This is a genomic window from Pseudomonas sp. C1C7, assembly GCF_013359595.1.
In the GTDB taxonomy this organism is placed as follows: Bacteria; Pseudomonadota; Gammaproteobacteria; order Pseudomonadales; family Pseudomonadaceae; genus Aquipseudomonas.
Map to the genome: position 1 here is coordinate 1 of NZ_JABFMP010000032.1, position 81333 is coordinate 81333.

61 protein-coding genes and 3 pseudogenes are annotated in these 81333 nt (G+C 61.4%); 31 read left to right on the forward strand and 33 right to left on the reverse strand.

All coding sequences use genetic code 11. The annotated features are described in order from the left end of the window. The first annotated feature begins 293 nt into the window (after positions 1 to 293). The 9 genes from HNO86_RS22865 to HNO86_RS22905 all read left to right on the forward strand — a co-directional run bounded on the left by HNO86_RS22865 (position 294) and on the right by HNO86_RS22905 (position 11271). On the forward strand, positions 294 to 725 hold the full coding sequence (locus HNO86_RS22865; protein ID WP_175379199.1) for a VOC family protein: 432 nt from the start codon (positions 294 to 296) through the stop codon (positions 723 to 725). 406 nt (positions 726 to 1131) lie between these two features. Next, positions 1132 to 1941, forward strand: a complete 810-nt coding sequence (locus HNO86_RS22870; RefSeq protein WP_175379200.1) for a hypothetical protein — start codon at positions 1132 to 1134, stop codon at positions 1939 to 1941. Beyond that, on the forward strand, positions 1932 to 2525 hold the full coding sequence (locus tag HNO86_RS22875; RefSeq protein ID WP_175379201.1) for a hypothetical protein: 594 nt from the start codon (positions 1932 to 1934) through the stop codon (positions 2523 to 2525). Before HNO86_RS22870 ends, HNO86_RS22875 begins: the two co-directional genes overlap by 10 nt. Before the next feature lie 280 nt (positions 2526 to 2805). Continuing rightward, the gene (locus tag HNO86_RS22880) at positions 2806 to 4011 is read left to right on the forward strand and encodes a hypothetical protein (protein WP_175379202.1); all 1206 of its coding nucleotides are present in this window, start codon (positions 2806 to 2808) and stop codon (positions 4009 to 4011) included. Positions 4012 to 4154: 143 nt separating this feature from the next. After that, the gene (locus HNO86_RS22885) at positions 4155 to 4394 is read left to right on the forward strand and encodes a hypothetical protein (protein WP_175379203.1); all 240 of its coding nucleotides are present in this window, start codon (positions 4155 to 4157) and stop codon (positions 4392 to 4394) included. Between the two features lie 164 nt (positions 4395 to 4558). Further along, a complete protein-coding gene (locus HNO86_RS22890) occupies positions 4559 to 5911 on the forward strand; it encodes a PBS lyase (protein WP_175379204.1) in 1353 nt (450 codons plus the stop codon). Between the two features lie 101 nt (positions 5912 to 6012). Next, positions 6013 to 6447: a DUF6678 family protein gene (locus HNO86_RS22895; protein WP_175379205.1), complete on the forward strand. Its 435-nt coding sequence runs from the start codon at positions 6013 to 6015 to the stop codon at positions 6445 to 6447. Between the two features lie 1093 nt (positions 6448 to 7540). Beyond that, positions 7541 to 8932, forward strand: coding sequence for a hypothetical protein (locus HNO86_RS22900; protein WP_175379206.1), 1392 nt, complete (start codon positions 7541 to 7543; stop codon positions 8930 to 8932). 35 nt (positions 8933 to 8967) lie between these two features. Next, a complete protein-coding gene (locus HNO86_RS22905) occupies positions 8968 to 11271 on the forward strand; it encodes an Ig-like domain-containing protein (protein WP_175379207.1) in 2304 nt (767 codons plus the stop codon). A 40-nt stretch (positions 11272 to 11311) separates the two neighbouring features. Here the strand turns inward: HNO86_RS22905 and HNO86_RS30335 are convergent. Next, positions 11312 to 11413, reverse strand: a pseudogene (locus HNO86_RS30335) (GntR family transcriptional regulator); the annotation flags it as partial. Between HNO86_RS30335 and HNO86_RS22910 the strand changes: the two are divergent. Next, positions 11412 to 11534 (forward strand): annotated as a pseudogene (locus HNO86_RS22910) (C4-dicarboxylate ABC transporter); the annotation flags it as partial. The pseudogenes HNO86_RS30335 and HNO86_RS22910 overlap by 2 nt on opposite strands. A gap of 130 nt (positions 11535 to 11664) precedes the next feature. On the opposite strand, the gene phaC reads toward HNO86_RS22910, so the two are convergent. Together phaC and HNO86_RS22920 are read right to left on the reverse strand one after the other, a co-directional pair. Further along, on the reverse strand, positions 11665 to 13341 hold the full coding sequence (gene phaC, locus HNO86_RS22915) for a class II poly(R)-hydroxyalkanoic acid synthase (RefSeq protein ID WP_175379208.1): 1677 nt from the start codon (positions 13339 to 13341) through the stop codon (positions 11665 to 11667). Between the two features lie 319 nt (positions 13342 to 13660). After that, the gene (locus HNO86_RS22920; RefSeq protein ID WP_175379209.1) at positions 13661 to 14128 is read right to left on the reverse strand and encodes a helix-turn-helix domain-containing protein; all 468 of its coding nucleotides are present in this window, start codon (positions 14126 to 14128) and stop codon (positions 13661 to 13663) included. Positions 14129 to 14227: 99 nt separating this feature from the next. On the opposite strand from HNO86_RS22920, the gene HNO86_RS22925 reads away from it, so the two are divergent. Next, a complete protein-coding gene (locus tag HNO86_RS22925; RefSeq protein WP_175379210.1) occupies positions 14228 to 15517 on the forward strand; it encodes an MFS transporter in 1290 nt (429 codons plus the stop codon). 117 nt (positions 15518 to 15634) lie between these two features. On the opposite strand, the gene HNO86_RS22930 is transcribed toward HNO86_RS22925, so the two are convergent. Next, a complete protein-coding gene (locus HNO86_RS22930) occupies positions 15635 to 17314 on the reverse strand; it encodes an arylsulfatase (protein WP_175379211.1) in 1680 nt (559 codons plus the stop codon). A gap of 310 nt (positions 17315 to 17624) precedes the next feature. Between HNO86_RS22930 and HNO86_RS22935 the strand changes: the two genes are divergently transcribed. Next, positions 17625 to 18614, forward strand: a complete 990-nt coding sequence (locus tag HNO86_RS22935) for an AraC family transcriptional regulator (RefSeq protein ID WP_175379212.1) — start codon at positions 17625 to 17627, stop codon at positions 18612 to 18614. A 62-nt stretch (positions 18615 to 18676) separates the two neighbouring features. On the opposite strand, the gene HNO86_RS22940 is transcribed toward HNO86_RS22935, so the two are convergent. Then, a complete protein-coding gene (locus tag HNO86_RS22940) occupies positions 18677 to 19900 on the reverse strand; it encodes an OprD family porin (RefSeq protein WP_175379256.1) in 1224 nt (407 codons plus the stop codon). A gap of 185 nt (positions 19901 to 20085) precedes the next feature. Continuing rightward, positions 20086 to 21942 carry a sigma-54-dependent Fis family transcriptional regulator gene (locus HNO86_RS22945; RefSeq protein WP_175379213.1) on the reverse strand — a complete coding sequence of 619 codons (1857 nt, stop codon included), beginning with the start codon at positions 21940 to 21942 and terminating at the stop codon, positions 20086 to 20088. A 334-nt stretch (positions 21943 to 22276) separates the two neighbouring features. Here HNO86_RS22945 and pchA point away from each other — a divergent pair, with 334 nt between their 5' ends. The 5 genes from pchA to HNO86_RS22970 are packed head-to-tail and all read left to right on the forward strand — an operon-like array spanning position 22277 to position 26855. Then, the gene (gene pchA / locus HNO86_RS22950; RefSeq protein ID WP_175379214.1) at positions 22277 to 23761 is read left to right on the forward strand and encodes a 4-hydroxybenzaldehyde dehydrogenase; all 1485 of its coding nucleotides are present in this window, start codon (positions 22277 to 22279) and stop codon (positions 23759 to 23761) included. A gap of 46 nt (positions 23762 to 23807) precedes the next feature. Next, entirely contained in the window at positions 23808 to 24143 is a 336-nt protein-coding gene (locus tag HNO86_RS22955; protein ID WP_175379215.1) for a cytochrome c, read from the forward strand. Between the two features lie 10 nt (positions 24144 to 24153). Further along, positions 24154 to 24846 carry a hypothetical protein gene (locus HNO86_RS22960; RefSeq protein ID WP_175379216.1) on the forward strand — a complete coding sequence of 231 codons (693 nt, stop codon included), beginning with the start codon at positions 24154 to 24156 and terminating at the stop codon, positions 24844 to 24846. Between the two features lie 13 nt (positions 24847 to 24859). Further along, complete coding sequence (locus HNO86_RS22965; protein WP_175379217.1) at positions 24860 to 26425, forward strand: FAD-binding oxidoreductase; 1566 nt, start codon at positions 24860 to 24862, stop codon at positions 26423 to 26425. Between the two features lie 58 nt (positions 26426 to 26483). Continuing rightward, positions 26484 to 26855 (forward strand): cytochrome c family protein, encoded by a 372-nt coding sequence (locus HNO86_RS22970; protein WP_175379218.1) that lies wholly within the window; start codon positions 26484 to 26486, stop codon positions 26853 to 26855. A gap of 149 nt (positions 26856 to 27004) precedes the next feature. Here HNO86_RS22970 and HNO86_RS22975 read toward each other — a convergent pair whose 3' ends face one another. From HNO86_RS22975 to HNO86_RS23030, 12 genes are all read right to left on the reverse strand, one after another. Then, entirely contained in the window at positions 27005 to 27547 is a 543-nt protein-coding gene (locus HNO86_RS22975) for a hypothetical protein (RefSeq protein WP_175379257.1), read from the reverse strand. 59 nt (positions 27548 to 27606) lie between these two features. Further along, positions 27607 to 28305: a hypothetical protein gene (locus HNO86_RS22980; protein WP_175379219.1), complete on the reverse strand. Its 699-nt coding sequence runs from the start codon at positions 28303 to 28305 to the stop codon at positions 27607 to 27609. Between the two features lie 95 nt (positions 28306 to 28400). After that, on the reverse strand, positions 28401 to 29162 hold the full coding sequence (pstB, locus tag HNO86_RS22985; RefSeq protein ID WP_178131312.1) for a phosphate ABC transporter ATP-binding protein PstB: 762 nt from the start codon (positions 29160 to 29162) through the stop codon (positions 28401 to 28403). A 76-nt stretch (positions 29163 to 29238) separates the two neighbouring features. Next, positions 29239 to 30132 (reverse strand): phosphate ABC transporter permease PstA, encoded by an 894-nt coding sequence (pstA, locus tag HNO86_RS22990; protein WP_175379221.1) that lies wholly within the window; start codon positions 30130 to 30132, stop codon positions 29239 to 29241. Next, the gene (gene pstC, locus HNO86_RS22995; protein ID WP_175379222.1) at positions 30132 to 31097 is read right to left on the reverse strand and encodes a phosphate ABC transporter permease subunit PstC; all 966 of its coding nucleotides are present in this window, start codon (positions 31095 to 31097) and stop codon (positions 30132 to 30134) included. Before pstC ends, pstA begins: the two co-directional genes overlap by 1 nt. 73 nt (positions 31098 to 31170) lie before the next feature. Beyond that, on the reverse strand, positions 31171 to 32202 hold the full coding sequence (pstS, locus tag HNO86_RS23000; protein ID WP_175379223.1) for a phosphate ABC transporter substrate-binding protein PstS: 1032 nt from the start codon (positions 32200 to 32202) through the stop codon (positions 31171 to 31173). A gap of 401 nt (positions 32203 to 32603) precedes the next feature. Next, positions 32604 to 33437 carry a type 1 glutamine amidotransferase domain-containing protein gene (locus tag HNO86_RS23005; protein ID WP_175379224.1) on the reverse strand — a complete coding sequence of 278 codons (834 nt, stop codon included), beginning with the start codon at positions 33435 to 33437 and terminating at the stop codon, positions 32604 to 32606. A 157-nt stretch (positions 33438 to 33594) separates the two neighbouring features. Beyond that, positions 33595 to 34572, reverse strand: a complete 978-nt coding sequence (locus HNO86_RS23010; RefSeq protein ID WP_175379225.1) for a TerC family protein — start codon at positions 34570 to 34572, stop codon at positions 33595 to 33597. A gap of 99 nt (positions 34573 to 34671) precedes the next feature. Beyond that, the gene (locus tag HNO86_RS30340; protein WP_256672726.1) at positions 34672 to 35049 is read right to left on the reverse strand and encodes a thioesterase family protein; all 378 of its coding nucleotides are present in this window, start codon (positions 35047 to 35049) and stop codon (positions 34672 to 34674) included. Beyond that, the gene (locus HNO86_RS23020; RefSeq protein ID WP_175379226.1) at positions 35049 to 36212 is read right to left on the reverse strand and encodes an iron-containing alcohol dehydrogenase; all 1164 of its coding nucleotides are present in this window, start codon (positions 36210 to 36212) and stop codon (positions 35049 to 35051) included. Before HNO86_RS23020 ends, HNO86_RS30340 begins: the two co-directional genes overlap by 1 nt. 35 nt (positions 36213 to 36247) lie before the next feature. Beyond that, entirely contained in the window at positions 36248 to 38023 is a 1776-nt protein-coding gene (locus HNO86_RS23025; RefSeq protein WP_175379227.1) for an acyl-CoA dehydrogenase C-terminal domain-containing protein, read from the reverse strand. After that, complete coding sequence (locus HNO86_RS23030; protein ID WP_175379228.1) at positions 38020 to 39258, reverse strand: 3-hydroxyacyl-CoA dehydrogenase NAD-binding domain-containing protein; 1239 nt, start codon at positions 39256 to 39258, stop codon at positions 38020 to 38022. The genes HNO86_RS23025 and HNO86_RS23030 overlap by 4 nt, the downstream gene beginning before the upstream one ends. Positions 39259 to 39346: 88 nt before the next feature. Between HNO86_RS23030 and HNO86_RS23035 the strand changes: the two genes are divergently transcribed. Beyond that, positions 39347 to 40294: a LysR family transcriptional regulator gene (locus tag HNO86_RS23035; protein WP_175379229.1), complete on the forward strand. Its 948-nt coding sequence runs from the start codon at positions 39347 to 39349 to the stop codon at positions 40292 to 40294. Positions 40295 to 40406: 112 nt separating this feature from the next. Here the strand turns inward: HNO86_RS23035 and HNO86_RS23040 are convergent, their stop codons facing one another. The 3 genes and pseudogenes from HNO86_RS23040 to HNO86_RS23050 all read right to left on the reverse strand — a co-directional run bounded on the left by HNO86_RS23040 (position 40407) and on the right by HNO86_RS23050 (position 42950). Continuing rightward, the gene (locus tag HNO86_RS23040; RefSeq protein ID WP_175379230.1) at positions 40407 to 41741 is read right to left on the reverse strand and encodes an MFS transporter; all 1335 of its coding nucleotides are present in this window, start codon (positions 41739 to 41741) and stop codon (positions 40407 to 40409) included. Positions 41742 to 41967: 226 nt separating this feature from the next. Then, a pseudogene (locus HNO86_RS23045) lies at positions 41968 to 42240 on the reverse strand (molybdopterin-binding protein); the annotation flags it as partial. 44 nt (positions 42241 to 42284) lie between these two features. Further along, positions 42285 to 42950 carry a M24 family metallopeptidase gene (locus HNO86_RS23050; protein ID WP_175379231.1) on the reverse strand — a complete coding sequence of 222 codons (666 nt, stop codon included), beginning with the start codon at positions 42948 to 42950 and terminating at the stop codon, positions 42285 to 42287. A gap of 104 nt (positions 42951 to 43054) precedes the next feature. Here HNO86_RS23050 and HNO86_RS23055 point away from each other — a divergent pair, with 104 nt between their 5' ends. From HNO86_RS23055 to HNO86_RS23070, 4 genes are all read left to right on the forward strand, one after another. Further along, positions 43055 to 43738: a TetR/AcrR family transcriptional regulator gene (locus HNO86_RS23055; protein ID WP_175379232.1), complete on the forward strand. Its 684-nt coding sequence runs from the start codon at positions 43055 to 43057 to the stop codon at positions 43736 to 43738. Between the two features lie 97 nt (positions 43739 to 43835). Continuing rightward, positions 43836 to 44327 (forward strand): MarR family winged helix-turn-helix transcriptional regulator, encoded by a 492-nt coding sequence (locus tag HNO86_RS23060; RefSeq protein ID WP_175379233.1) that lies wholly within the window; start codon positions 43836 to 43838, stop codon positions 44325 to 44327. Further along, on the forward strand, positions 44320 to 45078 hold the full coding sequence (locus HNO86_RS23065; RefSeq protein WP_175379234.1) for a class I SAM-dependent methyltransferase: 759 nt from the start codon (positions 44320 to 44322) through the stop codon (positions 45076 to 45078). Before HNO86_RS23060 ends, HNO86_RS23065 begins: the two co-directional genes overlap by 8 nt. Then, a complete protein-coding gene (locus HNO86_RS23070) occupies positions 45075 to 45227 on the forward strand; it encodes a hypothetical protein (protein WP_175379235.1) in 153 nt (50 codons plus the stop codon). Before HNO86_RS23065 ends, HNO86_RS23070 begins: the two co-directional genes overlap by 4 nt. A 335-nt stretch (positions 45228 to 45562) precedes the next feature. Here the strand turns inward: HNO86_RS23070 and HNO86_RS23080 are convergent, their stop codons facing one another. The 7 genes from HNO86_RS23080 to HNO86_RS23110 all read right to left on the reverse strand — a co-directional run bounded on the left by HNO86_RS23080 (position 45563) and on the right by HNO86_RS23110 (position 52459). Continuing rightward, entirely contained in the window at positions 45563 to 46894 is a 1332-nt protein-coding gene (locus HNO86_RS23080; RefSeq protein WP_175379236.1) for an LLM class flavin-dependent oxidoreductase, read from the reverse strand. A 45-nt stretch (positions 46895 to 46939) separates the two neighbouring features. Next, entirely contained in the window at positions 46940 to 47701 is a 762-nt protein-coding gene (locus HNO86_RS23085; RefSeq protein WP_175379237.1) for an ABC transporter ATP-binding protein, read from the reverse strand. 24 nt (positions 47702 to 47725) lie between these two features. Continuing rightward, positions 47726 to 48511 carry an ABC transporter permease gene (locus tag HNO86_RS23090; protein WP_175379238.1) on the reverse strand — a complete coding sequence of 262 codons (786 nt, stop codon included), beginning with the start codon at positions 48509 to 48511 and terminating at the stop codon, positions 47726 to 47728. Continuing rightward, positions 48511 to 49413, reverse strand: a complete 903-nt coding sequence (locus HNO86_RS23095) for an ABC transporter permease (RefSeq protein ID WP_175379239.1) — start codon at positions 49411 to 49413, stop codon at positions 48511 to 48513. Before HNO86_RS23095 ends, HNO86_RS23090 begins: the two co-directional genes overlap by 1 nt. Positions 49414 to 49417: 4 nt before the next feature. Continuing rightward, entirely contained in the window at positions 49418 to 50530 is a 1113-nt protein-coding gene (locus HNO86_RS23100) for an ABC transporter substrate-binding protein (RefSeq protein ID WP_175379240.1), read from the reverse strand. Between the two features lie 33 nt (positions 50531 to 50563). After that, a complete protein-coding gene (locus HNO86_RS23105; RefSeq protein WP_175379241.1) occupies positions 50564 to 51475 on the reverse strand; it encodes a TauD/TfdA family dioxygenase in 912 nt (303 codons plus the stop codon). A 210-nt stretch (positions 51476 to 51685) separates the two neighbouring features. Beyond that, a complete protein-coding gene (locus tag HNO86_RS23110) occupies positions 51686 to 52459 on the reverse strand; it encodes a helix-turn-helix domain-containing protein (RefSeq protein ID WP_175379242.1) in 774 nt (257 codons plus the stop codon). Between the two features lie 112 nt (positions 52460 to 52571). Here HNO86_RS23110 and HNO86_RS23115 point away from each other — a divergent pair, with 112 nt between their 5' ends. From HNO86_RS23115 to HNO86_RS23125, 3 genes are all read left to right on the forward strand, one after another. Further along, complete coding sequence (locus HNO86_RS23115; RefSeq protein ID WP_175379243.1) at positions 52572 to 53783, forward strand: MFS transporter; 1212 nt, start codon at positions 52572 to 52574, stop codon at positions 53781 to 53783. A 63-nt stretch (positions 53784 to 53846) separates the two neighbouring features. After that, a complete protein-coding gene (locus HNO86_RS23120) occupies positions 53847 to 54521 on the forward strand; it encodes a bifunctional 2-polyprenyl-6-hydroxyphenol methylase/3-demethylubiquinol 3-O-methyltransferase UbiG (protein ID WP_175379244.1) in 675 nt (224 codons plus the stop codon). Positions 54522 to 54577: 56 nt separating this feature from the next. Then, on the forward strand, positions 54578 to 55192 hold the full coding sequence (locus HNO86_RS23125) for a dihydrofolate reductase family protein (protein WP_175379245.1): 615 nt from the start codon (positions 54578 to 54580) through the stop codon (positions 55190 to 55192). A 108-nt stretch (positions 55193 to 55300) separates the two neighbouring features. Here HNO86_RS23125 and HNO86_RS23130 read toward each other — a convergent pair whose 3' ends face one another. Beyond that, positions 55301 to 55618, reverse strand: a complete 318-nt coding sequence (locus HNO86_RS23130; RefSeq protein ID WP_175379246.1) for a fe2+ zn2+ uptake regulation protein — start codon at positions 55616 to 55618, stop codon at positions 55301 to 55303. A 114-nt stretch (positions 55619 to 55732) separates the two neighbouring features. Here HNO86_RS23130 and HNO86_RS23135 point away from each other — a divergent pair, with 114 nt between their 5' ends. Next, positions 55733 to 55999, forward strand: a complete 267-nt coding sequence (locus HNO86_RS23135; RefSeq protein ID WP_175379247.1) for a DUF4880 domain-containing protein — start codon at positions 55733 to 55735, stop codon at positions 55997 to 55999. Between the two features lie 5 nt (positions 56000 to 56004). On the opposite strand, the gene HNO86_RS23140 is transcribed toward HNO86_RS23135, so the two are convergent. From HNO86_RS23140 to HNO86_RS23155, 4 genes are all read right to left on the reverse strand, one after another. Continuing rightward, positions 56005 to 59133, reverse strand: a complete 3129-nt coding sequence (locus HNO86_RS23140; RefSeq protein ID WP_175379248.1) for a multidrug efflux RND transporter permease subunit — start codon at positions 59131 to 59133, stop codon at positions 56005 to 56007. A 26-nt stretch (positions 59134 to 59159) separates the two neighbouring features. Next, positions 59160 to 60308, reverse strand: coding sequence for an efflux RND transporter periplasmic adaptor subunit (locus tag HNO86_RS23145; protein ID WP_256672727.1), 1149 nt, complete (start codon positions 60306 to 60308; stop codon positions 59160 to 59162). Between the two features lie 149 nt (positions 60309 to 60457). Continuing rightward, complete coding sequence (locus HNO86_RS23150; RefSeq protein WP_175379249.1) at positions 60458 to 61885, reverse strand: diaminobutyrate--2-oxoglutarate transaminase; 1428 nt, start codon at positions 61883 to 61885, stop codon at positions 60458 to 60460. A gap of 131 nt (positions 61886 to 62016) precedes the next feature. Continuing rightward, on the reverse strand, positions 62017 to 64077 hold the full coding sequence (locus HNO86_RS23155) for a TonB-dependent receptor domain-containing protein (RefSeq protein WP_175379250.1): 2061 nt from the start codon (positions 64075 to 64077) through the stop codon (positions 62017 to 62019). 268 nt (positions 64078 to 64345) lie between these two features. Between HNO86_RS23155 and HNO86_RS23160 the strand changes: the two genes are divergently transcribed. The 5 genes from HNO86_RS23160 to HNO86_RS23180 form a co-directional block, all read left to right on the forward strand. After that, positions 64346 to 65323 carry a TauD/TfdA family dioxygenase gene (locus HNO86_RS23160; RefSeq protein WP_175379251.1) on the forward strand — a complete coding sequence of 326 codons (978 nt, stop codon included), beginning with the start codon at positions 64346 to 64348 and terminating at the stop codon, positions 65321 to 65323. A gap of 7 nt (positions 65324 to 65330) precedes the next feature. Then, positions 65331 to 68765: a condensation domain-containing protein gene (locus HNO86_RS23165; protein WP_175379252.1), complete on the forward strand. Its 3435-nt coding sequence runs from the start codon at positions 65331 to 65333 to the stop codon at positions 68763 to 68765. A gap of 17 nt (positions 68766 to 68782) precedes the next feature. Further along, positions 68783 to 69829 carry a TauD/TfdA family dioxygenase gene (locus tag HNO86_RS23170; RefSeq protein WP_175379253.1) on the forward strand — a complete coding sequence of 349 codons (1047 nt, stop codon included), beginning with the start codon at positions 68783 to 68785 and terminating at the stop codon, positions 69827 to 69829. 115 nt (positions 69830 to 69944) lie between these two features. Continuing rightward, positions 69945 to 73007 (forward strand): amino acid adenylation domain-containing protein, encoded by a 3063-nt coding sequence (locus HNO86_RS23175; RefSeq protein WP_175379254.1) that lies wholly within the window; start codon positions 69945 to 69947, stop codon positions 73005 to 73007. A gap of 51 nt (positions 73008 to 73058) precedes the next feature. After that, a partial coding sequence (locus tag HNO86_RS23180; RefSeq protein ID WP_175379255.1) for a non-ribosomal peptide synthetase occupies positions 73059 to 81333 on the forward strand: 8275 nt, incomplete at its 3' end.

The following is an 81333-nucleotide window of genomic DNA, read 5'->3' on the forward strand; positions in this document are numbered from 1 at the left end:
GGTCTCATCGTTGATCGGTGAAAACGCCTTTTTTGCACGCTCCTACGTGAAATCGGAGTCCGGACACCTCCGCCCAAAGCAAAGATTTCAATCTCACGCGCGTACTTTCTGCCGAGGAAACCATGGCCGACTTTTTCAACAGAATCGGCCATTAGCTGCCACTCCACGCGACTCGATAATTTCCACCCGACGGTGCATCATCGCGCTCGCCACGTTCCCGTCCTGGTATCGAAGCCAACGGCGCAGAACCTGCCCACCCGCCAAAACGAGCCTTTTGAAATGGAAGTCATCTCATGTTCGAACGTAACAAACTGGTACCGGAGTTAATGGTCACAAACCTGGATAGCAGCCTGGCTTTTTGGGTTTCTCTTCTGGGGTTCAAAGTAGCTTATCAACGCCTGGAAAATGGATTTGCATACCTTGATTTGAAGGGTGCTCAAATAATGCTTGAACAGGTTGATTCGGACGCGGGTCAATGGCTGACTGCGCCGTTGACAAAGCCGTTTGGAAGAGGCATCAACCTACAGATTGATGTTGAGGCTGTCGCACCCATCATCCAAGAACTTGATCAGGCTGGATTCCCACTCTATCGAGAATGCAAAGACACCTGGTATCGGGCTGAAAATGTAGAAGTAGGCCAACGCGAATTCATCGTCCAGGATCCCGACGGTTATCTTGTAAGGTTGGTAGAGCGATTGGGTGAGCGACCGACTTGCTCAATCTGAATCTGAGCCGACTGTCGGGTCGTTTTCAGCCGGTCGCGACAGGCAGAAAACGGCCAAAAGCGGACGTTAGCGAACGCACAATATCCCCCAAGCGGGTTGATCGCGGCGTCTATGAATGCCGAGGCGATTCATTGTGCCTTGATCGGTAGCTCTAATAATTCGTCGCCTAGATTCCCTGTGAGCCGCGTTCCTGTTTTCACATGTACGATGAAACATTTCTTCGGAAAGGACGGTGCATTGGTGTTTGAGATCCTTTTGCGTGGCTCTTCAGTGGGGAAAGTACGTTGCTGAGATAATGTGGGCTTGGGTAGAAGCTCGATGCGAATCTATTTCTTGGAGTGGAAGGTTCTATGTCTATGCGCGTTTTGGCGGTTAATGTAATTGCCCCTCAAATCGAGGGCAGCCAGTGCTAACGGCAATTCTGCACGGGAAGGCAGGCCGCGTTGAGATTGATGGGCACCAGTTAAGTTGGCGCACCTTGTTTCGCAAACGTGAAGATCTCTTGACGAGTGTGCTGTTTGGGCGCATGCCTTATTTGTCTGACAGTGTCCATGATGCGTTTCTACGCGCCCTGCTCGGCAACGCATACGCGGGCGATCTTGGACAGTTGAGTGATATTCAGTTCTGGCCAAGGTTGAGTGATAGTGAAAGTGAAGGTCGCAGATATGTCGAACCAGATGTGTTGATCGAGTATCCCCATCATCGCCTGCTGATCGAAGTGAAGCCGCCATTTGGTGGTATGCAGACCTCCAGGCAATGGCGAGCGGAGGTCCAAGCCCTTCACAGACAAAACGACGAGCCAAAACAAATCATCTTTCTTGCCCTAGGTCGCAATCATCCCAAATGGAGGAATTCGGCAGATAAGCTCGAAAGAGAGTTTTCATCGATAGGCCTCCGTGTGGTGTGTCTGGATTGGCCAGAACTTCTGAGAAGGCTCGGCCTCATCCGGGATCTGGCAGACAGTCGGGATGAGCGCGTATTCCAAGACTGGTTCGAAGCTTTTCGATTGTTCGGCATGGTGAGCGATACCATGCCGTTCAGCGACCTGTTGCCGCTGTGTAATGAAGGCGAAAGTTTCCGCAAACAGCTTGAGCTTGTTCAAAGCTGGACGGCCATTGCAAAAATACCAACGCCAAGCGCCAGCACCCAAGACTGGGCCGCCCTTCTGCCGATTACACAATTTTTAGAAAAGGAAGATTTAGTACAGTGGACATGACTCGCGAACAAGCCGCTTCTCTCGTAAATCAGGTACAGAGCTCTCATCGCTTACTGGCAGGGTTCTACAGACGCCTTCTACCTGCTCTGGATGAAATGGCTGCCAAATTCGGAGCGGGCTTCTGGTTCTGGGACCCCATCAATTTTGACCGTCCATGCCGGTCTGCCACCAAACCTTCGAGCAAGTGGGCGTGGGATTACTTGCCTCTGCTTAATGCTCAATTCGTGTATGCACGAACTGATGAAGAACAGCAGGCTGTTATCCAATTTCAGCTGCATACGGACCCCTCAGTTCTAAAACGGAATCGTCAAGGTAGTGGGCAGCCTGATCCGCTCAGCCTTCCTGATGCGACACCAACCATTCGCATCTATGCCTATTGGTTGAATGAAAGTTCGATTGTGGATATCAAACAGCAGTGGGAAGAGGCCAAATATCCCAAGGGGGATGCATTTTCGATTTCGACACTGAGCAGTGAGTTGCAAGGAACATGGTGGGAGATTGATCTGGCTGACTTTGTGGTTGCGCCACAGGGTACGGAAGCGGCCATTGGCAAGTTCGTTTCATTGCCTGCTTCCGACATATGATGAAAGTGCCAGGTCCCTTGTCACCTGCGGTTGCCGGTGAGGCCCGGTCTAGTTGGCGCTCCGCGCTGGCGTCCGAGTCCAAAGGATATCCCGATAGATTGTCGGATCAGGGTCTAGAAGGAATCAGTCCAGGGCGGCTGCCGGCCAGAAGCGGACCTTTCGAAGAGTAAATTTAACTCTCCGCTTACTTGAGCATAACCGCACCGCCTATGACACCATCACGCTCAACCTAAACGCGAGGTTTTTTTGTGAATTTTTTGGATGCTAGGGCGGAAATCAGATGAAGCACTACCAAGATACGGAAACGGGAGCAATCTATGCTTTTGAGGATGATGTTGATCCTTGGGCACTGAACAACCGAAATATTCCAAAAACACTATCAGAAACCATTAAGCCGAAGCCCAGCGATTCACATGTTTGGTGTCAGGATGGTTGGATTAATCAGGAAGAGGCGCCGCCGGAATATACGCCGCCCGTACCAAGCGTTCCTTCGTACAATCCAGCGTGGATGGCTTATCTGCGTCCATATACGGCAGTCCATCGTGATCAAAACTCGGGCTTGAATATCTCCCTTGATCAAATCAATACAAACTCATACGACGGCAATAAACTTGCGGAAGTCGTTACATCCCTCCCGTTAGGCACTTTGAGCGGAATACCTGCACTTATCAGTTACGACGGGGCAATAGCGATTCCCCAGTGCGGGGATTTTCCAACCATGGCTGACGGAGTTAGCAAACTAAACGAGATACTTTGTAGTCTTTTACTGGGTGGCGTCCATGCGGAGGTGCTTCATCCAGATGCTCTCGTCATTGGCATGTTGCAGGACGAGTTGAGGCTTTTTGCCTACACATCATCCCTGCATACCCAACTGCGGTTGAACTGGGCAGCCATAAGCGACCGGCTCCATCCTTTGGGAACACCAAGAGTGTTGATGGTGACGGAGATACAAGCGGCTTACAGTCAAGGCCAACAAGTTGTTAACGCCATCCATAACCTCTCACCGTTTTTTCTTTTGAATGGCTACACCGCCATGGGATATAGAAATAGCAGCGACGCACTCAATAGTCTTTGGATAGCAGTAGAACAAATCACAGAGCACCTATGGACAGAGTTATATGTTAAGGACAAGAGTAGCCTCTCCGCTCGTGTTCTTTCGTGCCATACGCAGCTTAAAAAACGCCCTGGCCTTGACAAGGTTTCTTCAAAACACAAACTTTTACGACTATCAAAGATAATTAGCAGAGAATGTCAGAAGACACTTAGTCTCGCGCGTGAAAGGCGTAATGACCTAGCGCATAGAGGCGTCGTACCGGACTTGAAAATCGTCGAAATGCTCTGGAAGTCCCTTTCAGATTTACTTGAAAAGGCATCAAAAGTTCAATCACTTGGCATGAGAAAGCTTAGTGGTGGTGGCGAAAGCGATCGGGCTATACCCGCGAAGTCTAACTTCGATGAGTGGCGGAAGCTCGCTACCAAGGTATAACGTTACAAACTGCTAAACACCAGACCCCTTCGAAGAACCTACGTCTCCTTTGGGTCGGTTGCAGCCCTTCGTGACATACTGAAATCGGCTAGCAGTGGCCACTCAACTTATCTTTCGAGCAAAAGGCAAAATGAGCTATCAATATGAAACATGAACTTTGGCTGGAACCCGATGGTTGCCAACTTTTCTGTCTAGCAGGCGTTCATGGTGATGACGCGCGCAATCTCCTTGCAGCAAATTCTAAGCTAATCTGGACGGTCGAAGCCGACAGTTACTTCGAAGCGATGACCAAATACTATTCCTTCATGGCATGGGGTGAATACCAGACAGACTTCCCCGAGCAAGACCAAATGTCCTACACAGAGCTAGGATGGGATGAGTAACGGATACCAAGCGAAAAGATGTGCAGTCATGTGTTTTTTGAGTTCTAGACCCACCGTCTGCTTTGGGTCGAGGCCCGCCCCTCCGAACTCACTCCAGTCGATTCGGAAAATTGATTAAAGTGTTAGCAATGCAGCACGTACGAGCATAAAGAAAGGACTAGAAAGTGAATTTTATAAGGGAATGGCTGGATAGGCTGAAGACCAAGCAGACACCTGCCTCCTCATGGATTGAACATCGGCGAAACGAAGCGACGGAACTGCTGGGGAATGCCGAGCGCAGCGGAACATGGATAGAGCTCACTGTTCACTACAACGGGTTCATTCGTGAAGTCGCTGTCAGGGAGTTGTGCAATCACCCGTCTCCTGAAGCATTAGTCGCTTTGATAGAGCGTCTGAATGACTGGGTCCCCCAGATACGCGATTTGGCGTTGGCCGGACTAAAACACTATATAACTGACTCCCATGCTCAAGCGCTATTGTTTGCACTGGAGCCCCTGATGGCCTTGGCTGCGCGTCGAAGGGCCGACCATGGGCAGACGCTCAAAGCTGCCCGCACTGTACTGCAGTCACCCGAAATCAAGTCTGAGGTCTATGCCAACTTCCTTGCACGACAGGGTAAAGCTGCGTGTTATCTGTTTGAGCTTTTGCTGGAAAAAGATTCCGGTCCGGAAAAACTCCTGAGGAGTGCGTTGGCACATCGTGAGCTAAACGTGCGGTTAGCAGCCGTTTCAGCTTGCGAGGATTTACCAGCCGCACAAGCTTCACCACTGCTACTCGAAGCCCTATCACGACCAGGCGCCAAAGTGCGCGTCTGTGTGTTGCGCGCACTTCTACCGTTGCTCGAAGATCCGCAGCCATTGTTACGCGTGGTCTTACTGGATGCATCGCCCTCGATCCGTAGTTTGGCCCGCTGGGTAGCAGAACGTCATCACATAGATGCAAACGCGATCCTGACGGAGCAAATGGATAAGGGCTTTCCCTCACTCAAACGGGAATGGCTTGGCGTTATTGGCTTGGCAACCGAACTTAACGTCATTCTCGACAAGCAGTGGCTAACAGAAGCAATACACTCCCGATATCCCACCGTGCGGCAAGCGGCTGTGCGCCTGCTTGGCGATAACCAAGTGCCTGAATTGCTTGCGGCACTTGACGATCCGTCGGATAAAGTGTTCTTCGCTGCAGTCGCTCAGTTGGACAAGCTACCTTGGACATTAGTGACCTCTGGAACAGGTGCCAAGTTAGATCGAGACTGGCATCAACTGTCGACAGTACGCCGCCAGGCAATACTTCAACTGAGGCCCGGTTGGCAGCAGGTGGCGTACTTGCTGGCACGGTTTGACACTGAGCCGCTTGCACAGAGTTTTTGGCTAAATCAGATTGACATGTGGTGCGATCACCAATATCAAATTGTCGATCCGGTCACCTCAAAGGCCGAGCGAGAAGAATTGGCGCAAAAGCTTCGAAACTTAGCTACGACAGGACTTCTCGGCAGCGACTATGTAGAGCGTGTTGTGTGAGCAATGGGAAAGTAATTGATCAACAGCAGCTCTCTCCCTGGTGGTAATCGCCCAGAAGCAATCATTCATTCTTGAACACTAAAAATTCGATAGGACTGAATTTGAGCGAACTACCAAGGGCCGACGCGGGCCATGATGATGCAACACGGAAGAAAATCCATGCTGCCGTGACTGCAAGAAACTTGGCAAGCGCATCGAACAATACCAAGTGGGATGAGCTGATCAACCATTTCCGCGAGATTCAGGGGTGGCGTCCGTCCTACCGATCCAAGTGCGTCACAGGATATGTCTCAGAGTGGGATGTCGAGTGGTTTTACCATTTGCCGTTTCCATTTACGTCCGTCGAATGGTTCGACATTGGCTTGTCGGAAGCAGTCCCCTCTAAAGGACGGCTGCTTGCATGTAAAACCATTGACCATACAGACGAAATATCGAAGGTGGTCGCACAAATTGGATTCGAGTTTGACGTGCGCGCCGACGTTCTGAGAATTTGGGGATACCTCCCAAAATCGTATGAAGACTTTCCGCCTGTATGACAGGTTGAGATCTGCCGTCTCCCCAGTAATTACAATATCTGACCTGGATGCTGAAAGGCCGCTTTGGGTCGATTCTGTTGAAAAAGTCGGATGCGGTTTTCACAGCAGAAAAGTACGCGTCTGAGATTGAAATCTGAGTTTTGGGCAGAAGGTTCAGGGCTCAGATTTCAAGCAGCAGCGTACAAAAGAGGTGTTTTTGCACATCAATATTCGAGCGACTTGGATATACCGACTTTTTCAACAGAATCGGTCGATTTCAGCCTGTCGTGAACGGCAGAGAACGGCCGCTTTCTGCCATCCAAAGTCGGCGCCCCAGGCGCGGGTGGCGGTGAAGTTTTTGCTGCGGATGATTCTCATGGTGGGCGGGTCTCGGGCAGGCAGTTAGTGGCTGCAATCTACCAGAGTCGAATGCCTTTGCAGGTAACGGGCACCGACGCGCCTGGGAGGCGACGGTGCCCCCTGAATTTCCCCGCTACTGCGCAGCCGCCGGCGCAGGCTCATCACTCACCTATTTCAAAGTGTGTATGAATAACCTGCATGACTCCCGCACGCGCGATTAACAGTCATGGAGATGCTCTCGATAACAAAAATTCGGGAATTTAGTTGGCGGCCGCAAATTACAATATTAATAGTGAAACAGCTCAGACCCCATAAAGACGTGGCCTACAGCTAAATTCAAGTTCCCCACCAGTGGGTGATTTCCCCCACCAGCCTCTAATTCGACAAACACGAAGTTCCCCCGGAAATTGAATTTAACTGAATTCCGCATCCCTCGACATACTTTGTCACACTTCTATCGAGGCAAGTACCAGACACCGTTTCCGCGCAGTAAAAGGGGAACACAGCATCAAAATCGCCTTATGAAAAACCAGATCCTTTCATTATTTCCGGAGCACAGCCCAGCGCCCTGACACCGCAGATTCCATTACCCAAGCCGACACCTGACCAACTAATTTCGACTGGGTTAATCCGTTCATGACATTTTCAAGACAACTTCCAAAGGATTAAACAGGCACGAACGTTGCTGATGCCGATTCAGAACCTTTCGACCGCGCTGCACCCCCAGCCTGCGTCATTTCAAGAGGATTGAATCATGCACAACAGATTGACCCTACTGGCAAGTTCGATCCTGCTGGCGTCACTCGGTGGCGGGGCCGCGCAGGCAGCACTTTACGCCGTGGACCCGGGCGTTCCAGGCGAGCGCCCCTACCCCCTCGATAGCGGCAACAAGACCGGTTACGCCGCCTGGTATCAGGACACCCACGGGCGAATCCTCGATCTGTGCCTGAGCAAGGCGGTCAGCTCCCGCACCGCGCCAACGCCCGGCGCGCCGGCCTACATGTGCGTCCTCAACCCGGCACCCGGCGAATTCGATGACACCCAACCCATCGTCTTCCCGACCAACTATCCCGATGAAACCTTCTGGTACGCCGCGGATGCCGCCATCACCGACGCCGCCAGTGGCATCGACATGACCTGGGGGGCGGCGATCGAAGCGGCGTTCAACGGCGAGGTCGCGGACGGTCACCAGCTGAGCTTCGCCCGTGTGCGCATTCGCGTGGATGTGCCCGTCGCGGGCGTCTACACCGTCACTCACCCCTATGGCGTCGACGTGTTCAACGTCACGCCCGAAGAGTTCGCCGACACCGGCGGCACCCGGGCGATCAACATGACGCGCGATATCGGCATCGGTCCATCCGGGGACTACACCGGCGCGCTGAAGGGCGACATCGGGCCGTTCCTGCGCAGCGTCAATGGCCCTTACACCGAGACCAACCCGGAAACCGGCCAGCAGGAGAAATACATCGGCGACCCGAACATCGAGGAGCTGGTGACCGGCAGTCCGTTCAACACCAACTACCTGCGTATCCAGGGCCCCAACGGCATCGACACCCGCAGCGACACCTTCTCCGTGTCCGGCAAGCTCAGCACCGTGGATCTGCCGGCCCCGGCCATGGTCAAGCGCGCCAGCTATTCGCGGGGCAATTCCGGCGGTGGCGTGGTCGCGCATCAGGATGTGTTCACCATGGCTCCGCCGCCGCCCGGGACGGTCAACTTCCTGGACAGCTCGGGTGCGACCGTGACCATGACCGAAGCCAATTCGACCGGCAGCTGGTACGGCCAGTCGACCGTCAACCCGTCGGTACCGTCGACGCTGCAAGTGACCGCCGACAACCACCTGGCGATCCCTACCCTCCTTGCCCCGACCACTGTGCCCGTGCAACTGACCGATCTGGTCACCATCAGCCGCGCCGAATACAGCCGCAGCACCGGTCGACTGACCATCGAGGCCTCGACCAGCGACCGCATCACGCCGCCCAACCTGACCGCCTACGCGGGCAAGAGCGGAGCGCTGATCGGTGAGCTGTCGGGCGGTGCCGACAAGTCCCTGTCGCCCAATGCCGGCACCGTGCCGCCAGCGACCATACGGGTGACGTCGGCCAACGGCGGCAGCGATACAGAAGAAGTGGTCATCGTCCAGTGACCCATCCGAATTCGGATCAAGAGCCAGGAGGTAACATGAACAAGTGGCCACGCTTCATCTTCAACACACTGAGCCTGTCCGTCGCCATGGCAGGCGGTGCCCACGCCGCGCTGCAGAGTTTCGACCCGGGTCCGTATACCCTTTCCACCGGCCGGTTCCCGATGTGGTACCAGGACTTCAACAACGTGAAGCTGGAGCTCTGCCTCTCCAAGACCACCAGCTCCCGCGCGCCGGGCACCCCTGACGCCCCGGGCTACATGTGCACCATTCCCGCCGAAGGCGGCTTCAACCCCGCCGAGCCCATCGTCTTCCCCAATAACTGGCCAGGCGAAAGCTTCTGGTTCACCGCAGACGCCAGCGTCGGCGACCGAACCTTCGGCATCGAGCAGTACGTCGCCGCCCTGGAAGCGGTGGCCGGCGAAGGCGAGATCATCGATGGCGAGCAGCACAACTTCGCCCGCATCCGGATCCGCGCCGCAGTGCCTGCCGCAGGCATGTACACCGTGCGCCATCCGTACGGAACCAAGGTGTACGTCGTTGCCACGCCCGGACGGCGGGCGATCAATGACACCAGTGACATCGGCATCGCCCCGCTCAACTATTCAGGGGCTTTGCAGGGTGCCATCGGGCCGTACCTGTACAGCGCGTCGGCCCCCAATAGCCTGACCAATGAAGCCGGTACGGAAATCGCCCGCTACTTCACCGAGACCAACCCGGAAACCGGGCTGCAGGAAAAATTTGTCGGCGACCCGAACATCGCCGAGCAGGTGCGCGGAAGCCCGGTCCTCGATGACCAGGGCAATCCGCAGAACTACATCGAGATCTCCGGTCCCGCCGGCACTCTGCGCACCAACCTGTTCTCGATCTCCGGCAAGATCTACGACGACCGCACCCAGACGCCGGTGGAAGTGGAGCGTGTCACCTATCAGCGTGACAGCAACGGCTCGCTGGTCGAAATCTTTGCCGACTCGTTCCGTACCAACAGCACTACCCAGGCCGTGACGCCGGCTGCCTCGACGGTGTGCTACCGCACTACCCTCACCCTCACCGGCACGCCACCGGGCCCATGCCTGCCTGGCGCGAACCTGTTGACCGACAACAACGGCTATTTCCACACCCACTTCGCGACAGCAGGCGCCCCGCCCTCGGTGGTGGTGCTGACCGCCAGCGAACTGGGTGGCGCGAACAAAGCCACCTCGGTATCGCGCACGCCAGTCGATGTGGTGAAAGTCAGCACCGCTCGATACGACCCGACCAACCACCGGCTGACCATCACCGCCACCTCCAGCGACAAGGTCGTCAACCCAGGCCTGGTCGCCCAGGGCTACGGCCCTCTGCCGGTCAGCGGAACTTTGGTGGTCAATGATGTGGCCCAGCCACCGGAAAGCGTTACGGTGAAATCGGCTGCCGGCGGTTCGGACAGCGAACCGGTGACCGTCGCCGGCATCGTCGATGTGCCTGGCGACAACGAGAAACCGCTGGCCGTGGCGGATACCGCCAGCACCAGCTCGGGCGTACCGATCACCCTCAACGTGCTGGCCAACGACAGCGATCCGGACAACAACACGCCGCTGACCATTGGCAGCTTCGTACCACCGGCGGCCGGCCAGGGTACGGTGGCGCTCAACGGCACCACCAACCTGACCTACACGCCACCGGCCACCAACGTCCCGCTGCAGGCGACCTTCAGCTACATCGCCCTGGACAACAAAGGCCTCGCGTCGGATCCGGCAACGGTCACGGTCAACGTCAGCCCCAACCTGCCACCTGTCGCCAACAACGACACCGCGGCCACCCAGGGCGGAACGCTGACGCTCAACGTGTTGCTCAACGACGCCGACCCCGAAGGCAACGCGCCCTTGAGCGTGATCATCCTGTCCCAGCCGGCGGCCGGCCAGGGCACTGTCAGCACCGACGGCAGCGTGGTGACCTACACCGCACCGCAGAACTTCACCAGTGCCTTCACCACCACCTTCACCTACCAGGTCCGCGATTCGCTAGGCGCGCTCTCGGCACCGGCCACCGTCACCGTGCAAGTCACCCCTCAGGTCACCCAGGAAAACCTGGTGGTGACCACCGCCGAAGCACGGTCACGCTCCAACAACCGCTACACCTGGGACCTCTCCGGGACAACCTCGGCGGTGGTCGGCAACACCATCACCGTTCAGGTCTCCACCGCCAGTGGGCTGGTCACGCTGGGCACCGCGACCGTTCCGGTCACCGGTCGCTGGAGACTGTCGGCGACAACCACGACCATCGTGCCGAGCGCGAACAACCCGACGGTTACCATTCGGTCATCGCTTGGGACGGTGAGGACGGCACCGTTGGTGGTTCAGTAACGAGAACGCCCCACCTTCGTTCGCGGAGGTGGGGCGCACGTTACGACATCGAATTTCTCTCCCTGCGCATCTGACTCACCAACGTAAACCGATCCTGCGGATGCGTCGTCTCCGGCACCACCATCAAAGCCCCCTCCTCATCCACCATTGGTAACAGCGTGGCGACGGTGGTGGTGTCGAAGTGGTCCGGGGAGTTTACCGAGCAGACGGCGAAGGATGAGTACAGCCGGGTGTTTGGGCGTAATTCGGAGGCGGCGCTTTGAGGGGTGTAAGGCACGAACAATGAGGGGACAGATTGAGCGATCAGTCTGTCCCCTTTTTTCAGCTGGCACCCCATAACCTGTAGCAGCTGGCGAAGCCTGCGTCCGGCTGCTACAGGGATCGGGTTTTGGCTTATCTCAAGTGCACGTAAGTCCCCGGCGCAGCCTCTCCCGCCGCATATCCCCGACTGCCCAATTTACGCGGCGCCTTCTTGCACTCTCCAGACCGTGCCTGTACCCACGCCAGCCAGTGCGGCCACCACGAGCCTGACTGTTCAGTCGCCGCATCCATCCACTCCTGAGCCTCTTCAGGCAATGTGCTGGCGGTCATGAAACGCGACTTGGGATTACCCGGCGGGTTGAGGACGCTCTGAATGTGCCCGCTGTTGGACACCACGAACTCGCCCTGACCGCCGAACAGATGCATGGAGCGGTAGCAGGCTTCCCACGGGGTGATGTGGTCGGTCATGCCGGCGATGCAGTAGAAGTCACAGGTCACCTGCGCCAGGTCGATCGGTGTGCCGCAAACCTCCATCGCACCAGCACGGGCGAAGGGGTTGTGCTGGTACATATCGATGAACTCGCCGTGCAGCGCGGCTGGCAGGTTGGTGGTGTCGTTGTTCCAGTACAGGACATCGAACGCCGGCGGTTCATTGCCAAGCAGGTAGTTGTTGATCCAGTAACTCCAGATCAGGTCATTGGGGCGCATCCAGGCGAAGACCTTGGCCAGCTCGCGGCCCTCCAGCACGCCAGTCTGATACGACCTGCGCTTGGCGGCCTCCAGGGTTTTCTCGTCGGCGAACAGCCCGACCTGCGTGTCCGGGCGAATGTCGAGCATGCTGACCGCGAGGGTGAAGGCATTGACCTTCGTCTCCTCCAGCGCGGCGTAATGCCCCAACAGCGAGGACATGGTGCAGCCGCCGGAACAGGCGCCGAAGATATTCAAATCGGTGCTGCCGGTGATCGCCAGAATGGCGTCGACCGCTTCCTTCAGGGCTTCGATGTAGCTGGAAAAACCCCACTCGCGCTGCGCCTTGCCCGGGTTGCGCCAGCTGATGACGAAAGCCTGGATTCCGTTGTCGAGCAAATAGCGGATCAGGCTCTTCTCCGGCGTCAGGTCGAACAGGTAGAACTTGTTGATCTGCGGCGGTACCACCAGCAACGGCCGCGCCTGGACTTGCTCGGTGCGGGGTTTGTACTGGATCAGTTCCAGCACCTCATTGCGAAACACCACCGCCCCTTCGGTGGTGCCCAGGTTGCGCCCGACTTCGAAAGCGGTCTTGTCTACCTGGCTGGGCATGCCGTTGTTGTCGATCAGGTCCCGGACCAGCTGCGAGAAGCCGTCCAGCACGCTCTTGCCGCCGGTTTCGAAGAAACGCTTGATTGCAGCCGGATTGGCCGGGGTGTTGGTCGGCGCCATCGCCTCGGTCAGCAGGCTGATGACGAACTGACCACGTTGCGCGTCCTGTTCGCTGAGGTTGCTGGTGCTGATCCAGTCGTTCATTTCCTGACACCAGGCCAGGTAGGTCTGCATGTAGCGACGGTACAGCGGATTGCGCTGCCAGGTCTTCTCGTCGAAACGCTTGTCCCCCGCCGCCGGCGCGAGCTGCGAGCGGTTGAGCAGGACATTCTTCAGCTCAACGCCGAACGCCGCCATGTGCCGGGCGCTGTGCACGGGTTGCTTCAACACTTGCCGCAGGACCATGCGCGCGGTGCCGACCAGATCGCGGCTGCGAGGACCGAACGCCGGGTTCAGGCTCAACGTGTGCATCGCGGCTTGCTGGGAGAGATCTTTATCTTTCTTGTTCAATGTGACGCTCCGGTAATGCAATGAGGACTGTGTAGCGAGGGCTTGCCCTGACGCGCTCCCTGTAGCAGCTGGCGCAGCCAGCTGCTACAGGTCCTGCTGTGGCTTGAGGGACCGGCATCAGGGCTTGCCCCGCAGAACGTGAGGAGCAGGTTAAGTCGAGAGGGGGACGGCCTATTTTTCATTTGGCGACAACGCTTTTTCAGTTCATGACAAGCGATGACCTTTGATCCGATGGTGAATGCTGTGAACCACACAAAACCCTGTGGGAGCGCGGCTTGCCCGCGAAGACGGCCGGACAGGCAACATCAATCTGCCCTCCTCACTCCCTTCCCGCCTCACCACCAACAACCTTCACCCGATGACAATCAGACGGCCCAACTTTCTGCCCACTCGATGAACGAACCTCAATCGGCATCAAAGCCTGGCCCGACTCGTTATCCAGCAGCACCGACCGCACCTCCTGCGGCTCGAACAGAAACCGCTCCCCCCACTGCCTGAGGCTCACCACCACCGGGAAAATCTCCCGCCCCTTATCCGTCAGGACGTATTCCTTGTACGCGCTGCCATCCGACGCCGGCCTTACGTCAAATACCCCCACCTCAACCAGCGTCTTCAGCCGCGACGCCAGAATGTTCTTGGCCACGCCCAGGCTTTTCTGAAACTCACTGAACCGGCCAATACCGTCAAATGCATCACGGATGATCATCAGCGACCAACGATCCCCGATGGCTTCCAGCGTTCTGGCGACCGGGCATTCGCGGCCGTCTGGCGAGTTGTCTTCTTCCATCTGCGTGCCCTGCACAATGTGGTTGCAATTTGAAACCTGATCCCGCAACAATGGAATCTGGTTTTCTATTGAAACCACTTTAACGCGATGGAGGCGAACATGACAGCAGATACCCGCTCAGCCACCCGACAACTCTCCAGACACCCTTCAGGGCTATCCCCGTCGCTCACGTTATTGTTCTCCATCACCTGCGCCCTGGCAGTCGCCAACGTCTACTTCGCACAACCGCTACTCGACTCAATGGCTCAGAGCCTGAACGTGGCCCCCTCGATGATCGGCGTCGTGGTGACCGCCACCCAAATGGGTTACGCGCTGGGCCTGCTGTTCATCGTTCCGCTGGGAGACCTGCTGAACCGCAAGCGGCTGATCCTGACGCAGCTACTGCTGTCGTCGGTGGCGCTCGCGGCGGTCGGTGCCGCGCAGCAGTGGCTGGCCCTGCTGGGCGCGATGATCATGATGGGCCTGCTGGCGGTGGTCGTTCAGGTACTGGTGGCCTACGCCGCTACCCTGGCAACACCGGCACAGCGCGGGCAGGCTGTCGGGACGGTCACCAGCGGCATTGTCCTGGGCATACTTCTGGCGCGATTTACGTCCGGCCTGATTGCAGACATCGCGGGCTGGCGCGCCGTCTACTTCGTGTCCTCAGGATTGATGCTGACCATCGCGGCGGTGCTGTGGAAAGTGATTCCCGTCACGACACCGCCAAGGCAACGCGAGACCTACCTGACACTGATCGGTTCACTCTTCAGACTCTTCGTCACCGAACCCACCTTGCGCATCAGGGGCCTGTTGGCCTTGCTGATCTTCGCCGCATTTTCCGTGCTCTGGACATCCATGGTGCTGCCATTGAGCGCCCCACCGCTGTCGCTTTCACACACGGCGATCGGCCTGTTCGGCTTGGCCGGCGTCGCCGGTGCCCTGGCCGCCAGAAGAGCCGGCCGCTGGGCCGATCAGGGCATGGGACAACGCGTGACCGGCATTTCGCTGGGGTTGCTGACGCTGTCCTGGCTGCCCATCTCGTTTGCCCAGACATCCCTGATCGCGCTGGCCTGTGGCGTCATGCTTCTGGACTTCGCCGTGCAAGCCGTACACGTCACCAACCAGAGCCTGATTTTTGCCGCACGCCCCGACGCCCATAGCCGCATGGTCGGTGCGTACATGTGCTTCTACTCGGCCGGCAGCGCGCTGGGCGCCGCAGCCGCGACTCAGGTTTATGCGTTATGGGGTTGGGTTGCGGTCAGTCTGCTGGGCGCCGTGATCAGCGCTGCTGCGCTGCTTGTGTGGTTTGTCGCGTTGCGTTTTTCAACGCCCGAAAGATCGCAGCCTTCGGCAGCTCCTACAGGTTCTATGCGCCGGCCGCAAAAAAGGTCTACGACACCAATCCTGTAGGAGCGAGCACGTTCGTGATGCAAGCCCGGACAACGCGGGGTATCAGGTCGCCTGCATCATCGTTGCCCTCCATCGCGAGTTCAGGCTCGCTCCCACAGGATGTTGGCCGTTGGCCTCTTACTTGAAGCAGAACTCATAGAGACAGGTCTGGAACCCATACTTGAGGTCGAACTTGCCATCGAGCACGTTGTTCTCCTTCGCGTACTGGTCCCACGCGACCAGCATTTCCTTCATTTTTGCCGGCTCGGCGCGGGAAAGGTCGCGGCTTTCGGTCGGGTCGTTCTTGAGGTTGTACAGCTGCCAGTCTGCGTTGCCGTAAGGTGGGTTGACGAAGGTGATTTTCCAATCGCCCTTGCGCAGTGCCTTGCGGCCGAACAATTCCCAGCCGATCTGACGCTGGGCCATCGCCTGACCTTCCAGCAACGGCCGCATGCTCTTGCCGCTGATGGTCTGCACCGGACGGCCATGAAAGGTTTTGCCCAGTGCAGGAACACCGGCCAGGTCCAGCAAGGTCGGCATCAGGTCCATCACATGGACCACGTCGCTATTGAGTGTTCCTTGCAGGTGGGCCTTCTTCAGCATTTTCGCGCTGATGATCGCCGGTGCACGAATGCCGCCCTCGTTGGTGAAGCCTTTGAAGAACGGATACGGGGTAGAACTGACCTGAGCCCACTGTGCACCATAGTCGGCATAGGAGCCTTTGTGACCGAGGTTCTTCAGGCTGTTATCGAAGTCACTGGCGAGCCATTCCTTGTTACCGGGCAGATCGATCGGGCTATTGCCATCGGCACCGTTGTCGGAGATGAACACGATGAAGGTGTTGTCCAGCTTTCCGGTTTTTTCCAGGTACTGCAGCAGACGACCGATGTGGTAGTCCATGTTGGACACCATCGCCGCATAGATTTCCATGTTGCGTGATTCACGCTGGCGCTGCTCATCGCTCAATTGGTCCCAGTTCGGGAGACCCTTGGCCATTGGCGTGTTGGGCGTGGTGTCGGTCGCGACGATCCCGAGCTGTTTCTGACGCTCCAGACGCGCCTGACGAATCGGCTCATAGCCTGCGTCGTAACGCCCCTTGTATTTATCCAGCCAGTCATCCGGCGCATGCAATGGCCAATGAGGTGCGGTGTAAGACAAGACAGCCATGAAAGGCTTGCCATTGGCTTTGTCGGCGTCGATGTAATCAATCAACCGATCGGTATAGAACTCGCTGGAGTAGAAGCCCTTGGGCACTTCCACCTGTTTACCGTCTTCGCGATAAATCGCTTTCGGGTCCTTGGCGATGATCGCGTGCTGGTCATCAAAGTGGCTGGCGCCGCCCTGTACCAGAATGAAGGAGCGGTCAAATCCACGGGCCTTCGGACTGGATTCCTCGGTGCGCCCCAAGTGCCACTTACCGGTGGTGTAAGTGTTGTAACCCGCGTCCTGAAGCACCTGCCCGACCGTGACCATACGCTCGTTCAAGTAACCCTCATAACCAGGCTTGCCTTGCTGGAACGGCTGAAGCAGCTCGCCCATGTTCCCCAAACCAGCGACATGGCTGTCGGCACCGGAGAGCATCATCGCCCGGGTCGGCGAACAGGTAGGCGCCGTATGGAAGTTGCTCAGGCGTACACCCTCCTGGGCAAGCGAGTCGATATTCGGGGTGCTGATTTCACCACCGAAGCTGCCCAGGTCGCTGTAGCCCAGGTCATCGGCAACGATGATCAGGAAGTTCGGGCGCTCATCCGCGGCCATGGCTGCCTGGCTGCATACGGCAACCAGCAGGGCAAGCAAGAGATTGGTCATCCGGCTCATTGGGTGGTTTTCTCCGTTGTTATTATTGGCTGAGCCGGCAGTATGCGAAGGCCCGGGCGTGAGCCGATAACGCGGTTGCGCAAGCGCTTATTCACCTGCGTCGTTATTTTCCCGGACAGCTGGGGAAGCGGTTGAGCGTGATTCATCATGGGCTGCATTCGGGAGGTGCTGGCTTGGCCGGACGCATGGTAGTAGCCGGTCCTGAACCTGCAGTACAAGATAACGAACTCGCACGCTTGCGCCTGCCTGGACACATTGGCAGGCCACCCAACCGATCACCCCGGACAAAACAAGAAAAAAGGTTACGGTGATGAACACGACCACTATCGGCGGCCTCTCCCCTCCCAAAAACATTCCCTTTGCAGCGGAGCCCGTACTGCGCTCGCGCAACATCGAAGATGCCGAGGCGCTGCTCAACAACCATCTGGAAGAACGCCGGATCAGCCTTGGCGGACGGGGGACCCTGGACATCGACTTCACCCTGCAGTCCTTGCCGCAGATGAAGTTGTTCGGAGCGCAGTGGGGCCGCGAAGTGCGTGTGAGCTCAAGTCCCTTGAACAGCTGGCACGGGATTTTGCCCTTGCAAGGTACGATCAGCAGTCGTCCCGATGGGCTGCAGGCGAATGCAGGTGAGCTGCTGGTTTTCAGCCCCGGGCATGAGGTGGATGTCACCTGGCATGAAGGCGTCAAGGCGATCGTCATTACGCTGGATGCCGGATTGCTGGTCGATCACCTGGAACGCCACCATCAGACCCACGCGCTTCAGTGTCCGACCGGGACACTGTTGTTCGACAGAGATCATCGTGCCTTGCAGAGCCTGGGCAGCCTGCTGCGCCTGGTAGACAGCGAAACCGGCAACGCCTCGGGTTTGCTGGCAAACCCCACCAGCCAGTCCCATGTGCAACACCTGTTTTGCGAGAACCTGCTGCAGTTGATCCCCAGCTTGCACGCCGAGCCGCAACGTCGCCTGTTGCCGGGCACGGTGAAACGGGTGATCGATTACATCCATGCCCATCTCGACCAACCGCTGGACATCGCGCAACTGGTCAGCATCAGCGGGACGAGTCGGCGTAGTCTGGAACAGGCGTTTCGCAACGGCCTGGGGACCAGCCCGCAGCGCTATATTCAGAGCTGCCGACTGCTGGCAGTACGCAAGGTATTGCAGAAGCATCAACCCGGAGATCTGCAGCTATCGGCCTTGGCATTTCACTGGGGTTTTGCGCAACCCAGCCACTTCACCGCCGCCTACAAGCAGGCTTTCGGTGAGTTGCCATCGCAAACGCTGGCCAAGCCGCTCTGATTTTTTCATCGACGGCGTCATGACAATCAGGTCGCTCTACCCGGAGCGACCACCATCCCGATCTACCAGAACTTCCAGGTGTAAGTGGTCATCACCCGGTTTTCGTCATAGTCGTTGCCATGCTTGAACTGGGCATTGATGTTGCGCCACTCCATCCCCACACCCTTCAATGGCCCACTCTGAATCACATACGCCAGGAACAGGTCGCGCTCGCTTTCAGCGCTGTCACTCAGATCACCACCGCGATCAATGCCGGTACCGCGAATGTAACGGGTGGTCAGGGTCAGTCCGGGCATCCCCATGGCCGCGAAGTCATAGTCGTAACGGGCCTGCCAGGAACTCTCGTTGGGCTTGATGAAAGCCACGGCTGACCAGTTCACCAGATAGGGTTGCGGGGCGAAGCCATTCAGGGTCGGGAAGGTGCTGTCGCCCAGCATGCGTTGGTAACCCACGCCGAAACCATGTCCGCCTTTTTTCAAGGTGGTCATGACACCGTAGGAGCGGTTGTCGATTTTGCCGTACAGCGCGTCCCCCGCTTCCTTGTTGTTGAAGTAGCGAAGATCGGTCTTCAGGCGGTAGCCGTCACCCAGGTCGGAATTGAGTGTCAGGCCCAGGTAATGCTGCCGGTAAATGTCCTCCAGTTGCCCGTAAAAATAGCTGGCCGACAGGTTGGGACCGAAGGCGTAGGTGGCGCCGGCGAAGTCCAGGCCATCGCTGGGGTAGCGCGGCCCGCCGGGCCTGGTGAACAGGTACATCTTTTCGCTGTTGGAGGATTCGCGGGTACTGATCTCGGTGAATCGCCCGCCCGTCAGGGTCAGGTCGTCTATCTCGTTGGACTTGATCACGGCACCGTGGAAGGTAGTCACCAACTGCCGGGAATCGTCCTGAAAGGCGACCGGGAGCGTCGGCCGGTGCTCACCGATTTTCAGCTCGGTCTTCGACCAGCGAACCTTGGCGGTCAGCGCTGCCCGGCCGTAGTCCCTGGCCTGCTCCTGCTTGCTTTGGCTGTAGGGCAAGACGCTGTCCGGGCCACGACCGCCGCCACCGTCAAGGCGATAGGCGTATTGCGCGGCCGCATCGAGACCGAACTCCAGCGGCCCCTGGGTATAACCGGAGGTAAAGCGCAGATCGAAACCCTGGCTCCAACTGCCATCGCGCGAGGTTCTCGGGTTATCGCCCTTGAAGTCGCGGTCGACATAAAAATTGCGCAATCCAAGGTTCAACTGACTGTCTTCGACAAAGTCGGCTTGCGCAGCCAACGGCATCATCACCCCGATCAGCCCCATGGCCTTCAGGTGTTTCGCAGCACAATACACAGGACGCGGCACAGCGGTGTACATCGGGTTCATGGCTACCTCTACACATTTTTATTGTTGTTGTAGAGGTTCAGTATCCGCAGCCTGCCCCCAGGCCGTTATCGTCTGCGCGTGGTGACTAGCGGCGCAGCGCAGGTATTACAAGCCGGACGGCGTTAACTGCCCTTGAGTCGATAACTGACTTGCGCGCGGCTCATGCCGAGCATCTGCGCGGCCGCCGTGATGTTGCCGCCAGAGCGTTCCATGGCCAGGCGCACCAGGTGCAGTTCGATATCTGCCAGGGGTGTATTCAGCACTCGCTGACTTCCGGAAACGAAGGCCTGCAAGCCTTCCAGCATCGGCTCGTGAATGGCTTTTGCCCCACTGCCCTCCTCCATCGAGCAAGCGGGTGCCCGCACCTTATCGGGCACTTCATCACGACGCTCGACAGCCGACAGCCGCCCCTCGGGAGTCAGGCCGATCGCCGTGTCCATCAACGGCGCGCCGACTTCGGCCAGATGCACGATGTCGATGACCTCGCCATCACCGGCACTGATCACGCCGCGCTCGATCAGGTTCTGCAGTTCACGAATATTGCCGGGAAACCGATACGTGAGCAGCGCGTTGACCAGCCTCGTACTGAAGCCCGCCAACCGACGTCCGTGACGCTGGGTGAAATGACGCAGAAAGTAGCTCATCAGCAACGGGATATCTTCGCGACGCTCGCGCAACGGCGGCAGATGAATGGGGAACACATTGAGTCGGTAGAACAGGTCTTCCCGGAAACGCCCCGCCTCGACTTCACGACGCAGATCCAGGTTGGTCGCGGCGATGACCCGTACATCCACCCGAATCGGCACGGTGCCGCCGACGCGCTCGATTTCGCCTTCCTGCAACGCGCGCAGAATCTTGCTCTGGGCACTGAGGCTCAAGGTCGCAATTTCGTCGAGGAACAACGTCCCGCCATGGGCCCGCTCGAAACGACCGGGACGCGAACGCTCGGCCCCGGTAAAGGCGCCACGCTCGACCCCGAACAGCTCGGCCTCCACGAGGTTCTCCGGCAAGGTCGCGCAGTTGAGTGCCACAAGCGGCAGATGCTGCCGGGAACTGGCCTGGTGCAGCGACCGGGCGAACAGTTCCTTGCCGACACCCGATTCCCCGGTCAACAACACCGTCGCCTGGGTCGGCGCGACCCGGTGCAGTAATTGCGTGGCCACCACGAACGCTGCCGAAATGCCCACCAGCGGTTTGCTGTCGTCGGCGTCCTCAAGCTCGGCAACGCGGGTCTCGGTGCCCGAGGCATAGGTGCTACGACTGAGAAAGTCACCGGGATCCAGATAAGCCAGGTCGACATCGATGTCGTCCCACTGATCGGCCGGTTTGCCAACGATGCGGCAGGCCGGATGGCCCATCGAGCGGCACTCAAGCTCACGAAACACGACCAGCCGCCCCAGCAGGGACGAGGCGTAACCGCTGGCGTAACCGATTTCCATCCAGCAGGCCGGCTCGCCGCCCAGGCCATAGGCGGCAATGTGTTCGTCGTCTTCCAGTGAGTTGTGCCAGAGGAATTCGGAATAGAAATGACCGACGCCGGAGTCGATCTCGAAGCGCACCACCTCGACGTTGACCATGCCTTCGAGCATGTGCAGCCGCGGCCCGGCGCTATACAAGCTGGCGTCGTCACCGTCTGGCCACTGTTCGCTGACTTGCGCGGCGTCACGGGCGCCGGCCTGCCAGCCAATGCGCGTGAGCAGGCCACGTGCCTTGTCGAATCCCAAAGCCTCAATCAGCTCGCGGCGGATGGACCCGAACGCAGAGCCTTGCATCAGCATCATGCGCTGGCCGCACAACCAGATACTGCCATCCTGCGGAGCGAACGCCACGGTCTGCGCCAATTGCTCGGCCGAGGGCAGGCCGCTGGTTCCGAACTGACTGGCGCGGTCGACGATCAGGCGCTTGTGCCGGCCTAGCATCTGCTTGAGGAAGTCTTCGTCGGCGGGACGGCCGGTCTTGGTAGACGGAGTTCGAGTCATGGAAAGTCAACGCGAGGCAGTCAGGTGACCGATGAGTATGCCCCGCCGTCCTCTCGGGTCAATCCACTGATGATCATCCGGGCCGGTTACCTGTCCGATAACCGCACAGGTTCTGCTCCCCCGAAGATGGAACGTCGAGCTTTCAACAAGCGGCGAATTCTCTGCATAAATTTCTGCAAAACGGCTTTCCAGTCAGCGCCCACGGCACGCTTCGCGCAACCATAAACAAACGTATCCAACTGTTTTAAAAGGAAATTAATCCGATAAACCGACATGGCACGATAAGTGTTAACGGGCACCTGCGCACTTTAATAAAAAGAGAGGTGACCTCGACATGACTACTCCACACGCCATTCGCCCTGCCTATCAGAGCCTTGAATTGCAGCCACTCGCCGGTCAATGGCGAGCCGGCAGCACCGATCGGCCGCTTGATGTGTTTGACCCCTTTACCCAGACGCGCTTGCTGCAAATCACCTTGGCCAATCGCGACGACCTCGACGCTGCCTACCGCAAGGCACGCGAAACTCAAGAAGATTGGGCAACCAAAGGGCCGGCCGAACGTGGCCAGGTGCTGCTTAACGCGGTGAAAATCTTCGACGAACGCCGTGAAGAAATCATCGACTGGATCATCCGCGAGTCCGGCAGCACACGCGTCAAGGCGCAGATCGAATGGGGCGCCGCCCGCGCCATTACCCTGGAGTCCGCCAGCCTGCCTGGCCGTGTTCATGGGCGCATTCTTGCCTCCAACATTCCCGGCAAGGAAAGCCGCGTGTATCGCAGGCCTTTGGGCGTCATCGGTGTGATCAGCCCGTGGAACTTCCCGTTCCACCTGACCGCCCGCTCACTGGCACCGGCCCTGGCGCTGGGCAACGCAGTGGTGGTCAAACCGGCCAGCGACACCCCGGTCACCGGCGGCCTGTTGCTGGCGCGCATCTTCGAGGAAGCCGGGTTGCCGGTCGGCGTGCTCAGCGTGGTGGTCGGCTCCGGCGCGGAAATCGGCGACGCCTTCGTCGAGCACCCGGTCCCGGCGTTCATTTCCTTCACCGGTTCGACTCAGGTCGGACGCAACATCGGCCGTATCTCCAGCAGCGGTGAATACCTCAAGCACGTTGCCCTGGAGTTGGGTGGCAACAGTCCATTCGTGGTCCTGGCCGATGCCGACGTTGAGCTGGCCGTCAGTGCCGCCGTGGTGGGCAAGTTCCTCCACCAGGGGCAAATCTGCATGGCGATCAACCGCATCATCGTCGAAGAGCCGCTGCTGGAAACCTTCACCCGCCGATTCGTCGAACGCGTCAAGGCACTGCCCTGTGGCGACCCGAACGATGCGGACACCGTGGTGGGCCCGGTGATCAATCAAAAGCAGCTGGCGGGACTTCAGGAGAAGATCGCCACCGCCCAGGCTGAAGGCGCAACGTTGTTGGTTGGCGGACAAGCCCAGGGCAACGTTTTGCCGCCGCACGTGTTCGGCCAGGTCACCGCCGACATGGAGATCGCCCGGGAAGAAATCTTTGGCCCGCTGGTCGGCATCCAGTGCGCTCGTGACGCCGCGCATGCCCTTGAATTGGCCAACAACAGTGAATACGGACTCTCAAGCGCGGTGTTCACCTCCAGCCTGGAGCGTGGCGTGCAGTTCGCCCAGCGCATCCACGCCGGCATGACCCACGTCAACGACATCCCGGTCAATGACGAACCCAACGCACCCTTCGGTGGTGAAAAGAACTCGGGGCTGGGTCGCTTCAACGGCGACTGGGCGATCGACGAATTCACCACCGACCACTGGATCACCCTGCAGCACGCGCCAAGAGCGTATCCGTTCTGAGCAAGACCCCATGAACCCACATTCCAATAAGAAAGCGGAGTACGAAATGTCTTCACTCCTCAACCGCCCAGTGCTGAAACGGACCCTGTCCGCCTGCCTTGCCCTGCCCTTTTTCGTGCTGGCGGGTACTGCGGCTGCCGATGGCGACGGCGTCTGGAAAGGCGGAGAAAACGTCTATGCCAAGGTGTGCGGTCACTGCCACGAAAAACAGGTCGGACCGCAAATCACCGGGCGCCAGCTGCCAGCACCGTACATCACCGCAATCGTGCGCAACGGTTTTCGGGCCATGCCGGCCTTCCCCGCCTCGTTCATCGACGATGACTCGCTGCAACAGGTCGCCGAGTACATTTCCAGAACGCCAGCCCCGGCGGCCAAGCCGTGAGGAGCCAGCCATGAACATCGAACGTCGCACGGTACTGAAGGGCCTGGCCTTGAGCGGTCTGGCCGGTGTCGCCATGAGCAGCTCCGGACTGAGCATGGCCAATAGCGTCTTGGGCACTCGGACGGGGTTGGCATTGCCGACCCTGGTGCTGGTCAACAATGAGGTGGCCGAGTCGGTCTTTCTCCAGGGCGTCGCCGCGAGCCTTGCGGGCAAGCAGGTCAAGGTGCAGCACACCGATCTGGGGTTGGACTTCATCCAGGGGTTCGACAAACGCCTGCGCAGCGGCCAGCCACAACGCATCATCGGTCTGGTCGACGATGCCAGTGCCGCACTGATCGTTGATCTGGCCCGCAGCGCTGGCGCACGCGTGCAGTGGCTGGGCCAGCACCACGCAACGACCGGCACGTCACAGCACCGTTTGCTCAGTGCCGAAGCCGCCAGTGGTTGCGCCCCGCGAATGGGCCTGAGCCTGAATGCCTGCGGCACCGGCTTCAGCCTGACCGAACACCGTCTGCATGGCCTGCAACCTCCGTTGCAGGTGTCTGCGGCTGCCCGCAACAACGTTGGCTCAGATCAGTGGGCAGCCACCTTGGGCTACACCCTCGCAACCCTGGGTTCCAGCCATGACGGGCAGCCTCCCCTGATTACCCGCCAACCCTCGTCGCTGACCGGTAATTTCGTTTCGTTTTCGATCCAGGCATGAAGGAGCTCATCCAATGACTGAAACCAACAAAACCCTGCTCCCGCGCGGCGTCGACAGCGCAAACTTCGATCGGGCCATCGCCAGCTTTCGCAAACTGCTGGGCGATGAAAACGTCCTGGTCAAGGACGATCAACTGATCCCCTACGCCAAGATCATGATGGCCGTGGACAATGCCGAGCACACGCCATCCGCCGCCGTGACCGCCACCACCGTCGAACAGGTGCAAGGCGTGGTGAAGATCTGCAATGAACACAAGATCCCGGTGTGGACCATCTCCACCGGGCGCAACTTCGGTTACGGCTCCGCAGCACCCGGCCAACGCGGTCAGATCATTCTCGACCTGAAGAAAATGAACAAAATCCTCCACGTCGACCCCGAGCTGTGCACCGCTCTGGTCGAACCGGGTGTGACCTATCAGCAGCTTTACGACTACATCCAGGAACGCAATCTGCCCTTGATGCTGTCGTTCTCTGCGCCGTCGGCCATCGCAGGCCCGTTGGGCAATACCATGGATCGCGGCGTGGGTTACACCCCCTACGGCGAACACTTTCTGATGCAGTGCGGCATGGAAGTGGTGCTGGCCAACGGTGATGTGTATCGCACCGGCATGGGCGGCGTGAAAGGCGACAACGCCTGGCAGGTTTTCAAGTGGGGTTATGGTCCGACCCTGGACGGCATGTTCACCCAGGCGAACTACGGTATTTGCACGAAGATGGGCTTTTGGCTGATGCCAAAACCTCCCGTCTTCAAACCGTTCGAGATCAAATTCGAGAACGAATCGGACATCGCGGAAATCGTCGAATTCATCCGCCCGTTGCGCATCGCCCAGGTCATTCCCAACTCGGTGGTGATCGCGGGCGTGCTCTGGGAAGCATCGACCTGCAACACCCGCCGTTCCGACTACACCAGCGAGCCGGGCGCGACTTCCGATGCGATCCTCAAGCAGATCCAGAAGGACAAGAACCTCGGCGCCTGGAACGTCTACGCCGCTCTGTACGGCACCCAGGAGCAGGTCGACGTCAACTGGAACATCGTCACCGCCGCCCTGAAGCAACTGGGCAAAGGCCGGATCGTCACCCAGGAAGAGGCTGGCGACACCCAGCCTTTCAAGTACCGCGCCCAGCTGATGTCCGGCGTGCCTAACCTGCAGGAATTCGGTCTGTACAACTGGCGTGGCGGCGGTGGCTCGATGTGGTTTGCGCCGGTGAGCCAGGCCCGTGGCAGCGAGTGCGACAAACAGCAGGCGCTGGCCAAGAAGACTCTCAACAAGCACGGCCTGGACTATGTCGGCGAGTTCATCGTCGGCTGGCGCGACATGCACCACGTCATCGACGTGCTCTACGACCGTACCAACCTCGAAGAAACCAGACGCGCCAACGCCTGCTTTGCCGAATTGCTCGATGTATTCGAGAAGGAAGGCTACGCCGTGTATCGCGTCAACACCGCCTTCCAGGAGCGGGTTGCGCAGAGCTACGGCCCGGTGAAACGCAAGCTTGAACATGTCATCAAGCGGGCGCTGGACCCCAACAACATTCTTGCACCGGGCAAGTCGGGCATCGACCTCGCCAATACATTCTGATCGATCCAAAGGCTGCGCCGGGACTCTCTGGCGCAGCCTTCAATTCCCAGGACACGTAATGACTTACACACAATTGCTGGTCGCCAGCAGCCTTCTGCTGGCCGCCCCTCTGACATTCGCCCAGGGTGACGTTACTCAAGGCAAAGCGCTTTTCAGCACCCAATGCGGCTTCTGCCACAGCCCGGACGCGGGCAAGAACCTGATGGGGCCGAGCCTGCACGGCGTGTTCGACCGCAACAGCGCCCAGGCCCCCGCCTTCACCTATTCCGCCGCCCTGAAAGGCGCCGGGCTGAAATGGAACGACGCCAACCTGGACAAGTGGCTGACAAACCCCGCCAGCCTGGTGCCTGGCAACATGATGATGTTTCCGGGTCAGGCCGATGCGCAGAGTCGCCAGCACCTCATCGCCTATCTGAAGAGTCTGCACTAACCCAAATACGCTCCTACAGGGGGCATTCGCCAACTGTGGGAGCCTGCTCGCGATAAATGTCCTGACGACGCGCTCCATCAGACAGCCCGCGTCATCGTTGACCACCATCGCGAGCAGGCTCGCTCCCACAGGTTTTATGTGTCGGCAATTCAGCTTGCGTAGGCTATGCCCTGCTGACGAGCCACCACCGCCTGGACCTCAGCCACCGAATCCAGAACTCGCTGTGCCCAGCTCGCATCATCCGGACGCACGACCACGACCCGAAATCCGTGGTCATGCCCCTCGGCTTTTACCCCTTCGGAATCATCGACATGCAGGTCGATATCGAACGCTGTCGGAAGCTTCGAAGGAGAGTTCACCATCCCCCGCTCGGTCAGGGCCTGGTTATGCCGAACACTGTTGACCACGCCGTCGACGTGGATTCCGTACAGCAACAGCCAGCGCCTGATGTAGGCCGGTGTGCGACCGGACGAGGTGTAGACCCAGATGCTGCAGCCCTGGCGACGCAACTCGCGGGTCAAAGAGCGTGTTCCGATGCGCAGCGGTTCGCCCAGCCAGCGATGCACGAAATCCGGCATCGGGCCTGGCTCGACGTCGCTGTGGTGCGGCAGGCAGGCCAGGGTGTCGTCGATATCAAACGAAACCCGAATGCGCTGACGTCTGAACATCTGCGGCGCGATACAATCTTTCATTGCCTGCCATGCCTGATCCGTGATTTCCCGGCATTTTTCGAGCATTGGGTAGGTATTCATCAAGCGCCTCCCTGATAGGCAGGAGAGAGTTTTCTGCTCAGGAAAAACCGCTTCGGATCCGGAGACTGCTCTTCGAGGAAAGCTGCGTATTTCTTCTTGATCTTGGGCAATTCAAATAACGCCTTGACGCCATGCTTGGCGGAGTTTCGGATGACCGACGAGGGATTGAAGTAACCCTTGGCATTGTCCAGGGTCAGTACGAACGGAGGCAGCCCGGCGCGCATCAGCAGGTAGCTGACGATGAGCGAGCCGCTGCGATTGTTGCCTTCGATGAACAGCTGCGGTTTGCTGAGAATCCGCACATAGACACCGGCCGCACGCTTCCAGGGCGATTCGCCGTGATGGGCGCTGTACCAGTTGAACAGGCTCTTGATGCCACCTTCCACGTCGTTGAAAAAGTGCGCCTCGGTGGCCGCCAGGTGTGGCGCGAATTCCAGTCGGCGAACAGGGTCTCGGCCGCACAGAACGGTGGCATTGATTTCCAGCATCAGATTCAGTTGCTGCAAATCGAACAGGTCGACACCCCGTGCGACGTAGTCGTCGATCAGGGCGTAGCCCTCCACCACATTCATCAGTACTTCGTCGGTGAAGGGATCACGGGGCTCGGTGAAGTGTTCGCTCAGTTCAGCGAAGCGATACTGCACCTCACGCAGGGCGCGCTCAATCGCGGGCAAATCAAGACGACGCGGTGCAGACATTGGCAAACCTGAAAAAAGTGTGAGACGAAGACAACCCTATGGACGAAAAAACCGTATAGCCGCGAGCGGTATACGGTTTTTGACGCACGTTCGGTTTAGCTGAACTTGCCGCTGATGTAATCCTCGGTCATCTGCTCGCGCGGGCTGCCGAAAATCTGCGTGGTCGCCCCCATCTCCACCAGATAGCCGGTGCGTGTTCCCTGGGAAATATCCACCGAGAAGAAAGCCGTGGTGTCGGCGACACGGATGGCCTGCTGCATGTTGTGGGTCACCAGGGCGATGGTGTAGTCCTTCTTCAACTCGACCATCAACTCCTCGACGCGGCGAGTGGCGATCGGGTCGAGTGCCGAGCACGGTTCATCCAGCAACAGGACTTCAGGCTCGGTGGCGATGGCGCGAGCGATACACAGGCGCTGCTGTTGGCCACCGGAGAGGGACAGACCGCTGACCTTGAGCTTGTCCTTGACCTCATCCCACAGTGCGGCGCCCTGCAGGGCGTGCTTGACGCGGTCGCCCAGATCGCCCTTGTAGCGATTCAGGCGCAGGCCGAAAGCGACGTTGTCGAAGATGCTCATCGAGAACGGGTTCGGCTGCTGGAACACCATGCCGATGTAGCGACGCACGACCACCGGATCCACGCCCTTGCCGTAAACGTCCTGCCCGAGGAAATGTACATGGCCGTCGAAGCGAAAGCCCCTCACCAGGTCATTCATCCGGTTCAGGCTGCGCAGCACGGTACTCTTGCCGCAGCCCGAAGGACCGATGAAGCCGGTGATCTTGTTCTTTTCGATCGGCACGTGGCTATCACGTACCGCCAGGAAGTTGCCGTAGAAAATCTTGTCCAGTTTGCAGTCCATGACCACCGGAGACTTGGTCTCGACAGGGGCGATTTTTTGCGCAGATAGAGTGTTCACGATTCAGATGCTCCCGCTCTTAAAACTTTGGTTTGCCGAAAATACGGCTGACGACGTTCACGATCAGTACGATCATCACCAGCACCAGCGAAGCCGCCCATGCGAGCTCAAGCTGGTTGTCGAAAGGCATGCCGGAAAAGTTGTAGATCAGCACGGAAAGCGAAGCCGTCGGGTTCATCATCGACAGGCTGCCTTCGTGGTAGATCCAGTAGTTGCTGAACAGCGCGGTAAACAGTAACGGCGCGGTTTCGCCCGCTGCGCGCGCCACGGCCAGCATGACGCCGGTCAGGATCGCCGGCAGGCCGGTTGGCAGGACGATTTTCCAGATCACTTGCGAGCGCGTGCAGCCCATGCCGTAGGCGGCATCCTTCATGATCTTGGGCACCATCTTCATCGACTCTTCAGCCGTCAGCACGACGATCGGCAGCATCAAAACTGCCAGTGCCACGCCACCTGCCGGTGCCGAGTAGGTGCCCGTGGTCACGACCACCAGGGCGTAGGCGAAAACACCCGCCAGAATGGAAGGCAGCCCGGTGAGCATCTTGGCGGCGAAGCGCGCGGCGTTCGCCAGCTTGCTGTCCGGCCCCAGCTCAGCCAGGAAGACGGCGGCCATGATGCCGACCGGCACCGCGATGGCGGCCGCGATACCGACCATGACGAAAGTACCGGCCAGGGCGTTGCCGAAGCCACCGCCCGTCTCGAAGCCGGTCGGCGGCAGTTCAGTGAAGACTTCAAGGCTCAGGCGAGCACCACCACGGGTGATCAGCATGTAGAGCACTGAAAACAGCGGCACACTGGCCACCACAGCGAGAAGCCAGACCAGCGTGGTCAATACCAGGCTGCGCAGCGCGCGGCCTTCGAACCTGCGTTGCAGGCTCGGTGCAGCGGAAATGGAAGCAGTGAGGTCAGTCATCATTTGTTCCCCCGCTGGGCGTAGAGCATGATCATGGAACCGATGACATTCACCAGCAGCGTGATGAACATCAGCACCAGCGCGGCGTACATCAGAACCTCTACTTCGTTCGGCCCCGCTTCCGGGAAGTTCAGCGCCAGCAAGGCGGCCAGCGTGTTGGCCGGTGCAAACAGAGAGAGGGAAATGTTGTTCGCGTTGCCTACCAGCATGGCCAAGGCCATGGTTTCACCCAGTGCGCGGCCCAGGCCCAGCACCAGCGAGCCGAAGATACCGGTGGCAGCGGATGGCACCATCACTTTCAGAATCGCTTCCCAGTGGGTGGTACCCATGCCGTAAGCGGCCTGCTTGGTTTTCATCGGTACGCCGGTCAGCGCATCCTGCGAAACGGCGGCAATGGTCGGCAGAATCATGATGGCCAGCACCAGCGCGGCAGGCAGCAAACCTGGCCCGCTCAACGAGGTGCCGAAAAAGGGAATCCAGCCGAGCTCGGTGTTCAGCCATGTCGTCAGGGGACGAATGGCCGGGATCACCACGTAGATCCCCCACAGGCCGTAAACCACGCTAGGGATGGCGGCGAGCAGTTCGACGATGGTGCGGAAGATGGCCGCCAGTTTGGCGGGCAGAAAATCCTGGGTCAGGAAGATCGCCATGCTGACGCCGAAGATGCCGGCGATGAGCAATGCGATCAGTGCACTGTAAAGCGTTCCCCAGATCGCAGGCAGAATGCCGTACTTGCCCTGGTTGACGTCCCAGACGGAACCCAAAAGAACGTCCAGGCCATGTTTTTCCATGCCCGGAACGGCCTTGCGGCCCACTTCGAATACAAGGGCGAATACCAACACCAGAATCAGGACCACACCTACGCGCGCAATCGCGCGGAAGGTCCGATCCACCAGGAAGTCCTTCGCGGAAGGCGGTTGGCACGCAGAGTCCGGGTTAACCGGTACGACAAAAGGCTGGGTCATGGGTGTATTCCGGAACAGGTGAAAATCTCATCCGGCGCGCCTGCAGCGCACGCCGGATGAAGACTCGCGAGTGTTACTGGATGTTGGCCGAAGCTTTGCGAACCTGATCGACGACCGACTGCGGGAGCGGGATGTAGCCCATCGAGTCGGCAATCTTCTGACCTTCGGTCAGGCTGTACTCAACCATTTCACGCATGGCCTTGGCCTTGGCCGGGCTCTCGTTCTGCTTGCGGAAGATCATCCAGGTGTAGGAAGTGATCGGGTACGACTTGGCGCCGTCCGGATCAGGCAACCAGGCCACCAGGTTTTCCGGGAACTTCACCGCGTTCAGAGCTTCGGCACCGCTTTGTGCGTTAGGCACAACGTACTGACCGGCTTTGTTCTGCAACTCGGCGAAGTCGACCTTGGCCAGCTTGGCGAAGCCGTACTCGATGTAGCCAATGGCACCAGGGGTCTGACGTACGGTAGCGGTCACGCCGTCGTTTTTAGGCGACTTGATGAACTTGTCGCTGGCCGGCCAGTTGACGGTGTTGCCTTCGCCCAACGCGGTCTTGAATTCCGGATTGATGGTCGACATGTGCTTGGTGAACACCGCGGTGGTACCGCTGGAGTCTGCACGTACGACAACAGTGATCGGCAGTGCCGGCAGCTTCAGCTCCGGGTTGGCGGCAACGATCTGCGGATCGTTCCACTGGGTGATCTTGCCCAGGAAAATGTTGGAGTAAACGTCGCGAGGCAGTTTCAGGCCTTTAGGGCTGCCTGGCAGGTTGTAGGCCAGCACGATTTCGCCCGCGGTCATCGGCAGCAATTGCACGCCTTCGGCAACCTTGGCGATGTCCTCGTCTTTCATGGCCGAGTCGCTGGCCGCGAAATCGACGGTTTTGTTCAGAAAGTCCTGTACGCCCGCACCGCTACCCTTCGATTGGTAATCAACGGTGACGCCAGCGGTTTTCTTGCTGAAATCCTTGAACCAGGTCAGGTAGATAGGAGCCGGAAAACTGGCGCCAGAACCTGTCAGGCGGACGCTTTCTTCAGCAAAAGACACTGATGTGGCGCAGATAGAAACGGTAAGAGCGAGCGCAGCGGACTTAACAAAACTTTTCATGAACGGCATTCCTTTTGAGAGCGGCTGCCGCACTGTGAACCAGTTATATGAAAAATTTATGACAGTCGGGTGGCAAAAAGGTGGCTTGTTGATTCCTCAGGCCATTTCCCACGGATTTCCACGCCCTCTTTGTAGGAGCGAGCTTGCTCGCGATGCGGGTCTGGATGCTGCGGGGCATCAGATGGCCAGCGTCATCGTTGACCACCCTCGCGAGCAGGCTCGCTCCCACAGTTTCAGGTGTTGGCTGCAATATTCGCTAACAACTCAACTCCTGTAGGAGTGAGGCTTGCTGAAGACATTGTGGTGAGGGGATTTAGCGAAACGTCGCACCGCCCCGTTGGGCTGCGAAGCGGCCCCAAAATCGGGCACCGCCGTCTTTCAGTTACACCGCTTGGGCAGCGTTACTTCTTCAACTTCGCCAGCATGGCCACGGCGACTGCCTTGGCCGACTGCGGATTCTGGCCGGAAATCACTTCGCGGTCCTCGATCACGTGCTCGCTCCATGGCTTGGCTTCGGAGAAGTTGGCACCGGCTGCCGTCAGGCCATCCTGCGGGAACAGTTTCATGTGGCCGCCGCCGAGGAAACCTTTGGCCTGCTCTTCTTCCGCGTCGGTGAAGGCGGTGACGTTGTAGCCCTTGTAAATCCAGTTGGCGGGGGCTGCCGGCTGCTTGCCCGATTCCAGCGCGGAGACAAAACCACGGGCGTCGGGGATCGCCGACAACATGGCGATGGTGCCATGGCAGGTAAAGCCGGTGACTTTGCCTTTTTCATGGAAGTTGCTCAGCAGTTGACCCAGTTGCTTGTCCTTGAGCAGGTCCTGCATCGGGATATGGCCGCCCGGCACGAACACGGCGTCGAACTTGTCGTAGCCGATTTTCTGAACCTGCGCGAAGCTGATTGCCGGCGAGCCGTTTTTCGAGGTCAGCTTCAGCGTGTCCAGCAGCGCGAGGCTTTCCTGACGGGCCTTTTCATCGCCGCCCCAGAAGTTCACATCGTTGGATTTCTGGTCCGCGGTTGGCGCCTTGCCGCTCGGGGTGGCAAATACCACGGTCTGCCCCGCCTCGATGAAGGTCTGCACCGGTTGCATCAGTTCGTTGAGGAAGAAACCGGTTTGCATGACCTTGCCGTCCTTGAGGTCCAGTTGATCCTGGTCCGACAGGACAACCAATACCGTACCGGCGTTGGCGTAGCTGGCAGCAGCGGTTAACAGAGCGGCAATAATGGTTTTTTTCACGTGTTACTCCAGTAGTGATGGTTGGATGAATCCATCTTATTACCAGAGCAAAAAGCGATAGAGCCCCTGAATTGAATTTCACTTATTACGCAGAGTAATCAATAGCCGAGCCTTACTGCCGCTGCAGCTTTCTCGGCGCAAACTCAGGAGCATCGCTTCATGATTGTTCTCCCGTCACCTGTGGTTTGCCCTTCGTCAACGTCAGACTCAACAGCACCGAAATCAATATGATGCCGCCGACTATGCTCAGCGACCATTGGACCGGCATGTGCCACCACGGCGCGACCAGCATCTTGCCGCCGATGAACACCAGCACGATGGACAGGCCATATTTGAGCAAATGGAAGCGGTAGGCCATGTCGGCAAGCAGAAAATACAGTGCGCGCAGGCCCATGATGGCGAAGATGTTGGAGGTGAAAATGATGAAGGGGTCAGTGGTGACGGCGAAGATCGCCGGGATGCTATCGACCGCGAAGACCAAGTCGCTGGCCTCGATCAGTACCAGCACCAGGAACATCGGCGTCGCCCAGCGCAGGCCGTCCAGACGCACGAAAAAGCGCTCGCCATGAAAGCCGTCCGTGATGCGAAGGTGGCTGCGCAGCCAACGCAGCAGAGGGTTCTTTCCAAGGTCTGGCTGCTGATTGGCGAAGATCAGCATCTTGATGCCGGTGATGACGAGGAACGCACCAAAGACATAGAGTAACCAGGCAAACTCCCGCACCAGCCAGACACCCGCAAAGATCATCCCTGCGCGCATGATGATGGCGCCGAGCACGCCATAGAGCAGCACACGGCGTTGCAACTCCGGCGGCACGGCGAAATAACCGAAGATCATCACGAAAACGAACATGTTGTCGATCGACAGCGATTGCTCGATCAGGTAGCCGGTGAGGAATTCGAGCGTTGTACGTTGGGCCACTTCGGCGCCGAACATGCTGCTCAGATACCACCAGAGCAGGGCCGCGAAGACCAGTGCCAAACTGATCCAGGCGATGACCCAGGCCAGCGCTTCTCGCACCGAAACACGATGCGCCTTGCGTCCCCCGAAGACGAACAGATCGAGCGCCAGCATGGCCAGGACAAACACGATGAAGGCGGCCCACATCCAGGGTTGGCCAACGCTGATGGCAGTCATTCTCTATCTCCGCATGACGCAGCAATAGGCTGGAGAAGTCATGCTAACGATCCTGTTTCATCAACAAAAATCGTTTATTCGTTGCGAATAGTTCGTTTTTTACGAAGTGTTGCTACGGATACTCGACCCTTTCCCCTCCACGACCGCCAGAATCAAAGCCACTGCGCGAACGCGATGAACGCCCCTTGAGCTTCGGCCAGCCAGGCGAAGGGTTGCACGGCGAGATCGAAGTGCGTGATGCGGCGCTCTGGCCAATGGTGGCCCGGACACCTCGGGGCTTGAGTTCACCACCACGCCGATCACCGATCCGTCGTGGATATCCAGCCCGCCTTTTTCGATCAGGAGGCGGTTCACCGCACTGTCGAAAAAGCTGTAGTAGACGACGTTGTGCACATGTCCATAGACGTCGTTGTCATGCCAGCGGGTGGCGATTTTCGTGAAGTGCCGGTAGCGGTTGCGCTGCCTCGGATCGCTCATCAATACGCCGCCTCGTAGATCGCCAGGGCGTCTGCTTCGCTCACCTCGCGGGGATTGTTCACCAGCAGGCGCTGCTGTTGCATCGCGTCCGCAGCCAGTCGGGCCAGGCTGTCCCGGGTCACTGCGGTGTCGCGCAGGCGCGCCGGCAATCCGCAACGGGGACCCAGTTGCGCCAACTCGGCGACGAACTGTTCGGCCTGGTCATGCCGGTCCCCTGCCTTCAAGCGCCGGCCAAGAATCAACGGTACCAACTCGGCGTAGTCCGCCGCCGCGACGGGCAGGTTGAATCGCAGGACGTGGGGCAGTACCAACGCATTGGCCAACCCGTGGGGAATGTGAAAATGTCCACCCAACGGATACGCCAGCGCATGCACCGCCGCCACCGGCGCGTTCGCGAACGCCTGGCCGGCAAGACAGGCACCGAGCAGCATCGCCTGGCGAGCCTCCAGATTGCTGCCCTCTTGCACCGCCTGGTCAAGGTTCCCGGACAGCAGCCGCAACGCCTCGCGGGCCAGCAGGCTCGACAGTGGATTGCGCTTGAGTTTGCTGGTGTAGGCCTCGATCGCATGCACCATGGCATCGATTCCCGTCGCCGCGGTCACGGTCGGTGGCAGACCCAATGTGCATTCGGCGTCCAGCACCGCCAGATCCGGCAGCAGCAACGGCGAGACAACCCCCATCTTGGTAGTGTCGCCCGTGGTGACGATCGCGATCGGCGTGACCTCCGAACCGGTCCCTGCGGTGGTCGGCACCTGAATCAGCGGCAGGCGTCGACCGCGCGCATTGTCGACACCATACAAATCGGTGATCGACTGCGCGCAATCGGGGCTGGCCAGCAGCGCGACCAGTTTGGCGACATCCATCGAACTGCCGCCACCGAAGCCCACGATCAGGTCCGCGCCGATATGTTGCGCGCGCTGCGCGGCTGCCAGCACGCACGCCTGGCTCGGGTCGGCCGCCACTTCGCTGAAAATCGCCACCGCGACCCGGGCCTCGCCAAAACCCGGCAACACCTCATCCAGCAGTCCCAGGCGGGCGATTCCCGGGTCGGTCACGATCAATACACGCCGCGCTCCACGCTCACGGCAAAGGCCGGCCAGGCGCCGGGCCGCGCCGGCTTCACAGAGAATCTGCGCGGTGGTAGCAAAGCTGAATGGCTGCATGGCAGCACCTCCTTATTGTTGTTTTGGGTCTGCGATCAGCACGCGAAATCGCAGGCGGGCATGGCCATCAGGCAGTCCGCGCCGCCGAGCAGCGCCTCGCGATGCGCCGTGGCACGTGGCAGCACGCGGCGCCAGTAGAAATCGGCAGCGTGCAACTTGGCCTGATAAAAGGCTGTTTCACCGCTGCCGTTCGCCAACGCAGTGCTGGCTCGCAGCGCCGCCTGCAACCAGAAACCCGCCAGCAGGACATAGGCCGAGTAGGCGAGGAAATCCACCGAGACCGCACCGATTTCCTGCGGCTCTCGCTGGCAGGCCTCGATGATGCCGCTGCCCAGCGCGCGCCACTCTTCGAGTCGCCGGTTGACCGCGACCGCCATCGCCTGCAGTTCGGCGTGAGCGCCGGCGGCATCGACGTGCCGACCCAACTCATCGATCAGCGCGTTCAGCTCCGCGCCACCGTCGCCAATCAGTTTGCGGCGAACCAGATCCAGCGCCTGGATGCCATTGGTACCTTCATAGAGCTGGGTGATACGGCTATCGCGCATCAGTTGCTCCATGCCCCACTCGCGGATGTAGCCATGGCCGCCATACAGCTGCACGCCGAGGCTTGCCACTTCCTGGCCGACATCGGTGAAGAACGCCTTGACGATGGGAATCAGCAGCGCGGCGCGACGGGAGGCCACGCGCCGGGTCTCGGAATCCTGCGCCGCGTGTTCGAGGTCCAGTTGCCGCGCCGTGTAGATGCCCAGCATCCGACAGCCTTCGGTGAGGGTTTTCTGGGTGAGCAACATGCGCCGCACATCGGGATGGACGATGATCGGGTCAGCCGGTTTGTCCGGCGCCACGGCGCCGGTCAGCGAACGCGACTGCAAGCGTTCGCGGGCGTAGCTCAAGCCGCCCTGGAACGCCGCCTCGGCGATGCCCAATCCTTGCAGACCAACCTGGAAACGCGCGTCGTTCATCATGGTGAACATGCAGGCCAGTCCTTGATTCGCCTCGCCGACAAGCCAGCCTCGCGCACCGTCGAAATTCATCACGCAGGTGGAAGCGCCCTTGATGCCCATCTTGTGCTCCAGCGCACCACAGCTCAGGGCATTTCGCTGACCATCGGGCAACACCTTGGGAACCAGGAACAGACTGATGCCCTTGACCCCGGCCGGTGCGTCGGGCAGACGGGCCAGCACCAGATGAACGATGTTGTCCGTCAGATCCTGCTCGCCGCCACTGATGAAAATCTTGCTGCCGGTGATCTCATGACTGCCATCGACATCGGCCTGCGCACGGGTGCGCAGCAGGGCCAGGTCGGTGCCGGCCTGGGGCTCGGTGAGGCACATGGTTCCGGTCCACTGGCCGCTGACCATTTTGCCCAGCCAGGCTTGCTTGAGCGCGTCGCTGCCATGGCGATGCAACGCCAGCACCGCGCCTTCGGTCAGCCCCGAATAGATCCGGAAGGACAACGACGCCGCCATCAGCATTTCATGGAAGCTGGCCGAGGCCATTTGCGGCAGACCCTGCCCTCCATACTCCATTGGCCCAGTCATGCTCGCCCAGCCGTTGTCGACGTACTGACGATAGGCATCCTTGAAGCCATCCGGGGTGCGGACATTGCCATCCGACAGCAGACAGCCCTGTTCATCGCTGTTGCGGTTGAGCGGTGCGATCACTTCGCCGGCAAACCGCGCCGCTTCCTCGAGAATGCCATCGAGCGTATCGCGGTCCAGATCAATACCCAGTTGTTCGCAGTGAGCCGAGACGTCGAACAGTTCGTGCAGGACGAATCGTACTTCTCGCAAGGGAGCCTGATAGTTCATGCCAATACCTGCGCTACATCGCCCAAACGCTTGTCGCTGGCGATCAATTGATCAATGAGCGCTGCCGGGCGCCAGTGCTCGCCCAGCACCTCCTGCAAGCGCTTGAGGCGCACGCCGATAGTGTTCAGTCCTTGAGAATCCGCCCAGGCCATCGGCCCGCCGATGTCGGCGGGGAAACCGTAGCCATTGACCCAGACCTGATCGATGTCATGACTGTTGGCAGCGATGCCCTCCTCCAGGATCTTTGCGCCCTCGTTGATCAGCGCGAGCAGGCAACGTTCGAGGATCTCCTGCGCGTCGATGGCACGGCGGCGATAGCCCAGGCCATGGGAGACCCCGAGCACCAGCGCATCGACCTGCGGATCATGCTCGGCCTTGCGACTGCCGGGGGCGTAACGGTAGTAACCCCGGCCGGTCTTCTGCCCCAGACGACCAAGGTCACACAAGGCATTGTCGACCTGCACCAAAGGTGACTCCATGCCCTGGCCGGCCAGTTGACGGGCGCGCCACTCCAGATCGATGCCGACCACGTCATACATGCGAAACGGCCCCATGGCGAAACCGAATCGCTGCATCGCCTCGTCGACCTCATGCGGCAACGCGCCTTCGAGCAGTAGCTTGCGCGCTTCGGCGACGTAGCTGCGCAGCATGCGGTTGCCGATGAAGCCCGGGCAGTTGCCGGCGATCACCGCCACCTTGCCGATGCGCTGGCCCAGGTTCTGCGCCGCTTGCAGCACCGCGCCGTCGGTGTGCTTGCCGCGCACGATTTCCAGCAGCTTCATGATGTGCGCCGGGCTGAAAAAGTGCAGGCCCAGAACCTGCGGCGCACGGCCAGTCACGGCGGCGATGCTGTCGATATCCAGTGCCGAGGTGTTGCTGGCCAGAATCGCCTGCGGCTTCAGATGGGCGTCCAGTTCACGGAAGATTGCCTGTTTGATTTCCAGGTTTTCGTACACCGCCTCGATCACCAGGTCGGCGTCCGCCAGGCTGGCGTAATCGGCCACGGCCCTTACCCGACGCAGATTGTCGTCAGCCTGGCCTTGGGTAATGCGTTGTTTATCGACTTGCTGCGCCCAGGTCTGCTCGATCATGGTCAGGCCCGCGTCGAGGGTGGCGGCATTGTTTTCCAGCCACAACACCGACAACCCGGCACTGGCCAGGCAGACAACGATGCCCCGGCCCATGGTGCCGGCACCGATGACGGCGACCTGCCGGATATCAAAAGAGTTACTCACGCGCGGCGCTCCTGCTTTTGTTTTTATGAAAAAAGAAACAGCCGTCACCCTAAGCAGGCATCAAGTATTTTTGAAATTTCATTTTCATATGCCATATATTGCCGGCATGAATACATTGAACTTCGATCTGAATCTGCTGCGGGTCTTCGACATGTTGCTGCGCGAGCAGAATGTCTCCCGGGCAGCGGAGCGTCTGGCACTGACGCAGCCAACCGTCAGCAATGCCCTGGCGCGCTTGCGTGATCAACTGGGCGATCCGCTGCTGGTGCGCGTCGGAAGGCGCATGCGCCCCACTCCCCGGGCCCTGGCACTGGAAGGACCGATCCGCGCGGCCTTGCAGCAGATTGAGCAGACACTGGTCATCGGCGATGCCTTCGAACCGCAACACAGCCAGCGCCAGCTACGGATCGCCGTCACCGACTTCGTTGAACAGATGTGCATGTCGCCCTTGTTGGCGCTTGTGCAGGTGCAAGCGCCCTTGCTGCGCATCGATGTCGCCCACCTGACACCAGACCTGCCCGCCGAGGCACTGGATCGCGGCGAACTGGATCTGGTATTGGGCCGTTTCGATGAGGTGCCTGCTCGCTTCAGCCGGCATCTGTGGCGCCGCGAGACGTTGCGGGTCGCGTTGCGTCGGGGCCATCCGGAAACAGGCAACGGTCTACCCCTGGACACGTTCCTGCGAATGCGCCACCTGTGGGTGCATGGCGGTCAGACCCGGGGCATGGTCGATCAATGGCTGGCCGAGCAGAATCTCGCGCGGCAAATCGTCTACACCACCCCCAACTACCTGCAGGCCGCACATCTGGTGGCGGCCACGGACCTGTGCGCCGTGCTGCCGACGACACTGGCGCAACACTTCGCCACGCTGCTGCCCCTAGAGTTGTATGAATTGCCTTTTGCGCTGGAGCCTTTCGAGCTGGAACTGGTGCACCTGACCCATCGTCAGCACGACCCTGCACTGGCGTGGCTGGTGGATCGGATCATGACGATGAACAGCGAAAATCGAGTGCTGGATGAACTTGATCCGCCCTGAGTCCGTGTTGACCTGAAAAGATCGCAGCCTGCGGCAGCTCCTACATGGGAATGCATTCACCTGTAGGAGCTGGCTTATTCCTGGACAGCTGGCTGCGATCGTTTTGCGGCAGTTAATGCACCGCCACCGCCTCCCCCTCCGCAACATCAGCCTGAACACGAATAATCAAAAGCCCCGCCGCCGCAATCACCAGCGGCACAACGAGCGCCGAGTAATACCCCGCCGGTCCGCCGTGCTCGAGAAACCAGCCACCGCTCGCCGATCCGATAATCGCGCCAACCCGACCCAGCGCAATCGCCCAGCCGGTCGCCGTTGCGCGCAACGCCGTGGGGTACGCCTGGGCAACCATGTAATTCAGGACGATTTGCTGCCCTCCGATCCCCAGCCCTGCCAAACCGGCAAGAACGAAAACCAACGCCCAGTTTGTACCGCTGTTCGCCAGCCCCACGCACAGGGCAATGCCGAAAACGAACAAGGCCAGCAACAACAGGCGAACGTTGATTTTCGGCAGGATGATCGACAGTGGAATGGCGCAGACCACGAACACCGCATTGACCGCAACGGTGCCCATCGGCGCCTGCTCCGCCGGCAGGCCGGTGGCCTTGAGAACGGTGGGCAGCCAGGACAGGAACATGAACCACGCCACCCAGTTGAACAGGTAGATGGTCCATATCCCCAAGGTATTGCGAGCCAGGCCGCCAGCAAACAAGGAGGACACGCGGGTTTTCACATCCAGCTCCGGAACGCTGAAAGTGCTACCGGCATCGAGGGGTTTATCAGTGATCCGCGCGACGATTTTTCCGACCTTTTCAAGGCTGGAGTCCGTCCGTTGCCGGGTCAGGAAATACAGCGATTCAGGCAAGGCGAAGATCAGCACCACCATCAGCAACAGCGGCACGATTCCGCCGACCGCGAAGATGCCTTCCCAACCGATCAAGGGCAGCATCCGGGCGGCCAGCAGCCCGCCAAGGATGGCGCCGGCGGGTAATCCGAGCAGCACGGTGGTCATGATCGTGCCGCGATGCCGGGCCGAGCCATACTCCGCCGCCAGCGACAGCACGACGGGCGTTGCCCCGCCCATGCCGAGCCCGGCGATGAATCGCAGGACCAGGATCTGATCCGTGGTCTGGGCAAATGCTGTGGCGAGCGAAGCCACGGCGAACAACGCAACCGAACCGATGATCGTCGGTCGCCGACCGAACTTGTCACCCATCAACCCCAGGATCATCGCCCCCAGCACCATGCCGACAATGCCCGCCGTCAGGATCGGCGCCAAAGCGCCCGCCCCCAGCCCGAATGCCTGGGTGATCGAAGGGCCGGTGAAGGCGATGGCTTGTGTGTCGAAGCCGTCGAGAATGGCGACGAAAAAACAGAGGGCGAACACACGCCACTGAAAAGTGCTGACTCGCGCGTTATCGATCAACTCGGGAATTGAATGAGTGCTCATGGCTGCTCCGATCCATCAGACGATTTTTGTAATTTTCGGGCGCAGGAAAACCTGCCGGAGCACAGGCTAAGGGTGGGCCTCTGTCAGCGTCTAATATCGTTTGGGTGGTTTTTGATACCTGAGGGGTATGGTTTGAAAAGATCGCAGCCTTCAACCACTACAGGGGAACGCATTCCAATGTAGGAGCTGCCGAAGGCTGCGATCTTTTCGAGGCCTGCAAATCAAATCACGCCGGCACACCCAAAATGATGTGCGACGCCTTGATCACCGCCGTAGCACTCACACCCGGTTTCAACCCCAACTCCGCCACGGCATCACGGGTCACGATCGAATAGACCTTCGACCCACCGGCCAACTCGATGACCACCTCGGCATTGACCGCCCCGTCATTGACGCTCAGCACCTTGCCGCTCAGGCAATTGCGTGCGCAGAGGCGGATGTCGCTGGACTCGGTCATCAGCATGACCCACGGCGCCTTGATCAGGGCGATGGCTTCCTTGGAACAACCCTAGACCGTCCCCCACAAGCCATCCGACATTCCGATCAGATGAGCAGATCCTCGTAAAACGCACCGAACGGCCGCTCGGGATGGGCGAGCTGGATTTCCAGAATCCACAGGCCGTTGTTCGGGTACTGATCCAGGTCGCCAAGGTCACCGCCGCGATAAATTGCATGAGGAAAGTCGCTGACCCGATGGCCCTTGATGTCGAGGTTGAGCTTCCAGCCCATGGCGTTTGCCTGGGCGGCGGCGAAATCGTATAGCGCCACGCCGCAGACCCGCTCGCTGCGCCAGAAGCGCTCGACGCGGTCGAACAGTTCCTTGGCCGCCGCGGCACAGGCGGCCATTTGCGGGTCGGAGCCGGTGGTGAAGGTTGCCCCGGCATCCCCTTCGTGCCCCTGCCAGACCACACCCATGTCGATGAAGAAAATGTCGTCTTCACCCAGCACGGGATCGCCCTCGGAGCGCTGCTTGAAGGTCTTGAGGGTATTGGCGCCGAAACGCACCAGCAGCGGGTGCCAGATACGGTCCATGCCCAGTTCCGCCAGGATCTCCTTGGCGCGCAGCTGCGCTTCGGATTCGTGCATGCCGGGCGTGATGACGGCGGCAATGCGCTCGATGGCCTTCCAGGTCATCTGCTGGGCGTAACGCATGGTTTCCAGCTGGTAATGCTCGCCGACTGCTTCTTTGTTTTTCAGGACCGTATTCATCATTCCTTCCCTTGGTAAGAAAGCGCAGGCCACGCGCTATATATTTTTGTATATTGCGATACTCAATTACAAAGATAAAGCCGTGAGCCAGGCTTGAACCCGACATGATGAACATTTCCAGCACCCAAATCGGCGATCCCTCCAGCGCGCTGGACCAGTTCCTGAAGAAGCCCAGCATCCGCCAGAAAAACCATCTGCGGATCCTCAAGGCTGCCAGCGAAGAGTTTTCAGTGTCCGGCTTCGACGCCACCCAGACCCGCGACATCGCGGCGCGCGCGGGGATTCCCAAGGCCAACCTCTATTACTACTTCCAGACCAAGGAAAACCTCTACGCCCACGTGCTGCTGAGTTTCGTCGGGCCGCTGCTCAAGGCTTCGGCGGCGCTCAGGGAAAGCGACGACCCGGCGGTGGGCCTGAAGGCCTACATCAAGGCGCGGATCCGGATCATTCAGGAGAACCCGCTCAGCTCGAAGGTCTTCAGCCACGAACTGTTGTTCGGCGGCAAGCACCTGCCCGACAAGTACAAGGACCTGCTGCACGAAGAGGCCCAGCGCAACATCGATCACCTGCGCGGCTGGATCGACCGCGGCCTGATCGCACCAGCGGATCCTGAACACCTGATGCTGTTCATCTGGTCGGCGACCCGGACCTATACCAATCTGGGGTGGCAGATGTCGCTGATCCGGGGGGCGGAGAAGCCGGATGATGCGGACTATGAGCGTGCGGCGGGGACGATTACGCGGATGGTGTTGGGTGGGGTTGTGCAGAATATCGGTGTGCCGTTTTAAGGCTGCGATCTTTTATGAGGCTCCACACATCAGGCCCGGCTTGCAAATTACATTAGCGCTAATGTAACTTCCCCTCCACGCCTTGTGGAGTAACCCCATGAACAGATTGAACGAGCCCGGCCTCGGCGAGCTTCTGCGTTATGTTTCGGAACTGGTGGAGTTCGGCGCCGAGGAGCATTACCAGCACATGGGCCTGACCTACCGGGCGCGCTACACCCCGGTATTGCGGGCGATCCGCTCCGGCGCGCAGACCGTCACCGAGATCACCACCCGCACCCACCTGACCCAGGGTGCAATCAGTCAGACCGTGAGCCAGATGGACGTCGACGGCCTGATTTCCCGCCAGCGCGGCGTCGATGGCCGCAAGACTGTCATCCAGCTGACCCCCGCCGGCAGCGCCGTGGTGAAGCAATTGAAATCCCACTGGTTCGCCACCTTCGAGGCCATCGAGCATCTGGAGGAGGAAATCGGCTATCCGTTGCGCCGGGTCCTGGAAGAAGCGGCGAAAGCCCTTGAAAACCGCGGATTCTCCGAGCGCCTGAATCAAGCCAAACAGCAACTCACAGCGGACGTTGCCCACCATGAATAGTCTCAACCGTGAATCGAAGAACTGGTTCGACCAGGGCGGCCAGGCCTACGCCCGCTTTCGCCCGGAATACCCACCGCAACTGTCGACGTACCTGGCATCGCTGGCGCCCAATACCTTCCTGGCCGTCGATGTCGGCTGTGGCAACGGCCAGCTGACCAAGCAGCTTGCCGGGCATTTCCGCGAGGTGATCGGCTTCGACCCGAGCGCCGAACAGGTTAATCATGCCGAGCCGCAAACCAATGTCAGCTACGCCTGCGCCCGGGCCGAAGACCTCCCCCTCCTGAGCCGCAGCGCCAGCCTCATCACCGCCGCCCAGGCCGCTCACTGGTTCGACCTGCCAAGGTTCTACGACGAGGTTCGCCGGGTGGCGGAGCGCGACGCAATACTCGCGCTGATCAGCTATGGCGTGCTGCGCATGGACGGTGAACTCGGCGCCCGTTTCGAGCAGTTCTACTGGAATGAAATCGGCCCCTTCTGGCCCGCCGAACGCAAGCTGGTGGACACCGGATACTCGACGATCGACTTCCCCTTCACCGAGCTCGAGTCCCCCGAGATCGCCATCCACCTCGAGTGGAACCTCGACGAATTTCTCGGCTACGTCTCCACCTGGTCGGCCATCCGCAGCGCCCGGGAATCGGGCCGGGAGGACCTGCTCCACACCTTCGCCACCGACATCGCCAACCTCTGGGGCGCCCCCGAGACCCGGCACGCGATCACCTGGCCCATCAACATGAGGATCGGACGGCTATGAGCGACCTGCACGCGACACCGCTTTCTCCGGGATTGATTCACCGCGCGACCCTGGTCGTGGCCGATCGTCACACGGTCCCGCACGTAGAGCGCGCGATCATCGATTTGCAGCGCTTTGTTCAGCGCCTCGAGGCCAAGGCGGCGCACTGAAACATGTGGGAGCGAGGCTTGCCCGCGAATGCGTCAGGTCAGTCAGCATCCATGTTGAATGTGCCGGCCTCTTCGCGAGCAAGCTCGGCTCCTACAGGTTCTCTGGTCGATCACAACGCCAGCGAACCTCCACAAAACCTGTAGGAGCTGCCGAAGGCTGCGATCTTTGGCCCCTGTTCGGCGCCCTGCCCCACGACGTTGATTTGAAGCTGGTCTCCAGCCGCAGCTTTGCTTCGGGGCTGGTGCAGTCGACTTATCGTCTGAACCAGTAAACCAATGCCGGAGACTGCAACCCCTGTGGGAGCGAGCCTGCTCGCCATGCTCCTTCTACAGGCTCACGCCGATTTCAGCGCAAACCGCGAAACCGGCCGACTCAGTCCGTAATGCTCACGCAGCGTCGTCCCCGCATATTCCTCCCGAAACAGCCCCCGCTTGCGCAAGATCGGCAGCACTTCATCCAGAAAAACCTCAAACCCCTCAGGAAACGCCGGTGGCATCACGTTGAAGCCATCGGCCGCCCCACTGCGGAACCACTGTTCGATCAAGTCGGCGATCTGCACCGGCGTCCCCACCGGCACCCAATGCCCGCGGGCGCCGGCCAGGCGGTTGATCAGTTGGCGCAGGGTGGGTTTCTCGCGGTCGACGATGTCGATGATCAGTTTGAAGCGGCTGGCCTGGCTTTCGCCGCCGTCGAAGTTGACCAGGTGTCGTGGGAATGGTGCGTCCAGGTCCTGGTCCGACAGGTCGACGCCCAGCAGGCGGCGCAGTTGGCCCAGGGCGACGTGGGGCAGTACCAGTTCGTTGAGTTCGTCGAACTTGCGCTGGGCCTCGGCTTCGGTGCTGCCGATGTAGGGGCTGATGCCGGGGAGGATTTTCAGCTGGCGGGGATCGCGCCCCACGACCCTCGCGCGGTTGCGGATGTCAGTGGCGAATTCGGTGGCGCTTTGCAGGGTCTGGTGGGCGGTGAAGATGGCCTCGGCATGGCGGGAGGCGAAATCCCGGCCGTCCTCGGAAGAGCCGGCCTGCACCTGCACCGGCCTGCCCTGCGGCGAGCGTGGCGAGTTGAACGGGCCCTTGACCCGGTAGTGAGTGCCGACGTGGTTGATCGAGTGCACCTTGGCGCCGTTGGCGAACACCCCGGCGGTCTTGTCCAGCACCAGCGCGTCATCCTCCCAGCTGTCCCACAGATCACCCACCACCTGCACGAATTCCTCGGCCTTGGCATAGCGGTCATGGGCCGGCGGATGCTGGTCCAGGCCGAAGTTGGCGGCTGCGGCGGCCAGGGAGGTGGTGACGATGTTCCAGCCGGCGCGGCCTTTGCTCAGGTGGTCCAGCGCGCTGAACGAACGGGCCAGATTGTAGGGTTCGCTGTAGGTGGTGCTGGCGGTGGCGATCAGGCCGATGCGTTGGGTCACCGCGGCAATCGCCGCCAGCCAGGTCACCGGTTCGAAGCGGATGCGCAGGCCCTCACGGTCGCTTTCGGCCAGGGACGGCGAGTCGGCGAAAAAGATCGCGTCCAGCTTTTCCCGCTCAGCTCTCAGTGCAAGCTGCTGGTAGTAGCCGATGTCCATGGACGCTTCCGGCACCGACTGCGGGTGGCGCCAGGCGGCTTCGTGATGACCGTTGGGGTAGATGAACAGGTTGAGGCTGAGCTGGCGTTCGGACATTTGCGTTCCTTAAAAATGACGATGAAAAAGATAAGGCAGTGCGCCTCAATGCAACTCGGCAAAGTCGCTCAGCACGTCATCGCGCAGGTGGATGAAGCGGCGGTCACTGCGGTTGCGCGGGCGCGGCAGATCGATGTCGACGATGCGTCGGATACGCCCGGGATTGGGCTGCATCACCACCACCCGATCGCCGAGGAACACGGCCTCGTCCACGTCGTGGGTGACCAGGATCATGGTGATTTTTTCCCTGGCCCAGATGTTCTGCAGCTCGCCCTGCAAGCGCGCCCGGGTCAGGGCGTCGAGGGCGCCCAGGGGCTCATCCAGCAGCAACACGCTCGGCCGATTGACCAGCCCGCGGGCGATGGCCACCCGTTGCGCCATGCCGCCGGAAATCTGATGCGGATAGGCCTCGATGAAGTCCTGCAGGCCCACCAGTTCGATGTGCTCGCGCACGGTGTCGCGTTTCTGCGTGGCACTCAGCGGCGAATTCTTCAGGCCCACGGCGACGTTCTGCTCGACGTTGAGCCAAGGAAACAACCGGTGATCCTGAAACACGATGCCGCGCTCAAGGCCGGTGCCCTTGATCGGTTTGCCATCGAGCAGGATGCGCCCGTCGAACTCCTCGTCCAGGCCAAGGATCAACCGCAGCAGCGTGGACTTGCCGCAGCCGCTGGCACCGACGATGCTGATGAATTCGCCGGGGGCGATGTCGAGGTGGATGTTGTCCAGCACCTGCAATTGCGTCGAACTGCCCGGCCGCGAGGTGAAGCGCTTGCTGATGTTTTCCAGGGTGAGGCTGTTGTTCATATTGCGATCCTTTTCAAAGTCCGATCAGCGAGGCGCGATGCCGTACAGGCGCTGCATCCGTCGTTCAAGTGTCCGGGCCAACGCGTTCAGCCCCCATCCCACCAGACCGATAATCACCATTCCAAACAGCACCAGATCCATCATGAAATGCTCGCTGCCATCGATCAGCGTGTTGCCGATGCCCTCCCCCGACACCAGCAGATACTCGGCGCCGATGGTCGCCAGCCAGCTGTAGACCAACGCCAGATACAGCCCGGTGAAGATCGACGGCAAGGCGGCGGGTAGCATCACCCCGACGATGGTTTGCCAGCGGCTGAAGCCGTAGACCCGTGCCACTTCCAGCAGATTGGGCGGCACGTTGCGCAAGCCATCGCAGGTGTTGACCACCACCGGCACCAGCGCGGCCAGCGACAGGAACACCACCTTGGCCACGTCGCCCAGGCCGAACCACACTGAGATCAGCGGGATCCAGGCGAACAGCGAGATTTGCTTGAAGGTGTTGAAACTCGGACCGACCAAGCGCTCGAAGTGCCGCGAAAGGCCCAACAGGCAACCCAGCACCAGTCCCAACGCGGTGCCGATGAAAAAGCCGCTGAGGTTGCGCGCCAGGCTCGCCGAAATCGCCCGCCAGAATTTTTCCGAGGTGATCTGATCCCAGGCCGTTGCCGCGACTTTTTCCGGCGAAACCAGCAGCCCCGATTCGCTCCAGCCCAGGTTCGACGCCAGCCACCACAGGGCGATGACGGAGATCGGCAAGACCCAACCCCGATAGCGATGGCCGCCGTTGGAAATCGAAAGAGTCGCACTCATCACCGCAGCCCTCCGAGCGCTGGCCGACCGCGATTGAGGCGCTTCTCGGCGTAATCGAAACCGCGATCGATCAGCAACCCGAGGGTCCCCACCACCACGACCGCCGCCATCACCAGATCCAGTTGAAACAGCTGGCGCCCATAGACGATCAGATATCCCAACCCTTCACTGGAGGCCACCAGTTCGACCACCACCAGCGACAGCCAAGCCTTGGTGAAGCCCAGGCGAAAGCCGGTGAACAGGGTCGGTATCGCCGCCGGCAAGACGATGGAGGTGACGCTTTGCCGACGGCTGAAACCGTAGGTCCGACCGACTTCCAACAGGTTTTTCGGCGCCTGCCGGAACGCCTGCAAAGTGCACAGGGTGATCGGCACCAGGGCCGCCTTGGCGATCAGCACGTACTTGAGCGTTTCGCCGATGCCGAACAGCAGCAAGGCGAACGGCAGCCAGCCCAGCACCGGAATCTGCACCAGTGCGTTGAAGGTCGGCAGCAGATAGTCCTCCAGCGTCCGCGACAGCCCCATGGCCAGGCCCAGCGCCACGCCGAGCAAGGCGCCGAGGCCGAATCCGACCACCACCCGCTGCAGGCTCGCCGATGCGTTGAGCCACAGGTCACCGCTGCCGACCAGATCCGACAGTGCCTGGTAAACGTAGGCCGGCGGTGGCAGCACCTGCTCCGACAGCCAGCCGCGCTCCACCCCCAGATACCACAGGCCCAGCAACAGCAGCGGCAACAGCCAGGGCAAAGCCTTGTCACCCAGGTTCAGGGACCAGGCCGATGTGCGCGGCACCTCGACCTTGCGGGCCGGGCGAACCGGTGACGGTGGAAGACGTTTGACGTTGTCGCTCGGCCGCGCCGGCGCCCCATACTTCTCGAGTCTTGCGGTCTGTGCCCTGGCCATCTGTCTAGCTCCCTTGCTTGGCGGTCGTTGCGGCCGCTACGGCGTTACCTGCCGGCTGTTTGCCGTCCGGACCGTAAGGCGTCCAGTAGCTTTCCAGTCCTTTGGCCTTGAGGGATTTGTGCAGGTAGCTGGTCTCGAACCAGCCATCGATGCTGATCGGCCGGCGGATGAGTTTCTCTTCCTTGGCCTGCTCCGCCACGGCCTGATAGCGGCTGATCAGGAAGTCGTCGACCAAGGGCGATGCCCTGTCCCTGAGGGTGACGCCCTTGAAGTCGGCACGCAGTGAATCGGCGGGGTCGTTGCTCTTGGCCCACTCGGTGAAGACCGCGTCATGATTGCTCTCGTCCGATGTCCATTTCGCCGCATCCACCAACGTATCGACGACCTTTTGTACGTTGTCCGGGTGTTGCTTTTCGTAGTCGCCGCGCACCACCAGTGCCGTCTGCCGGGTGTAGCGCACGTTCTGCTCGGGGTTGTCGTAGACGATGTCGATCAGGCCTTTGTCCCGCAACTTGAACAACTCGCGACCACCGAAGGCGGCATCCACGCCATTGGAAATCAGGGCTGCCTGGGAACTGCCGGTATCGAGGTTGATGACCTTGATATCGCGCTCGGTGAGGCCGTGTTCCGCCAGCAGATTGATCATCACCAGATGGCCGTTGGTGCCGCGGAAGATCGCGACTTTCTTGCCCTTCAGATCCTCGATGGTTTTGAGCGGCGAGCCTTTGGGCACCGCCAGGTAGAGGTTGGCGCGCACGCCAAGCGCCGCCAGCAATTTGGTGTCCAGTCCGTTTGAACGCCCGACCACGGCCGGCAGATCACCCTGGTAGGCGAAGTCCAGCTGCTGATTGGACAGGGCCTCGTTGACCGCAGGCCCCGCGCCCTTGAAAAAGAACCACTGCACTTCGGTGCCGGTTCCGGCGAAGGCTTTTTCCAGCAGTTGCTGATTGCGCACAATGCCCAGAGGCGAACCGCTGAAGGTCACCGGATCACCGCCACCGGCTGTCGCGACACCGATGCGCAACACATCGGCCTCAGCCACGGGGATCGCAAGTACCGCAGCCAGAGCTGCTGCGATGCTGCCTTTTTTGAACAGACGAATGCGGTTGAGCTTCATGTGAGCCTTCCTTGTATCGATGAGACTGGCCTGTCAGGCGGCGAGGTGTTTTTTGTCGGCTTCGGTCTTCGGCGAGCGGGCTTGCGGGTTCGGCTTGAGCGCTTGGCTCAGGCGCCCGTCCACGCCCACCGGTACATCGCCGTCGATGGTGGTGCGACGCACGATGCGCTGGGCATCGCCGTAATCGTTGATCGCAATGTGCTGCGTGGCGCGGTTGTCCCAGATCACCACATCGCCTTCCTGCCAGCGCCAGCGCACGGTGTTGTCGACATGGGTGATACGGTCGTGGAACAGGCGAATCAGTTGCTTGGAGTCGTTAGTGTTCACGCCCTGAATGTGTTTGACGAAGTGCCCCAACAGCAAACTTCTTTCACCGGACTCCGGATGGACTCGCACTAATGGATGTTCGGTTTCGTAGATCTCGGCAGTGAACTGTTCGCGATAACGTTTGAGTCCGGATTCGTCGGTATTACGCGGTGCGGCGTAGTCATATAAGTTGGTGTGAAGAACCCGAAGATTATCGGCGAGCTGTTTTAATGGCTCGGGCAAATCGGCGTAGGCCGTTGCCGTATTGGCCCATACGGTGTCACCGCCGTAAGGTGGGATTACCACGCCACGCAAGATGGACACTTTCGGGTAGTTGGCGACGAAGGTGACGTCGGTGTGCCAGGAATTGGCGCGGGTTTCCTTGGCGTCCAGGTGCAGGATCGCGGCGCTCTGTTCTGCGGATCTCACGGTAGGGTGAGGGACCTGATCGCCGAAACGGCGGGAGAAGGCTTCGTGCTCGTCGTCGTTCAGGTGCTGGTCGCGGAAGAACAGGACTTTATATTTGAGCAATGCCTGGTTAATGAAGTCGAAGTCCTCGGCACTGATATCGCCGCCCAACTTTACGCCTTCGAGTTGTGCCCCAATTCGACCTGCAACGGGTTTGATTTGAATAGTCATCGAGCTACCTCCTGTCTCACGAGTTGTTGTGGGACAGATCATAAAGACATAAAAGCGACCGTGACTAATCACAAATTATTCTAAAGATAGAAGTTGGGCCATATAACAATTGCCTTATTTAAATCAGCAAAGCGATATATGTTCTTAGTTATTACCTAATAACCAAACTTCCTCGCTCCCACAGGGGTCGGGGGTCACCGGGTTGCGAGGTCATTTGAAAAAATGACTGGGCGTGGTGCCGAACTGTTTCTTGAACATGGTGCTGAATGCACTCGGGCTGTCGTAGCCCAGCACTCCGGCCACGTCGATGATTTTTTCGCCCTGCGCAATGCGCTCCAGCGCCGAGAGCAACCTTGCCTGCTGGCGCCATTGGCCGAAGGTCATGCCGGTTTCCTTGTGGAACAGGCGCTGGATGGTTTTGGCGTCGAGGCTCAGGCGCAGGCTCCAGTCGGTCAGAGTCGAGCTGTCGCCGAGGTCCTCGCGCAGGGCCGCGCAAATGGCCTGGATGCGCTGATCGACCGGTTGCGGCAAATGCAGCGGCAAGGTCGGCAGCAGCGTCAGTTCATCGACGATCAGACGCATGATTCTGGCTTCTCGTGAGTCCTCGTCGACCGGTCCGGCGATGCTCACCGAGGTTTTGATCAGCTCGCTCAACAATGCCGAAATGCTCACCGCCCGGGTCTCATCCGGCAGCTGCGGAAAACATTCCTGTCGCACGAAGACGCTGCGCATCTTCAACGCACCCACGCAGCGGATCGAATGCACATGGCCGCTGGGCATCCAGATGCCGCGACTGGGCGGGACGGTCCATTGGTTCAAGCCTGAATGCACCACCATCACGCCCTCGATGGCGTAGATCAGCTGATGCTTGATGTGGCTGTGGGGCTTGATGAACCAGTTTTCCGGGTAATCGGTCGCGCTGGTGCACACCGGCCAGTCCACTTCGTCCATCGCCAGTACAAATTCTTCGAGTGATTTGTCCATGATGCCCTTTTTACGAAAGTCGGCGCCCGAATCGCGCGAGACAGGCAATTTCGCGAAATCTAGCATAGCGGCTGATCTACGCAATGCTCTTACTCAGCCTGGATGACGTGCAATGTCCTCAATGACGACCCCTACTGCCACCGCCTCGGTGGCCAGCCAGACCAGCCCGCTGGTCATGCGAGTGATCGGTGCCTGTGCCCTGGCGCACCTGATCAACGACCTGATCCAGGCCGTGCTGCCTTCGATCTACCCGCTGCTCAAGGCCAGCTACGGACTGAGCTTCACCCAGGTGGGTCTGATCACCCTGACCTTCCAGCTGACCGCGTCGCTGTTGCAGCCCTGGGTCGGCTATCACACCGACCGTCATCCCAAACCCTGGCTGTTGCCGGCCGGGATGGTCTGCACGCTGATCGGCATTCTGATGCTGGCATTCGTTGGTAATTTCCCGGCGATTCTCGCGGCCTCGGCGCTGGTGGGCATCGGTTCCTCGACCTTCCACCCGGAAACCTCGCGGGTGGCGCGTCTGGCGTCGGGTGGTCGTTATGGCCTGGCGCAGTCGACCTTCCAGGTGGGCGGCAACGCCGGCACCGCTTTCGGCCCGTTGCTGGCGGCGGCGATCATCATTCCCTACGGCCAGGGCAACGTGGCCTGGTTCGGCCTGTTTGCGGTGTTCGCGATCCTGGTGCTGTTCGGCCTGAGCCGCTGGTACCGCGCGCACCTGAACCTGTTCAAGCTCAAGCAGGGCGGCAAGGCGACCCACGGTCTGTCGAAGCAACGGGTGACCTTTGCCCTGGTGGTGCTGGCGCTGCTGGTGTTCTCCAAGTACTTCTACATGTCCAGCTTCACCAGCTACTTCACCTTCTACCTGATCGAGAAATTCGACCTGTCGGTGGCAAGTTCGCAGCTTTACCTGTTCCTGTTCCTCGGTTCGGTGGCCGCCGGCACCTTCTTCGGCGGGCCGATCGGCGACAAGATCGGGCGCAAGAAAGTGATCTGGTTCTCGATCCTGGGTGCCGCGCCCTTCACCCTCGCCCTGCCCTATGTCGACCTGTTCTGGACCAGCGTGCTGAGCGTGATCATCGGCTTCATCCTCGCCTCGGCGTTCTCCGCCATCGTGGTGTTCGCCCAGGAACTGGTGCCGGGCAACGTCGGCATGATCGCCGGCGTGTTCTTCGGCCTGATGTTCGGCTTCGGCGGCATCGGCGCCGCGCTGCTGGGGCATCTGGCGGACATTCATGGCATCGAATACGTGTACACGCTGTGCTCCTTCCTGCCGCTGCTCGGCATCCTGACCATCCTCCTGCCGTCGACCAAAGGGGTTTGATGAGGACGGGCCACCTTCGGGTGGCCTATCCTGTTGATTCAACCCATCACGCCGGTCGCGCCCATGTCCTCCCCGGAAACCAGCCTGCTGCAGAGCTGGCAGAACAACGCCCAAGCCTGGATCGAAGCCGTGCGCAGCGGCGCCATCGAAAGTCGTCAGCAGGTGACTGATCGGGCGATTTTGCTGGCCATTCAGAGTCGCCAGCCTGAGCGTGTGCTGGATCTGGGCTGCGGTGAAGGCTGGCTGTTAAGGGCGCTGGCGGAACGCGGGATCGAGGCGGTCGGGGTGGATGGCGACGCGACGCTGGTGGCGTCGGCGCGGGCAACTTGTTCTTCGCGGGTGCATCTGGCGAACTATGAAACGCTTGTCGACGCACAGGTGGATATCGGCACAGATTACGACGTGATCTGCGCCAATTTCGCCCTGCTGCACCAGGACATCATTCCCCTACTTGCTGCGATGAACGCCCTGCTCGCCCCCGGCGGCGCGCTGGTGATCCAGACGCTGCATCCGTGGACCGCGGCGGCGGGCGATTATCAGGATGGCTGGCGTGAAGAAACCTTCGCCGGATTCAAGGGTCAATGGCAGCCCATGCCGTGGTACATGCGCACCCTGTCCAGCTGGATCAGGGCCCTGGACATGGCCGGCCTGCGCCTGGCCGAACTGCAGGAGCCCCAGCACCCGCAAAGCCCCGTACCGCAGTCTTTACTGCTAGTGGCCACGCCCCAAACCCTGTAGGAGCGAGCATGCTCGCTCCTACAGGAAGCGGGCCCAGATCCAATCAGGAGATCACCATGCGCAAACTCATCGTTGCCGCCTTCATGTCCATCGACGGCGTCATGCAAGCCCCCGGCGGCCCCGAGGAAGACCGCAGCGACGGCTTTCGCTTCGGCGGCTGGATCGTGCCCTACGCCGACGAGGTGTCCGGCGAGGCAGTGATGGATCTGTTCGCCGAGCCCTTCGAATTGCTCTTGGGCCGGCGTACCTACGACATCTTCGCGGGCTACTGGCCGCAGATAAAACCCGACGCCCAAAACCCCATCGCCGACCTGTTCAACGCCGTGCCCAAGCACGTGGCTACTCATCGACCGGATTCGCTGGATTGGCATAACAGTCGGGTGCTGGATGCCGATGTCGTCGGTGCCGCGCGCGCGCTCAAGCAGCAGAACGGTTCACAACTACTGACACAGGGCAGCGGCGATCTGGTGCGTCAGCTGTTGGCGGCGGGGTTGGTGGATGAGTTGAGGTTGATGATTCATCCCGTTCTGCTGGGGAGTGGCAAGCGGTTGTTCGGGGATGATGCGCAGGCTTCGGCGTTTGTTCTGGAGCATTCCATCACTACGCCGGGTGGTGTGCTGGTTGCGCGGTATGTGCGTAGTGGGGATGTGGAGGTCGGAACCTTCGGTTAAACCCCCTCGCCACAGGGTCTGCACAACCTGTAGGAGCTGCCGAAGGCTGCGATCTTTTGATCCTCAAAAACAAAATCAAATGATCGCAGCCTTCGGCAGCTCCTACAGTCAGACTGGACTGCGCATCAGAATCGCCCAGGCCTGCGCGGTAAAGCTGTAGCTCTTGTCCGCCTGGTAATCGATGACCCGCTCTTCGCACAAGCGCTTCAACACCTCACGCACGCTAATGAACGAACACTCCACCGCCGAGGCCTCAAGCCAGGCGTGGGTGCCGTTCACGCCGATGTTGCGGCCTTCCCGGGCGGCGACCATCAGGGCGTCGATGACTTTGAGGCGGATCAGGCTGGTGCGCAGGCCATAGAATTCCAGCAGTTCGCGGATCGGTTTGTTGGTGCGTGGAGCGGTCGGGGCCTGGAGGTGGTGCATGCGAACAGTCCTTTTCGAAAACGTTTGGGCATTTGAATTGGTGATGTTGTTTTTGACGTTTTTTTACCAATTGCTCCGTTAGAGTGCCTGCATCGGTCACACAGGTAACGGTTGATGAAACCCTCTAACCCTCAAGATTCAGAAGACGAAATCCTCACCCAGGCCGCGCACTGGTGCCTGCGCCTGAATGATGAAACCTGCACCGCCGAGGAGCGGGCGGTGTTCCAGCAATGGGTCCAGGCCGATCCGCGGCACGCGTTCGAGTACGCGAAGATGCTGGAGATCTGGGACCTCAGCGACGAGTTGCCGAACGACCCGCGCACCGCGAAAAAACTGCTGACCGATCCACCCTCCCGTCACCACGGTGTGCGCAAGATGTAACCCGCTCACAACACACCTTCCTCGACGCTGACCTTCCGACGCTGGCGCAGCCGCTCGGCCAGGGTCAGCACCGAAACAAAGAACACCGGCACGAACAACACCCCCAGCACCGTCGCCGCCAGCATCCCGCCGATCACCCCGGTGCCGATCGCCCGTTGACTGGCCGCACCGGCACCCGTGGCCAGCGCCAGCGGCACCACCCCCAGAATGAACGCCAGCGACGTCATGACAATCGGCCGAAAGCGCAAACGCGCCGCCTGAGACGCCGCCTGCGCCAGGCTCGCACCCTGCGCATGCAACGCCTTGGCGAACTCGACGATCAGGATCGCGTTCTTCGCCGCCAGGCCGATGATGGTGATCAGCCCGACCTTGAAATACACGTCATTGGGCATGCCCATGATCGTCACCGCCGCCACCGAGCCGAGCATGCCGATGGGCACGATCAGCAGCACGGCAAACGGAATCGCCCAGCTTTCGTACAGCGCCACCAGCACCAGCAGAACCATGGTCAGCGACAGGCCCACCAGCATCGGCACCTGATCGCTGGCCTGCTGTTCCTGCAACGACAGCCCCGACCATTCCAGGCTGAAACCGGCCGGCAACTCTCGGGCGATTCTCTTCAATTCCGCCATAGCTTGCCCGCTGCTGTACCCCGACGCCGCTTCGCCGGAAAAACGCAGCGACGCCGAACCGTTGTAGCGGCCGATCTGCAACGGCCCCACCTGCCACTCGAAACGGCTGAAGGCTTCCAACGGCACCAGTTGGTTTTGCCGGTTGGGCACTCGCAGGCGCAACAGCGCTTCGGGGGTCTGCCGACTCCCGCCATCGGCCTGAACGATCACCCGCTGCATGCGCCCCTGATTGGCGAATTCGTTGATTTCCTCCGAACCCAGCGCCGAGGCCAGCGCCGCGCTGATCACATCGAAACTCACGCCCAGCGCCTCGGCCTTTTCCCGGTCGATGCTGATGTTGATCTGCGGCGCATCGGCCAGGGCATCCTCGCTCAGGTGACCGATCACCGGCGAAGCCTTGGCCGCCGCCAGCAACTGAACCCGCGCCCTCTGCAGCGCCTCGTGCCCCTGCCCCGCCAGATCCTGCAGGCGCAGGTCGAAACCGCTGGCGGTACCGAGGCCGTCCACCGGTGGCGGCACCACGCTGTACAGCGTGCCGTCGGGAACGTCTTCAAAGGCATCATTCGCCTTGCGCGCCACCGCCTTGCTCGACTCGCCGCTGCCACGCTGCGACCAGTCCTTGAGGGTGACGTAGGACATGGCCGCGTTGGCCCCTTCCCCGGAAAAACTGAAACCCATGATCGCCAGCACATGGGCGGTGGTCGGCTGCGCCAGAGCGTATCGCTCCCACGCCTGCACCGTGACGTCGGTGCGCGAGGCCGAAGCCGCGGGCGGCAACTGGATATCGGTGACGATGTAACCCTGATCCTCGGACGGCAAGAACGAAGTGGGCAGACGCGCGTAGGCAAAGGCCAGCACCAGCAGCAACAGCAGGTACAGGCCCATGCTGCGGGCACCGCGCCTGACCCAGCTTGCACCGAGTCGCTCGTAACGCTGGGCCAGCGCCTCGAAGCGCCGATTGAATCCGCTCATCCAGCGGTTGCCATGTTCTCCAAGCCCCGGGTCGAAGGGTTTGATCACCGTCGCGCACAAGGCCGGCGTCAGGGTCAATGCAAGGAACCCGGAAAACAGGATCGACACCGACAGCGCCATGGCGAACTGCTGATAGATGATCCCCACCGAACCGCCCATGAACGCCAGCGGCAGGAACACCGCCGACAGCACCAGGGTGATGCCGACGATCGCTCCGCTGATCTGCTTCATCGCCTTGCGGGTCGCGGCCTTGGGCGACAAATGTTCCTGGCGGATCAGGCGCTCGACGTTCTCCACCACCACGATGGCGTCGTCCACCAGGATGCCGATGGCCAGCACCATGCCGAACAGGGTCATCATGTTGATCGAGAAGCCCAGCGGCGCCATCACCGCGATGGTCCCCAGCAGACAGACCGGCACCACCACCGCCGGAATCAGGGTGTAGCGCAGGTTCTGCAGAAACAGCAGCATCACCAGGAACACCAGGACCATGGCTTCGATCAGGGTGTAGATCACCTGATGGATGGCCACGTCGACGAAGTAGGAGGTGTCGTAAGGCACGCTGACGGTCATGTTCGCCGGCAAGGTGCTGGACAGTTGCTCGAGCCGCAGTTTGATCGCCTCGGCGGTTTCCAGTGCGTTGGCTCCAGGCGCCAGTTGCACCGACATGGCCGCCGCCGGCTTGCCGTTGAGCCGCGCGTCGAAGCGGTAATCCTTGCGCCCCAGTTCGACCCGCGCGACATCGCGGATGCGCACGCTGGAGCCATCGTCGTTGGCCCGCAGCACGATGTTGCCGAACGCCTCCACCGATTCCAGCTGCCCCTGCACCATCACCGTCGCGGTGATCTGCTGGTCGGCCGGTCCCGGTCGCTCGCCCATGCTGCCGGCGGGTACCTGGGCGTTCTGCGCGGCGATGGCCTTGCCGACGTCGGCCATCGACAGGTTGTAGCCCACCAGCTTCGCCGGATCGACCCAGATGCGCATGGCCCGTTCGGAGGTGTACATCTGCACCCGCCCGACCCCGTTGACCCGGCGGATTTCATTGTTGACGGCGCGGGCCGCGTAATCGGCCAGGCCGATGGAGTCCTGCTGATCGTCTGTGTAGGACAAGGCGTAGACCAACAGGAAGTTGGACCGCGCCTGCTCGACTTTCAGGCCCTGCTCGATCACCGCCCGGGGCATGCGCCCGATCACCCGTTGCAGGCGGTTCTGCACATCGACCTGGGCCAGGTCGGCATCGGTACCCGGCTTGAAGGTGATGGTGATGTCGGCGCCGCCGTTGGCGCTGTTGGATTCGTGATAGATCAGGCCCTTGAGGCCGTTCAGCTCTTCTTCGATCAGGCTGGTGACGTTCTGGCTGACGATCTGTGCCGAGGCGCCGGGGTAGTTGGCGCTGACGGTGATTTGCGTCGGCGCCACGTCGGGGTACTGATTGACCGCCAGCGTGCCCAGGGTCAGCAACCCGGCAAGGGAAATGAACAGCGCGATGACCCAGGCGAAGTTCGGACGATTGATGAAAAAATCGGGCATCGATTGCTTCCTAAGGAGTCAGGCCGTCAGTTGCGGGCCTGTTGCTCGGCCAGAGTGATGACGTTGACCTGCATGCCGGCGCTGACCTTGTCGACACGCTCGACCACCACCTGGTCTCCGGCGGACAGCCCCTGGGTGATCTGCCAGTCCGAGCCCTGCATCGCACCGGTGCTCACGACCCGCTCGCGCACCACGCCCGCGGCGTCCACCAGCATCAGCCGCGCCTGACCGTCGGTACCGCGCTGCACGGCCTGTTGCGGGACGAACAAGGCTTGCGGATCGACCCCGGCCGGCGCCACCACGCGCACGTACATGCCTGGCAGCAGAAGATTGTCGGGGTTGGGGAATTCGCCGCGCAGGGTCACCTGGCCGGTACCGCGATCGACGGAAATGTCGGAGAACATCAAGGTGCCACGGCGAGTCTGCGGCGGATTGCCCACCTGCAGCGTGACCTCGGCAGCGCCTGTACCGTTGAGGCGCCCGCTGGCCAGGGCCTGTTGCAAGGCCACCACCTGATCGGCGGACTGGGTGAAGTCGGCGTAGATCGGGTCCAGTTGCTGAATGCGCGCCATCTGCGTCGCCTCGTCCTGCCCCACGAGCGAGCCTTCGCTGGCCAGCGCGCGACCGATACGGCCGCTAATGGGCGCACGCACTTGGCAGTAACCGAGGTTGAGTTTCGCGGTGGTGACATCGGCCTGGGCCGTCAGGCGATTGGCCTGGGCGCTCTTGAGGTCAGACATGGCATCGTCGAAGGCCTGCTGGCTGACCGCGTTGATTTCCACCAATTGCTTGAAGCGCTGGACCTGGGCGTTGGCGCGATAGGCATCGGCCTCGACCTTGGCCAGTGCGCCTTCGGCGCGCATCAGTGCCGCCTTGAACGGCGCCGGGTCGATGCTGAACAGCAACTGGCCGGCCTTGACGTCGCTGCCCTCCTGAAAGTGCCGGGTCAGCACCACCCCGGCCACCCGCGCACGCACCTCGGCAATGCGCACCGGCTCGATCCGGCCGGGCAAGTCCGTGGTCATGGCAAAGGAGCGCGGCTGCACCGTCAGGGTCTTCACCTGCGGCAGCGCTGCACTCTGTTCGGCAGGCGCCGTGGGCTCACCGCAAGCGCTCAATCCCAGCACCGCCAGCAACAGCCAGACGGGTTTCATCGACGCAAACACCTTCTGCATTACCACTCCCTGCTCAATGAAAAAATTCGTTGAGGCACACCCGTCCCCCTGTGGGAGCGAGCTTGCTCGCGATGAGGCCGGCACATCCAACATCAAAGTCGCCTGACACACCGCCATCGCGAGCAAGCTCGCTCCCACAGGTCACATGCCTACAGGGACGAACGTGGACGCTCATTGATCGTAGCGGCCGCGCGGAACAGGATCTGCGCGACGAAATCGATCTCCTGTTCGGTGATGATCAGCGGCGGCAGCAAGCGCACGGTGGCACCGTGACGACCGCCCAGCTCGACGATCAGCCCGTGTTGCAGGCACGCCTGCTGGAAGGCCTTGGCCCGGACGGTGTCCACCGGCGGATGGCCCTGGGCATCGAGCTCGCCCTGCGGGTCGACGATTTCCATGCCGAGCATCAGGCCACGGCCACGCACATCACCGATCCAGTCGAACTCGCTCTGCAGCGCCAGCAACTGTTTGCGCAGGTGCGCGCCAACGCTTTCGGCGTGGGCCACCAGGCCTTGGTCGCGGATGAAGCGCAAGGTCGCGGTGCCGGCGGCCATCGCCAGCTGGTTGCCACGGAAGGTGCCAGCATGGGCGCCCGGCTGCCATACGTCGAGGGAATCGTTGTAGACCATCACCGACAACGGCAGGCCGCCGCCAATGGCCTTGGACAGCGTGATCACGTCCGGGGTGACACCCGAGTGCTCGAAGCCGAACATGCGGCCACTGCGGGCGATGCCGCACTGGATTTCGTCGACGATCAACGGAATGCCGTGGGCCTGGGTCAGGCGCCGCAGTTCCTGCATCCAGCGATCCGGCGCGGTGATCACCCCGCCTTCGCCCTGGATCGGTTCGAGGATCATCGCCGCCGGCGTGGTCACGCCGCTTTCCGGATCGTTGAGCAGGTGTTCCAGGTAACGCACGTTCAGGGTCACGCCCTGCTCGCCGCCCACACCGAACGGGCAACGGTAATCGTGGGGGAACGGCAGGCGTTGCACGCCGGCCATCAAGCCGCCCAATGCATTTTTCGGCGAGAGGTTGCCGCTGATCGACAGCGTGCCCAACGTCATGCCGTGGTAGGCCCCTTCGAAGGCCAGTACCGAATGCCGGCCAGTGGCGGTGCGGGTCAGCTTCAGGGCTGCTTCCACCGCATCGGCGCCACTGGGGCCACAAAACTGGATGCGCGCGTTTCGCGCAAAGTCGGCTGGCAGGCAGCCGAAGATTTCCTGGACGAAAGCGTCCTTGACCGGCGTCATGAGGTCCAGGGTGTGCATCGGCAAACCTGAAGCCAGGACCTGGGTAATGGCTTCGACGATCACCGGATGGTTGTGCCCCAGCGCCAGGGTGCCGGCGCCGGCCAGGCAATCGACGAACACCTGTCCGCGACTGTCCTGCACATAGATGCCATGGGCCCGCTCCAGCACCAGTGGAATGCGCCGCGGGTAGCTGCGGGCGTTGGATTCCTGCCGTTGCTGACGTTCCAGCAGCGGCGTCGGATCAAGGCAGTACGGGTTCGACAGACCGGTGTGCAACAGGCGTAGCTGTGGCGCGCCACCGGATGCGGCATTCGAAAAAGCACTCATGATTTCCTCCACGGAGGCTGGGTTTGGACAGGACCAGAACGGCCTGAAAGCGAAAGCTTTCAGGTGACGAAAGCCATGAAACCGGATGCGGGGAATCCTTTCCCCGTGTCCATGGTTTTACCGGGGTTGCATTACATGTCGTAGCGCAGGATCAGACCGGCAGTACGCGGTGCGCCAACATCGATGATGTCGCCGCTGCGGTTGTTGGTGACGTATTCCTTGTCGAAGGCGTTTTTCACGTAACCGGATACCGAGACATTCTTGGTGACCTTGTACTCGGCGTTGAAGTTGGCCAGCCAATAGTTGTCGGCCTTGCGCTCATCGATAACCTGACCGGCATCGTTGAACTCGTACTCGGACGGGGACGTGCTCTGCCAGACGACATCGGTGTTGAGGGTCAGACGCTCGTTCCAGCGATAGGTGGCGCCCATGGTCATCTTGTACTTCGGCGAGAAGAGGAAATCTTCGCCGCTCATGTCGCGACCGTCGCTGGTTTCGAAGTCCTTGTACTTGCCATCGGTCACGGCGGCACCAGCGTTCAGGGTCAGCTGTTGGCCAAAGTCTTTTTCAACGGAAACTTCCAGGCCCTTGATGTCGCTGCGGCCGGCGTTGAACACGTCGAAGAACTCGGTTTGCGGGTTCACGACGCTGACCTGCTGATCCTTCCAGTCGGTGTAGTACAGGTTGGCGCGGGTACGCAGGGTCTGATCCATGAACGAACCACGGTACGACAGTTCGTAGTTGGTGGTGTATTCCGGATCGTAGGAGGTGTGACCGCTGCCGGCGCGGACGTTGACGCCGCCGCCGCGATAGCCACGCTGCACCATGAAGCCTACGTACTGATTGTCCGCCAGCTCGTAGTCGATACCCAGCTTCGGCAGCACGGCATCGGACTTCTGGGTGTCTTTGCCTGGCTCGGAGAAGTCATCGGCGTCCACGTCGGTGTGGTTGCTCTCGTGGTCGTAGCGCAGGCCGGTGATCAAGGTCCAGCGCGGGGCGAAGGTCCAGTTGACTTCACCGAACACGGCGCTGTTCTCGATCGAAGTATCGCCCTTGACCGTACCGAGCAGGCGCGAGCCGTTGAACAGGCGGTCGTGGAAGTTGTTGGTGTTGTGGCCGTAGTAGAGGCCGGCAAAACTCTTCACGTCTTCCGAGTTGTAGTTCAGGCGCAGTTCCTGACTGAACAGGTAGCCATCCTGCTTGCGCAGTACCACCTGGTTGGCGGTGGACGACTGATCGAAGTCCAGGCGCGCGTCGTAGTCGGAGTCGGTGTTGGCGGTGAGGCTGGTGATGGACCAGTCGTCATTGAGGCGGTAATCGACTTTGGCGCTGACCGTGTCCTGCTTGAGTTTGTCGTAGGCTTCGGTGTTGGAGTCGATCTTGTAGTAACGGATCCGGTCGCCCTGGCGAACCACCGAGTTGTCGCCCTTGCGGCTTTCGCCGTGGGCATAGGTCAGCAGCACGTCGGTGTCGTCGTTCGGCAGGATCAGCAACTTGCCGCGACCATTGGCGGTGCGGGTCGGGTTGGCGTCATCACCGTTGAACAGGTTGTCGATGTAACCGTCGCCTTCCTGGTAATCCAGGGCGATACGGCCGGCGATCTTGTCGTCGACGATCGAACCGCCACCGGCGATCGCGCCACCGCGCTCACCGTAGGTGCCGCCGTTGGCCTGCGCCGACAGACTCGGTACGAAGGTCGGGTTCTTGGTCTGGATGACCACCGCACCGGCCAGCGAGTTGCGGCCCTGGGTGGTGGATTGCGGACCGAGGAACACTTCGACCTGCTCGACGTCCCACAGCGGCATAGGGCTCAAGGTCAGGGCGCGGTTCGGTTGCACGGCGCCGTCGACGAATACCGAGACCGCGCCATTGAGTGCCGCCGGGCCCTGGTCGTCGAAACCGGATACCGGCACGCCGCGGATACCCCAGTTCTCGTTGCCCGAGGTGTTGTAGATACCCGGGGTACGGGCGAACACATCGACCAGGCTGTGGTCTTCCTTCTCGCGCAGTTGCTTATCCGTAACGACGGCTACACTCGTCTGGGTTTGCTCCAGGGTACGGTTGATTTTTTCACCCGTGACCGTGATCGGAGCGATCTCCATGGAGGTCGATTGTTCGGCTGCCCATGCACTGTTCGTCAAGCAGAAGGCCGACCCCACAGCCAGTGCAATTGTAGTTTTTTTGTAATTCACGCCCCGCTCCCCTGCGACAAAATTTGGTGTTTTTCTCAATGTCCAGAACGCTGATTTTCCCCAGCCGGCGGGAGTCTAATCCAAAAAAAAATTTAAATAAATAAGATTGATAACGGCTCTCATTTGTAATAAATATGCCTCATTGTATCGGTGACAATACATTTCAGCGGCGCCTTTCAGCGCAACCAGCGTAGCCACCTTTGCCCGGTTTTCCAGGTGGTAAACGCCCTTTGGCTGGACTGAAAAAGATAAAAAAGGATGCACCCGGATGACATCAATCGAACCCCTCAGCGTGCGTTCCGAAGCCTTGTCCCCTGTTCCAGCCGTTGACCGTACGTCAACGTTGCCGGTGCTGATCGAAGGCAAACCGGGACAGTCGATCCACGATCTGGACGCCTCGATTCGCGCCACGCTGGATCAGGCGCTGACCACCGTTGGCGGCGTCCTCTTTCGCGGCTTCAACGTGCCCACCCCCATCGACTTCAAGCGTTTCGCCGCCAGCTTCGGCGCGCCGCTGGCCAGCTACGAATTCGGCTCCACGCCACGCAGCAAAGTGTTCGCCGGGGTCTACAGCTCCACCGAATACCCGGCCCACCAATTCATCCCCCTGCACAACGAACAGGCCTACACCCGGCCCTGGCCTTCGCGCATCTGGTTCCACTGCATCAAGGCCAGCGAGACCGGAGGGGAAACGCCGATTGCCGACAGCCGCCTGATCTATCAGCGCATGCCTGCTGAAATTCGCGAGATGTTCGAAAGCCGCGAGCTGCTGTATGTGCGCAACTACAGCGGCGCGCTGGACCTGCCGTGGCAGAAGGTCTTCAACACCGAAGACCGCGCCCAGGTCGAGCGCTACTGCCAGGACAACGATATCGAGTGGGAATGGAAAGCCGACGGCGAACTGCGCACCCGCCAGCGTTGTGCGGCGGTGCTGCAGCATCCCGATACCGGCGAGTGGGTGTGGTTCAACCAGGCGCACCTGTTCCATGTCTCGGCCATCGAACCGTCCGTGCGCGAAAGCCTCCTGGCGGCGGTGGGCGAAGAAAACCTGCCGCGCCACGTGTACTTCGGCGACGGCTCGGCCATTCCCGATGCGGTGCTCGACACCGTGCGCGAGGTCTATCGCCAGACCGCCATCAGTTTCCCCTGGCAGCCCGGCGACGTCCTGATGCTCGACAACCGACTGGTCGCACACGGCCGCAATCCTTACACCGGTGACCGCAAAGTCATCGTTGCCATGGCGTGAATTGCACATGTTTTCTTTTGAACACTGGATCGAAGTGCTGGAAACCAACGCCCGGCATTTTGCGCAGCGCGCGGCCCTGCACTTTTTGCCGGACGGCGTCGAGATCGGCGAAACCCTGACCTTTGCCCAATTGCACGAGCAGAGCCAGTCCCTGGCGGCGGCGCTGCAAGCACGTTATGCGCCGGGTGATCGCGTGTTGTTGATGCTGCCCAGCAGCCTCGACTACGCCCGCGCCTTCTGCGCCTGCCAGTACGCCGGGCTGATCGCCGTGCCGCTGTTTCCGCCACCGTCGCGCAAACCCCGTCACCTGGACCGCGTGCGCAATGTAGTGGTGGATGCGGAACCTGCGCTGATCCTCGCTCCAGCCGATCATTGCGAAAGCCTGCGTGAGCTGGTCGAGGGCCAGGTCGATGTCGCGACCGTCGAAGACCTCGGCACTCCGCCCGCCAGCCAGTGGACGCGCCCGGATGTCGATGGTGCGACCGTGTCCTTCCTGCAATACACCTCCGGTTCCACCGGCACGCCCAAGGGCGTCGAAGTGCGCCAGCGCAACCTGATCGCCAACGTCGAACTGATGCGTCAGGCCTACGGTTTCGATGAACACGGCGCCATGGTCAACTGGCTGCCGCTGTACCACGACATGGGCCTGATCGGCGGCATGCTCGCGCCGCTGTACAGCGGCATGCCGTGCTACCTGATCGCCTCGCAGACGTTCGTCAACGCGCCGTCCACCTGGCTCCAGGCCCTGAGCCGTTATCGCGCCACCGCCAGCTTCGCGCCGAACTTCGCCTACGCCCTGTGCAACCGCGTGGTCAGCGACAGTCTGATCGCCCAGCTCGACCTCAGTGCCTGGCAACATGCGATCAACGGCGCTGAGCCGATTCACCCTGGCACCCTCGACACCTTCGCCCAGCGCTTTGCCGCCTGCGGCCTCAACCCGCTGGCGATCAGCCCCGGTTACGGCCAGGCCGAAGCGACCCTGTGCGTCAGCGCCACCCCGGCCGATGCCCTGCCGCTGGTGTTGCGCCTGGACAAAGCAGTGCTGGAAAGCGGTCGCGTGGCCCTGGCGGCAGATGACGCCCCGGCCGTGGAGTTCGTTGCCTGCGGCTACCCGCAAGCCCTGCACAGCATCGCCATCGTCAATCCGCACAACCATGAACGCTGCGCCGCCGATCAGGTAGGCGAAGTCTGGCTACAAGGCCCGAGCAACGCCGAGTCCTACTGGAAGAATTCCGAAGCCAGCCGCGAGGCCTTCGAGGCCTGCATCGTCGGCGAAGAGGGTCACTACCTGCGCTCCGGCGACCTGGGTTTCATGCATGAAGGCCAGGTGGTGATTTGCGGTCGGGTCAAGGATTTGCTGATCCTCAATGGCCGCAATCTGTACCCCCATGACATCGAATTCGCCATCACCGACGCCGAGCCGGGCATCCGCACCGGGCGCATCGCCGCGTTCTCCGAGATGGACCCGGTGCTGGGTCGCGAGAAACTGGTGATCGTCGCCGAGCCGCATCGCAAGTACGTTCACCCCTCGCACCACCCGGAGCTGTTCGCGTCGATGCAGAGCGCCGTACGTGAAGCCGCCGACTGCGGCATCGACCAGATCGTGCTGGTGGAAGCCGGGACCATCCCGATGACCACCAGCGGCAAGATTGCCCGCCAGGGTTCGCGCAAGCAATTGGCCGCGGGCACCTTGAGCATCATTGCCCAGTACGGTGGCGCGACGGTCGACGACGCCGAACAGATCGAACGCGCGCAACTGCTGGAACATGTTGCCCTGGGCGATGAAAGCGCCCTGCACGCTTGCCGCCAGTGGCTCAAGCAGACCCTGCGCGAGGTCAATCCGTATCTGGCGGTGGACTTCGACCACAGCCTGATCAGCCTCGGCCTGGACTCGATTGCCGTGGCCGACTTCGCTGCCCGTCTGCACCGGGATCTGGGGTTGAACCTCGACACTCAGCGTTTGTTCGGTGAACAGACCCTGGCGGATTGGGCCCAGGCGTTACTGGATTTCCTGAGCGAAGCGACTCCGGATGCAATGGCCTGCGCCGTAGATGCCAGCACCGATAAGGATCACGGTCGCCAATCCTTCGCCCAGAGCCGCCTGTGGTTCCTGCGTCAGCTCGATCCCACCGACACCCGCCATAACCTGGTGCTGCATCTGCGTCTGGAAGGCGCGCTGGACACCGAAGCACTGGCCGCAAGACTCAACGCCCTGATCGACCGCCACAGCGTGCTGCGCACCGTGTATCAGGACGACGTCGCCGGACCGCAACAGCGGATCCTGCCGGCTACAGCGGTGCCGCTGACCTGCCACGACTTGCGCAATCACCCGGCTGCCATCCGGCAGCAAGCCCTCGCCGAGCGTCTGGCCGAAGAACACGCCACGCCCGTCGATCTGCAAAACGGTCCGCTGCTGCGCGCGCACTTGCTCAGCCGCGACGACCAGCAACACGACCTTCTGCTGACCCTGCATCACATCGCCTTCGACGGTCGTTCGACGCAACTGCTGCTGGCCGAACTGGCGGGCGCCAACAGTGCCGAACGCCCACAGCAGTACCTGGATTTCGCCCGCTGGGAAGCCGCTCACTGGAGCGCCGAACGCATCGCCGCCGAACAACAGTTCTGGCACGAGCATCTGGCGAACGTGCCGCAAACCCTGGCTTTGGGTGGCAGCGGGAAAACCCCGGGCGAGCACAACCTCAACTTCACCCTGCCCCAGGCCACCTGCGAGCCACTGACCGCACTGGCCCGCGAGCAAGGCATGACCCTGTTCATGCTGTTGCTGGCCAGCTATCAACTGGTGATCCGGCACATCGGCGGCCAGCAGCAGTTTCTGCTGGGCACCGACGTCAGCGGCCGGCCACTGGCGGCGCATAACGACGTCATCGGATTCTTCGTCAACCAGCTGACCCTGCGCTGCGACCTGAGCGGCGAACCGACCCTGGCCGGTTTCTTCGCTCAGGTGCGTGACGAGGCTCGACTGGCCTACGCCCACCAGGGCCTGCCGTTCGATCTGGTGGTCTCGGCCCTGGCGCCGCAACGTCGCGCCGGTCACTCGCCGCTGTTCCAGGTCAAGCTCAATTACCAGCCATCACGGGTGAACCCGACCGCCATCGCCGGCGCGCACATGACTTCGCTGGTGTCGGCCCAGGATCCGGGGGATTTCCATCTGGTGCTGGACCTGACCCACGGCAGCGCCGGCATCGAGGCGAACCTGAAATTCCGTGGCGAGTTCTTCGATCAGGACCGCGCCCTGCGCCTGCAGCACCTGTGGACGCTGCTGTTGGGCGAGGCCGGCGATCTGCTGGATCTGCCGCTGCCGGCACTGGCCGAACGCCTCGACGCCTGGGACCAGGCATTCCAGCGTGAACGCCAGCAGTCCCAGGCCTCGGCCGGGCGCAGCCAGATGCTGCAAACCAAACGTCGCTCAATGCCCCTCTAACCGAGTTGGATGCCTTTATGTCTATCGTGCCCCCACCGTCCCGCGCCCTTGGCGGCGTGCGTCGCAAAGCCATGAACGTTTCGGAACGGCAACTGGTCAGCGAGCGCCTGTTGAACCCGGATCACGCCCTGCCGCTGGTGATTGAACCGGCGGTGCCAGGCGTGGATCTGGCGGCCTGGGCAGCCAGCGAACGGGAAAACCTGGAGAACAAGCTGCTGCAATACGGCGCCCTGCTGTTTCGCGGGTTCTCGGTGCTGTCGGTAGAGCAGTTCGATCAGGTCATCGCCGCGCTCTCCCCCGGTGCCCTGGAATACATGTTCCGCGCCTCGCCGCGCACCCGGGTCGGCGGCAACATCTACACCTCGACCGACTACCCGGCCGACCAGATGATCTTCCCGCACAACGAACACTCCTACTCGCCACGCTTCCCGCTGCGGCTGTTTTTCTACTGCCACATCCCGTCCGAAACCGGCGGCGAAACCCCGATCGGTTCGACCCGCGCGGTGAAGGCCGGCATCAGCCCGGAGATCGAAGCGCGTTTCCGGGAAAAAGGCGTGATGTACGTGCGCAACTACGGTGACGGTTTTGGCTTGCCGTGGCAGAGCGTGTTCCAGTCCGAGGACCGCGCCGAGGTGGAGGCCTACTGCGCCAGCGTCGGCATCGAAGTGGAATGGAAAGACAACAACCGCCTGCGCACCCGCCAGCGTGGGCCCGCCGTGGTCCGTCACCCGAGAACCGGTGAAGAAGTCTGGTTCAACCACGCCACGTTCTTCCACATCAGCACCCTGCCGCCGAGCATTCGCGATTCACTGCAAAGCAACTTCGGCGATATCGACCTGCCCACCAACACCTTTTACGGCGACGGCGAGGCCATCGAGCCACACGTCCTGGAATCGCTGCGGGCCGCGTACCTCGATTCACTGGTGCGGTTCAGCTGGCAACAGGGCGATGTGCTGTTTATCGACAACATGCTCGCGGTCCACGGCCGCGAACCCTTCACCGGCAAGCGCGCGATCATGACCGGCATGGCGCAAGCCCTGCTGTCGAGTGACGTGGCGGTCTGATTTTTTCAACGGGTGCCTTTCAGTTGATCACACACCTTTCTGCCGGCGTCAGCCAGTGGGTTGGCGTGGCGCTGTCCGCACCCAGGTTCAAGCCCCTTTTCCAGTCGAGTTGAACATGAGCGGACTCCAAGGTTTTCGTATCTCGCCACAGCAGGCGTCGGTTTATCAGCACACCAACGGCGTCGCCGAACACCCATTGAGCTGCCGCTTGCAATGGTCGGTCGCCTCACCCGTCACCGTCGACGTGCTCAATCAACGCCTGCGCGCCCTGGTCGCCGACAGTGAAATCCTGCGCACTCGCCTGACGCCCGTGCCGGGCCTGCGCTTTCCGGTGCAGGTGATTCACGACAGCGTCGAGTTGCCGGTCGCGGTGCAGGATTTGCGTGGCCTGGACCAGAACCAGCAAAACGCAGCCCTCAACCAACTGGCCACCCAAGCGCGGGACTGGACGCTGCCGCTGGCTGTGACGTTGGTGCAACTGTCGGACACGCAAGCGGTGCTCGACCTGGCCGGTGCCAGCAGCCACTTCGACCTGGTCAGCCTGAAACTGCTGGCGATCGCGCTGCTGCAGGATGGCAATCCGGCACTCACCGAAGCCCTGCAATACGCCGACTACGCCGAATGGCGCTGGAGCCTGACCGAAGACGAGCCGGATCATCCGGGGGTGAATTTCTGGAAGCCGCTGGCCGAGGGCGAACAACCGGTCCTGCAACTGTCGCTGGAATCCCCATCGGATGAGGGTTTTGCGCCGCAGCGCGTGGACCTGACGTTGCCGCCCATCCTCGCCGCCGATCCGGCCCTGACCTCGAACCTGATGCTCACCGCCTGGGCCGCCCTGCTCAGCCGTCTCGCCGGGCAACAGCACGTCGCGCTGACCGTCATCCACGAAAGCCGCGGCCCGGAACTGGAGAACGCCCTGGGCCTGTTCGAACAGTGCCTGCCGGTGCGCTTCGACCTGGCCCCGCAAACCAGCCTGCTGGAACAGAGCAAGAGCATCGCCGCCAGCGTCGAACTCGGCGCCGGCTGGCAGGACTACTACACCCACGACCTCAATGGCGGCTATGGCTTCGCCTGGCGTCGGGCCGATGTCCGCGAGCGCCACGCCAGCGCCGTGCTGAACCCGGTCAAAGCCTGTCTGAACGTGCAGCAGAGCACGGACGGCATTCGGGCTCACCTGATTTACGACCGCAATGCCTTGAGCGCCAACGCCGCCGCGTGCCTGGGCGAGCAATGGCTGCAACTGCTGCAAGGCGCGCTGGCCGAGCCGCAACGGCGCTGGGCGCAACTGCCGCTGAGCGGCCCGCTGCAAGTGCGGACCATCGACAACGCGCCGACCAAGCCTGCGATTGAACCGGTCACGCTGGTGGAACTGATTGCCCGCCAGGTGCAGCAACAGCCGAACGCCATCGCCCTGAGCGACAAGGACGGTGACCTCAGCTACGCCGCCCTCGATGCCTGCGCCACACACCTGGCCCATCAATTGCGCGAGGCCGGCATCGGCGCCGGTGTGCCGGTGGGCATCCTGTTCGCCCGTGGCAATGCCGCCATCGTCGCCATGCTCGCGGTGCTCAAAGCCGGCGGTGCCTACGTGCCGGTCGACCCGACCTACCCGGCGGATCGCCGCGCCTACATGCTCGCCGACAGCGCCATCGCCCACATCGTCGTCAGCGCCGAACTGGCCGACAGCGTGCCGGCCAGCCTGCAACGCTTCGTGCTCGACGACCTGAGCGTGCCCGACAACTGCCACCTGTCGCCGCTGCCTTTGCCCAAGGCCGAGGACCTGGCCTACCTGATCTACACCTCCGGCTCCACCGGCGCGCCGAAAGCCGTGGAAATCAGCCACGGCGCCCTGAGCTATTCGACCCAGGTGCGCATGGCCGCCTACGCCACGCCGGTGCGCGCCTACCTGCTGCTGTCGTCGTTCGCCTTCGACAGCTCGGTGGCGGGGATTTTCTGGACCCTGGCCCAGGGCGGCCGCCTGGTGCTGCCGGCCACTGGCGAAGAACTGGAGATGCCTCGCCTGGCGCAGCTGATTGCGCAGCACCGGGTCAGCCACGGCCTGTCGCTGCCGTCGCTGTATCAGGCACTGCTCGACCAGCTGCAACGCAACGCCGACAGCGCCAGCCTGGAATGCTGGATCGTCGCCGGCGAAGCCTGCCCACCCGCGTTGATCGCCCAGCACAGCCAGGCGTTGCCCAACGCGAAGCTGGTCAACGAATACGGCCCCACCGAAGCCACGGTCTGGGCCAGCTTCGAAGTGCTCGACCCAAGTCGCGCCTTGAGCATCGGGCGGCCGATTGCCGGCATGGACCTGCGGGTGCTCAACGAACACGAAGCCGCTTGCGGCGTCGGCGAGCCGGGGGAAATCGTGCTCGCCGGTCCGACCCTGGCCCGGGGTTATCGCAACAAACCGGAAGAAACCGCCAAGGCCTTCGTGACCCTGGCCGATGGCACCCGCGCCTACCGCACCGGCGACCTGGCCTGCTGGCTGGCGGACGGGCGCCTGGCGTTCCTCGGCCGCCGCGACCATCAGGTCAAGCTGCGCGGCTACCGCATCGAGCTGGGTGAAATCGAGCGCCAGCTGTGCAGCCACAGCGACGTGCGCGAAGCGGCGGTGATCGTTCAGGAACACGCCGCCGGCAAGCGCCTGCTGGCCTATGTGCTGGCGGCCCACGGTTATGCGCCGGACTCGGACGCGATCAAGGGTTTCCTCGGCGAGCGCCTGCCGTCGTACATGGTCCCGGCCCGCGTGCTGACCCTGCCGAGCTTCCCGCGCACCCCCAACGGCAAGCTCGATCTGCGTCAGCTGCCCGACCCGGACCAGTTCGACGAAAGCGCCTTTGTAGCCCCTCGCAACGCCATGGAAAGCACCCTGCAAGCGATCGTCGCCAAGGTCCTGAAGCTTGAAACCGTGAGCGTCACCGAGAACTTCTTCGCCATCGGCGGAGACTCGATCCTCAGCCTGCAAGTGGTGGCCCAGGCACATGAACAAGGCATCGCCCTGTCCGCCAAGCACGTGTTCGAAGGCCAGACCATCGCCGCCATGGCCGAAGTCGCCCAGCCGCTGACCGCCGAGAACGCGCAGCCGCAAGACGCAAGCACCGCGTTCAGCGCCTCGGGCCTGTCCGATGACGAGATGCAGGCGTTGATGGCCGAGCTCGACGAAAACGAATTCTGACCCGCCGCTGCCTTTGCTGCGCCGTCGCCCCTTTTTAGCAGGACGTTTTTGATGACCACCGAAAAGAACAACAGCAATCCGATCGAAGACATTTACCCGCTGTCGCCGTTGCAGCAAGGCATGCTGTTCCACTCCCTGCTGCACGAAGATTCCGGCGTGTACCTGATGCAGGACCGCTACCGCATCGGCGGGGCCATCGACGAAGCGGCGTTCCTCGAATCCTGGCGTCAAGTGGTGGCGCTGCACCCTTCCCTGCGCGCCAGCTTTCAGTGGAAAACCCAGAAGCAGCCGGTGCAGGTGATCCACCGCGAGGTCAAGGTGCCGCTGGACACCATTGACCTGCGTGGCCTCACTGCTACTGATCAGGAAGCGCGAATCCGCACCCTGCTGGCGGACGAGCAGAAGGTCGGCTTCAACCTGTCCAAGCCGCCGCTGATCCGCTTCCGCCTGGTGCGCCTGGGCGATGAGTCCTACGAATTCATCCGCAGCTTCCACCACATCCTCATGGATGCCTGGTGCATCTCGCTGGTGACGGTGGACTTCCTCAAGGTCTACGAAGCGCTGTGCAACGACCGCGAGCCGCAGCTCAAGGCACCGCGTCCGTTCCGCGACTACATCCAGTGGCTGCAACGACAGGACGCGAGCAAGGCCGAACAGTTCTGGCGCGGCCAGTTGCAGGGCCTCAACGCACCGACGTCGCTGACCGTGGACAACGGCGCGACTCGCGACCGCTACACCGATGCGGTGCTGGTGGACGATCAACTGGTGCGCCTGAGCGAACAGGAAACCCAGGCCCTGGCGACGTTCTGCCGGAGCAACCGCATCACCCCGAACACCTTCTTCCAGGGCGCCTGGTCGCTGCTGCTGTCCCGTTACAGCGGCCAGCGCGACGTGCTGTTCGGCGTCACCGTGGCCGGCCGTCCGGCGGAGCTGACCGGCGTGGCCGAGATGATCGGCCTGTTCATCAACACCCTGCCGTTGCGGGTGTCGGTGGACCCGGACGCGAACCTCGGCCAATGGCTGAGCGCGTTGCAGGGGCTCAACGTCGACATGCGCGACTACGAGCACACGCCGCTGACCGACATTCAGGGCTGGAGTGATTTCCCGCGCGGCGAAACCCTGTTCGACAGCATCCTGGTGTTCGAGAACGCGCCGATCGACGAGCAGATTCTGGAAGGCGGTTTCCAGTTCAGCCTCGACGGCATGGACCACAGCGTGCACACCCACTACGGCCTGACCGTGGTGATCCTGCCGGAAACCGAGCTGGGCATTCGCGTGTCCTACGACCGTGAGCGTTTCGACGCCGCCACCGTGCAGCGCCTGCTTGGGCATCTGGCCACGCTGGTGCGCGGCATGCTCGCCGCGCCGAACGCCACACTCGGTAGCTTCGAACTGCTGACCAGCGACGAGCGCCAACAGTTGCTCGGCGAATGGGCGGTCAACCCTCACGAATTCCCGTTGGATAAAAGCTACGCGCAGCTGTTCGCCGAACAGGTGGCCCAGCGTGGCGATCGGGTGGCCGCGATCTGCGACGGCGAGTCCCTGACCTACGCCGAACTGGACCGCCGCGCCAACCGTCTGGCCCACGCCCTGCGTGAAGCCGGTGCCGGCGAGGATCAACGGGTGGCGCTGGTGGCCCCTCGCGGCCTGCCGTTGCTGACCATGATGATTGCGGTGTTCAAGGCCGGCTCTGCGATGCTGCCGCTTGAGGTCAATCATCCGCCGGAGCGTCTGCGGGAAATCCTCAAGCTGTCCCGGGCGCCATTGCTGGTGGCCAGCGAAGGTTGCAGCGGCTTGCTCGATCAACTGCTCAGCGGCCTTGATCAGGCGCCGAACGCGCTGTTCGCCGAAACCGGCTGGCAGGCCGGTAACGACGCCCCGCTGCCGCTGCTCGGCGGCCCGGACAGCCTGGCCTACGTGCTGTTCACCTCGGGTTCGACCGGTACGCCCAAGGGCGTGATGATCGAACAACGGGGCATGCTCAATAACATCTTCGGCAAGGTGCCGGCCCTGGGCCTGAGCGCCGACGACCGCATCCCGCAGACCGCCTCGGTGGCCTTCGACATTTCCGTGTGGCAGTTCCTCGCCGCGCCGGTGCTGGGCGCCACGGTGCAGATCCTCCCGGACGAAGTGGCTCACGATCCGCAACGCCTGCTGCAAGTGCTGGCCAGCGAACGCCTGAGCGTGCTGGAAATCGTCCCGAGCCTGATGCGCACCCTGCTTGCGCTGTGCCCGTGCGACCTGCAACTGCCGGACCTGCGCTGGGTGCTACCCACCGGTGAAGCCCTGCCGCCGACCGTGGCCCGGGACTGGTTCGCGCGCTTTCCGGGCATCGCCCTGATGAACGCCTACGGCCCGGCCGAATGCGCCGACGACGTGGCCTTCCAGCCGATCTTCGAAGCGCCGGACGCCGACGTCAGCCACATGCCGATCGGCCAACCAACCGCCAACAACCGCCTGTACGTGCTGGACGAGGCCCTGCGCCCGGTGCCGGTGGGGGTGGCCGGGGAAATCTGCGTCGGGGGTGTCGGCGTCGGTCGCGGCTACCTGCACGATCCGCAACGCACCGCTGATGCCTTCATCGATCACCCGACCCTCGACGGGCGCATCTACCGCACCGGTGACCTGGGTCGCTGGCGCGCCGACGGCGTGATCGAATACCTGGGTCGTCGCGACCAGCAGGTCAAGCTGCGCGGCCATCGAATCGAACTGACTGAGATCGAACACCGTCTGACCCAGCACCCCAACGTGCGCGAGGCCGCGGTATTGCTGCGCGAGAACAGCGTCGGCGAAGCCTGGCTGGTGGCTTACTGGTCGGCCCATGACGAGAGCGTGGGCAGCGAAGGCCTGAGCGAACACCTGCGCGGGCAACTGCCGCCGTACATGGTGCCGGCGGCATTCGTCTGCCTGGAGCGCCTGCCGCTCAATGCCAACGGCAAGGTCGACCGCAAGGCCCTGGCCGCCCAGGAACTGAACTGGCAGGCCGAAACCGAAGAAAGCATCGCCCCGCGCAACGAGCTGGAAGCGGCCGTGGCCAAGGTCTGGGCCGACGTGCTGGGTCGCGACAGCGTGGGCGTCGAAGACAACTTCTTCACCCTCGGCGGTCACTCACTGCTGGCCACGCAGATCGTTGCGCGACTGCGGGCACACTTCAAACTCGAACTGCCGCTGCGAGTGCTGTTCGAACAGCCGACCGTGGCCCTGCTGGCGCTGGCGATCGCCGCGCGCCAGGCCCAGGCTGCCGCGCCGCAATCGGCCACCAGCCAGGGCCCGAAAGCCCTGCCACGCCCGGCCTTGCTGCCGCTGTCGTTCTCGCAGCAGCGCCTGTGGTTCATCGAACAACTGACGCCGGGCACCACACTGTTCAACATCCCGTTCGCCCTGCAACTCAAAGGCGAGCTGAACGTCGACGCCCTGCACGCCAGCCTCAACGATTTGCTGGCGCGCCATGAAATTCTGCGCACCGGCATCCGCAGCACCGACGGCGTGCCGTGCCAGCACATCAGCGCGGCACTGAACATCGAGTTGCCGTTCGACGATCTGTCTGCGCTCGCGGCCACCGCCCGCGAAGGCGCGCAATTCAGCGCCCTGCAAGAGACCTTCGAGCAACCCTTCGACCTGAGCCATCCGCCGCTGCTGCGTGCCCGCCTGCTGCGCCTGGCACCGGACGAGCATGTGCTGGGCATCGCCCTGCATCACCTGGTGTCCGACGCCTGGTCGGCGACCATCGCCCTGCGCGAACTGGCCCTGGGCTACGAGGCCCGCTGCAATGGCAAGGCCGCCGAACTGCCGGCGCTGCCGGTGCAATACGCCGACTTCGCCCTGTGGCAGCGCGAACATTTGCAAGGCGCGGAACTCAAGCGCCAACTCGACTACTGGACCAGCACCCTGGACCGCAGCAACAGCGACAGCAGCCCGCTGCTGGCGTTGCCGACCGATCTGGCGCGGCCGTCGGTGCAGAGCTACCGCGCCGGCATCGTCCAGCGTGAACTGAGCAGCGATCTCAGCGCCCGGGTCCAGGCCTTCGCCAGCCGCCTGGGCACCACGCCATTCACCGTGCTGTTCGCAGGCTTTGCCGTGCTGATGCACCGCTTGAGTGGCGACGCCACGGTGCTGATCGGCACGCCGGTGACCCACCGTGAACAACCGGGAACCGAAGGCCTGCTCGGCATCCTGCTGAACAACCTGGCCATCCGCGCCGACTTCGCGCCACAAGCCGATTTCACCGCCCTGGTGGAGCAAGTGGCCAAGCGTCTGCGCGAAGGCCTCCAACATCAGGACCTGCCGTTCGAGCAACTGGTCGACAGCCTGCAACTGCCGCGCAGCCTCAGCCACGCACCGCTGTACCAGGTGATGGTGGCCCAGCAACTGGCGATGGAATCGCGCCTGCGCTTCCCGGGCCTGGATTTCGAGGCCCTCGACACCCCGATCAAACAGTCCGAATGCGACCTGGACCTGCACGTGCTGTGCCCGGCCAATGCGCCGATCCAGCTGGAGCTGATGTTCGCCCTCGACCTGTTCGTCGCCGACAGCGCGCGCCAGACCCTGGCCCGCCTGGAGCACTTGCTTGCGCAGATGCTCGCCGAACCGCAACGCCCGGTGGCGGCCCTGCCGCTGCTGATGGCGCAGGAATGGCAGCGCACTGTGGTCGAGTGGAACCGCACCGACATGCAGGTGCCGCAGCACCTGACCTTCGCTCAACTGTTCGAACAGCAGGCCGAGCGCACCCCGGATCGCGACGCCCTGACGTTCGAAGGTCGGAGTCTGAGCTACGCCGAACTCAATCGCCAGGCCAACCAGGTCGCCCATTACCTGCGCGCGCAGGGAGTGGTGGCCAACCGTCCGGTAGCGCTGTGTGTCGAGCGCTCGCTGGAGCTGCTGGTGGGTCTGCTGGGCATTCTCAAGTCCGGTGGCGCCTACGTGCCGCTGGACCCGACCTACCCGGTCGATCGCCTGGCCTACATGCTCGAAGACGCGCAGCCGGCGCTGTTCCTCGGCCAGCAAGGGCTGCTGGAGCAACTGGGCGCCGGGCTGCCACGCCTGCGCCTGGACAGCGATGCCGCGCTGTTCGCCGATCAGCCGGACGGCAACCTGCCGCCCGTGGCCGGTCCCGACGACCTGGCCTACATCATGTACACCTCGGGCTCGACCGGTAAGCCCAAGGGCACCCTGGTCACCAACGGTTCGGTGGTCAACCTGGCGTGGGCGCGTATCCACGGCCTGTACCGTCGCTACACCGACCAGCCGATGCGCACCAGCTTCAACTACTCGTTCGCCTTCGACAGTTCGGTGGCCGAGCTCATCCTGCTGCTCGACGGCCACAGCCTGTACCTGACCCCGGAAGAAGTGCGCTACGACCCGCAAGCCCTGGCGCAATTCTTCAGTGACACCCGCCTGGACGCCTTCGAATGCACCCCGGCGCAGCTCAAGGCCCTGCTGGAAAGCGACGGCGTGCGCCGTGGCGAGGTGTACCTGCCGCGCTTCGTGCTGTTCGGCGGCGATGCGGTGGACGCGCAGCTCTGGCAGCGCCTGCCGTCGATTGCCGGCAGCCGTTTCTTCAACACCTACGGCCCGACCGAATGCACCGTGGACGCCACCGGTTGCGCGGTGAACGACTTCCCGGCCCGGCCGATCATCGGTCGCCCGATCGCCAACGTGCGCACCTACGTGCTCGACGCCTGGCGGAACCCGATGCCGGTGGGCGTGCCCGGCGAGCTGCACATCGGCGGTGCCGGCGTGACCCTGGGTTATCTGAACCGCGCCGAACAGACCGCCAAGGTATTCATCGAAGATCCGTTCTCGTCAGTGCCCGGCGCGCGCATGTACAAGTCCGGCGACCTGGTGCGCTGGCTGCCGGACGGCCAGCTCGAATACCTGGGACGCATGGACCATCAGGTGAAAATCCGTGGTTTCCGTGTCGAGTTGGGAGAAATCGAAGCCCTGATCGGCGCCCAGCCCGGCGTGCGTCAATCGGTGGTGCTGGCCCGTGAAGACGTGCCCGGCGACAAGCGCCTGGTGGCCTACGTCACCTGCGATGCCCAGGCCGATATCGACGGCTGGCGCAAGGCAATCGGCACCGCCCTGCCCGACTACATGGTGCCGTCGGCCTTCGTGGTGCTCGACGAGTTGCCGCTGACCGACAATGGCAAACTCAACCGCAAGGCCCTGCCGGCCCCGGACATCCAGGCTGCGCCGGACGCCCAGGATCCGCCGCGCACGCTGGTCGAGCAGCAGCTGGCGACGCTCTGGTCCGAGCTGTTGAACGTGCCACTGACCCAGATCGGTCGCGACAGTCATTTCTTCTATCTCGGCGGCCATTCGCTGCTCGCGGCGCAGCTGTTTGCCCGTCTGCGCCAACAATTCGCTTCGGTCCCGGCGCTGCGTTCAGTGTTCGAGCATCCGACGTTGCAAGCGCTGGCCGCACTGCTGGGCGAGCCTTTGCAAGTACCGGCCACCCGCTGGACCCCTGCGCAACGCCCAGCGCGTCTGCCGCTGTCTTTTGAACAGCAGCGCCTGTGGTTCCTCGAACAACTGAGCGCAGGGGGCGGCGAGTACAACGTGGTCAGCGCCGTGCAGTTCGATGGCGAGCTGAACGTGCCGGCCCTGCAAGCCGCGCTGAAGGCACTGGTCGCACGCCATGAAAGCCTGCGCAGCCGCATCGTGCGTGATGCCGAAGGTGAACTGGCACTGGTCATCGAGCCACAAGCCGAGATCACCCTGCGTCTGGCGCCGTTGGATGCCGCGAGCAATGAGGCTTGGCAACAGCTGACCGACGTGGCGATCCACGCCGAGACCGGTCACCGCTTCGATCTGGCCAACGAGCTTCCACTGCGCGCCACGCTGATTCAGCGCAGCGGCCAGCCTCAGGCGCTGTTGCTGCTCAACGTGCACCACTGCGCCACCGATGACGCCTCCAGCCAGAACCTGCTGGATGAACTGGCGCAGCTCTACACCGCACAGTGCCAGGGTTCAGTGGCCGAATTGCCGAACCTCGCCCTGCAATACCCGGACTACGCGCTCTGGCAGCGTGAACCGGCGCAACAGGCCCTGTTCGGCGAGCAGTTGAACTACTGGCGCGCGCAGCTGGAGGATGGCGATTACCTGCTGGACCTGCCGACCCGTCAGGCCCGCCCGAACCAGCTCGACCCGGTCGCAGGCGCCGTACAACTGCAATTGCCGAAGGAGCTGGCGAACCGCTTGCGTCAGTTCGCCCAGCAACGCGGTGCCACCCTGTACATGCTGATGCTCGGCGCCGCACAGTTGCTGCTGGGGCGTCATGCCAACCAGCGCGACGTGCGCTTCGGCAGCCCGGTGGCCCAGCGTCCGCTGGCCGAGTTGCAGCCGCTGATCGGCTGCTTCGTCAACACCGTGGTGATGCGCAGTGATCTGGATCCGGCACTGGATTTCGAAGGCCTGCTCAGCCAGGTCCGTGACCGTGTGCTCGATGCCCAGCAGCATCAGGACGTGCCGTTCGAACAAGTGGTCGAAGCCCTGAACCCGTCCCGCAGTCTGGCGCAGACGCCGTTGTTCCAGGTGCTGTTCGTGATGCAGAACGCCGACGCCTCGGCCAGCCAGTGGCCGCAGTTGCAGGTGCATGAACGCGCGGTGACCGCGCAATCCACCAAGTACGATTTGAACTGGGAGGTGCATGACGGCGAGGTGCTGTCGGTGCTGCTCGAATACCGTGCCGCGCTGTTCAGCGAGAGCACCGCGAGGGGTTGGCTGGATCAGTGGCAGCAGCTGCTGGAAGCCATGCTTGATGCACCGCAGACGCGTCTGGGTGATTGGTCACCGTTGACAGAAACCCAGCGTAAGCAGCAGTTGATCGAGTGGAATGCCACCGAGCGTCTGTATCCGGGCCCGACCAATCTGCATACGGCTTTGAGCCAGCAGGCGGCACTGACCCCGAATGCTCCGGCACTGGTGTTCGAAGGCCAGCGCCTAAGCTATGCCGAGCTGGATCAGCGGGCGCAGCAACTGGCCCGTGCCCTGCGCGCTCAAGGCATCGGTCGCGACAGCATCGTGCCGGTGTGCATGGAACGTTCGGTGGAAATGGTCGTCGCCCTGCTCGGCGTCGTGCATGCCGGCGCGGCGTGGTTGCCGCTGGATCCTGAACTGCCGGCGACGCGTCTGGCGTTTCTGATTGGGGATGCCGACGCTCGTATCACCTTGACCCAAGCGCAATGGCTGTCGCGTCTGCCGGTCGGGCACACTGCCTGGACCCTCGACAAGTTGCCTGAGGCGCCTGTTGGCGAGCCTTTGACCGTTGATGCGGGTGATCTGGCCTACGTGCTCTACACCTCCGGTTCCACCGGCCAACCCAAAG

Coding starts and splice junctions, on each gene's coding strand:
- HNO86_RS23160 (WP_175379251.1), top strand. CDS start 64,346: ATGACATCAATCGAACCCCTCAGCGTGCGTTCCGAAGCCTTGTCCCCT.
- HNO86_RS23090 (WP_175379238.1), bottom strand. CDS start 48,511: ATGAGTGCGACTCTTTCGATTTCCAACGGCGGCCATCGCTATCGGGGT.
- HNO86_RS22935 (WP_175379212.1), top strand. CDS start 17,625: ATGAACACGACCACTATCGGCGGCCTCTCCCCTCCCAAAAACATTCCC.
- HNO86_RS23060 (WP_175379233.1), top strand. CDS start 43,836: ATGAACAGATTGAACGAGCCCGGCCTCGGCGAGCTTCTGCGTTATGTT.
- pstB (WP_178131312.1), bottom strand. CDS start 29,162: ATGGACTGCAAACTGGACAAGATTTTCTACGGCAACTTCCTGGCGGTA.
- HNO86_RS22945 (WP_175379213.1), bottom strand. CDS start 21,942: ATGACTCGAACTCCGTCTACCAAGACCGGCCGTCCCGCCGACGAAGAC.
- HNO86_RS23100 (WP_175379240.1), bottom strand. CDS start 50,530: ATGAAGCTCAACCGCATTCGTCTGTTCAAAAAAGGCAGCATCGCAGCA.
- HNO86_RS23070 (WP_175379235.1), top strand. CDS start 45,075: ATGAGCGACCTGCACGCGACACCGCTTTCTCCGGGATTGATTCACCGC.
- HNO86_RS22930 (WP_175379211.1), bottom strand. CDS start 17,314: ATGAGCCGGATGACCAATCTCTTGCTTGCCCTGCTGGTTGCCGTATGC.
- HNO86_RS23115 (WP_175379243.1), top strand. CDS start 52,572: ATGTCCTCAATGACGACCCCTACTGCCACCGCCTCGGTGGCCAGCCAG.
- HNO86_RS22970 (WP_175379218.1), top strand. CDS start 26,484: ATGACTTACACACAATTGCTGGTCGCCAGCAGCCTTCTGCTGGCCGCC.
- HNO86_RS23050 (WP_175379231.1), bottom strand. CDS start 42,950: ATGAATACGGTCCTGAAAAACAAAGAAGCAGTCGGCGAGCATTACCAG.
- HNO86_RS23035 (WP_175379229.1), top strand. CDS start 39,347: ATGCCATATATTGCCGGCATGAATACATTGAACTTCGATCTGAATCTG.
- HNO86_RS23105 (WP_175379241.1), bottom strand. CDS start 51,475: ATGACTATTCAAATCAAACCCGTTGCAGGTCGAATTGGGGCACAACTC.
- HNO86_RS23010 (WP_175379225.1), bottom strand. CDS start 34,572: ATGACTGCCATCAGCGTTGGCCAACCCTGGATGTGGGCCGCCTTCATC.
- HNO86_RS22965 (WP_175379217.1), top strand. CDS start 24,860: ATGACTGAAACCAACAAAACCCTGCTCCCGCGCGGCGTCGACAGCGCA.
- HNO86_RS22980 (WP_175379219.1), bottom strand. CDS start 28,305: ATGTCTGCACCGCGTCGTCTTGATTTGCCCGCGATTGAGCGCGCCCTG.
- HNO86_RS22925 (WP_175379210.1), top strand. CDS start 14,228: ATGACAGCAGATACCCGCTCAGCCACCCGACAACTCTCCAGACACCCT.
- HNO86_RS22940 (WP_175379256.1), bottom strand. CDS start 19,900: ATGGGGCTGATCGGGGTGATGATGCCGTTGGCTGCGCAAGCCGACTTT.
- HNO86_RS23170 (WP_175379253.1), top strand. CDS start 68,783: ATGTCTATCGTGCCCCCACCGTCCCGCGCCCTTGGCGGCGTGCGTCGC.
- HNO86_RS23150 (WP_175379249.1), bottom strand. CDS start 61,885: ATGAGTGCTTTTTCGAATGCCGCATCCGGTGGCGCGCCACAGCTACGC.
- HNO86_RS23025 (WP_175379227.1), bottom strand. CDS start 38,023: ATGAACTATCAGGCTCCCTTGCGAGAAGTACGATTCGTCCTGCACGAA.
- HNO86_RS23040 (WP_175379230.1), bottom strand. CDS start 41,741: ATGAGCACTCATTCAATTCCCGAGTTGATCGATAACGCGCGAGTCAGC.
- pstC (WP_175379222.1), bottom strand. CDS start 31,097: ATGACCCAGCCTTTTGTCGTACCGGTTAACCCGGACTCTGCGTGCCAA.
- pstS (WP_175379223.1), bottom strand. CDS start 32,202: ATGAAAAGTTTTGTTAAGTCCGCTGCGCTCGCTCTTACCGTTTCTATC.
- HNO86_RS22960 (WP_175379216.1), top strand. CDS start 24,154: ATGAACATCGAACGTCGCACGGTACTGAAGGGCCTGGCCTTGAGCGGT.
- HNO86_RS23120 (WP_175379244.1), top strand. CDS start 53,847: ATGTCCTCCCCGGAAACCAGCCTGCTGCAGAGCTGGCAGAACAACGCC.
- HNO86_RS23085 (WP_175379237.1), bottom strand. CDS start 47,701: ATGAACAACAGCCTCACCCTGGAAAACATCAGCAAGCGCTTCACCTCG.
- HNO86_RS23130 (WP_175379246.1), bottom strand. CDS start 55,618: ATGCACCACCTCCAGGCCCCGACCGCTCCACGCACCAACAAACCGATC.
- HNO86_RS30340 (WP_256672726.1), bottom strand. CDS start 35,049: ATGAGCGATCCGAGGCAGCGCAACCGCTACCGGCACTTCACGAAAATC.
- HNO86_RS22880 (WP_175379202.1), top strand. CDS start 2,806: ATGAAGCACTACCAAGATACGGAAACGGGAGCAATCTATGCTTTTGAG.
- HNO86_RS23140 (WP_175379248.1), bottom strand. CDS start 59,133: ATGCCCGATTTTTTCATCAATCGTCCGAACTTCGCCTGGGTCATCGCG.
- HNO86_RS23125 (WP_175379245.1), top strand. CDS start 54,578: ATGCGCAAACTCATCGTTGCCGCCTTCATGTCCATCGACGGCGTCATG.
- HNO86_RS22865 (WP_175379199.1), top strand. CDS start 294: ATGTTCGAACGTAACAAACTGGTACCGGAGTTAATGGTCACAAACCTG.
- HNO86_RS22900 (WP_175379206.1), top strand. CDS start 7,541: ATGCACAACAGATTGACCCTACTGGCAAGTTCGATCCTGCTGGCGTCA.
- HNO86_RS23020 (WP_175379226.1), bottom strand. CDS start 36,212: ATGCAGCCATTCAGCTTTGCTACCACCGCGCAGATTCTCTGTGAAGCC.
- pchA (WP_175379214.1), top strand. CDS start 22,277: ATGACTACTCCACACGCCATTCGCCCTGCCTATCAGAGCCTTGAATTG.
- HNO86_RS23165 (WP_175379252.1), top strand. CDS start 65,331: ATGTTTTCTTTTGAACACTGGATCGAAGTGCTGGAAACCAACGCCCGG.
- pstA (WP_175379221.1), bottom strand. CDS start 30,132: ATGACTGACCTCACTGCTTCCATTTCCGCTGCACCGAGCCTGCAACGC.
- HNO86_RS22905 (WP_175379207.1), top strand. CDS start 8,968: ATGAACAAGTGGCCACGCTTCATCTTCAACACACTGAGCCTGTCCGTC.
- HNO86_RS23110 (WP_175379242.1), bottom strand. CDS start 52,459: ATGGACAAATCACTCGAAGAATTTGTACTGGCGATGGACGAAGTGGAC.
- HNO86_RS22975 (WP_175379257.1), bottom strand. CDS start 27,547: ATGAAAGATTGTATCGCGCCGCAGATGTTCAGACGTCAGCGCATTCGG.
- HNO86_RS23065 (WP_175379234.1), top strand. CDS start 44,320: ATGAATAGTCTCAACCGTGAATCGAAGAACTGGTTCGACCAGGGCGGC.
- HNO86_RS22920 (WP_175379209.1), bottom strand. CDS start 14,128: ATGGAAGAAGACAACTCGCCAGACGGCCGCGAATGCCCGGTCGCCAGA.
- HNO86_RS23135 (WP_175379247.1), top strand. CDS start 55,733: ATGAAACCCTCTAACCCTCAAGATTCAGAAGACGAAATCCTCACCCAG.
- HNO86_RS23175 (WP_175379254.1), top strand. CDS start 69,945: ATGAGCGGACTCCAAGGTTTTCGTATCTCGCCACAGCAGGCGTCGGTT.
- HNO86_RS22955 (WP_175379215.1), top strand. CDS start 23,808: ATGTCTTCACTCCTCAACCGCCCAGTGCTGAAACGGACCCTGTCCGCC.
- HNO86_RS23095 (WP_175379239.1), bottom strand. CDS start 49,413: ATGGCCAGGGCACAGACCGCAAGACTCGAGAAGTATGGGGCGCCGGCG.
- HNO86_RS23145 (WP_256672727.1), bottom strand. CDS start 60,308: ATGCAGAAGGTGTTTGCGTCGATGAAACCCGTCTGGCTGTTGCTGGCG.
- HNO86_RS23080 (WP_175379236.1), bottom strand. CDS start 46,894: ATGTCCGAACGCCAGCTCAGCCTCAACCTGTTCATCTACCCCAACGGT.
- HNO86_RS22885 (WP_175379203.1), top strand. CDS start 4,155: ATGAAACATGAACTTTGGCTGGAACCCGATGGTTGCCAACTTTTCTGT.
- HNO86_RS23055 (WP_175379232.1), top strand. CDS start 43,055: ATGATGAACATTTCCAGCACCCAAATCGGCGATCCCTCCAGCGCGCTG.